We start from the raw sequence: 115,343 nt of genomic DNA on the forward strand, positions 1-115,343 counted from the left end.
GGCAAAACTATTTGTACACTCCGGATTGTTTTTTTAAGTCGCAGGCGATTTTTTGGAATATTTTTAGAACTGCGTCGATCTCTTTTTTTGTCGTGAATCGACCGAAAGAAAATCGGATGGAATTGAAGGCGGCTTCCCTCGACAAACCCAACGCGAGCAAAACATGGGAAGGGTCTGCGGACCCGGCCGTGCAAGCGGAACCGGCTGAAGCGTAAATTCCGGCATTGTCGAGTTTCATTAAAAGCACTTCGCCGGGGATGGCGTGCAGAGTGAGGTTTAGGTTCCCGGGGAGACGACGATCGAGGTTGCCGTTGATTTTGAGTTGCGGAAAGTGCACTCGAAGCCCGTCGAGGAAATGATTTCGTAAAATTTTCAATCTTTTATTTTCAGCGTCGCGATCTGTTTCAATAAGACGGAGGGCTTCGGCAAAACCGACGATAGCGGGGACATTGTGCGTGCCGGCGCGAAGGCCTTGCTCCTGGCCTCCACCGAGGATTTGCGGCGTAATTTTTATTCCTTTTTTAACCCATAATAATCCGATGCCTTTGGGCCCATAAATTTTGCTCCCATTGAGGGTGAGAAGATCTATTCCTAAAGTTTTTACATCTAATTTTAAGGCACCGGGAGTCTGGCAGGCGTCGGTGTGAAAAAAGGGGAATTCGGTTGTATTTTCCTTGCGATGATTTTTTAAAATTTGGGCAATTTCAGCAAGAGGTTGAAGGGTCCCGATTTCATTATTTGCGGCCATGATGGACACTAAAATCGTCTCTTTTGTGAGTGCTTTTTTAAGAGCTTCAAGACTGACAATTCCGTCGCGATCTACAGGAAGGTATGTTACGCGAAAGCCTTTTTTCTCAAGGACTTTCATGGGCTGTAAAACCGCGTCGTGTTCGATGGCCGTGGTGATGAGGTGTTTGCCGTGAGAAGCGTAGGCGTCTGCAATCCCAAAAATGGCGAGGTTGTCGCTCTCTGTGCCACTTCCTGTAAAAATGAGTTCGCCGGGTGAGGCATTCAGGAAATCCGCGATGGTTTTTCGGGCGCGATCTACAGCTTCGCGGGCGTTTGAACCGAGGGTGTGAAGACTCGAGGGATTTCCGTATTCCTCACGAAAATAGGGGAGCATGGCGTTGAGGACCCGCGGGTCCATGGGCGTGGAGGCGGCGGAGTCGAGATAGAGGGGAGAAGGTTTTGCGTTCATTTTTCGTTTAGAAAAAGGTAATGACATTTTCGTTATCATAGAGATGCCTTCATTCTAGCTCTTTTTTAAATTTTAAAAAATGAACCCTTGTATGTGTATCCCAAATGAGATACAATTAGGTCTTACAACCTATAATCAATAAAATATGGCTAGCAAATCTGCGATGATCCGCGCTCGGATTGAACCCAAGGCAAAAAATGATGCTGAATGCATTCTAAGACACCTGGGATTAAATCCAACGGATGCCATTTCCATCTTTTATCGCCAAATTGTGATCAAGAAGGGTATTCCCTTTTCCCTCGATCTAGAAGAGGAAGATATTTCTGGAAATTACATTCCTATCAAATCCAATAAACATCTTAAATCCATACTAAAACTGAAATAAATGTATGCTCTTTATATTCACAAAGATGCCGAAAAATCCTTACAGAAAGCGCAAAAAAGGATTCGACAAAAAGCGTTCAATTGTATTAGTTGTTTAAGGGATAAGGGGACCGTTGGAAGTCCTTTCCCTGTCGCACCCCTTCATGGTGATTTCAAGAAATTCAAATACTATGAAGCTAAAATCGACAAGGATTATCGTATTATTTTTCGAATAGAAAATAACGGTTTGTACATTCGTGCTGCAGGTACTCATAATGCCCTTGGAACGGGATAATAACGGCGCTAATATTCAGCCATACGATTTGCATTTTTTAATTTTTTCTTATGAAAGTTTCCATTACGGACTTGTCGGCGCAGGTGGGCAAAGAAGTTACCATTGAAGGTTGGATGTACAACAAACGCCAAAGTGGAAAATTGTTTTTTTTACAACTCCGCGACGGAAGCGGATTTGTGCAGGGCGTGTTGGCGGAAAATGATGCCGGGCCCGAAGTTTTTAAAAAAGCGGACCAATTGCAAATGGAATCTTCCTGCAAAGTCACGGGGATTGTGAGCAAGCATCCGAAATTCGACGATGTATTCGAGCTTCAAATTAAAGACATTGAAATCCTTCAAATTCCTCCCGAGGATTATCCGATTGCCAAGAAAGAACATGGCCCAGATTTTCTCCTCGACAACCGTCATTTATGGTTGAGGTCGAGCAAACAATGGGCGATTTTGCGTGTTCGGGACGCCATTATTTCTGCGGTTTTTGATTTTTTCCATCAGAATGGATTTGTTAAAATCGACACTCCGATTTTGACCCCCAATGCGTGCGAAGGCGCAACCACGTTGTTTGAAATCAATTATTTTGATGAGGAAACGGTTTATTTATCGCAATCCGGGCAATTGTATCTGGAAGCGGCGATCATGTCTGTGGGCCGCGGGTTTGATTTTGGCCCAGTTTTTCGTGCGGAAAAGAGCAAAACCAAGCGCCACCTCACTGAGTTTTGGATGATGGATGCCGAGGCTGCGTTTGTGGATCATGAGGAAAACCTCAGAACTCAAGAAAATATGGTGGTTTTTATTGTGGAACGTTGCCTTGAACGATGCCAAAAAGAATTAAAAATTCTCGAGCGAAATATTGAGCCATTGAAAAAAATTAAAGCGCCGTTCAAGCGCCTGACTTACACCGAGGCGCTGGATGTTTTGCATAAAAACGGATCGGATATTCAATTCGGACAAGACCTCGGAAACGATGACGAGGTTTTACTCACCAAAGACAGTGATGTGCCGGTTTTTATTCACAAATGGCCCAAATCCATCAAACCGTTTTACATGAAAGATGATCCGGAAAATCCGGATTTGGTTCTCAATGACGACCTCATTGGCACCGAAGGTTCCGGAGAGTTGATCGGCGGCTCACAAAGAGAGGACAGTTATGAAATTTTGAAAGCGAAAATTGAAGAAGCGGGACTTAAAGGACCGGAATATCAATGGTATCTCGATTTGCGAAAATTTGGAGGCGTGCCTCACAGTGGATTCGGGCTCGGCTTGGAACGCATGGTGCGCTTTATCACCGGAGCCGAACACATTCGTGAGACGATTCCGTTCCCGAGGATGCTGAATCGAGTACGGCCGTAAAAACATAACATTAAATTTCTCTGTTTTTCTTTGTTTCCGCCTTAGCTCTTTCACCGACTTTTTTGATTTGATCGATCAATTTATCCACGGAAAGATCAATGGCTTTTCGCAAGTCGCGGCTGTCTTCACTGGAATAAAGCGGCTTTCCTCCCACCTTGGGAAGGTCCATCACCATTTCCACTTTATAGGCCGCTTTTCGTGTGAAACGTTCTCCTGTGACATTGAGTTTTACCCCGTCTGCGTCGTATTTACTCAATAACTTTTCGAGCCGAACTGCCTTTTTTTGAAAATAAGATTCGACCAATTCTTTTTCCGGATCTGCTAAATTCTTATAAAAAAAGGTGGGTTGCATAGTGGAAATTTTTAAATTATAAATTTTAAATAATTCATTTTTAATCTATTCTCATAGTAGCTTGTTGAGCTTTTTTCATCAATCAAAATGAAATCGATTTTCTCCATTATCGAAGCATTGGCTCGCACGTGCGGGTTTCCTCTGGTTCGCGTGACGTCGGCGATGCTTAATCCGAAAGCTTTTTCACGTTATGACGAGTGGATTAAAGAGGGAAAAATGGGAGAAATGACGTACATGGCACGAGATCCGCTGCGACGACAATCCGTAAAAGAAATCTTGCCGGAGGCAAAAAGTGTGATTTGTTTGGCAGTGCCGTATGGCCACACGCACAATGAAGAATTACCTCAAAATGCAGGCAAGGTTGCACAATACGCCTATGGCCGCGACTACCACAAAGTCATTGAAAAAATGTTGAAAAATCTAACTCGAATGTTGGCGGAAAAATTTCCCGAAGCGGTTTTTAAATCTTATGTGGACACCGGTGCCGTGCTGGAGCGCGCGTATGCGGCTGAGGCCGGGATCGGTTTTATTGGGAAAAATACGATGCTTATCACGGATGAATTTGGGTCTTGGGTGTTTTTATCGGAAATTTTAACAACGCTTGAAATTCCTCGAGAAAAATCAGCGGTGGAGCGGCGTGAAAACTTAGATCAAGAAACATGTGGGTATTGTCGTTTATGCCATGATGTTTGCCCAACCGGCGCTCTTTCCGAGAAAGGCCTTGATGCGCGACGATGCATTTCATATCTCACCATTGAGTATCGCGGAAGCATTCCGATTGAGTTGCGACCCTTGATCGGGGATCGATTATTTGGGTGCGATGCGTGCCAAGAAATTTGCCCAAAAAATAATAAGAAAAATTCAGGGGGAAAATATGGTGTTTTGCTAGAGCAAAAACCGCTTCGCTCTTTTGCGTTGCTCGAAGAAATTTTAAGTTTACGGACCGAAGAAGAGTTCAATCAACGATTCCAGGGATCCGCGGTGCGGCGCGCCAAACGAGAGGGATTGGTACGAAATGCGTGTGTGGTGGCTGCGAATATCAAGGCAAAATCGCTGCTTCCTTTACTTGAAAAGGTGGCGAAAGAGGAGGTGAGTGAAATAGTGAGAGAGCATGCGGAGTGGGCGGTAAGACAACTTGTCGGCCCAAAATGAAATGGCTTAAATAAGCCATAAATTGAGGCAAAAAGTGTGCCCGGGCACACTTTTCATCTTTGTAGCGACTGCTTGTATAGACGAGGCTGGCTTTTTAGGTGATTTTTTGATATAATAATGAGATTAAAATCTTATTTTATGCCAAGCCCCGAAGGCCCATCAACGGAGACCGAGAAAAACCCAATAACGCTGGAGACTAAAGAAGTCGCCGAGGGAAACCTTACGGTTCGCCAACTCATTGAACGGGAAATTGCGACCCTGGACGATAAGCCCGGACTTTCGGCTCGAGAAAAATGGGTCGCACAACGGGTTTTTAGCATGGAAACCAAACACGGGATTCGATCTTTAGACACTCAAATCAAAACTCAACAAGAATTGACTGCTTTGCAGGCTGAAATTAAAAAAATAGTGGATCAATATCGTGATGATAAATTTATTTCTCGAAGAGAAGTCCGTGATTTGAGTCAAACCGTACAAAGCGTGGCGCGGCATGCGAATGAAGCCGCCGAAACTGCCCCTCAAACGTCTTTCCCTCGCACCGATATCGTGGATCTGAATGACACGCCGGCAGGCATTGAACGTCGGAATGGAATTCAAAAAACATTCAAAGAGGTCACCTCCCATCTTAATTCTGAAGAAAAATCTATTTTAGGCGAGATCCAAATTGAAACCGTGGATGATTTACGAAATTTATCGGTTGAACAATTGGTCAAATTGGAAGATTTGCATGAAGGAATTCTTTTGTATGCGTTTACGGATTTTGTTGGAGGCGATAAAAAAATTGATTTAACGGATTTTGAATCGTTTTATAAAAATCCAACTTCGGGACAAAAACTCCTCGTGGATTTTCGAAACAACACCGATGCCGAAAACCGGCTCGGGGCTGCTGATATTTTACCTCCTTCAATTCGCAAGATTACGGTTTATCCGGAAGGGGATGAATCGGTCCATCGAATGCGTACGTCAACAAGCCGCATTGGATTAAAAGGGAAAAATAAAGAAGGAAATGGCTTTATTGACGGCGGCGGATACATTCCCGTGTACAGTACGGATGTGATTATGATCGGAGGAGTCGATAAAAATTTTGAAAATCAATATCGCAAAAAAGGCCCGGATGGCGCCTTATTGTACGGAAAAGATGCCTTGGATTATGCCACCTATAATGCAAAGTTTGGGGCAAAGGAAGCCGCTGATATTTCAACCTTAAGAAAGGCAGGTAAATCTGTGAGTAAGCAATATACCCCGGAAGAAATTGAAGCCTTGGAATCGCAAATCAATGCCTCGGGGGTGCGAAAAAACATTGTTTCTGCGGCCCTCCGAGGGTTGGGGAAACCGGGGAAAGGCAGTTGTTGGGATTGGGCCAATTCCGTTTATCGAGAGGCCGGCGTGACGTATCGAGATGTTTATCATCATTCCAATTACCCCATCAAAATCATTGGAAAAGATAAAAACGGAAAACCCATATGCAAATACAATAATAACCCTGAAAATCCTCCAAAGCGCCTTCTCAATTCCATTGATGCCGGGGATTGGATTTATTTTCACAATAAAAACGGTTCCGATTATGTCGGAGACCACAGTGCGATTTTTCTCCGCTGGATTGATAAAGAAAATTTAATCGGGGAAGTGGTGAGCAACCCCGCCGGGGGAAATCCGGTCCGAAAACATTCTGTTGATTTCAAAAAAAAGCCGGTGACTTTTATCCAAAAACCGGTGCCGCTAAGAAAGGGGAAATCTTAATAAAAATTTTATGTCTAAGCTTGATCAAGCTCCTTTACCGGGAAAAATCGATGTCCCAGCGGCTCCGACGGAAAACGTCGATTTTCTTAATGTAAAAAAAGAACAAGAAAAAGAGAAAGTGTCTCTTGATGATCTTCACGAGCGCCGTAGTGTTGGGGCTAAGGCTGAAACTCGAAATGAATTTAAAAAATTGCGTAAAGAGGCGCCTGTCACTGTTAACGCTCTTTTAAAGAATGGCGAACTCAAGATGGAGGTTATTAATGAAAAAATTTCTACCCTTTCGGTGGATGTTCTTTATCGTTTGGAAGATAAGTGCCCGGGGAGTTTGTTGGAAATTTTTGCCACCCAAACCGGAGATACTTTTGTTTTTAATTTTAAGGGCAATATGGAGGCGAGTGGGACTTTGGGGTTGAATTTATTTTTCAAGAATCAACCCGAGGTTCGCGATCTTAAAGTAACCGCTTCCCCCGAGCGCGGAAATAAAGTTGAAAATGGAGTTCGCCAAGGATTTAAGGGAAATTTTATGGAGGGGCAAAACTATGTGGAGGTTTTGGATGGTTATACCGTGGAAGTGACTAAGCGCCTCGATAAAAACACGGAAGAATATAAAGGGTTAGAACAAGCCCATGCAAACGCCATGGGGGCTTACGAAAACCGTAATGATCCTCAATTTAAGTCTTTCATGAGAATGGTTAGAGGAAATCACTATGAAGACATTCCTACTGATCATATTGAAAAAGGGGAAACCCAAGCGGAAAAATTACTTTATCGTGTGATCGAAGCCTCGGCCAATGCAGGGGTAGATCCTCATTTGACCATGTCCTTATTGAAAGCTGAAAACGGAGACAATGGACGATTTTTCGGGGTGATGAAAGGGGAGGCTGAAGGGTTTGAAGCGCAGCTTGATTGGGCCATTAAATTGATCCAAGAATATGAATCACGCTATGTTGCGTTAGGCAAACAAGCCCGAGATGGAAATGGTCGTTATACGGTTGGGTTCTTGGCGTATTTTTCTGAAATTTATTCTCCGAAAGAAGGAAACCCACATCATTTTAAAAATTTATGTAAAAATTATTTTGCTTATCGAGGCGAAGCCATGCCTTCAAAAACTGAATTGGAACAAGCCAAAGAAGGTTATGACTCGGCTCGTTCCTTTTATTTGCCCTACAAGAGAGAAACTCCTCAAATGAATATCCCGCCCAAGAGGGTATGGGAGGCGTTAAAAGATAATTCTTTTAATAATGAAGTTTTACAGAAAATGGTCCCGGGCTGGAGAGGAAAAACTCTCAAGGGAGGTTCTCGTTTCGGCTATCGTAATCATCCTGTTTTGAAACGATGGAAATTGCACACCGGGCTTGATGTTGCAGCTCCGCGCGGAACGGATTGTCGCCCTTGGAAAGCAGGTGTCGTTGAATTCGCCGGCAACAAAAAAAACGGGTATGGAAATATGGTGATCATCAATCATGGCAATGGAGTAAAAACTTATTATGCTCATTTTAAAGAAATTCCTGCGGGGATTGTGCGCGGTGCTTCGGTCACACCGGATACCAAAGTGGGAATCATTGGGAGTACGGGGATGTCCACCGGCCCGCATCTTCACTTTGAAATTCGTATTGATGGCACGCCGATTGACCCGTTTTTGACAAAAAAAGATCTTTTCCCTCCCACCACAACGCCTTCTTCTACCACTGAAAGTATGCCGGGTTGATAAAAATTTAGGCCATCACTCCCAACGCTCTTTTGATTTTTTCAAGGTTTTCTTTTTGATGCTCGAGCTTGTGATACGCGTGACTGGCTACAAAACGCACTTTTTCGCCATTGGTTTTAATAAGGGTTAAATAGTGCGCTAATCCAAATTTTCTAAATTTTACGTCCTGAATTTCTGCGCGCTTGATCCTAAAAACTTCTCCTGTAAATTTTTTATAGCTCAACCGACTGGTTCGAATAAATATGAATTCATCACCCTTTAAAACCCAAATATAAGGTTTTTGAATAAAAAACCCAAATAAAATTACCAACCACATGGAAATATATTTTATGGAAAAAATATACGCGTCGGGATCTTTTCCTCCTGTATGTTTTTTGATTTCCTCAAGGACAGGGATATCGTGGTAAGCCATAAAAATAAAATTAAAAATAAATTTTATAGACAAAATACTTTAAATTTCCTAAGATTCAACTCTTAATGTCATAATTTAATAAAAATTTAATGATTTCTCGTTTAAAATTATGGGCGTTATACGCGAGCTTGATGTTGATCTTTTCGTCCTGCGGCCCGAATGAAACCGACTACAAAAGTGCTGTTCCGATCACGGATTCCACCACTTTTACATCCCATTCCGGGGAAACTGAAATCGTTGCCACGCCGGAAACTTCCAGCTCTGTCGTTGAGTCTTCGACCGACCTCCCCGCCGAGATCAATTTGAATGTTTTATTCTATTCTCAAGCGCCGACCAGTGATTGGGGCATGCCGTACCAGGAGGCGTGCGAGGAGGCGAGTCTTTTGTTGGCGTATTATTACGCGACGGATCAACATGATGTGACGCGCGATGAATTTCACCAAGATTTATTGGCCATGGTTGATTTTGAAACGAATTATTTTGGCCAATATCAGCACACCACGATTGCGCAAACCGCGGAAATGGCTACGGTTTATTTGAATTTTACGAATTATGAAATCGTTGATAATCCAACGGTGGACCAATTGAAAGAATTTTTGGCAGCCGGAGACGTGATTGTTGCACCTTTTGCAGGTCGTTATTTGGGAAATCCGTATTTCACGGGAAAGGGACCGATTTATCATAATCTGGTGATTCGCGGATACGACGAAACACACTTCATCACCAATGATGTGGGCACGCGGCATGGTGAAAATTTTATTTATGAATACGACGTGCTTTTAAATGCGCTTCATGATTGGCACGACAGCGCTTCGTATGAGGATGATGGGATTTTGAGGGGAGCGAAAAGGGTAATGGTGGTCAAACCGACCCCAATTACATCCCAGTAGCATCAAAGGCAATCGGGAAGGAAGAATTTTTATTCGCATGGGAGTCGGACACTCGGATCATGATTCTCGTGTCCTCTTCCTTAAAAATGCTCACAAAAATTTTCCTCTCCCTCTTGCCTCAATAACAAAGCAATGATGTGGAGGCGTTCCATTAAAATCCAGCGGGATCATTCCTGTCTCTTTTTTGATCGTGCATGGCTTGAGTTTTTTCGTATCCATCATGAATTCGCGATAATTGTTTGAAAACAAAATAAATCCATCTGGATTGAGGAGGTCGAGGGCGGCGTTGATAAGAGTCGGGTGGTCTTTTTGCACCGAGAAATTCTCCCCTTTATTTTTACTGAACGTCGGCGGATCGATGATGATGATGTCGAACAATAAATTTTTCTTTTTTGCGTACGTGAAAAATTCAAGAGTGTCCATTTTATAAACCCAATTTTTCTCAGGGGCGAGATGGTTGAGCGCGAGGTTTTTTTTAATCCATTCACAATAGGTTTTTGAAAGATCGACGCTGTAAGTTTTTGTTGCCCCGGCTTGAGCCGCATAAATCGTAAAAGAGCCGGTGTAGGCAAAGGTGTTAAGCACGACCTTATTTTGGCTTTTTGAAGCGATCCATTGGCGCGTTTCGCGATGATCCAAGAAAAGTCCGGTGTCCAAATAATCCGATAAATTGATTGAAAAAGAATGCCCATATTCTTGAACCGTGATTTCTTTTTGCGGAGAGGATTTTGGAAGAGCGATGTTTTTCTTTGTGCGATCTTTGTAAAAAAAATCTTGAATATTCAGAAGGGTTTTTAAATTTTCCTCCATTTCTTTCAATAATTCGAGTCGAATGGTGTCGAACACATGAATCACGGCATTGTCTTTATAAATATCAATGGCCACAGGAAAATTGCGGTCCGTGTGGTTGTAAAGACGATAGGCTTCGAGGCGGTTTTGCTTGAGGTAAGGCGCGAGGCGAATCAGGGAGGATTCTATGAGAAAATGAATAGAAGACATGATGGAAGTTGGAAATTAAATGTTGCAGTGATTTTCAAAATTATTCCGTTAATGCTTCCAATTTTGCCTTGAGACTTTTACTCTTGAGAAGTTGATAAAGAGAAATCGTCAGCAATCCAATTTGAATCACCAACCCCGCAGTAAACCCGATCGGAATTGCGTACAAGCCCATTTTATCCAACAACATTGCGCTCACGCCCATGGTCACCGCAATCGTGCTCACGTGAATCAAGGACGGGCGTTGGGTGTTTTTGAGGGCATAATGCGCACGGGCAAGCAGGTGCATTCCGCTCTCAAACGGGATGGAAATTGTGTAAACCATGAGCAAAGCGGCCGTGGCTTTAATCGCGGTTTCATCGAATTGTCCTCCTCCGAATAAAATTTTGATGGCCGGATAACTCACGAGCGCCAAGGCTCCGCCCGCCAATCCGGTGTAAACCGCGGTTTTGATGCCTCGACTTTTTATAATTTCTCCAAATTTACGATATTTTTTCTCTGCTGCAGCCGTCGAAAGTTCGGCAAAGGCTGCGAGGGAAATGGAAATTCCAATCAAACTCACGGGCACGCTCTGAAAATTGCGCGCAAAAGAATAAATGGTCGTACTCCCCGGATCAAGTTGAGTGGTGAGTCTAACAAACCACCACAACATGAGTTGCCACATCCCGAGCTGTGCGATTTTTGGGATCATGAGCCATGCGGTTTCTTTCATGGCCGGAGTAAAACCCAAGGTCCATTGAGGTCGATACCCGTAACGAATCATGGCCGGGACACGAATCAATAAATGTAAAAAGGCCCCTAAAATCGTGCCCATCACAATCCCCGTGGTTTGAAAATGAGGCGCAAAAAATAAAACACCGAGAATGATTCCCAGGTTATAAAGAGCGGGGGAAAGCCCATACCACAAAAACTCTTTGAGGCTGATGAGCACATTTCCAAACATATTACTCAACGTGAAAAACAAAGGAGACAACAACATGAGGCGCGTTACCTGGATGTATTCATGTTGTTGTTCCGGAGAAAAACCCGGAACCAACTGATTCGCAATAAAGGGAAGAATCAATGCGAAAATTCCACAAGTGATGACAAGGATGATCAGACATAAATTTAAAATTTGATTGGTGTACGTGATGGCTTTTTCTTTATTTTCTTTATCCAATTGCGTAAAAATCGGCACAAAAGCCGCGGACAAGGCCCCCACGGCAAAAACCGCCAAGAAAAAATCAGGAACCACAAAAGCGGCATTGTACACATCGAGGGTGGACCCGGCGCCAAACGTTTGAGCAAAAGTTCGGTCACGCAAAAGCCCCAATGCATAACTCAGCCCGGAGGTGAGCGTCAACGTAAATGCAGTATGATACAACAGATTTTTAAAACCGCCGGCCGCTTCTTTTCTTTGTTGAAATTTCCGGAAAAAGGAAAACATGAGAAACGAATTTTAAAGCGCCCAGCCCCATGGATTAATAAGAAGAATCGTCTTCGGTCTCGAGAACCAAACCCAAATCTTCTTCTTTAACGGCATTTTCATCCACTTCATCATCATCTTCTTCCATGGTTTCAAATTCATCTCCCTCTTCTTCATCGACACGCGTCATTTCTTCTCTTTTCTCTTTTTCTCCATCGCAAGTGCATTCGCATTCGGGAAGACCGCATCCTTCGCAAACCGGACAATCACTGCCACAAGAACATTCATCCATATCTTAAAAATTAACATTTAAAAAGGCACCCCCCATTTTCATCATTTCGTAAGGAAATGCAATAGAATTTTAACGGAAAGAGCTTATAATTTTTTTACCATGAAATTTTTAGCAGGAGCGGTTCAATTGGATGCCATACTTGGGAAAGTGACTGAAAATCTTTGCCGTGCCGAGCACTATATCCAGAAAGCTGCAAAAGCCGGAGTAAAACTTTTAGTTTTACCGGAGTTGTTTTCTACGGGCTATGATTTAAAAAATCAGACCGCACGTTTTGCCGAGACCGAAAAAGGACCAACTCCTCAGTTTCTCCTTCAGATGGCTAAAAAATATGGGTTACACCTTACCGGAAGCTACATTGAAAAAAGTCGCGGCAAACCTTTTAACACCGCTCTTTTGGTGGGTCCTAAAGGCTTTATTGGAAAACATCGAAAAGTAAATTTATGGGGAGAAGAACAGCGTTATTTTAAGGCTGGGAATTCTTTTAAGGTCTTTAAAACCGAACTGGGAGTTATGGGAATTTTAATTTGTTATGACGCTGACTTCCCGGAGTCGGCTCGCGCCCTAGCTCTTCAAGGGGCGGAAATTTTGCTTTTTCCGACCGCTGGAACGGTTTCTTTTTCTATGTTTTATGGAAATTTTATTGCATCACGTGCGTTTGAAAATGGATGTTTTTTAATCCAAGCGAATCGTGTGGGAAAAGAAGGGGATTTCGTTTATGCAGGATTTTCACGCGTCATTAATCCTCAAGGGATTGTTTTAGTGGATGCAAAAAAACAAGAACGGTTTATTGCCACTGAAATTGATTTATCGCTGATTCAACAACAACGTCAAAAAGCCCCTTATCTTAAAGAATTTAAGGGGGAAATTTATAAAAAATATTTTCGAAGAAGGAAATACGGAAAAAGGAGAGCGCACTTCGCTGCGCTTTGTGTGTGATGGCGGGGACGGCGGGACTCGAACCCGTGACCTCAGCAGTGACAGTGCTGCGCTCTAACCAGCTGAGCTACGCCCCCATAGTGATAAGTCTTAACCAAGGAGAGATTTTTTATCGCTTGTCAGGCAATCCTCTCGAGCGAATGCGGCGATAGCCCGCTTGCGGGGCTTGAGCCGTATGAACGAAGAGAGGAAAATCTTGCTTTGCAAGATTTAAAATCTCGACGATCTAAGCCTTTGAACGGCGGGCCCCGTAGTTTTCACCAAAGGTGAACGCTACGCCCCCATATTTTTCTTTAGCGAGCGAGATAATAACGTGGTTGTCTCCTTTTTTGCAACAAAAAAATGTTATGATAGGAGCAATGACCAAAAAATCTCCTCTTCGTATCGGCATTGATGCACGCATGTATTCCGCGGCGTTTACGGGAATCGGGCGATATGTTTTTGAGCTCACGCAACGTCTTTTTAAGCGTTCCGAAAACGAAGCCATTGAATGGACTCTTTTTATGAATGAGCCGGAATTTAATGCGTTTTCCCCACCGAATGATTGGGTGAAAAAAGTGCTCGTGAATGCCAAACATTATTCGTGGGCCGAGCAAGTTCGATTTTTGAAAATCCTCAATCGGGAAAAGCTTGATTTGATGCATTTTACGCATTTCAATGCCCCGCTTTTTTATCGCCGGCCGAGCGTGGTGACCATTCACGACCTCACTCTTTCTTTTTATCCGGGGAAAAAAATGCGGTCGCCCATTCATCGACTTGCGTATCATCTCGTGTTGAATTCCGTGGTGCGCCATGCGCGAGGTATTATTACGGTCTCCAAACACACGCGAAAAGACTTGGTACATTTAATTAAAGTTCCCGAGTCCAAAATTCAGGTGATTTATGAGGCGGCGGGGGAAGAATTCCGGGTTTTGAACGATAAAAAACTCATTGAAAACACATTAAAACACCTTAGGATTGATCGTGATTTTATTTTGTACACCGGAGTATGGCGCGATCATAAAAATCTGGTGCGTTTAATTCAGGCATTTGCAACATTATGTGAAAAGCCAACTTTTGACGGACTTCTTGTGATCACGGGACGCGAGGATCCTTTTTATCCGGAAGTGAAGGCCACTATTCAAAAATTAGGCCTTGAAAAGCGCGTGGTTTTAACCGGGTTGGTGAGTGAACGGGATCTTGTGGTCTTGTACAACGCGGCGCGTTTTTATGTGCTGCCTTCGTTGTATGAAGGATTTGGATTGTCTCCCCTCGAGGCTATGGCGTGCGGAACACCGGTGGCGGCTTCCAATACGTCCTGCATTCCCGAGGTATGCGGAGAGAAAAACGCCCTCTTTTTTGACCCTTATAAGATTGAAGATATGGCGCGAGTTTTGTCGTCCTTATGGGAAGATTCCAGCCTTCGTGGCACACTTCTCGAACAAGGATTTCAGCGTATCCGTGATTTTTCATGGGACAAAATGGCAGAAGAAACGTTTGAATTTTATAAAAAATCATTATGACATTCGAGGATTCAACTCGGGTCGGAAATTTCACTCCCTTGAGTAAAATTCTTCCGAATATTGTGGGCCGATTTCAACTCACTCGACAAGTGACAAGTGCGGTGATTTGCGAAGAATTTCGAAAAGTCGCAACCACGTTGTGGGGCGAGGACGTTTTAACGCATTTGAAGCCCAAATTTTTCCAAAAAGAATTGCTCATGATTTCCGTGGAAAGCTCGGTGTGGGCGCAAGAAGTTCAATTTAAAAAAACCGCAATTTTGGATCATTTTAATAAAGTTTTCCCAAAAAAGCCGGTGAAAAACATTAAGACGTGCGTTGATTGACGCAAAACATATTGTTTTTATCGACGCAAGATTCACTTGCACTTCGTTGCGCTGCACGCTAGACTGGGCCACGCATCTTTTATTCTTTTAATCCCGTACCTCTTGCTACGTATTCGCCTCACTCGCACCGGCAAAACCCGCCAAATCAGTTATCGTATTGCGGTTGCCGAACACACCGCTCCCATTCAGAGCAAATTTGTTGAAATTGTTGGCCATTACAATGTATCGCGAAATCCTCGCGAACTCGTGGTGGATCAAGATCGTGTTACTTATTGGATCGCTCATGGAGCTCAACCCACATCCACGGTTGCGTCTTTGTTTAAAAAAATGGGCATGAAAGACATGGATTCTTTTATTATCGCTCGTAAATCCACCAAGAAAAAGAAGAAAGAGGGAACTGCCGGAGCCGAACCTTCCGCCGCGAAAGTGACTGAAGCTCCCGCCGCCCCCGCTGAAGCCAAATAATTTATTCAGGACACATCTTTTGGTGTCCTTTCTTTATTTTTACTAACTCACTTTTTATATGGATACGGATTTCTCTCAAGGAACTGATCGTGATTTTATTGAACATCTTGTTAAACAAATTGTGGACGACCCCACTCAAGTCGAAGTCACTCGAAAAGTGGACGACCTTGGCGTTCTTATTACTTTAAAGGTTGGAAAATTCGATATGGGCAAGGTGATCGGGAAAAACGGCCAAACCGCGAAAGCTCTCCGCACGCTTCTCCGCGTGATCGGGTCTCGCAATAATCTTCGAGTCAACCTTAAAATCGTGGAACCGGACGGAAGCGAAGTCCGTGTGGGAGAAGACAACGGAACCGAGGGACGCGACATTCTCGAGGAGGATGTGGCGGATCAACACGCGGCCTTACCGGATGATTTGCAAGCTGCGGCGTAATCGGATATATTAAATTCACTATGGACGAAAGTGGTACCTCTATCATCGATGCGGCGGAAAACTTCGATATTCTCGAAATCATTAATCGAGGGATCGCTTATGCGATCATTATTGCAGGTTTTCTTTCCGTGGTTTTTATTTTCTTTGGAGGCATTTCCTTCATTCTCTCCGGAGGACAGGAGGATAAAATCAAACAAGCCGTGAGCACCATTCGTTACGCGATCGTTGGTCTTATCGTCACGATTTTGGCTGTGGTGATTGTAGGATTGGTTGGAAAAGCCATGGGTCTCAATATTATTCAATATTTGAATCCCAGTGACATTTTCGACACCATTCGCAACATCACCTCTACGGCCGGGGGCAACAACCCCGGGATCGAACAACTTGAGTAATTCGATCTTTTTTAAGTGATTTTTTATGGCCTCTCCCGACTCCAAGAAAAAATTTGTTGTGATCGACGGTCACGCATTGATTTATCGTGGGTATTTTGCAATCCCACCATTGCGCACCCAAAAAGGGGAGCTGGTGAATGCGGCCATGGGGTTTACGACCGTGCTCTTGAATATGGTTCAAAAATTTAAGCCCGATTATTTAGCGGTGACATTTGACTTAAAAGGCCCCACGTTTCGGCATGAAGCGTATGAAGGGTATAAAGCGACTCGAGCTGAAACGCCGGAGGAATTATTGTCCCAAATTCCGCGTATTCGCCAAATCGTGGGAGCATTCAATATCCCGGTCTTTGAAAAAGCCGGCTTTGAGGCGGATGATATGATCGCCACGTTGACGGAGAGATTGAAAGCGTATCCGGATATGGAAATGTGGATTGTGACCGGAGATATGGATCTTACGCAACTCGTGAATGATCAAGTCAAAATTTTGGCCCCGCTCACCGGCTTCAATGATGTTAAAACATACGATGCCGCGGCGGTGACTGAAAAATTCGGGGTGCGCCCGAATCAAATGGTGGACTACAAAGCATTGGTGGGGGATGTGAGTGACAATATTATGGGGGTGGATGGAATTGGAAAGAAAACCGCTGCTAAATTGCTTCAACAATATGATTCCCTGGATGGCATTTATTCGGCGATCGATTCCATCAAGGGGGCACTTCACGATAAATTGGAAAAGGGCAGAGAAGCCGCGTATCAATGTAAAACCTTGGTGTCATTGATTCATGATGCCCCGCTGGATTTTGTGTTGGAAGATTGTGTGACTCGCAGTGTGGATTCCCCCCAAATTCGACTGCTTTTTCAAGAGTTGGAATTCCGGCGATTATTGGAAAAATTTGATGGCATTCATGAAGGGTGGGAAAAGGAACAGCAACCGACGTTGTTTTAGAAAATTATAAATTTTGAATTTTAGATTTTAAATTAAAAATACGAATTATTTGTTAAGCGAGGAGGGAGGAGATTTTTGAGGAGATTTTGAAACAAGGGGGAAAGGGAAATTTTTGTGAACATTTTCAAGGAAAAGGACACGAGGATCATGTATCCGAGTGTCCGACTCCCATGTGAACAAAAATTCTTCCTTCCCGATTGTTTTTAATAATTAACAGATTTAAAACCACCCCATTGAATAAAAAATTTATTCACTTGCCTCAAGCATAACAATATGGTTCTTTTGTTTTAAAACATTTTTACAGACTAAAAAGTCGATTTTTTGGCTTTTTTTAGCCGTTATTTTAATTTTTTTATCGCACCAAAAATGGCTTCCTTCAGGCTAAATGATTGTATCATTTTTTTGTACAAATGGCTTATTTAAGCCCTTTTTAAGACAAAATTCCCTTGCGTTCATTTAAAACGCGGTTTATAGTCGCTTTACTTTTCCTTTGATTTGAAGTCTTCTAACCCTTTGCTTTATGGCTAAATCCCATGTCATTGCAGGCCTCGATATTGGTAGCTCAAAAATTCGTACCGTGGTTGGAACGTTGGGAGAAAAAAACACGCAACTCAATGTGATTGGCGTTGGCGTTTCCCCGTCCATGGGACTCCGTAAAGGCCGTGTGATTGACGTGGAGGAAGCGATCAATAGTATTTCTTCCGCGCTTGAAGATGCGGAACGTATGTCCGGAGAACCCATCAATCATGTGTTCTTGGGTATTGGAGGCAGTCATTTGGAATCCATGGATTCCAAGGGAGTTATTGCCATCCCCAATGGAAATGAAATCACTGAAGCGGATGTGGATCGCGTTTTGGAAGCGGCGCAAGCGGTTTCCATTCCGTCCAACCGACGCATTTTACGTATCATTCCAAAAGCGTTTATGGTCGACGAACAAAAAGGAATTAAATATCCCGTGGGCATGACCGGAATTCGCCTTGAAGTTGAAGCTCATCTCATCACCGGACTCACTCCGGCCATCACCAATATTGAAAAATGTGTACATCAAGCCGGTGTCGATATCGACGACATCATCCCCAACGGATTGGCGGCTTCGGAAGCCGTGCTTTCCAAGCGCCAGAAAGAATTGGGCGTGGTGGTGGTGGACATCGGATGCGGAGGCACTTCCGTCATTGTATTTGAAGAAGGAACTATTTTGCACAGCGCTTCCATCCCGGTGGGAGGAGAAAGTGTCACTAATGATGTGGCCATCGGACTTCGTACCTCTATCGATACCGCGGAAAAGATCAAGATTGAATACGGGACCTGTATCCCGGATGAAGTGAACGATCGCGAAACCATCGACCTTTCTTTGATCAGCAAAATCGATAATCAAACCATTTCCAAGAGGCATCTCGCAGAAATCATCCAGGCTCGTTATCACGAAATTTTCGTCCTTGTGAAAGACGAACTCGCCAAAATCAACCGAGATGGCATGCTCCCGGCCGGAGTCATTGTGACCGGTGCCGGAGTTAAGATGCCGGGGGTTGTGGATTTGGCCCGAGAAACACTCAATTTACCGGTTCAAATCGGGTTCCCTCAAAACTTCGAAAGTGTGGTGGATAAAATCGACGATCCCGCTTACGCCACGGCCATCGGTTTGGCGATCTGGGGATCTCGCTTTGAAGGCCATGGTTATTCCTTTGATTTCCGCAGTTTAAATGTTTCCAAAACTTTTCAGTCCATCAAGAGTTGGGCTCGCAGTCTTTTACCTTAATTTTTCTTGGAGCTTTTTGCTCTTTCAGACCTCCCCTTTTAATTCCTATCCTTTTACCATCCTAACCCATGGCACCCATTAAAAAGGACGACCCTACCGCAACCACGTTGCGCACTTTATTTTCTTCCGCGAGCACCAAGCGTCGCAATCTTGAAGTCACCCCGGACATTACGCCCGTGGCTCAAATCAAGGTTCTCGGACTTGGAGGAGGCGGATGCAATGCCTTAAACCGCATGATTAAAGCGGATGTCCGAGGCATTGAATTCATTGCGATCAATACCGATTCCCAGGCCCTCTATCATTCCGAATCCCCGAACAAGATCAATGTGGGAAAAGCCACAACTCGCGGATTGGGTGCCGGAGCAAACCCGGAAGTGGGAAAACGTTCCGCTGAAGAAAGTTCCGAGGAAATCAAGGCCGCCCTTCAAGGTGCGGACATGGTTTTCATTACCTGTGGATTGGGTGGAGGAACCGGAACCGGAGCCGCCCCCGTGGTCGCCGAAATCGCCAAAGAATTGGGTATTTTGACGGTTGCCGTGGTAACCAAACCGTTCGCGTTCGAAGGCGCTCGCCGACGCACACAAGCGGATGAAGGCCTCGAAAATCTCAAGAATAAAGTGGATACCATTATCACGATCCCGAACGATAAGATTCTTTCTTTGATTGATAAAAAGACTCCGCTCGTGGACGCCTTTATGGTGGTGGACGATGTTCTTCGCCAAGGGGTTCAAGGTATTGCGGATCTCATCACGGTTCATGGAATGATCAACGTCGACTTTGCGGACGTGAAAACCGTCATGGAAAACGCAGGTTCTGCGTTGATGGGTATTGGATACGGCACCGGAGAAAATCGTGCCGCGCAAGCTGCCAAGGCTGCGATCGAAAGCCCGTTGCTCGAACTTGATGTGGCCGGAGCCAAAGGAATTCTCTTCAACATCACCGGAGGAAACGACCTCTCTATGTTCGAAGTGGACGAAGCTGCCCGCATCATTACCGAAGCTGCGGATCCGGATGCCAACATCATCTTTGGAGCCGTGGTCAACGACTCTTACACGGGGGAAATCAAGATCACGGTGGTTGCCACCGGATTTGAAGACAGCCGTCGCGGAACCGCTTCTTCTTTCCGTGGAGGAATCGAAAATCGATTGGTCAAAAAAACCTTGGGTGCCACCTCGGAAGAAATGGTGGGCAAGGCCACTGAAAATGAACTCGATATTCCGGCATTCATTCGAAAGAGCATGTCAAAATAAGCGAAAAATGAATTTTGTAAGATTTAAAAGGGCTCGTCCAAAAGACGGGCCTTTTTAGTGAAATACTTGTCATGGTGAGGAGTCCCGCAACGCGGGGCGTCTCGAACCATACATTTGAGAGTCGGGAGGGGGCGAAGCTTTTTTCGGATATGCCCATCCCAGCGAAGCGGAGTGTCCTATCCCCGCATTTTGTATTATTAAAGGCAATCGGGAAGGAAGAATTTTTGTTCACCAGACACGAACGAAGTGAGTGTCCTTGAGAAAGATGCTCCATTTTCAGCCACATGTTGAATTTTCAATAATTCGCTGATATTCAATGATCTTCTCAAGCGCACTCCGCTGGCGCTCCATGCGTATCCTTGAAAATGTTCACAAAAATTTTCCTCTCCCTCTTGCCTCAAAATATCCTCAAAAATCCCCTCCCTCTCCCTCTCGCCAAAAAAGCTTTGGGAGTTAATGTTAATACATCTTTACCCCCGGCAACTTCTTCCATTCTTTAAAAATGGCATTGGCCTCTTTGGCCATTAATTTTGAGATGGTTTTAATTTTTCGCTTCCCCGGAGCTTTGCCGATTTCATCATAAATAAATTGGTCATCAAACCCGATTTTAGCTGCGTCTTTTCGGCTATTTCCGAAATATAAACGTTTGAGTTTTGCCCAATAAATCGCGGCCAAACACATAGGACAGGGCTCAGTGGTGGAGTAAATTTCGCATCCCGACAAATCAAATGTACGCAATTTTCGGCAGGCTTTGCGGATTGCGTTCACCTCGGCGTGGCAGGTGGGGTCGTTATCTGTGGTGACCGTGTTCCACCCTTGAGAAATCACTTTCCCTTTTTTAACAATCACGGCGCCGAATGGGCCTCCTTCGTATTTCATACAATGGGTTCGGGCGATCTTGAGGGCTTCGGCCATGAATTTTTTATCCACGATTTTTCTTTTAAAAGATGTCTGATTAATTTTTACATGCTAAAATCCGCTCATGCAACCCATCCAAATCCTTCGAGTCAGCGGCGCGCAAGCACAAGCGCAATACGAAACGTTCGTGAAAGCCAACCACGGGACGATCGAGCAATCGTACGAATGGGGACAATTTCAAGAAAAAATCCCGCTTCGAGGGCGATTTGTGGCCTTGATGGCTATGGAGGGCCCGGTGTGCGTGGCGTCGATGTTGCTGGTGCGCCAGCGCCTTCCTTTTGGTAAATGCTGGTTGTCTGTGGCACGCGGACCTTTATTTCATCCTGGTGCGGATATTGAACCGGTTTGGAGCCTTTTTTTACCTGAACTTAAACGAATCGCGAAAGCAATGGCTGCGGTTTTTATTCGTTTTGAACTCCCCGAATACGCCCTACCGGCCCAAAAGGAGAAAATGGAAGAACTCATGGGGTCGGGCAAAAATTCTTTTTGCCTCGCTCATGCGCATTATCAACCGGAATGGACATTAAAAATCAATCTTTCAGGTTCGATCAATGATATTTTGGGCCAAATGAAGCAAAAAGGGCGCTACAACATTAAGGTGGCACAAAAACATGGAGTTACGATTCGTGCTACGCATGACTCTCGGGATATAAAAGCCTTTTATGAAATTTTACAAAAAACATGTACTCGCGATGGATTTGGGATTCATTCCGAACATTATTATCAAACTTTGGTGACTTTTTTAGTAAAAAATGATCTGGGCACATTGTATGTTGCGGAAAAAGACGGACAAATCATGGCCGGAATGGTGGCGACTTTTTATGGCGAAACCGGAACATACTATTATGGCGCCTCCGACCATGCGCATCGACCCCTCATGGCCCCGTACTTACTTCAATGGGAAGCGCTACAAGAAGCCAAGCGACGCGGGTGTCTTTGGTATGACTTTTTGGGAGTTGCGCCGCCAGATTCCCCCCATCATCCTTGGGCCGGGGTCACGGATTTTAAGGAAAAATTCGGAGGTGTGCGCGTGGAATATCCAAAAGCGCGCGAATGGGTGCTGTCGCGAGGGTGGTATTGGGGGATGCGGGTGGTAAAATTTTTTAAATCGCTCGGTCGATAAACAACTTTCCATTCAAATGATCCACTTCGTGCTGAACAATGCGGGCATTGAAACCTTCAAGGTGTAGGACTTGTTTTTCGCCACGCACATTTTGAAACGTCACGGTCAAACTGGAATGACGCGGCACGGTTCCCCATTTCCCGGGAAGACTGAGACAACCTTCTTCCATGTCGATCATGTCGTCTGAGGTTTCGAGAATTTCGGGATTGGCTAAAACCAAAATGGTCTCACTTTGGGTTTCTACGTTGAGTCGAACAAGGGCGAGAGAGATGTTTTTGCCGATTTGAGGTGCGGCAAGACCCACGCCATTGGATTCAAACATGGTTTCTTCCATGTCTTGGGTCAGTTTTTTCAACGCTTTATCAAAGCGCTTAACGGGTTCCATTTCTCCGCGGAGGATGGGGTTTTTTTTACCTTTTTCGAGTGCGAGAAGCATAGAGGGAAATTAATATTTGGTATGCAGTATAAATTATTTTGCATGAGGAGGGAAATAAATGCGGGAATTGGACACTCACTTCGTTCGTGTCTGTTTTAACGCTTTTTCAATAAAAACATCCAACTCGTTGGGGTTGCCGTCGAGCACCAATTCGACCCTCGAAGTTTCATAATCCGTGCGATGGTCTTTGACCATTTGATACGGATGTAAAACATATGATCGAATTTGATTACCCCATGAATTTTGAACGTGTTCGCCACGAAGGTCTCCGAGTTCTTTTAATTGCAATTTTTCTTGAAGCGCAATCAATTTTGAAAGAAGGGCCTTCATGGCTTGTTCCTTGTTTTGCAATTGGCTCCTTTCATTCTGACACTGCACCACAAACCCGGTCGGAAGATGCGTGATGCGCACCGCGGAATCGGTTTTATTCACCGCCTGTCCGCCCGCCCCTCCGGACCGAAACACATCAATGCGCAATTCTTCTTCGTCGATTTCAACTTCACTTTCACTGATTTCCGGCACGATGTCCACCAAACAAAATGAAGTTTCCCGGGTGTGTTTTGTATTGAAAGGCGACAGGCGCACCAAACGATGCACGCCGGCTTCTTCTTTTAAAAATCCATACGTGTATTCCCCCTCGATTCGCAGTGTGGCGCTTTTGATCCCGGCTTCTTCACCCAATGAACGATCTTGTAAAACCACTTTCCACCCTTTGGCTTCGGCGTAGCGCGTGTACATGCGCAAAATCATCTCCGCCCAATCCGAGGCATCGGTTCCGCCCGCTCCCGCATGCACGGAAAGTAGCACCGGATAGGTGTCGTATTTTCCGCTTAAATACAGTTGAATTTCAAGTTTTTCATAGCGTTTTTCGAGCTCATCCACGTCCGCTTTTAACTCTTTGACCTCCCCATCATCCTTCACTTCGTTGACCACTTTTGTAAGCTCTCCCGCATACTTTAAATCTTCCTCAAATTGACGCCATTCTTTTACTTTTTGTCGTAAAAGTCCGTGCTCCTTGGAACATTCTTGGGCCTTGGCTTGATTGTTCCAAAAATCAGGGGCCTGCATTTTTGCTTCAATTTCCGTGGCTCGTGTTTCGAGTTCTTCGATTTTAAGGAAAGAAAGCGCGTCCTTGAGTTCTTTTTCGAGGGCCGTGATTTTTTCGATGACTTGATGCATTTTTAAAATTTAAAACATGACTTAATTAAAATAGATTAGATTTCTGATTTTTGCTAGAGTGCGTGCATGTCCACGGCGCGCCGAATTCTTTCGAATACATTTGTACAAATCGCAGGCAAGGGTGTTACCGCGATTCTCAGTATTTTGATCGTAAAAATCATTACGAATTTTTTAGGCTTGGAAACGTATGGATTTTATATTTCCGTATATGAATTTTTGGCGTTTTTCGGGATTGTGGCGGATTTTGGGCTCTTTACCATTGCAGTAAGAGAAATTACGCATGATTTGGATCGAAAAGATTTTATTTTCGGGAATATTCTTAGTTTACGTGCGCTATTGGCGAGCACCCTAATGATCCTTGCCGTTGTTGCGGTTTCTCTTATTCCAAAATATCAGGGCACTTATATCCCGTTTGGGGTGGCCATCGCATCGATTGCCGTATTTTTTTCCATTTTAAACGGAACCATTTCAAGCGTTTTGCAGGTGAATTTAAAGATGCAATACCCGGCGATTGGGTTGATTTTGGGGAAAATTGTAACCGTAGCGTACATGATTTATGTGGTTTTTTATGCGTACACGCAACCGTCAGCGGAAGCGTTTTTTCAATTGCTGTGGGCCGGGGTGTTCGGGAATGGAGTGATGCTTTTTTTTACATGGTTTTTTGCTCGACGTTATGCCAAAATTCGATTTTTATTCAATTGGGATTATTGGAAAAGCACACTCTGGAAGGCGCTCCCATACGGTGCGGCATTGGTGTTGAATATGGTTTATTTTCGGATCGACTCTATCCTTCTTTTCCTTCTTAGGGATGCAACCGAAGTGGGGATTTTTGGAACGCCCATGCGAATTTTAGATATTTTATTAACGATTCCGGTTTATTTTATGAGTTCGGTTTTGCCCACATTAACGCTTCAAGCCAAACACGCTCCGGAAAAAATAAATTCCACCATACAACATTCTTTTGATTTTTTGGTGGCCGTGGCCGCCCCCATTGTGGCCGGTGTTTTAGCGCTGTCTTATTCCTTGATTTTTGCGGTCAGCAGTCCGGAGTTTTTAAGTCGCCTAGATGAAGGATTTTATGGGGCGGATATTGCGTTGCAAATCTTGATTGTGGCCATGTTTTTTGCATTCATCGGAAGCGCTTTCACCTTTACGTTGATCGCCTTGGGGAAACAAGGAAAATTGCTTTACATCAGCTCTATTGTGGCGGCGTTGAATATTGCGGCCAATCTTTTATTGATCCCCCATTGGGGGTTTCGTGGCGCGGCCGTGGTGAGCGTTTTCAGTGAAATTTTAATTGTGATTTTGGCCATCGTGATGTTACGTCGACATTTGTCTTATCGTTTAAAATTTATGTCGGCACTAAAAATCATTGCGTCCGCAACCTTGATGGGTTTGTTGGTTTGGGTTTTGCGTGATCCTTTGTATGGCGTTGTCCAAAATTTTAGTTTGCTCATTTTAATCCCGTGTGGAGGAATTTTTTATGCCGGGATGCTGTGGGTTACCGGCGTAGTGGATCAGGAAAAATGGAGGCTGATTAAAGGACATTAATTTTAAAAATATTTTTATGAAAAAACTTATTTTAAATTATGAATGGTATGAAATTATCGCTTTTTCCCCATTATTTTTTTTGATTATTTTTTATTTTCTTTCAGATTTTGGATTAATAAATTCTGAGATTTTTTGGCTTGTTTTGTTTTTTATAACTCTTGTTTTACTCCCTTTATATTTAATGATTTGCAGTGTGTATTATTTGCGCTTCTTAAAAACTCAGCCTCGATGGTTTTCGATTCTCGTTTTAATTTTAAATGTTTTTTGGTTTATCTGTTTATATTTTATATTCTCACTCATTCAGGTTGTTGACGCAGGGTGATTGAAGAAAAATAAATTTATTTATTCGTTTGCCAATTTTTTAAATATTTCTCCTCTTTCTTTGTAATTGTTAAATTCCTCAAAACTGGCGCACGCAGGGGAAAGCAACACAATGTCTCCGGCTTTGGCGTAGGTTTTGGCTGCAATCATGGCTTCACGCAAGTTGAGGAGATGTAAAATTTTCAAATTTTTCCGGTGTTTTTTTGGAGTCACGGTGTTGGCCATACGTAAAGCCTCCATCATGCGAACCGCAGATTTTTCTCCTGTTAAAATGACTGTTTTTAATTTTTTGGTTTCCACGCAAACCTTGGCCCATTCACTGAAATCGCTGTATTTTTCCGAACCGCCGGCAATGAGATGAATGGGTTTCTCGAATGCACGAATCGCGGCAACGGAGGTCTCGGGTGTAGTGGAAAAAGAATCGTTGTAATAAACCACTTTCTTTTTTATGGCCACGAGTTCGAGACGATGGGGAAGGCCTTTAAATTCTTGGATAGTTTTTTTGAGGCTTACGGGCTCAACACCCAAGCCGTAGGCCACGACTACGGCCGGTAAAATATTTTCCAAATTGTGTTTTCCGATGAGCCCCACTTTTTTAATCGAAGAAATGGAAAGTGTCGTTTTAACGCCTTTGATACAAATTTTTCCGCTTTCAATGTCTGCGCCGAGCGCCACTTTTCGCCGTGTGCTCACGGTAAAAAGTTTTCCTTTTGAGGTTTTTCCGATTTCGAAAGATTTTTTGTAATCCGCATTCGCAACCACAATGTCATTTTCGGTTTGATGTTTTAAAAGATTGGCTTTTGCGGAATGATACTCCTCGATGCTCGCGTGATAATCCATGTGATCCGAGGTCACATTTAAAATCACGGCAATGTGCGGACTTTTGGTTAAATCTTGCGTTTGAAAACTGGAAAGCTCGAGAACCACAATGGAATTTTTCTTTAATTTTCCTAAAAATGTAATCGGAGGGACGCCGATATTTCCGCCCAAATAAGCGTCTTGTCCCGCGTCTTTTAACAGATGGTAAATCAGAGTTGAAGTGGTTCCTTTTCCTTTTGTGCCGGTCACGCCGATAATGGGACAGGGGCAGTGATCAAAAAAATATTGAGTCAGGGTTGTTAGGTGAGGCGTTTCTGCGACTCGCGCCGGAGGAATCCCCGGACTTTTAAAAACGAGATCAAAATTTTTCAAATTGGAAAAAGCGTTCTCGCCCATCTGAGATTTAAAATGTTTTGGCACATGAGTTTTTGGGTTTTGGTCGCAAATCGTGAGGCTTGCTTTTCGTCGTTTAAAGTAATTGGCAAGCGCTTTTCCCTCCATCCCAAAACCCAGGATGGCGATATTCATAGCCGTAGTTTAACGGATTTTTTTAAGTTTGGCGAAAATGTCGATAAAAACATATAATGAAAATAGCCGAATGAAATTTTAACCCCCTCCCTATGTTGTCTTTTGGCGCTGTGCGTTGGATGAAAAAATATTTGCGCTACACCGATTATGTCGGAGCCGCGCAACTGTACTTGAAAGATAATTTTTTTCTTGAAAAACCACTGGAGCCCGAACACATCAAGTCTCGCGTGTTGGGCCATTGGGGCACGGTTCCGGGGCTTAATTTGATTTATGCGGGGCTCAATTATTTGGTTGCGAAAAATAAATGCAGTGTGTTGTTGATCACCGGGCCGGGGCATGGAGCGCCCGCGATTTTAGCCAATGTTTTTGCGGAAAAAACGATTTCAGATGTTTATCCCGATTATCCTTTTAATGGAAAGGGCGCAGGAAAATTGATTCATGATTTCAGTTGGCCGTACACCAAATTTCCGAGTCATGTGACGCCTACAGTACCCGGCTCGATCCTTGAAGGTGGGGAGTTAGGATACAGTCTTTCGACCGCGTTTGGGGCTGTTTTTGACAACCCGGAATTGATTGTGGCTGCGATTGTCGGGGATGGAGAAGCGGAATCCGGGCCTTTGGCTGCGGCCTGGCACAGCAATAAATTTCTCAACCCGAAAACGTCCGGGGCCGTGTTGCCGATTGTGCACGTGAATGGTTATAAAATTTCAAACCCCACGTTGTATGGCACGATGAGTAATGATGAGTTGCGACATCTTTTTATCGGGTATGGATATGAACCTTTATTTATTGAGGGAGACCATCTTGAAGAAAAAGTTTTACAGGTGCTTGAAAAAGCGTACGGAAAAATTTGTGCGATTCAAAACAGGGTGCGTGTGAGCAAAAAGCCGATTGGCAAGCCGCGTTGGCCCATGATTATCATGCGATCCACAAAAGGATTTACCGGAGTGCATCGATTTGGCGGCCACGCAATTGAAGGGTCTTTTCGTTCACATGGCATTCCGGTCGATAATTTACTCAAAGATAAAAAAGCGTTCCATGCGGTTAAAAAATGGCTTGAGAGTTATCGCGTTCGCGAACTCCTTGACGAGGAAGGGAAACCGAAGCCGGAAGTGTTAAAGTTTGTGCCACAAGGAGGGTTGCGCATTGGAATGAATCCGCATGCGATTGGAGGAAAAATGATGAAAGAATTAAAACTTCCATCTCTTACAAAATATGAAACGAAATTTAAGGGACGGGGTACGGTTTCCTCGAGTGGAATGGAGCAGGCGGGGCGATTTTTCCGAGATTTAATCGTATTGAATCCAAAAAATTTCCGCATCCTGTGCCCGGATGAATTGGAGTCCAATAAACTCGATAAAATTTTTGAAAAAACCAAACGTGCGTATATCTGGCCGGTGAAGCCCGAGGCGGAAAATATTGCGCCGGACGGACGCGCCATGGAAATGCTTTCCGAGCACACACTCCAAGGATGGATGCAGGGGTATTTGCTGACCGGGCGTTATGGTGTTTTTGTCACGTATGAGGCGTTTGCCTTGATCATTGCAAGTATGGTGGACCAATACGCCAAGTTTTTAAAACAGGGTTTTAGGGTGAAATGGCGCAAACCGATTCCCAGTGCGATTTATATTTTGTCGAGCGTGGGGTGGAGACAAGAGCACAATGGTTATTCGCATCAAAATCCGAGTTTTGTAAGCAATGTCTTGGAAAAACACGGACAATTTTCTCAAATTTATTATCCCGCAGATGCCAATTTGTTATTGGTTGCGCTGGAAGAAACTCTTAAACGTAAAAATTCCATTTGCGTGATTGTGGCCGAAAAACGTCCGCTTCCTTCATGGCTCACACTTAAAGAAGCGCGAGAACAAGCCAAAAATGGGGTTGGCATTTGGGATTGGGTGGGAGGGAAAGAAGCGTCTAAAAATCCCGATGTGGTGTTAGCTTCGGCCGGAGATTGCATCACGGAAGAGGCGTTGTATGCCGTGGAATTGTGTCATCAACTTGCGCCTGAATTAAAAATTCGTTATGTGAACGTATCGGAATTGACCTCACTTTGTTTGGGCGACTTCAAAACCAATCGTCCGTGTGTAACCGAGTCATCGTTGGCTAAATATTTCACACACGATAAGCCCGTGGTTTTTAGTTATCATGGTTATACCAATGATATCGAGCAAATCTTATGGCCCTATGAAAATTCCGCACGATTCAGCATTCACGGCTATAAAGAGGAAGGCTCCACTACGACTCCGTTCGATATCAAGGTGCGCAATGGGGTGAGCCGCTATCAATTGGCGATTGACCTCATCCAACAGGTAGCGAAACGCAAGGCCACTTTTGCTAAAAAAGCACCTGCCTTGGTGCGTGAACTCAATGTTAAACTCGAGGCTCATCATCATTATGTAATCGAAAACGGGGATGATCCGCCCGAGGTGAAGGCTATGAAATGGGCGTAAAAATTTGGAGCGGGATACCAGGATCGAACTGGCGCCTTCAGCTTGGGAAGCTGACGTACTACCACTATACTAATCCCGCTTAGCGGAAGGAGGGCACCTACGGTTCCCCCTTCCGGGAACCCCCTCCAAGCTGATGTTCGGCTAGGAAAAGTTTCGCCTAGCTTCGCTTTCACGGCTTCAGGCCCTGCGCGAAGCGCACCCGAATCCGCGAAAGCTTGCCGCGCGCTCAACTTTTCCTGCCTCACCTTATTTTCAATAAAACACTGACCGCAAAGAGGTTAACATATTTATCTTCTTACCTTAAGTGAATTTTTCTGGTATAATAGATCATGAGCATAAAAGAAATTTTATTTCACTAAGAGTTTTTTAAACTGAAACGTTAATGACAGTACCGAACCCGGGAGACCGCGACGACGAACTTATCGAGAAATTAGAGCATATTGATCAATGGCTCAACTCGATTTCGCATGTTTCAGAAAAACCCCTTCCTTCTCCTCAAAAGGCTCCTTTGCAATCGCCGCGACCAACGCAACCACCTACTCAACGGCCCGGACAGCGCTCAACCCCTCAGAATCCCGGGCAACGTCCAACCCAACAAAAACCCGCTCAAGCGCATCCGCAACAACGGCCTTTTCCGCAAAGACCCAATCGCCATCCAGGGAATCGCCCTTTCCCGCAAAAATCAAACCCGGCTCAACGGTCCAATTCTGCGCAACCTAAGCCCGTGGCTCCCTTCAAACAAAAACAACCACCGGCTCAAACCGGTCCTTATTTACAAAAACAATCTAATCATTCAATGAATTTCAGAAAAAACAACAAAAAAAATCGACGTTTTTCAAATCGAAATAATGTCCCTCAGACTTACGGTAAACCGGTACAACCGGCCCCGAGTCAAAAACCTAAATCTTTTACTTTTTCAAAAGACGTTCTTCGCATCATCCCTTTGGGAGGATTTGAAGAAGTTGGGAAAAATATGATGGCCTTTGAATATGAACACGACATCGTGATCATAGACATGGGACTTCAATTCCCGACCGAAGACATGTTGGGAGTAGACTATGTCCTCCCTGACGCCACGTATCTTATTGAAAGAAAACACCTCATTCGAGGCGTTTTTCTCACCCACGGGCATCTCGATCATATCGGCGGGATCCCTTATATTTTGCCTAAACTCGGATTCCCTCCGGTGTATGGCACCCCGCTCACGTTGGGGCTTGTCAAAAAACAACTCACTGAATTTGGTTTTCTCAAACAAACCAAATTGATCGTATTTAAACCCGAAGATCATTTCCGCGCCGGAGCGTTTGATGTTTCTTTTTTCCCGGTCACCCATAGTATTCCGGACTCTGTGGGGATTGTCCTCGACACTCCGTGTGGTCGCGTGGTGCACACCGGCGATTTTAAATTCGATTTCACCCCCTCCGGTCAACCCCCCTCCAACCTCGAAACTCTTTCCAGGGTTGGAGATAAAGGGGTGTCGGTGTTGATTTCGGATAGTACCAACGCGCTTGAGCCCGGATTCACCACCACGGAAAAAGTGATCGCCGAAACCCTTGAAAAAATCATTGAAGAAACCACGGGGCGCCTGATTATTACCTCTTTTTCTTCTTTAATTGGTCGACTGCAAAACATTATTGATTCCGCGTTAAAATTGGATCGAAAAATTTTCCTCACCGGTCGCAGTATTGAAAACAACATCGCGATCGCCAAACAATTGGGTTATATCAAGCTTCCGGACGGCTTAATTCAAGATATCCGAAAATTAAATAAATATGATGATGCGCATACCTTAATTTTAACAACGGGCAGTCAAGGAGAAGATATGTCCGCCTTGGCCCGCATGTCCTCGAATCGCCATATGCAGGTTAAAATCAAGCCCGGGGACACCGTGGTTCTTTCTGCTTCTCCGATTCCCGGAAACGAAACCGCCATCATTAAAGTCATCAACGGTCTTTGTCGTTTGGGTGCCAAAATAATCACCAATAAAGACTTGGGGATTCATACCTCGGGCCATGGGAAACAAGAAGATCTTAAATTGATGATTCGGCTCATGAAACCGCGCTATCTCATTCCCGAACATGGAGATTTTTACATGAGAACCGCACATAAAGAATTGGGAAGGCAATCCTCTATTCCGGAATCCAATATTTTAATTTTGGACAACGGAGTGGTGACCGAGCTTCGTAAAACAGGAGAACTGGTAAAAACCAAAGAAAAGGTGCCGGCCGGTTATGTGATGGTGGAAGGCCCCGATCGTTCAGAGGTGGCGAGTCACATTTTAATGGATCGTCAATTGATGGCTGAAAATGGAGCGGTGGTGGTTTTGTTCCAAGTCCAAGCCAAGACATTCAGATTGAGAGGAAAGCCTTCAGTGGAAAGTCGTGGTTTTGTTTTTTTCGATCTAAAAAATAAAGTGACGGATGAAATTAAAAAGACCGGCGAACGTGCCTTTGCTCAATTTTTCAAAGCCAATCCTCGTAAGATTAACAAAGATGCACTGGTGGTGTATTTGGCTCAAACTATTGATCGCGCCTTAGTGAGAATGCTGGATAAAAAACCCTTGGTTTTGCCCATTTTGGTGGAAATTTAGTTTTTAAACAATAAATGAAAACGCCTTAAATAATGATTTAGGGCGTTTTTTTATATAAAAGTTTCTTATCTTGTTCTTTGTTTGTGCAAAAGTTTATTAAATTTGTTTTAAAAGTTTTGAACGAAATTTTTTAATTTATATTAATTGAGAGCCTGAACTTAGAGGCACCCTAAGTAAGTTTTGCACAATGTTTGCGTAGGTTTTGCACAAAAAATACCGCGTTTTCATGAATTAAAATTGGGTTCATTTCGTTTATGGCTCATACAGGCCATATTTTGACTTTAAAGTTTTCAAGGATTTTGATTTAAAAATAAGAATTAAGTCTGTGTTTTTAGGTTTATATTAAATATATAATGGTTTTTAAGGGTAAAGGGGTGTTGATAAAATGTGTTCAATACTGTGTGTTTTTATTCTGTTATTTGATGGGGTTTTAAATTTTTTAATTTGAATTTTATTTATTTTAAGATTTTTCATAAAAATCAAACCCTCTTCTATTTCTAGTTTTATTTAATTAAATTCTTATTTTATTGTTTTTTAGAGAACAAACTTTATAATGTACATGTTTTCTTTTTAATTTTATCTCTCAACAAAACGGACCCATGAAAGTTCTTTGCACCCAAAAAAATTTGGCTTTCGCCTTAAATCTTGTGAATCGGGCGGTTAATCCCAATACCACCTTACCGGTTTTGAATAATATTTTAATCAAGGCCGAAAGTAAAAAATTGTATTTTTCAACCACCAACATGGAGGTGGCAATGACGTATTTTATCGATGCCGAAGTTTTAAATGAGGGCGCAATCACCATTCCCTCCAAACTTATCACAAACTATGTTTCTCTTTTGAAAGACGAAGAAGTGGAACTTAAGATTGAGGAAGGGTTTAATCTTTCCATAAAAACCCCCTTTTCTTACACCAAAATTAAAGGAATTAATTCAAGTGAATTTCCCGTTATTCCCGAAATAGGAAAAGGAGAAACCTTTAGTTTAGAATCTAAGGTTTTTGAAGAATCTATCAATCAAACTGTTTTTGCCGCTTCTACTAATATTTCTCGTCCTGTTTTAACCGGTATTTTGTTCCGAGCGGAAAAGAAAAAATTATACATGGTGGCCACCGACAGCTATCGTTTGGCTGAAAAAATTGTTTTTTTAAAAAAAGAAATAGACAATAATTTTGATTATATTATTCCCTCCAGAACGCTGGCCGAGCTTGGAAAAATCCTCGGATTTTTCGGAGAAACAGAAGTGGAATGTCAGGTTACTAAGAACCAAATTCAATTTTCGGTGCAAAATTTAAAAATTCTTTCCCGCTTAATTGAAGGGAATTTTCCGGATTATCAACGTATTATTCCCACCACTTCAAAGACGAATATTAAAGCCAATGTTCAAGATTTGATTTTAGCGGTAAAAAAAGTGAGCCTCTTTGTACAAGAAACAAATAATAATATTAAGGTTAGTGTAACCAATAACGGGAAATTGATTGTTTCAACCGATGAAACCCAAATTGGGGAAGGAACCGCGGAAATAGATGTTGAAATTGAAGGCGAAAACAATAAAATCGCTCTCAATGCGCAATATTTATTGGAAATGTTGTCTCATACCAAAACCGAAAAAATTCATCTCCATATTGACAACAAACTGGCTCCCGTTAAAATAACCTCACCTCAAAAAGAGGTGGATTACATCCATATTATTATGCCGTTAAAACTGTAATTTTTTAATCTTTAGCTTTTAGAGGTTTGAAATTTTCGCACCCGAGAAACCAAGAGGTCCTCGATCTTTTTGGAGAACATCGTTATGTTACATTGTCCGGCGGAGGAAATTTTTCCTCCAAAAGTTTTGTTGTGTCGGATGTCTTGGATCAATACCCGGATTTAAATAAATTGGTTTGGGTCGTGAATGATTTTGGCGAACAAGAGGCGGTGGCGCGCGCGTTGCATGACTGGTCTGCGCTGGAGGTGGAAATTTTAGAAGACGAAGGGACTTACCCTTCTTTAATTCGTGTTATTTCTTCTCTTCAAGATCCGCATAGAAAAGTGGCGGTGATTTTAACTTCCGCTCGTTTATTAAAATTATTCCCCGATCATCATCAAATTGAACAAACCATTCAACGATTAAAAGTTGGAGACGAGATTTCTCCGGTGAATTTATTTGAATCCTTGATTGAGTCCGGTTACGAGGTTTCTGAAGATTCTTATTTGGAGCCCGGATTTTATCTTCGACACGGAGACGTTTTAGATGTTTTTCCTATCAATTCAAAACATCCTTATCGGGTGGAATTTGATTTTGAAACTATTTTGGCGATTTATGCTTACGATCAAACCACGCAAACAAAAATTCATGAAACTAAATCCGTGGCCATTTATCCGTTAAAAACATTGGAAGCCAAATCTTTGTTGTGGGATTTTTTGGGTGCGGGGACTCTTTTTGTGGAAGATGAATTGGATTTAAATGAGGGATCCTATGAGTCGGTGAGTGCCATGATTAAAAAGCGTCCCAATGATGTGGGGTATCTTTTGTTCACTTCTTTTTTAGAAGAAGATAATTATCATCATTATTTGCATTATTTATCGGTGCTTAAATATCAAAACAAACTCGATTTTATCGAGAATATGAAAGAGAAAATGTACGAAAAATGGCGCGTGTATTTGTTCACTAAAAATAAAGAGGAATTAAAAAGTTTATTTGCGGATCGCAATATTTCAATTTTAGACGATCCTTCCAAGGCGGAAGAAGGAGAAAAGGCTGTAGTGTTTTTTGAGTTGGGAAAAGATCAGCCGTTCCCGCATGCATTCCAAAATCCACACTTAAAATTTGCGTTATTGACGGATCGTGAGATTTTGGGGTTAAGGGATACCTCACATAAAGATCCGTCTCAGCATGCGGTGTATTTGGATTTTTTGACCGGGCTGAAAATGGGAGATTATGTGGTGCATTCGGACCACGGCATTGCGTTGTTTCGAGGGTTGGATAAAAGGACCATCGATGAGGTGACTCGTGAATATTTAAGGCTTGATTATGCGGAAAACGATCGATTGTTTGTGCCTATTGATCAAGCGGATAAGGTGAGTAAGTTTATCGGATCAGGGGATCAACCTCCGCGATTGACGCGATTGGGGTCTTCGGAATGGGTGACGATTACGAATAAAGTGAAAAAAGAAACTCAAAAAATTGCAAAAGAATTGTTGAAATTGTATGCCGAACGTTTGTCCGCAAAAGGACATCCGTTTAAGGCGGACAACGACACGCAACACTTGTTCGAAGAGGCTTTCCCTTATGAAGAAACTCCGGGCCAACTTAAGGCGATTCGAGATGTAAAACATGATATGGAGCTCCCAAAACCTATGGATCGATTGGTGTGCGGGGATGTGGGGTTCGGTAAAACCGAGGTGGCGATGCGCGCCGCGTTTAAGGCGGTTCAAAATAAAAAACAAGTGGCCGTGGTTTCTCCGATTACCATTTTGGCGGACCAGCATTATAAATCATTCGTAAAACGCATGGAGGGATTTCATGTTCGAGTGGAAATGATGAGTCGGTTTAGAACTCAATCCGAACAGCGAAAAATTTTAGAGCAACTTAAAAAAGGAGAACTCGATATTATTATTGGAACCCATCGTTTGATTCAGCCGGATGTGGCGTTTAAGGATTTAGGGTTGGTGGTCATTGATGAAGAACAGCGTTTTGGAGTCAAACAGAAGGAAAAGTTTAAGGAGTTGCGTCGTGAAGTGGATATTTTAACATTGACGGCAACCCCGATTCCTCGAACCCTAAATATCAGTTTGCACGGGTTGCGTGATATCACCACCATCACCACTCCTCCTCCCGGTCGGTTGCCCATCGTGACCGAGGTGCGTCGATTTTCTTTTGGGTTGGCGCGTGATGCGATTTTGAGAGAAATAAAACGTGGAGGTCAGATTTATTTTTTGCATAATCGAGTGGAAACCATCAATGAGATGGCGGATCGACTTCGTAAATTGGTGCCGGAGGCTAAGTTTGTGGTGGCGCATGGCAAATTGAGCAGTTCGGATCTTGAAGAGCGAATCATGGCATTTAAAGATAAGAAATTTGATGTCTTGGTCAGTTCAACAATTATTGAAAACGGGATTGACCTTGCAAATGCTAATACGCTGATCGTGAATAAGGCGGAAAAATTTGGGTTGGCGCAATTGTATCAACTGCGAGGACGCGTGGGACGCAGTAAAACACAGGCGTACGCGTACTTTTTGTATCATGCGCAGCGATTGCCCATTGATGCCAAGAAACGCTTGCGTGCCATCGTGGAAGCGTCGGAATTAGGGTCCGGATTTCAGATCGCCATGAAAGATCTCGAAATTCGAGGAGCCGGAGATATTCTTGGTGCCAATCAGCATGGAGCGATTCACGTGGTGGGGGTGAGTCATTTTATTCGAATGTTGAATCAGGCGGTAGAAGATTTGAAGGAGGGTAAATTGACGGCTGAAACAGGGGAATTACCTCAAGAAGTATCCATCGAAATTCCGTTGCCGGCTTTTATTCCGGATGATTACATTGTGAGCTCGAAAGATAAAATCAGTGTGTATCAGAGGTTGGCAGCGGCAGATACCTTTGATTATTTGGAAGAATTGCGTGGGGATTTGATTGAAGATTATGGACGTATGCCTAAAGAAGTGGCGAATTTGTTTTATGTTTTGGAGATTAAAATGTTGGCGAAACGGGCCGGGCTTAGTAATGTTCGTGCGGAAAATATTTATGGAAAAGGGGAGCGAGAAATTGTTTTGTCCATGTCCAATCGAGTGAGACCCGAGCATATTTTGAATCTGTTGGAATACAATTCGAAATGGTTGGTGAGTGGGAATAAACTTAAAATTTCAATGGAAGCATTGGGGGTGAGTTGGGTGGAGGAATTAAAGGAAGGTTTAAAGAAACTTGGGAAAAAAGCGAAGAATATTCCGGGAAGTGTGGCGGAGAAATAAGGAGCTTGATTGACTTTTTTGGAAATTAGCTTATAATTTTTGTATTGTTCTTTGGCAATTCGGGGATGCATTGGTTTTGACAGGAAAGATCTTGTTTTTTATGGCCGTCACGGGGTTGCGCCGTCCCCCGTCAGATCCGTCCGGCGCAAATAATAAATGCTAACGAAAATTCGTTAACGGCTGCTTATCGCAATTTGACCACTCGCGGACTTTTGTCTGCAGCGGTTCTTGCGTAAAGTGGTTTCGCGACTGCCTTTTTGCGGTCCCGTCTTGAGAGGTGAGGCTCCATAGCCTTTTAAAGACGTCACTCATGGAGATCGGTTGTTGCGACCTAAGGGTTTTGTTGCAACGCCTAAAACCATAAACCCGCTTACGGCTTCTTTTTGACTGTTCTTAATGGCCGTAAGAATTAGAACAGCCTACGTCGGTAGAGGTAAAAAGCGAGCTTTCTTGGACGCGGGTTCGACTCCCGCCATCTCCACCATTTGTATTTTTTAATGAATTATTTATGAATTGGCAACGACCAAAAGAAAAACCTTCCTCACAAACAGAAGTTTTACAAACATTAAAGCTCTATGAACGTGATATGGTTTTTGCACAAACGTCAGCAGGGGGTATTCAACGTTTTTCTGTGAATGAAGTTTTTTCACAAAGAGGGAAATTAGATGTTTTTCCGATCTTATTAAATGGAACAGTTGATAGAGAAACAACAGGGGGGGTCCCTATTTCAATTAAAGCTCGAGACGTGGTTGCTGTTTTAAGAAATAGAGTATGGAATATTACCGAGGCCGGCCAACAATTAGGTATTAATTTAGAGAGCTTAGATAAAATCCTTACACCTCCTGCTCCTTCCCTTGTGGATGTTGAGCAGGGAAAATTTCGCGCAAAAAGAAAGGTAAGAGAGGTTATTTTAAGAGAATTGGGTCGTTCCACCAGGTGATAAAGAGTGTATTTTTTTATGCCTAACTAATCCGAATCAGAAAAAATAATCATCCAACGATTTCAGTAAAATTTCACGAAATAGTGCGAGGTCCAATGCCCAGCGTTTTTTTCTTGATTCCGCAAAAATAATAATAATTTTCACCGGTTCCTTTTCCCGAAGGATTTTTAGATTCAAAGATTTCCAGATTCGGAAACATCAAGCGTAATCGACGAGAGGAGATGATGGATTCATACGCCAGGGGGATTTCATCGTGGGCGTGAATGGCACGGTAGTCTTCATAGTTTTCAAACCATTCTTCCGCGACCCCAACAAAGCCTCCAGGCCTTAATACGCGCTGAATTTCTTGAGCCGATGCTTTTTTGATTCCATCATGCAAATGGTGAAAAAGAAAACCTGCGGCGCAGATATCGATGGAGTCGCTTTTTATGGGTAATTCATGACAAGAAGTCACGATTCCCTTGGAGGTTCTCAGTTTTGTTAAAATTTCAGATTTGAATTCCGGGCCGATCATGGCGTCCGGAAATAAAAAATTACGAGATTGGGTTTGTTCAATTACACGTTCCGACACGTCCAGCAAAATCAATTTTGCTTTTTTTAACAACGCAGGGTTTGCTCGTCCCAACTCTTGAAGAATGAGCATTCCGGTAATTGCACCAATGGCGGGACCTATATCTAAAATTTGGATTTGATCCACACTTTCCAAGCGACTTTTTTGGTTTTGAATGTAAATTTTTATGCCTCGCGCAATTCCCAAATTTCCTTGAATGGCAAAATAATCCACCATCATTTTTTCTTGAATGTAATCACGCAGCCCCCCAAATCGAATAATGGATGACGTGATGTAATCTTCTATGCGAACTGTTTTTCCTTTGTAAAGATTCATTGACACAGTTTTTAAGTTGAATAAATTTTTATCAAAATTACCATTTTTTTATTTTTCTTCTCGTTTCATCTTATTTATACATACAAATTGATATTCTTGCATCTACCTGTGTTTTGCTTTTGAAAATTCATCTTGAAGTTAATATAGGTTTGATTTACCGTATTGTCAATATTTCCTTACGCTTAATATTGTAAATTATGTTAGACAAACTCATTAAATTCGGTTTTCCGGAAAAAGAAGCGCGTGTTTATTTGGCTCTTTTGGAGTTGGGCCCTTCTTCGGTCAGCGAAATTGCAAAAAGAGCTCGTATCCCCAGGACCAATGCTTATCATTTGCTAAACACTTTGACCACCAAGGGGCTTGTGAGTACCAATGAAAAATCCTCCAAAATGGTTTTTATGGCGGAGGACCCTCAACGATTGGTTCAGCTTTTGAAAAATCAAAGCGAAGAATTTCATCGAATGCAACAAGAGGCCAAAGATTTACTTCCCGAGTTTTATTCCATTTATCATAAAGACGACGGAAAATTGAAAGTACGATTTTTTGAAGGAGTGGAGGGGCTGATCAGTGCCTATGAAGATACGTTAACGGCTCGCGATGAAATTTTGGGGTATGCTTCCGTGGAATATCAACATAATTTTTTTCCCGGTTATTTTCCCGCGTATTACACGCGTCGCACCAAGCGTGGGATTTCGGTGAAATGTTTTTTGGCAGACAGTCCGGAGTCTCGCAGGATTCAAGAGTTGGATAAAGCCCATCTTCGAGAAACCATGCTTCTTCCTTCTCGTTTTAGTATTTCTCCGGAGATCAATATTTATGACAATAAAATGGCCATTATTTCTTTGAAGGAAAAATTTGGGGCCATTATTGAAAGCAAGGAAGTGGCGGATGCGTTTAAGAAAATGTTTGAACTCGCGTTTGAACGATCCAAGCAATACAATAAAGAAATTCATACGGAAATCGCACAAGCAAAATCAAGGCCCAAGAATAAAACGAGCGGCAAGAAAAAATAGTTTTTACGTTGTTGAGGGTTTGTTCGGGGATGAAAGCAGTCCGGCACTTGCGTAAAAGAAAATCAGCAAGGGAGTGAATAAAAGACTGTTCACGAAAATTGAATGGATTAAGAGTCCCAGAAGTCCGGCAAAAAATCCCAGGGCTAAGCCGTTTTTTCGATTGAAAAAACTTATGTAAAGCAGGGCGCCTAAAAACCAAATATAAGTCACTAACCCTATCAGTCCGGTGGTGGCCCAAATGGTTAATAAAGTTGAGTCCGAGCCGGTGGCCGAGTGTTTTTTTAATTCTTTTACAAATCCATAATCGCGTTGAACATAAGAATAGGTATTGTATCCCACTCCGAGCCAAGGATGATCTTGGATGATAATCCATGCGTTTTGCCAGGATTCGATGCGGAGTCGGGCTGTGGCGTCCGGCAGTTCCGCGGAAGAGGAATCCATCAGTGATTGAGCGCTATAAATCATGTTCGTGAAACGATCGGCGGCTCGTTCTGAAACCGAGGAAAGTAATAAAACGGCGATCAATCCACCGATTAATAATTTGGGAGACTTGACTATTCCCAGAATTCCCATGGCTGCGATACAAGCCAAATAAGCACTGCGGGAATAGGTTAAAAAAAGCGCTAAAAATAATACTCCGGCCAAAAGAAAATAAGGCCAGGATTTTTTTAAAGGTAAGTTCAATGAAAAACCCAAAATTAAACTTATAACAAAGGCAAAGAGTCCTCCTACAAAATTGGGATCAAACCACGAAGAAAGCAGGCGGTTGATGTGCGGATCCCATCCCAGATTTTGGAATTCGGTAAAATTTGGGAAGAATTTGAGCTGAAGAAAACCCACTATTGCGAGGAGTCCCGCGCTCGCCAAGAGAATATGAAATAAACGAAGGTGTGTTTTTGGGTCGTTTTTTGTTAGGTCGGAAACAATAAAAATCAAAGCGCCATATTCGATGAATCGAACAAGATAAAGTCCACTTAAAAAAGTTTCTTTGAGGGTGAGTGCTTGAGAGCCGTTGAGGAGGGAAAGGGCTGCAATTCCCACAAAAGCCAGAAAGGGGGTGCTTAATTTTAAAGGGGGCCATGCGCGTTCCAAGAAAACCTTATCAAAGAGCCATACACCGGTTAAAAGAGCCAATAAAAGGTCGTTGGGAAGGAGCCCGTTGGCGGTGGCAAGGGGGAGTCGGGTCAATTCTCCCAATGCGGCGAAAAGGAAAATAAAGATAAGACTGATGAAGTAAAAACGTTTCATAATTGATGTTATAGTATCATGGCATGGAACCTTTTTTAATCGCCACCGCCAATCTTGGGAAATTCAAGGAAATTGCAACCGCATTGGAGTCGTTGCCGTATCGGTTTTTATCGTTGAAGGATTTGGGGTTTGAGGGGCAACAAGTCGAAGAAACCGGGGCCACTCATGAGGAAAATGCGCGCTTGAAGGCGGAATTTTTTTATCAAAAAACAGGGTACTTGACGTTGGGGGAGGATTCGGGGTTGGAAGTGGAGGCGTTGCAAGGGGAATTGGGACTTCACACGCGACGCTTTGGAGCCGGAGAAAAAGCGAGTGACGAGGAGTGGCTGCGTGTTTTTTTGGAACGAATGAAGGAAATAGTGCCCGAAAAAAGAAAGGCGCGATTTGTGTGTACTATGGTTTTAAAAACATTTCCAAAGGGAGAAGAATTTGTATTTGAGGGGGAAGCGCGAGGGTTTATTGTCCTCGGCCCCGAGGCTCCGATTTTGCCCGGTTTGCCCTTGAGCTCGGTGTTTAAGCCCGAGGGGTTTGATCGAGTGTATGCGGCATTAACTCATGATGAAAAAAACCAAATCAGTCATCGAGGACTCGCAGCCGGGAAAGTGGCTAAATTTTTATTGGTATAATTTTAGTTTGAAGCGGGTTCTTCTGTTGTTCCGTAGATCCCGCTGGGTTCGATGATCACCAAAAAAGAAAGAGGATTTTCGGTGGTTCCTTCGCTCATACTGCAATCATAGGTGGCTACGTTTTCGTTTTTTATGAATTGACGGCGAGATTCCGCGCTTGCATTGAGTTCCCATCCGTTTACAACCATGGCATCTTCCAAGAAGGCAAATAATTCGCCGCGTGTCATTGAATCCAGGGTGAAAAAATGATTTTCAACCGGGCTGTTCGCCGAGGATTGAGTAAGGATAGCATTTTCCGGGACGGCAATATCTTCCCAGCCCGGAATTGGGCCTGCGTAAAAATCCTGGGTTTTTTTGCAGCCGGTTAAGAAATTTAAACAGAGAATTGTTCCTAAAAGAAAAGAGGTTAAAACAATTTTAGACGAATGAAGGGTTTTCATTTTTGCGCTTGTTAAAGAGATAAAATGGCTTTTATGTGCGAAGCATAACGAAGAAAGCAGAGAGACGCAAGAGATAGCTTTACGGTCTTTCCATTGGCGTTGCGGGGGGCGCGGGGTCTTCGGTGGAAGTGGGAGTCTCCGCCGTGGAAGTGGTCCCGTATTGAACTTCAATGGTACTGTTGCTTCGATAACCCAAGGCATCATACACATAAGCGGTAAGGGTGTAGGTTTTTCCGGGGGTTACGCTCGTTCCAAGGCGAATGGTTCCGGAATAAGGGGCCGTAACCGCGGTGTATTGAATTTGGTCGTTTAAATAAAATTCAACATAATCCATCCCATTGGGAGTGCTTACTTCCACCTCTATTGTGGTGCGACCGGAATCAATGGACCCATAATTGGCGGGACTGGTGATTGCAATCGTTGGGCTGTTGGCCAAAGTCTCTGCGGTGTGCAGGGTGTCTTGTTCGGTGGGGGGTTGCTTGAGGTCTGCATTTGCCTCCACCCAAGCGTCGATGCCGGCTTGCCAGTAGGTGTATTCCGGAATAATGGTTTGATGCACTTGAAATGCTTTTTCTTGCACAGACCATGCCGGAGAAAATTCGGTGGCAATGAGTCCGGTCATTTTATCGATTGGGTAAGAAATGAAACTGTTGTCGATTTGGGTTGGAACGTCGAATGTGGCAAAAATATCTTGAGAGAGCATGTCTTCCGGCGTGTTTTCCGCAGGGAGTAATCCGGTGGATTTGGTGATCGTGAGAGAAGTGATGCCTTGCGGTTTTGGGAATTCTTCCGAAGAAAATTCAGCAAGCGCTTGTGTCATAAAATCGTTCCAAATCGGAGCCGCGCAATTGTAGCCGTCGGCAAGGTAATTCATAATGGTTCCATCTGCGTTGCCCACCCAAACTCCGGTGACTAAATTAGTGGTGTAGCCCATGGTCCACGTGTTGGTGGGGTAGCCGTTGTCCGCGGTACTGGTTCCGGTTTTAGCGGCAACATGTTGTCCTGCGATGGAGAGTCTTGAACCCAGGTGAACACTTGAATCGGATAGAATATTATTAATAAGATAGGCGGCTTGCGGATCAAGGACCTCGGTTCCTGGAGTGTCTTTCCATTGTTCCAAAATATCCCCGTTGCGGTTTTCAATTTTTAAAATAGGCGTGATTTCCTTTTTAATTCCGCTGTTTGCGAATACCGAATAGGCTCCTGTGAAATCAAGCAAACGGACTTCTCCGGTGCCCAGCGCCAGAGGCCAGCCATACCCGATATTTTTATCCAGATTGATTCCGAATTTTTCAACAAAAGGGATGATCGCGTCTTCTTGTCCGGCTAAAAAATAAGTTTTAATGGCCGGGATATTGAGCGATTGCCCCAGGGCATAACGGATTGAAACCGGGCCGGAAAAAGTGCCACTGTAGTTTTTAGGGGCCTCGGTTCCGAATTGAGTTTTTACATCATAAAGGATTGTGGCGGGCGCGTATCCGTTTAAAAAAGCCAACGCATAAACAAAGGGTTTAAACGAAGATCCGGGCTGACGATATCGAGTGGCGATGTTGACTTCTCCATTAATGGTTGGATCTCGATAATCCGCGGACCCCACCATGGCCAAAATTTGTCCGGTTTGGGGTTGAATGGCCACCAAGCTGGCGTTGCTTGCATCAAAGCTTTCAAGGTTGTTTTCTTTGTATTTTTCGACCGAGGCTTCGGCGATATCTTGGAGATTGGGGTCAAGGGTGGTGTAGATACGGAGCCCTCCTTGTTCAAGGACTTCTTTTCCGTATTTTTCTTCCACAAGCTGTTTAACATAAAAAACAAAATGAGGGGCTTGAATGCTTTCAAGATAACTTTGGAATTCAAGAGTCCAGGATTCTTCCAGTGCGGTTTGTTTTTCTTCTTCTGTGATAATGCCTTTTTCAAGCATGGAGTTTAAAACCACATCGGTTCTGCCCGGCAAATAAATGGTTGTTCCGTCCACCAGCGTGATATTTGAGCCAATTAATCCGAGCATGAATTCGTCGTCTTCCAGGTCTTGAATGGAAGAAATATTTCGGGCCGCGAGTTGTTCGGCGGTGAAATTAAGGGTGAGGTAGGAATGACTGTTTTCGCCGTAAGGGGAATAGTACGTTGGGGCTTTTGGGATGGCGGCTAAGATCGCACTTTGGGTGAGAGTTAGATCTTTCGCAAGAACTCCAAAATAACGATTCGCAGCCAATTCTATCCCGTACGCGTTGTTGCCGTAAAAAATTTCGTTGAGATACATCTCTAAGATTTCATCTTTTGAATAATGGGATTCCACTCGAACCGCCAAAATGAGTTCTTGAATTTTTCGTGTGTAAGTTTGTTCTTGAGTCAGGAAGAAATTCTTAACAAATTGTTGTGTGATGGTGGAGCATCCGCGGCGGCCTCCAATTCCAAAAAGTTCGTGCAAAAAGGCCTTTCCCAAACAAGGAACGTCGAATCCGTAGTGATAATAAAATTGGTCATCTTCCGTGGAGAGGGTGGCACTGATAAGGTAAGGAGACATGTCTGCGAGTGCTACGATTTTTCGATTTTCATCGCCTTGAATGGCATACAACACGTTTTCGGAACGATCATAAATGATGGTGGATTCGGCTTGCAAAAAGCCTTCACCACTGGTGACCGGAGGGAGGTTGAAGCTGAAAACAATGATCAATAAAATTCCCAGGAAAAACCCAACAAGAACGCTACTCCCGGCAACAATTAGGGCCCAGCGCCACACGCGCATGCGGCGTGGCATCAGTGGATGGGGGCGAATTTTGAGCCAAAATTTTCCAAGATTGAGTTTGAGACGTCGAAAGCGAGACAACATAAAAAAATGTTAAAGTCAGGACGGGCGCATTATACGCTTTTTTTATCTTGTGTGATAGAATTGTTCCGATTCTTATTTCTCTTAATTTTTTATTTATGGCACTGACGTTGAAGCAAATTCATGACATGGCGATCGCAATCGGGCGAAAACAGGATCCGCGCCCCGCCAAAGAAATCGAAGCGGTTTTATCTCAACATAAAGAGCAATATGAAAAAATGAACAAGAAGAAAAAAGAATGTTTTGATAAAGAGCGATTGGTGAATCCGTATTTGGATACGCGTGTTTTGTATGGCACACCCACTACTTCCATTAAATCGATGATGGCGTGTATTGATGTGGGTCCGGCAGAGCTTTTATTGGCAAATACGTTGCGTGAAAAAGGGACTGCGATTGATATGGTGTTGAGTCATCATCCTGAAGGGCGCGCGTTGGCGGACTTGGCGCAAGTGATGCGAGTCCAAGATACGATTTCCGAGGAATTGGGAATTTCTCCCAATATTGCGGAAAAACTCATGAATAAACGGATGGGCGTGATTGATCGTGCGGTGCATCCCATCAATCATTATCAAGCCGTAGATACGGCTCGATTGCTTGGGATTCCATTTATGTGTTGTCATACGCCGGCGGACAATTGCGTGCATGATTTTTTGGTGAATTTTATCAATAAAAATCAGAAAAAATGGCGTACCATTGAGGATTTTATGAATGCGCTTTTGGAAATTCCCGAGTTTTTTGAAGGAGAAAAAATGGGGGCGGGGCCTAAGATTTTCTTGGGTTCAAAAGATTCCAAGTTGGGCAAAATCGCGGTGACGGGAATGACGGGCGGGACGTCGGGGAGTGAGGATATTTATGAACATTACAGTCATGCCGGGGTTGGGACATTGGTGCAAATGCATATTTCCGAGAAGCATCGTGAAAATGCGGAAAAACATCATCTTAATATTGTGATCACGGGTCATATCCCGAGCGACAGCTTGGGGTTGAATTTATTGTTGGATCCCATTGAAAAGAAGGGGGTGAAAATCATCCCGGCGAGTGGATTTATAAGGGTGAAACGATAAATTATTCTCCGCGAATTTCTCCGCCAATGGCGCGAATCGACTTGAAAATCGCTTCGTGGGATTGATGGAATTCGGTATCGGTGAGGGTGTGGTCGTTGTGGCGGAGTTCGATGGTGAAGGCCAGGGATTTTTTGTCAGTGGGAATGTTTTTTCCCTCGTAAATGTCAAAAAGCGTGATGGATTGCACGAGACCCGCGGGGTCGGCTTTTCGAATGGCGTGTTCGACGTCGGCGATTTCTTTTTTACGATCAATGAGCAAGGAAATGTCGAAGGGGCTGGTAGGGAATTTGGGCAATTCTTTGAAACGCGTGAGTTCTCGACCTTTGGCTGCGAGTTTAGTGAAATTGATTTCAAATAAACCCACGGGTTGATCGAGGTCAAAGGCTTTGGCCACGGCAGGGTGTAGGACGAATCCATAACCAAGGATTTCGCCTTCTACAGAGATTTCGATGCATTTTTGAGGATGTGCGTAAAGGGGCGGATGAGCGCATTTTTGAAGAAGCGGGGAGGGGGTGCGGAATTTTTTTAAAAAAGCGGAAAGTGCGCCTTTCATGTCGTAGAAAATTTCTTTGGAATGTTCGTTCGTAAGTGTTCCGGCGATCCATTTTTCTTCAAGAGGCATGAATTCTCCGATTTCTTTGTACGTGTGTCCGATTTCAAATAATTTTAGGTTTTTTCGTTCGTGATTGTTTTTGGCCAATGTTTTTAATAGACCCGGAATGAGGCTTACGCGCATATGGGTTTGCTCTTGGGAAAGTGCGTTTTTGACGCGAATATGGCGCATGTTTTCGAGGCGGCATTTTTTGAAATCGTCTTCGCTGTAAAAAGAGTACCCAATGACCTCAGTGAAGCCTAAAAAGGCGGCGAAAATAGTGCGAACTTCATGTTTAAAAAATCGTTCTTGGTTTTCGATTGGGAGCTTAATGGGAAGTTCGGGAAGAAGGGCCGGGATTTTATCGTACCCGTGAATGCGAGCCACTTCTTCGACTAAATCTTCTGCAATCCCCACATCGCCGGTGGCGCGATGGGAGGGGACAATGACGTTGAGTTTTTTTCCTTGAACCGTGACTTTGAATCCGAGGGTCGTGAGGATGCGTTTAATTTCCGGGGTTGAAATTTCGGTGCCGATTTTGTTGCAAATTATTTGTGGGTCAATGGTGATTTTGATTTGGGGGAGAGTTTTGTATGTGCGAATCGTTTCGAGAGAGGTTATGAGTTTTGCGGAGGGGGAACATTCTTGAATCAAAGCCATGGCGCGTTGAAGTGCGAGTTCGGTGAGCGAGGGGTCGAGGCCTTTTTCAAAACGTTGAGACGCTTCACTGCGCAACCCGTGAGCAGAGGAGCTTTTTCGAACTATAATGGGGTTCCAATTGGCGGCCTCGAGAATGATTTCAGTGGTGGATTCATTGATTTCGGAGCCTGCGCCGCCCATGATTCCGGCCACGCCCAATACACTTGAACTGTCGGCCACCACAGGATCTTTTTCAAATAATGTTCTCGTTTCGTGGTCAATGGTTTCGATCGTTTCTCCTTTTTTGGCATAGCGAATAATGAGGGCGTCATTTTTTACTTTTTTTCGATCATAGGCATGCATGGGTTGGCCCAATTCCACCATCACAAAATTGGTGATGTCCACGATGTTGTTGATGGGTTTGAGCCCCACACTGCGTAGGCGATTTTTGAGCCAATCCGGAGAATCTTTGATTTCAACATTCGTTAAAATACAACCGGAGAAAGCGGGGCAGATTTCTTTGTCTTGAATGGTAACATTGAGTTTAGTCGTCGGTTTTCCGGGTTTGTATTTAAGAAGTGGCGTGAGGGGTTTGAGCGGTTTTTTGAGGATCACAGAGAATTCACGGGCAAAGCCGTAATGGCCCCAGAGGTCGGGACGATGAGTGAGGGATTTGTTGTCCACAGTGAGAATGACGTCGTTTTTTTGGAGCGCAACGGCAAGGGGGGTTCCAGGTTTTACTTTTAAATACGATAAATCTTTGATGCGCACTTCGGTTGCACCGGGGAGATTGTCGGTGTCGAGGCCAATTTCTTCGCCGGCGCAAATCATTCCAAAACTTTTTTCTCCACGAATTTTAACTTCTCCAAGTTCAACGAGGTCGCCTTCGCCGTGCCAACGAACCTTAGAGCCCGGAGGCGCAACAGGAACCAACATATCAGGTTTTAAATTTTGACCGCCACATACAATGGAGATGGGTTTTTCTTGAGCAATGTCCACTTCGGCAATGACCAGTTTATCTGCGTTGGGGTGTTTTTTTACGCTTAGAATTTTCCCAATCACCATTTTATCAAAAGCTTTTTCCATATCTTCTACCTCTTCGACCTCTGCGGTGTGAAGAGTGATGAGTCTTCCGACATCGTCAGTGCTTTGAGTGTTTGGAATGTCTATAAATTGAGCTACCTCTTCTGGGGTGTTTAAGGATGAGGTCTTCATAAAGTCCTCAGAACGTATGGTCTTGATGTCCACGAATTCACGCAACCAATTGATAGAAATTTTCATAGGAACTAAAAGTTAATCAAAATTGTTCCAAAAATCGTACATCGCCGTTCGTGAGATGGCGAATATCGGTGATACCGTATCTCATCATGACCAACCGGGTGAGGCCGAAACCGAAGGCCCAGCCTTGATATTGCGCAGGATCGATGCCGCCGGATTTGAGGACAAAAGGGTGAACCATGCCGCAGCCCATGAATTCCACCCAGCCGGTTTTTTTGCATACGCGGCAACCCGTGCCTCCACAGAGGACACAAGACATGTCCAGTTCGATTCCGGGTTCGACGAAAGGGAAATAGCCGGGGCGGAAACGGATTTTCATTTCGCGCTTAAATAAGCGGCTTAAAAAGTCGATCATCACACCTTTGAGGTGGGCGATGGAGATGTTTTTATCGATGAGTAAGCCTTCGACTTGGTCGAAGGTGTGTTCGTGGGAGGCGTCGGTGGCTTCGTTTCGGAATACGCGACCCGGCACAATGATTCGTAACGGAGCGCCATATTTTTTCATGGCACGGATTTGGTTGGGCGAGGTGTGGCAGCGAAGGACCAGTTGGCCTTCTTTTGGATCCGGATTTTTATCAATAAAAAACGTGTCTTGCATGTCGCGCGCCGGATGGTGAGCCGGGATGTTGAGGCCTTCAAAATTGTAATATTCGCTTTCGATTTCCGGGCCGTCGATGATGGTGAATCCCATTTGTTGAAAAATTCGTTCGACTTCTTCCTGGGTTTTGGCGATGGGGTGGATGTGGCCGTCTTGAGGCTGGGTTGTGCCCGGAGCTGTTCGGTCGATCCATTCTCCGGTGAGGGATTGATCGATCGCGGATTGTTGAAGTGAATTTTGTTTGGTGGCGAAATCGGTGTCGAGCTCTTTCTTGAGATCGTTGCAGGCTTTTCCGAGGGTTCGTTTTTCGTCTACCGACAGATGAGCGAGGCCGTGAAGGAGTTCGGTGACCGCGCCTTTTTTTCCGAGGTAATTTTTATACCAAGGCTCGAGCTGATCAAGGGATTGAATCGCTTTGAGCTCAATGCCCGCGGTTTCGCGAAGATGGGTGAGTTGGTTTTGCATACGAGGTGTAGTTTAACTCGATTTAAGGTTTTTTTTAAGGGAATTTTTGAGATATGAAAAAGACCCCTTTTTACGGGGGCCTTTTTTGAATTCATGTGAATGCATCCTTCGACAAGCTCAGGATGACATTTGACTATCGAATCGCATCTTTCAAGGTCTTTCCGGCTTTGAAAGCAGGGAGTTTCATGGAAGGGATCTTGATTTTTTGCGTGGTGTTTCGAGGATTGACACCTGTTCGGGCAGCACGTTTGCTGACACGGAAGGTTCCAAAACCGGTGATGGTGACACTTTGCCCTTTTTTGAGGGATCCGGTGATGGTTTCGAGCATGGCTTCGAGAGCCATTGTCGCAGCTTTCTTTGTAATGCCAGCTTCTTGGGAGGCCGCATTGATGAGGTCTTGTTTCGTCATGGGACGATTGGGTTAGGAATAAAACTGGATGTGATTATAGGCGGAGAAAGGCCTTTTACAAGGCTTTTTTGCCAAATTTGATCTAAAAAGACTTGATTTAAGGCTTGTTTGTGGGGAAAGAAAGATCACATTTCTTTTAGATAACATTTTTCGCAATACACGATTTCGGGGCGGGAAGGGGCGTAGGTACTTTCGATTTCAATGCCGCATTTGTGGCAGGTGCGTTTGAACAATTCAAAAAGGTTGCGATTTTGGAAGCGGCGTTTGTGTCGGCACGTGGGGCATTCGCGCGGGATGGGCATATTTTCTTTTCGGTAGAACCGAAGTTCTTGCGGAACGAGTCGGTAATTTTTTTTGCAGGATTCGCACGCGAGGATTTCTTTTACAATGTCGTCTCTCACGTCTTTTATATTATCGGGGAGTGTTGGTAGTGTGCCTGGTTTGAATTCTTTTTGATCTTCTTCTCGCCAACGATAGCCGAGTTTTTTTGCACCGGTTTTTTCAAGTGGAAAAAAGTCCTGGGCTGCGGTTTCATTGTAGGCAAAAGGCGAAAGTGCGGTCGGGAAAAAGTGGCCCCATTCTTTTGTTTTTTCCATGTATTTAATGATTTGCGGCAATAATTTTTCGTACTCTTTTTTTGAATATTGTTGATTGAGGATGCAGTATTTTTTGTGATGCAATCCAATGCATCCAAAGCAATTTTCACATGAGACACAGGAGTCGCAATAGCGTAAATCGTGAGAAAACCAGGTGTAGGAACAAAAAGCAATATTTTGGCTTCCTCGACTGACTACTGAATTGTAAATCATTTCACATCCGGGCCAGCCTGCGGAATAAATGCCGTAAACGTTTTTGGAATCGGCGATGGAAACGGAATGAGCGGCTTCTTCGCCATTAAATCCATCAAAGCAATTTTTGAGATTTTTGGAATGATACAAATGATCGCCGGTGCAATTTTCACAATTTAAATTATGGACATAACGATGCGGGGTTTTGAGTTTGAGGGTTGCGTAATGGGTGTGCGCTTTTTGCCAGGAGCTCCACGAGCCGTCAAAGACTTTTTTCTTGAGAGTTTCGAATTCTTCTTTGGTGCACGATTTATTTCCAATGCAATAACTTTTATTCGCGAGATTGGTGCAAAACAAGCAATGATCGCATCCGCGGAGTTGATAGGAAAAATAACAACTGTTGCAGTCTTTGGCTTCTTCTAAAACGATGCATCCGTAGGAATTGTTGACCTCGTTGCACCAGGCGCAAAGCGTGCTTTCGTTGGTGTAAAGCGAGTCGAAAACATCTTTGTCTTTTACGGCCCAGTAAGAATAATAAAGGTCTTCGCAGTTCGCCACGAGAGAATTGAGGTAGCAATTTTTGGATTGGCGAATGTGCCCGTTGTATTCGCAGTTTTCGGAGTTGAAAACCGATGTGCCTTCGCGAGGGACCACGCGTTGTAAGGCGGCGAATTGATCGAAGAATGGCTTTGAAAAATCAAAGTCACGACTGTATTGCGTGGCATCCCATGAGTCTCCCCACCAAATTTCGTTGGAATAAATGGTGAAAGGACTGTCGGCGGAGTAAGCACTTAAAATGTTTTTGCCGGTGGAGTCACATTTTCGCGGATACAATTTCCATTCGTTGCGAAACGCCATGAGTTGTCGCATGCGTTCTTTAAAGCAGAGGTTCGGGAGCGGGAGATCCATTCGTTTGAAAAAATCCAATTCCGAGTCTGTAATTTCGAAGGGCTTCAAACAACTAATACAGATTTTTTGCATAATAGAGCTTGAAAAAATGCGGGGAGCGCATTCCGCTGTCGCTCCATGCGTTAAATATAAAGAGGAAAGGAGGGAAACTCAAGGTTGTTATACTGAAAAGGCAAGCGGGAAAGGGAAATTTTTATGAGCATTTTCAAGGAAGAGGACACGAGGATCATGTATCCGAGTGTCCGATTCCCATGCGAATAAAAATTCTTCCTGACCGCTTGCCTTAAAATATTTTTGTTTTTATTGCGCTATCGGTTGTTCTTCCACTAGCCCGTCAAAAAGAATGGGGGATGGTTCGGGTTGCGTGATCAAATCTTTGGCCAGGGGAACAATGACGTTTTCGGGCCAATATACGTTTTCCGTGTCATTGAGAATCGGGAAGGAATAGGCCGGGACGTAAAGGTCGGTGGAATTTCCGCCATTGGTGTTGTATTGCGACACGATGGCGTAAATCAATGTTGGGGTTCCGAGTTGAAATTCTTGGGTTTTGGTTGGGTCTTCCCATGTGTAATTGTTCCCTCCTCCGGTTTTTGCAGCAGCCAAGACTTCGTCCAAGATCGCGGCTTGGTACGTGGAGCTTTCAAATTGATTGGAAGTGAAAATATTGGAAAGATTGGTGACTTTTTCTCGATTTACATCCACGGTCACCATCATGCCTGCGTCGTTCCCCCAGACATAACTCACTAGTTTTCCATTGATTTCATATGGGTAAACCACGGTGAGCATGTAGCCTATGTCTCCATAATTTTTTAGATTTTCCAGGTCGAGAATATAAGGATCTCCAAAATTTTCAGTTGAAATATCGTGGTCTTGTAAAAATTGATTGGCCGTGGCTATGGTTTTTTCTATGGGAATATTATCGGCGGTTATAGAGGTTGTGGGCCAATCGTTACACCAACCCCACGGGCACTCCGCGGTCGGGGCGTTGTATTCATATAAGGAGATTTGGCCGTACATGTAATCATAGGAGATGGCATAACTTTCGGATCCTATGGGGTTTAAATTTACATAGGTTGGTTGGAACCCTCCGAAAGAATTCATGTTCATAACATCGCTGGATATGTTTTGTTTGGGGGCATCGGGGATGATGCGGTGAAGCACTTCGATGGCGGAATCGCTTAGTGTTAATGGATCGCCCACGTAGGTGAATTCATAATTGATGCGTTCTTCGGGGAGCCATATTTCAGACTCTTGGGCTAATAATACGTCTTGTGTTTCGGTTATGTTTGTTAATTTTCCTCCCGCGCCCAGTCCTTCCATTTCGCCTCGACTTCCGGGAACGGCAGCATCTGTGGAAGTTAGGGCTCCAAATTTTTCTTCTCCAACAGGAACCACTTTAAATGTGTTTGGATTGGGTTGCGTTAAAATTCCGGCAACTACTAATGTAATGGCGGCGACTCCGGAAAAGGCATACGAGAAATTTTTCCAAAAACCGAATGGGGAGGCGGCAGGAGCTTCCTCTGCGTTTTCTTCGAGACGTGATTGGATCATGGCTTTCAATTGTTCATAGAAAGCCGGGTCCATTGTGGCATCGGGTTTGGCCAACAACAACTCGGAGAGCACTTGCTTTAATGTTGACTCATGGGCTTTGAGGCCGGGGTCGAGGAGGTACAATTCTTGTAAAAGTTTTTCCATGTTTTTCATAAAAATGGGGGTTAAAAATGGGTGAAAATGAAAAAGGCGAGCAACGCAGTCATGACAATGAGTTGCTTTTGTAAATCAATTAAAGCGCGCTTGAAAGCCATTTTGAGAGAGGCTTCTGTTTTTCCCAAAACGATCGAAATTTCTTTGTAGGGTAATTCGTCCCACACGCGCATGAGCACGACTTCACGCTGAGCTTGAGTCAGTGCGGAAAGTGCTTTTTTGACGCGCTCAGCTACTTCTTCTTTTTTTAATTCATCGATGAAATTTTTTTCATCCGCCAAGTCAAAAACATTTTCAATATTGTCTTGGGGTTTAAGTTCGCGATAATGATCGCAAATTGTATTGCGTGCGATTTTGTAAATCCAGGATTTGAAAGAGCCTTTGTCCAAGTCGAAGGATTCCCATTTTTCTAATGCTTTTAAAAACGTTTGGCTGGTGAGATCTTCGGCCGTGGCCCTGTCTTGCGTTCGATAATAAATGAACGCGTAGATTTTTTGAGCAAACTCTTCGTAGCGTTTTGTGAAGGTTTGGGAATCGGACATAAGGATGAATTAATGGATCCACATAAGAATACGGAAAAAGTGGGAAAAAGTAACGCGGGCAAGAAAATTATAACAAGCGGGAGGAAAGAATTTTTATTTACACGGGGGCGCGAAGCTTTTTTCGGATATGCCCATCAAGTCGTTCGCGCTAACATGTACGCGCTTCACGACAAATTGGAGATCATGATCTCCAATTTGGATGGGAAATATCCTCAAAAATCCCCGCGCCCCCGTGCTCTTTAAATACCCCCTTACTTATTAAAGATTCTACAACGAAAGGTTGCGTAATTTCGTTAACTATTATAGTAATAGAACTCGACTGGGTTTGTTCACAATTCGGATTTTTTATTCAAAATTAAACATTTATGGCCAAAAATTTTGTCATTGTAGAGTCTCCTGCTAAGGCAAAAACCATTGAGCGTTTTTTAGGGAAAGACTATGAAGTTATGGCTTCTATGGGTCATGTGCGTGATTTGCCGAAATCGAAATTGGGCATTGATACCGAAGGTGATTTTGAACCTACTTATATTGTGCCGCAGGATAAACGAAAGACCATTACCTCGCTCAAAAGTCACATTCATTCCGACACCACGGTATGGATCGCAACCGATCAAGACCGCGAAGGAGAAGCCATTGGTTGGCATTTGGTGCAGGCGCTTAAATTGGGTGCCGGCAAGCAAAAAGTGCATCGTATTGTTTTTCATGAAATTACAAAATCCGCGATTTTGGAGGCTGTGGCTGCTCCGCGCGAACTCGATGAAAATTTAATCAATGCGCAACAAGCGCGTCGTGTGTTGGATCGTTTGGTGGGGTATGAATTATCTCCGTTGTTGTGGAAAAAAGTGCGTTACGGGTTGTCTGCCGGTCGTGTGCAAAGCGTGGCCGTACGTTTGGTGGTGGATCGTGAACGCGAACGTCGCGCGTTTAAGGCTGAGGAATATTGGGAAATTTCGGCCGAGTTTTCTCCTGAAAAAGATAAAAAAGTAAAATTCACCGCTAAATTAAATAAAAAAGATGGAAAAACATTTGATCTTTCCAATGAAAAAGATTCCAAGCAGGTCTTAAAAGACCTTGAAGGAGCCAAATATCAAGTGCTTTCCGTGGAAGAAAAAGAAGTGCGAAAAAATCCTTCGCCTCCGTTTACGACCTCTACGTTGCAACAAGAGGCGGCGCGAAAATTGCACATGTCGGTGAAGAAAACCATGGTCGTGGCTCAGCAACTTTATGAAGGAGTGGATGTGGGAAATGGGCCGCATGGTTTGATCACCTACATGCGTACCGATTCCGTGAATTTGTCGCAACAAGCGTTGGGCGCGATTAAGAATTTTATTACCAAAGAATTTGGCAAGGAATATGCGCTGGCTGAGCCGCGTTTTTATAAGAGCAAAAAAGGCGCGCAAGAGGCGCATGAAGCCATTCGCCCCGTGGATGTTACTCTGACGCCGGAACAAGTGAAGCCTCATTTAGATCGAGACCAATATCGTTTGTATGAATTGATTTGGAAGCGCACGATCGCGTGCCAAATGGAGGCTGCGGTTTTTGATCGCATGACCATTGATATTCAGGATCAAACGAATCATTACGAATTCCGTGCCACCGGACAACGCGTTCGTTTTTCCGGATTTATTCGTGTGTATGTGGAAGGTCGCGATGAGCCGTCCGTGGAAGACAATAATGATGAAGCGATTCTTCCCGCACTCAAGCAAGGCGATGGGATTTTGTTGTATGAATTGATTCCCACTCAACATTTTACCGAACCGCCGCCGCGTTATACGGAAGCCAGTTTGGTGAAAAAATTGGAAGCTGAAGGGATTGGTCGTCCGAGTACCTATGCGCCAACCATCACCACGATTTTGAGTCGTGAGTATGTGAAAAAAGAGGCCACAGCCTTGGTCCCAACCGATGTGGGTGAGGTGGTGACCGATGTTTTGGTGAAAAATTTTCCTGAAATTGTGGACATTGGGTTCACGGCAAAAATGGAGGAAGGCCTCGATCGTATTGCGGAAGAAGGGGAAAATTGGAGGGAGTTTTTGAAGGCGTTTTATAAGCCCTTTCATTTGAATATTCAAGAAAAAACCGAGAGTTTAAAAAAGGAAGATGTGGTCACGGAGAAAACCGAGGAAGTGTGCGAGAAATGCGGCAAACCCATGGTGGTGAAGCTGGGCCGTTTTGGGAAATTTTTATCGTGCAGTAATTATCCCAAGTGTAAAAATGCAAAACCCATGGCCGAGGATAAGGAAAAAACCAAAGCATTCGAGGAACTTCAGAAAAAATTGGGAGGGAAGGAATGTCCCAAATGCGGCAGTCCGATGGAAGTGAAACGTGGGAAATATGGGGAATTTTTAGGGTGCACCGGATATCCCAAGTGTCACCACATGCAATCCATTGTTAAATTTGCCGGAGTTCATTGTCCGGAATGTAAAGACGGACAACTCGCGGAACGACGCACGCGTAAGGGAGGCAAGCTTTTTTACGGGTGCAACAAGTTTCCCAAATGCAAATTTGCAACATGGGACAAGCCGGTTGAGCAAAAATGTGAAAAATGCGGAGGCTTGATGGTGCAAAAAGGAGAAAACATCACGTGTGTGTCATGCAAAGCTTAGAGTTTAAGATGGGCACTGTATGGTTCGAGGTAGAAAGAATGCGGGGATAGGACACTCCGCTTCGCTGCGTGTCTGCTCACCATGACAGCGTAACCGAGCTAAAAGCATTGCACTTTTAACCTTAAAAGGGTATACTTAGAGGAAGGTTTTACAAAACTTAAACAAAAATATATGGCTAAAAAGCTTTTTCTTCTGGCGTCCGGCATTCTTTTGAGTGTTGTTTTTACGTGGAGTTTTCCGTCTTCTCAAGGAGTGCTTCCCGTTCGTGCCGATTCTCCTTGTAATTTGCTTTCCGGGGTTTCCGGGTATGCATCCTATCCGGATTCAGGGGTTATGGATTTTGATTATGCGGATTATGTTGAAGGGGAAACTCGAGATGTTGATGGAGCATTGATTCCGGATGATTATAAAACGTGCGTAAATTATACCGATCAAACCGTGAGCGGTTATGCTTGGAATAATAATTGGGGATGGTTGCAAATGGATTGGACGGTTACGCCCGGAGGATCGGGCCAGCCCGAACTTGATGCGGAAAGCGGTTTTTGGAAAGGATATGCCTGGAGCGATCACATTGGTTGGGTTTGGTTTGATTGGTCTTGTGATGGTGTTCCGGGTGCCTGTGATGATTCTTTGCATGTCCATGTTGATGAAACCGAGAATTTAACCGGTTATGCTTGGAACGATAGCGTTGGATGGATTGATTTTGGGCATGGTAGCGTGACCGTTGTGCCTGACGATATTACGGTTGCTCTTTTTGTTGAATTGACCCCGAATCCTTTGAAAGCTACCAAATATGGGGAGAATGGAGTAAAGGCGCCTCTCGCCTCAGGGAAAGACGGAGACGAATATGTGGTGAAAGTGTCTTTGGCGGATCCTGATGGTAATGATTTGGATGATACAAATTATGGAGTAGAGATTGAGGTTACGGCCACGGAGGATTCCATGATGTGTTTTGAGCAATTGAAAAATGATTGCGTAGATGATCCCACAGAAGCTGTTGTTTTTTCCGATGTTGCCGTTTACAACTCCGAAACTCATGCATGGGAACTTCGAATTCGTTCTTTTGTGCCCACCTCTAACATGAACGGGTATGATCAAAATGGAGACGGAGTGATTGATTATTATTTTGACGTGGATCCAGCGGACCCCACAGGGCTAACGCCTTCGGATTCGGTGAATCAATTTGTTTTGGAATCCATCTTTTTGACGGTGACGCCAAAACCGGGAAATGCGGAAGTGATTATTCCCGAGAATGGTACGCTTTTTAATTTAACCGATAGCTTGGACGGAGCTCCGTATGCTCTTAAATTTGCTCCGGCCATTGAGGTGACCAACTTGGAGCGGGTTCAAACAGATGGGTCTTATATCCCTTATCTTTTAAGTGCGCCAACGATTGAGCAAAATTTTCAAGGGTTGGTGGTGCAATGGAGAGATTTTCTTTCGGCACAGTTGCCTGAATTTAAAGTGATTGCGCAGTTGAGCGTGGAGGCCATAGATATTGAAGGAGTTTTTATGAATTCTTTTTTATTTGATCGAGACGATGACGGGAAATATGAAGATCCCGCGGTCGTAATGGGTTCGACTTCCAATGACAGCAAGCAAGTTGTTAATGAGTATTCTATCGTGGACCATACCAATAATTGTGGAAATTTGGATGGGTTTGAATCTCATGCTTTTCGTGAAGTTCCCGTGAAATGCGTGGTCGGAAATTGGTTTTTCTTATTGGGGGAAGGCGCTCCGGATGATATGACAGAGAAAGGATATGCCATTGAACATGGGATGATCACTCCTCCTCCCGTCGGTGAGGATGGCGGTGCTTTGGAAACGACTCCGACTTCTCCTTCGTATACCACTTCCATTCAATATACCATTTTTAAAAATGGAAGTCCTGTTGTTGTGAACTATCGATCGAATTATTTACCGCAACCTTCTTCTCTTACGGATTATCAAGAAAATTTGGGAATTTCCGGGTCTGTGACGAGTATGACCGGAGAAGTGACCGGAGCTTCCGCGGATACCGATGTGGTTGTGATCGGAGACATTGCCACGATTACGGTTCGCAATGAACTTTTTAGGCGGTTTTCCGAATACACCAAAGGCGTCACTCCTCCCTGGAGTGGTGGCGGCAAAGCAATTGTTAAAGGAAATTTTGAAGATGATTCAGGGAAAGGCGTGGAACTTTTGGATGGAAAAATGCTTTATTATAAAGACGTGGATGAAGTGAAGATTCAAGCCGATGGATCGACTGAAAAAACCATTGTGGTCTATGGCGGGAATATTTTTATTGAAACGGATTTGACGGATGTAGGGCTCGTGGCATTTAAAGATAATGAAGGTTATGGCGGAAATATTTATATTCAAAATAATGTGATCAATCTTGAAAATATTCATATTTTTGCCGAAGGAAGTGTGTTTTCGTCTGCGGGAGGTTATGGATTTGAGGATGACCAATATACAAATTGGGGAACCTTGGATACGCGAAAAGATCTTTTGAAAAATCAATTGTATTTTAAAGGATCATTGGTTTCTCATAATACGATTTTTGGGTATCAGCCCGGAGGTACATCGATTCTTCCCAATGGAGTTGAAACAGTCGAAGATTCGGTTGCGCTTGAATATGATTTGAATCAATTGCGTGAATTCACTCAATGTTGGAAACAACTTGATCTTTCGGGTGCTCCCATAGATGACGATGAGGATGGAAGCGCATGGGATACCTATCCCACGATTCCCGATCCGGATGATGTTGAAAATTGTCCCGGAGCGCTTCGTTCGGAAAATATTCCCATGGATTCCGATTATGCGAATGTGCCGGTGTATTTTGAATACACTCCACCTCCCTCGAGTTTATCGCTTTTGGGCGAGTCGCAAGCCGGGAGTTTGAATGTTTTTGATTAAACTTGTCCCAGGCTGAGAAACAAAATAAGCGTTGCTATTAAGATTACAACACTGCTTATGATGTACACCCAAGTGAAACGCTTGAGGCTGGGATTGATTGAATAAAAACGTCGCACTTGCATGATGGCAAGCGCGCTCATCACGGTATGGGTCGTGAGAGCGATAATCAAAATGATGAGAAGAGTGAGATTCATGTGATTAAGATTTTATTTTTTAAACCATGTTTGGTCGGCTTCCGGGTATTTGGAAAAGGCGTCGGCCACGATTTTCATGACTTCTTTAAGGCGTTTTTCCGTGAGCGCCTCAAAGCGCATGGTGATGTTGGGGGTGGTGTTGGAACAACGAATAATTCCCCAAGTGTTTTCATCAAAAATAATGCGCACGCCATCGATGGTGATGCAGTCGTAGTGTTTTATGAATTCGTCGCGTAACGCATCCACAACTTGAAATTTGCGATTGTCCGGGCAAGGAACTTTTATTTCCGGGGTGGTGAAGGTGGGCGGAATTTTTTTGAAATAATCGGAAAGGGTTTTGTCGGTCGGGCCTTTTGAAAGGATAGATAAGGTTCGTAAGGCTGCGACAAACGCATCGTCGAATCCATAATAATCTTCCCCAAAAAAGAGGTGGCCACTGACTTCTCCGGCAAGGAGTGCACCGGTTTCGTGCATTTTTTGTTCAATGAAAGAGTGGCCGGTTTTGGTCATAATGGGTTCGCCGTTGTATTCTCGAATGAGGTTGGGGACAACTTGAGAGGCTTTAACATCAAAAACAATTTTGGATCCCGGGTGACGGGAGAGTAGATCTTGGGCCAAAAGAAGTAAATGCAAGTCCGCGGCGTAATGGTGCCCTTTTTCATCCACAATTCCGACTCGGTCTCCATCGCCATCGAAACCCAGACCAATGTCGTATTTTCCGGTTTTCATTTTTTCAATAAGAACTTCTAGGTTTTCTACGTCTTCCGGGTTGGCCGGATGATTGGGAAAATTTCCGTCGAGATCGCAAAACAATTCGGTTACCTCGCAGCCAAAAGCGCGAAGCAAGGCGGGTGCGTATTTCCCGGTGATGCCGTTTCCCGCGTCCACAATGACTTTGAGCGGTCGATCAATGGTGACCATTTTTTTCATATCTTCGATATATAAATCAAAAATATCGTCGCGGCTTTCAAGTTTTCCAGTTCCTCGTTTAAACGAGTTTTCTTCGATGATTTGAATGAGAAGTTGGAGTTCGTCTCCACACACGGCATGGGCATTTTTTCGGACCAATTTGATGCCGTTGTATTCTTTGGGATTGTGACTTGCGGTGATGGCAATGCCTCCATCCAAGTCGAGCTTGCACACTGCGTAATAAAGCATGGGAGAAGTGACGAGACCAATGTCTGTGATGTTACAGCCCGTGCTCAGCAGTCCTTTAATAAAAGCTTCTTTGAGTTCCGGAGTGCTTAGGCGATTGTCTCCTCCCACGGCCAGATTTTTTCCATAGTGAGTGAGGTAATAGGTACCGGTGGCTTTGCCGATGATTTCCGCGGTTTCGGGGGTGAGGTCTACGGGTTTATCAGAGGCGGGTTTGTGTGCGATGCCTCGGATGTCGTAGGCGCGAAAGATGAGAGGATTTACAAACATGAGAAAAATTAAATTATATTATGCACGGTTTAATATAGCGCATCTCTATGAAGAAACTCTAAACATTTTTTACGTTTTTTTGTAAAAATTTTGCTACCGCAGGAGGAAGAAACGATTGCCATTTTTTATTTTTTTCGAGCGCGTTTCGGACTTGAGTGGCGGTGATGCCTTTGAGTATTTTTACGGGTATAATTTTGTATTTTTTATGTTTTTTAAAAAGTTTTTTTACGAGGGGAGAGCCGGTGTAAATGCAGTCAAAGGGAGGGACAAGATTCTCGACGTGCTTTACCCAATGGCCGGGATTGTTGATGTCGCGAATGGGGATGAGAGTGTATTTTTTACGGGGGATTTTTTCAGCGTCGAGGGTGGAGGAGATCATGCTCCAGCGTTCACTTGCAGTGAAGGGATTTTGCGAAGTTCGGCTTTCTTCCGCGCTTCCAATGCCGATGATTAAAAAATCATGGTTTTGAAGAATGGTTTTAACCACGCTCAAATGTCCGAGATGAAAGGGTTGGAATCGGCCGATGAAAAGGGCGGTGGACATATAAAAATTTATAAATTTAGGCAAGGAGGCATTTCTCGTTTGTGTGCGTTGGCCTTGATGCGTTTGATGATTTGTTCAATGAGCGCGCGGGGGTATCCGGCTTCAATCAATTCTTCGGGTTTGTTTTTGCGTTGAAGTTTTTTGAGAATTTCATCGAGGACGCGGTAGGTGGCCCCGAGTTCCCCTTCGTCGGTTTGACCGGTTTCAAGTTCGGCGGTGGGCTTTTTTTCAATGATGGCTTGGGGGATACCGAGATATTCGGCGAGAGCGTAGACTTGGGTTTTATAAAGATTTCCGATGACCTCAATGTCTGCGGCAAGATCTCCGTATTTGGTTCCATATCCCAGCAAGATTTCACTTTTATTCGAAGTGCCGAGCACAAGCGCATTGTGCGTGTTGGCGAAATTGTAGAGAAAAATTGCACGAATACGTGCTTTGGTGTTCATTTTTGCGAGGCGAGTGGGTTTCCATGGTGCAATATTGAAATCTATAAATGTTGAGTTGATGGGTTGATAATAATATTTAACTTCAAGGGTTTCGGCGAGGCGTTTGGCGTGAATGATGTTTTCTTCGGAGCTGAGGCCCAATTCAGGCAAGATAAGGCCTGTTACATTGGCGGAACCCAGCGCGTCCACCGCCAGTTTTAGGGTGACGGCGGAGTCGATCCCTCCACTCAGCCCAACCACGGCTTTGTGAAATCCGGCCTTTTTAAAATAACTGCGCAGGCCTTTGATGAGATTTTTATAGGTTTTTTCCATGTTATCTAGTTTTAAATTGATGCCTGGTACTGCGGTCGAGTTCGCGTTTTTTGATACTTTCGCGTTTGTCGAATTTTTTCTTTCCTCGGCAGAGTCCGATCACGATTTTGATGCGATGATCCTTAACAATGGCCTTGAGTGGGATCACTGTCATCCCGGCTTCCTCCGACTGGTTGATTATTTTAAGGATTTGTTTTTTTTGAAGCAAGAGTTTTAATCTGCGTTGGCCACTTTCTTCGGGTTGATTTTTGGGTTGGTATGGCGAAATCAGGACATTTTCCATCCAGGCTTCTTCGTTTCGAAAAGAAATAAATCCGCCTTTGAGTTGCATTTTTCCGGCACGAATCGATTTGGCTTCGTACCCTTTTAAAACAATGCCGGCGTCGTAGGTGTCCACGACCTCGTAGTCAAAGTAGGCTTTTTTATTTTTTGTGAGTTCTATATCCATATAACACTTTTAACAAAGCCGCTTTATGATAGCATGAATTTATGTCACGTAAGAAACTTCACCATTTTGCGGAGATGAAAAGTTTCCCGCATGTGTATGAGCAAAATTACTCATCGGGGCAACAGCGGATGACGGTGGATTTTCCCGATCATTTCAATAATGGACATCCGATCGTGTTGGAAGTGGGGTGCGGGCGAGGGGATTATACGATGGCTTTGGCGCGTGCTTTTCCCGAGAAAAATTTCGTTGGCATGGATATGAAAGGAGCGCGATTGTGGCATGGGGCCAAGCAATCGTTTGATGAAAAATTATCCAATGTCGCTTTTTTGCGAGGGCGAGTGGAGGATCTGGCTCATTATTTTAAGCCCAACGAAGTTGATGAAATTTGGGTGACGTTTCCAGACCCTCGTCCACGTAAATCCGAGTGGTGTAAACGGTTGATTTCTTCGCGCTTTTTAGCGCTTTATCAATCGATTTTAAAACCGCAAGGCGTGGTGCATTTAAAAACCGATCATCTTGGGTTTTTTGAGTACGCACTTGAAATTTTGAAGGCCGAAAATTGGAACATACAACAAGAAATTCACGATCTTTACGCGACTCATTTATCTCGGGGCGATGAAGGTTTGCTTAAAGGAATTCAAACTTTTTATGAAAAAAAATATTTGGCTGAAGGGCGTCCCATTTATTATTTAAACGCAAAAAAAGCCGAGCAATGAGCCCGGCTTTTTTAGTGTTTTGTCGTTGGGTCTTGTATTTAACCTAAACCGTTGGGGTGGGTTTCTTTTTCCCTTTCATCATCATCACGCCTCCGGCGATAACCACTAACAGAAGAATGCCTCCTCCGATATAAAGCCAGGGCGTTCCTTTGACCGTGGATTCCACGTAAGCGGTTTCCATTCCGGCCATGTCAAACAGATTGATGCTGACGGATGTTGCGTCTTCGGAAATCGTTCCCACGTCGGATTTAGTGATCGTGCCCGGCATAGTGAGGGTGTAGGTCAATGTGATTCCGGACATATCGGCGTATTGTTTTTGTTCCTGGAGTGCGGCGTCTGAAAAATCTTGGTCTTGGGACATCCCCACCGCACTGAGCTGAATGAAAAGGTTTTTAAGATCATAGCGATAAACGGTTCCGGCTGGCGTTTTGTTTGTGGTGAGAGAGGGGTCTTCGAGCAAGGAAATATCTCCAGCCATCGTGAAAACATATTCTTCCGCAACGCAAGTTGGATTGGTCCAGGTGGTCTCCGCCAAGAAAGTGTCGCACGCTTCATCAAAGCCGGTTAATAAATCAGCGTTGGAGTCGGTGGTGACGGCGGTATCGTCCGTGACTGTGATTTCATCGGTGGTTAGGGGCTCTGAGGGGGTCGTTTCGTCCGTGACCGTGGTGTCGTCAGTCACTGTGGTTTCCTCCGTTGTTGTGGAATCTTCGGAAAAGCTATCTTCCATGCTTGTCATATAGGAAACCAATTCAGAGGCATCATAAATGACCTCAATATGAGACGTTTTATCGGTATTGATGGTTTGTTGGACGTCCATTTTGATACAGCCACTCAAAAGAAGCAGCGTGATGGCGCCGACCCACAGGGGGAGAGACGATTTTTTCATATAAAAAAGTTAAGGAATGTTTGTAAAATACAAGAAAATTTTTTGAAAAGAAACCTTAAATTAAATAAAGTTCAAAAATTTAATATCATAATCGAAGTGAGGGCCCAGGGCATAAGCCCGTGGGTTACCACTAAAGAATTGGGAGAGTTTCGATTAACGTGATCGTCCTATGCTGAGTTATGGCATGGCAAGTCTCTCGTTCCAATTTAATGGTTTCCGTATAAGTTCTATATCCGAATTTTTCGATGGTGATGTCATAATATCCTTCTTCGCCTTCATACATCACATAATCCCCATCCGATTCTTCGGTCAACACAAGCTCATCTTCCGTTTGAACCGTGGCGTTGCTCACTCGATTTCCTTCTTGGTCCATGACTGTGATTTCAATACCTTTGACCACTTCCATGGTGCATATCGGAGTTTCCATCAACAATTCTTCTCCCACAATGGTTGTCGAATAGCGATCCAGGATAACGGCCAGTTGTGCGCGGTTGACATTATCCTCGGGCATAAATGATCCGTCCGGATAGCCGGTCATGATCCCGTTGAATTGCATCCTTGCTACGGAATCCGAAAACCAGTCCGCAAAATCGGCTTCATCCGTAAAACCGGAAGAAGCAAAAGCCGTAAGGCTAAAGCAGGTGATAGCTCCTGCCAAAAAATAAATTATTTTTTTCATAAATAAAAAAGATTAAAGAATAAAATAATTTTGGAATATAAAGGCCCGGTTTTTAATAGCTTTCCACAAAGGTTAAGGCGAATCCTTTTTTGTCGCATCTGCCGGTTCGGCCAATGCGATGGATGTAGTCGTCGTAGGTTTGAGGGATTGTGTAGTTGATGACGTGCGTTACGTTGTTGATGTCCAGGCCTCGTGCCGCCACATCGGTGGCCACCAGGATTTGTACGTGATTTTCTTTGAATTTCCAAAGCGCTCGTTCCCGTTCTCGTTGGCGTTTGTCCCCATGAATGGAGTCGGCCTTGAATCCGTCTCGAGTCAAATCTTCAGTCAATCGTTCCACGTCTCGTTTGGTTTCTGAGAAAATGAGGACTTTTTTGAGATCATCGGTGCCGAGTAAGTCTTTTAATTTGTCGAATTTGGCGTATTTATTTACACGTATAACGTCTTGGTCGATGTTTCCGGCCGCTTCTCCGTTGGAGACTTTAATCGTTATCGGATCGACGAGAAATTGTTGAGCTAAGGCTTTGATTTTTGGAGGCATAGTGGCCGAGAAAAACAAAGATTGTCTTTGCTTGGGCATTTCTGCGAGCATGCGTTTGATTTCTTCCACAAAACCCATGTCCAACATGCGGTCGATTTCGTCGAGAATGATATTTTGGAATACGGAAAAATGAATCAGGCCTCGTTTTTTAAGATCATTGAGTCGACCGGGGGTTCCGATGACAAAATGAGGACGACGTCTTAATTGTTTTATTTGAAGATGAATCGGAGAGCCTCCCACGCAAATGGCGGAATAAAGATTGAGAGAACCTGTGAATTTTTGAAATTCATCATCGATTTGAATGGCGAGCTCTCGGGTGGGAGCGATGATTAATACTTTTTGATCTCTGTCTCGGAAACATTTATGGATCATGGGGAGTAAAAAGGCGGCTGTTTTTCCGGTCCCGGTGTTGGCGAGTCCGATGAGATCCCGGCCCTGCATGGTGTGTTCAATGGATTGGTCTTGAATCGGTGTTGGAGTGAGATATTCTCGAGTTTCCAAGTTTTTTTGTAATTGAGGGCAAAATCCAAAATCGGCGAATGTATGTTCAATGATGGGCGGGGTTGCTATTTTGAAGGGGGATGATTTTTTTATAAATCGAGAAACATCAATGTGTTCGCCTCGCATTTTTTTCCCTGCGGATTTGTTCCTTGGACGAAAAAAGGAGCCTCGACTGTTTGAGGATTTATTATTGAAACGACGATGATTGTTGAATGGGGGCATTTTAAAATAAACTTAAGGGGTGAAAAGGGGGCGCCCCAAAAGTCTTTTAGTTTTCGTGACGCAGCGTGTCGGCAAAGTTTCTTAGAAGCATGACCGAGAGCGCAATATAACTACTTTTTTAATGGAAGTCAAGTGGGTTGGGTGGTTTTTATTTTGCCGTGTCTCGGGCTTCATTTTTAGCCTCTTCTTTTACGGTCGGAGCGGTTTTTTCTTCTTGATTGTGATAATGATATTCGCCTTGTTCCAACCCCCATTTTGCACAATTTGTTTTGCAAGTATGTCCCCCCTTACTGTCGGTTCTTCCCGGATGAGCGGAAACGGTTGGGATGAACATTAAAAGCGTGAAAAATATAAATATTTTTTTCATTTTCAATTGATGGTTAAGCCGATCACAATACTAAAACCAATAATTACGGCTGCGATCGTTATCGCCACTCCAATGTTGCCTTTTTTAACTTCCTCCCATTCATCAATGGGGGTAAGGATGGAATATAATTTAAGGCCAAGCCCAAGGGCGAGAGCCATAGAGATCGCTCCTGATAATGATGACGTGCAAAAGGAAGGACAACCAGTAGTACAACAAGGGACACTCGAAAAGCTAGAAGCTGGGCTTGCGAATCCAGGCGTAACTAAACTTGAAGATTTAGGAGAGGATGGAATGGCTTTAATAAAAGACATGATAGAAGTACTACGTGCTCGGCAAGCTATCAATGCGCAAGCTGATGAAAATTCAGATGGGATTCCTACACCTAAGGAAGTGCCTGTAGAAGCACCGAACCCCGCAGAAAACTCAGAACAACTTGATGAACGCTTAACCGCCTGTCTTGAGCAACTTCGTAAAGACTTTGATCGAGGGATTGTTAAGATCGACGACGAAGCAACTCTAGAAGATTACACAAAGGCACTCAAAGCTGATAAAACGGCTGGGCAAAAGTGGGAGACCCTTGAGGCAAGACTACGTGCTAATGGAGCTGACCTTCTTAAAAAAGCAGCAGCTATGCCAGAAGGGGCTTGTTTCATTGGTGTGCATGCAGACGGGACTCTAGCAATCAGACAGCGAAGCCGAGAAATCGTGAACGTTGTGATTACGAAGGAAGGACAATCTGTCCTTTTACCTCACGCAGAAGTCGAGCAATATGTTTCAGCACAAGAAGGTAGACAGTATGCGAAAGCTGTTGAAATCGTTCGGGGTGTAGAAGCAAATGGTTACTGTGTACCAGCAGATTCACCCAATTATGAGAAAAAAGGACTTGTTGCCGCTTCGGATGTGGTGATGGGTGGCAATTATGTTGAAAGTCCTGTTACAAGAAACCCTCAAGATAGAGAATGGCGCAGTTCTATGCTTAAATGTCCAGATAATACACCTGATAGCGCGTTTGTGCGTGTCGTGGATTTCGATCCTAATGCTCAGGAGGCGAGCGTCACTAGTGACTATGCTCGCAATCGGGTTGATCGTCGTGGCGCGGTGCTCTGGCTAAGGGGCTAAATTTGATCTTTGAGCTTTATTTTTCCTTAAACTTTACCTTTCAAAAGACCGCCGTCAGGCGGTCTTTTCTTTTGCCCTAAAACAGGTACAATCGTAGGTGGACGGTGAATAGCCACTTGCTTCGGAGCAAGCTACCGTGACGTGCTCTTTCAAAAACAGGCTTTGCATGAAAAAAGAAGTCTCGAAAGAGTATTAAAAAAGTAGTAGCCCCTTAGGTTTGAGTGAAGCTTAGCCCTTCCTTGGGCTGAAAAATAGAGATGTGGTTGCGACTGCATCTTCAAAATGGATGGGCTTCATCAACAAGAGTGCAACGCGAATGTGCGTGTCGTGAATTTCAATCCTAATAATCAGAAGACGAACGTCAATAATGACAATGCTAACAATCGGAATGATAATCGTGGCGCGGTGCTCTGGATAAGGGTCTACTGGCTTTGTGAGGACTTGAGCCATCCTCCAAGCATTCTACCGATTTCTTGGGTTTGTGCTTGCAGTTGGAATACACAAGTTTCATTCACCAGCTTTTTTTCAAGCAGAAGGCGTATTTTTAGGGTTAGCACCTCCAAAGTGCCGCTCGCTTTCAAAAGCATGGCAGCCTTCATAGGTTTAGGAGCATTTTTAGTCATTATAAGCTGCTCAAGCAACGTGAGAATGCTCTCTTCAATGCTTGTGCCAAGGCTCAAGCGCCACCGTTTCATCAGGTGGTCGTTCACGTCTGTAAACTGCTTGTATAGCTCATAACTTTTATTGATGATGGGAAGTGAACTCATAGATTTGGGGTTAGGAAGTATATGGAATGCTTGGTTTGAATTTCGCAAAGGGAAGCGCATGAGCGAAGAGATGCACGAATTTCAGTATTATCTGGAGGTACGCTTGTTTGAACTTTATCAAGACCTGAACAACGGAATCTATAAACATGGTCCGTACAGGTCTTTTGTGGTCTGCGACAATAAACGGCGCGAGATTTCGGTATCCTCGGTGAGAGATCGAGTGGTTCATCGCCTCCTTTATAACTACCTTATCCCTATTTGGGACAAGACCTTCATTTACGATGCTTGGTCTTGTAGGAGGGGCAAAGGGCTGCTTGCTGCCATTCAGCGAACCCAACAGTTTCTCAAAGCCTATCCTCGTGCTTATGTTTGGCGAGCCGACGTGCAGAAGTTTTTCGACAATGTAGACCAGAAAGTATTGTTTGAACTCCTCAAGAGGCGTGTAAAAGACCGCAAAGCCATGCTCCTCATCCGTGAAATTCTCAAAAGTTACCAATCTTCCTGTGTAGGCGTGGGTATGCCAATCGGCAACCTCACCAGCCAAATTTTCTCCAACATTTACCTCAACGAACTGGACCGCTTTGTAAAGCATACGCTTCAACCCAAGGCATACCTTCGTTACGGCGATGATTTTCTTTTGTTTGAAATGGATTTGGGAAAATTAGAGGATATGAAGAAAGCCACTACAACCTTTTTAGCCGCCGAATTGAAGCTCACTCTTCACTCGAGAAACAACGTTTTGGTGAAAGCAAGTCAGGGTCTTAAATTTCTTGGTGTAGAGTTGTGGTCTTCGGGCAGAAGGCTCTCCAAAAGGAATAAAGTTCGCATTGTAGATCGTTTGAACCTGAAAAACGTCCCCAGTTACCACGGAGTGATTGCCAAACATGGCGGTCCAAAGCTGCAAAAGTGGCTTGATTGGCAGGTGCATGAACTGTTGGGTTAAGCAAAAATTTCGTTCATCTCATTTTCAAGGTTGGCTTCTTCCACGAATTTGAAGAAAGTCTTTTTTGGTTCAATGGGAAACGCCTCGTGGCTGGACCAGCTCTTCTGTACTACCCTTTGATAAAGTTCCGTCAGCTCACGCTTATACTCCGTGTCGGTGTTTCCTAAAAGATGCCCTCCCTTAGTTTCAATCAAGAAGATTTTGTCGAAACTGTTCTGGCTATTTTCTTGCAGGGTTAGGATGAAATCGGGGTAGAAACGGTTCTTTCGCCACGCCACCAAAAAGAAGTCCTTTTTGGCTTTGTTTCTGTACCACCAGTAGGTGTCTTTGCCGTCCTCCATACGCCAAACCGCCTTGTCTTCAAGTTCATTCAAGCCGTCGTCAATCACGGGTTCAAAAAGGCTTTTCTTCACGGTCATGCTACGTCTAGCCTCTTTTTCAAAGTAATACTCGGGGGTGAGAACCTTCTTGAAGTTAAATTTTGGTATGAAGCGAATTTCGTCACTTTTCATGCGGTCCATAAACACCTTGCGAGCCAGTCGGTCTACTTCTCCTACGCTCTGCCCAGCTCCTCCTAAAATCTTCCGTAGTTCATCCAGCAAAAATACCTGATTATTTTCTATATCTTCAAGCGAGAACTTGTTTCGGAGCAAGGTCAAAGCCCTGTCTACCAGTTCATGCGCCTTCCAAGGGTTCGGGACGTACTCAAGAATGTTCTGCACCCAGAAGCTCTTCCGCAAGGTGGACCGCATAGAGACTCGCTTCCTCATTTCAACGATTTCAAGAAACTCTTCGGTATCTTCCGCAATTTCACGGCTGAATCCGATTGCTACCGTTTTCTCAAGTCCTTTGCCTTCCTTGTTGAGGTGGATGCTCTCAAGGGGCGAAAGGTCCACATCTTCAAAATCGAGATGAGGAGTGATGTCCAAAGTGGGGTCAACAATACGATTGCCATCGTCAGAAGTGGGGTCTTGCACCACAAACGCAGGCAAACAAAACTCGACGAGAGTGGGTTCATACTGCTTCCGTACTACTTGTTCTTTTCGTTCTCCTAAATCGGGGTCGGTCTTCTTGCTCGTGCTTGCAATACGAGCCGTCAGGTCTCCCATGCCGTCGTATTCAAAACCGCCTCGTATGGCTTTCACCAAGTCCTTGGAAGAATCTCTCAAACAAAAAACATAACTTTCATCCAGCTCTTTCATCTTGGTTTTTCGGGCGTATGGCTGGCGTAAAACGCGCCCCACAAGCTGTGTGAGCGCACGTTTGGAGCTGGACCCGCCAAGCACCACAAGGGAGTATGCAAAGGGGCAGTCCCAGCCTTCTTGTAAAGCCTGTTTAGTGATGATGAAACGCACTGGAGATTTGGAAGAGAGCAGGTCTTCGTTTTCCAACTCATTGAGGGAGCTGCTCTTCACTCGAATTTCGTCAGGCTGAATTTGCCCAGTAGAAATCAGGTGATCTCTCACATCTTCGGCGTGAATTTTGCCCTCCTTCCGTTGGTCTTTCCCTGTTGCTTCCACCTGAATCAAACTGATGGGGCGGATGTAAATTCCTGTTTCTTTTTGGTAGGTGGAAGCCTTTTTTTGTAGCATGTCGAGGTGCTCGGCTGCATAGTTTAGAAGGTTCTTCCATTCCACCGTGTCCTTTTCAATTAGATTGAGATCCAGTTTAATCATGTCTTCCTGCTCAAGCTCACGCCCCGCCACGGAAAACAGTACATTGGCTTCTTCGGTTGGTGTGGCGGTCAACTCGCATACAAGTGACGGATTACATTCCTTGATGGCTTCACCCGCAATCTCCGTTTTTGCCTTGTGTCCTTCATCCAAAATGATGAGTGGTTCAAGAATTTTGACCACGTTCCCAAAGGAAGTTTTCACTTTGCCACCGAGCAGGCTGTTAAAGTTATTTTCAAGGTCTAAGTTGGGGAAGGCTTCGTAGAGTTCTCTCTGCCTTTCTTGATTCGTTTCAAGAGGAAAGAACTCCTCAAACTTGCCATTGTCTTGAAAGAACTTGAGCTCACCCTTTTTCATCGAGTCCCTCGAAAAAGATTGCAGCATCATCACAAGGACCACCAAGTTTTCTTTCACGTCATTCGGCGAAAAACGATCTGTTTTCGTCACGATCTTTACCCGATGTCCAGAAATGGAATCCAGTCGCTCTCGGTAAGGGTGAGAGCGGTCCTTCAAGGCATTCAAAGTTTGGCTGTAAATCTGCTCGCTTGGCACAACCCAAAGCACAAAGCCCGTTTTTTGTTTTCTAAGCTGCTCCAAATACAGTTCTATGGCATAGGTTGCCATGAGCGTCTTCCCGCCCCCTGTGGGGATTTTAAGGCAGAAATTAGGACAATGTTTGTCATGCCCCGTCTTTTTGTTTTGGTAGGAACTGTTTTCTGTGCCTTGAGGGAACAAATTCAGCCATGCTTTTTCCGCCCAGTTGTAGTCGACACCCAGCTCTTTGACTACATCCTCGGGGAGGCTTTGCATTTTTTCCTGATGGAATGAGAGCTGTTTGAAATACAGCTCCATCCTAGTCTTGGCGTTGATCTGGTATTCCTTGAGAAGAAGCATTTTTATTCAGCCATTCGATAAATTTCAAAAGGGAGTTGAGCAAAACGGATGCCGTATTCTTTGAGGTGGTACTCTTCCATGAAACAGGCGGGAGCAAAAATGAGCTTCTGTTTGTTCGGGAAGCGTTTTTGAGATTTTATGGCAAAGTCCAAATTAAGAGCCAGCTCCTTAAGCTTTTTTTTGTCGGGAGCGTAGAGCATGTATACCTCAAAGGTGCTAGATGAACCGATGTAGTACTCATCCTGCTTCATTTTGGACTCCTTCCAATTTTCTCCTGTGGCGGTGAATAAAGCATAGCGTGCCAGCTCTTCATAGCTGGGTAAGTCTGTGCCTTCAAGAATCTTGTCCACCTCAAGTTCTTTGCCGAGTTTGTAGTATGAAAACGAACCGCCAAGACCTTTTTGAAGAGCTTCATCTTTTGCATCTGGCACGCCCTTGATGACTCTACGAATCCGCTCCCCCGTAATTTTATCCGCATAGTCTTCACACTCCACCAAAATGAATTTACGATTCCCGCCGTCTTCCTTATTCAAAGCAAGGACCGCGTGAGCGGTAGTTCCTGAACCTGCAAATGAATCGAGAATTATAGTGTCCTCCTTATTGTCATTGTTTGGATTTTCAATAATTGAGAGCAGAAAGGCTATCAATTCAACTGGTTTGGAAAAATTAAAGTTTAGCCCCAAATCAGTTAAAACCTTTGTTCCTTTGGCATTGATTTTATTGAGAACTATATCGGATGGTCTGCGCCCCTTCTCTTTCATTGCGTTAAGAAAGAGTTTTGTGTAAACATTCCACTTCGTTGGCTTGTCATTTTTATCAATCAATTTGCTGGGCTTTTCCTCAATAATGATTGAGTTCTCAGCAAAAAGCCTCTCGAAACTTTCTTTATTACACCTGAAAGACTTTCGTTCTGGAGTTGTGATTTTTGAACCATCGGGACAGGTTATTTCATACCGACAATTTTTGTAGTAATCGAGTGTCGGTTCATATAGTGCCACTTTTTTGTATTTGCCACGTCCATCGTCGTCATCGTATTTGAAAGAATTGATGTACTCTTCATCAAGAGGCATGAAAAACTCGGGAACCGACTCAATGTTTTTGGCATAACAAAGGACATAATCTACTGCTGGAGCAAAATGTGTGCCTCGATTCGCCCCTTTCTTCATTTCTCGTGGGACTATGGCAATAAAATTCTCTTCACCAAAAATTTCGTCCATCATCATGCGCAGATGGTGGATTTCATTACTGTCTATGCTAACGAAAATCACTCCGTCAGGTTTCAGAAATTCCCTAAGGAGGGTGAGTCGTGGGTACATCATGCAACACCATTTGTCATGCCGCGTTAGGTCGTCCTTAGCCACAACTTTACCCAGCCACTCTTGGATCATTGGTGAAGCTACATTGTCGTTGTACACCCAATTTTCTTTTCCCGTGTTGTAAGGCGGGTCGATGTAGATGCACTTCACTTTGCCAGCATGAGTGGGAAGGAGTGCTTTGAGAACCTTCAAGTTATCACCTTGAACGAGTAAGTTGTCGCTTAGGCTAGGCTTTTTGATTGTGCCTTTGTCCTCCATGGGGGTTAGCTTATGGAATTTCACCGAATGGTGATAATTTTGAAGGAATGCTTTCCCTTTAAAGTGAAAACTTGGCATAGGCGATTATTTACAAGGCTACTTTTGGGAGGAACTGTACACCATCAATCGTTGGTTCTCAATAGAAGGTGTTGCGAGGAAAATAATTTTGTGGAAAAAGACATCGCACATCAGTTTGGAGAATATATGCGAAATCTCCGCATCAATCGAAACCTCACTCAAGAAGAGTTGGCTGGACGGTCGGAGATCAGCTTGAAATATATTCAAAGAATCGAAGGCAAAAAGCCTCCGAATTTGAGCCTCGGAAAACTTCAAGGACTTGCAAAAGGCTTTGGGGTGCCTCTTTGGGAATTGTTAAAATTTAAGTAACCTTAGTGGCTTTTAAGCAGTTTCAAGAGGTCTTCCCGCATGAATCGTCTATCTCTCCGTACCCCAAATCTAAAACACGTAATCACGCCCTGTCTCTCCCATTTTCTTAGTGTATTCGGATGGCAATTCAAGAGTTCAGAGGCTTGTTTTAAAGTAAGAATTTCTGGCAAGTTTTCAGATTGCATGGATTGATTTTTATCTATCCATAAGTTAACATAAGTATACAATTTCTTCAAATTTTTATGTCCACGTCCAGTTTTGACCCCATCAGTTTTCTCATGAAAATTAGCCCACCCATGCTGATTGAATATGCTAAGCGTCATGACATCACCTTGGAGCTGAAAAATGACTGGGAAAATTGGGAACAGTATGCGATCCATGCCCTAAGTTTGATCGAGAAGGAGGATGATAAGAAACAAGGTGTTTTTTTGATGGACATTGATGACATTGACTCAATGAGTACAATAGAAGCTTGTGCATACTTGTGTAACAGGTTAAGAGAAAAGGGAACTCCTTTGAGCCAAGAGACTGTCGATGAGTTCAAATTTATGAATCAGGAAGCCATGTACTTCTATCTCTACCACAAAGACTTATTTTATGAGACATTTGACTCGTATAGTCTGGATATGAAACAAGGTTGGAGGGGGAGAAAAACGGTTCCCGTCCCACTGAATCAGTTCGTTGGAAACATTGAGGATTTCAAAAAAGCCTTGAAAGAACTTTACAGCCAAGAATATAAGGGGAAAAAAATCAAAATTCGATATAACGATAAAGGGGATCGAGTAATTTTTACCGCCCATGTTCAGGATGTATTTACAACTGATATAGAATTTGAAGAAAAAAATGAAAACCTCAATAATAAAAAACCGCGCAAACCAGTTTTTCCATTAAATTTCCTTTACAGACCCATGGAAGGGGTTTTGGAAGTAAAGGCGCAGGGGGGAAAATCGAGAGTGAAAGAGTTACAAAATATTTTCATCGAGCACTTTTTGAAAAAAGACCCCAAGGACTTTGCAAAAACACCTCGTTTTGATTTTGATAAGGTCCAAAATTTGAGCACACTTACGTTTCCCCTCACAGCGCAAGATAAAGTAGAGGGCGTGACGTTGAACGGCTTGAAGTTTACTCACAAGGAGGATTATACACGTCTTTCAATAGATATTATTCCAGAAGACGGGAGAACTGGAGTAGAGCCGATGCTTGAAGCTTTACGAAAAAGGGATGTTGACTTGAATGAGTTCGAAATCACACAATTCAAAATTAAGGTTATTTTTAAGAGGGCTGAAGAAGGCAGACAGAGAAGGGTTACTACCACTATTACTCACCCCGACGGATGTAACTTGAAGCAACGAGAAGTTGATGTGGTTGTCTATCAGTTGCTCAAAAAATGGGGGCTTATTTTCTACTGATGCAAAAATCCTTTTCTCTGTTTTTACGCCAACTACATCTATGTCGGAAATTCTTCAAAGAATCAGATATACTTAAGTCACTCATTCAAGATGATTTTGAGGAGTTGAAGAATTTGGGCTTACTAAAACGTGGCGGAGATTTAACTCACGTTATTTGTAGAAGCTGTGATGATCCACATCCCATACCCGTAAAATGCGATGGCGAAAAGCCTTATGCCTTTTGTGTTAGTGATTCTACCCGTAATTATTTAGAGTCACATGAGATTAGAACATGGATTTTTGATGCACAAACCTTTCTTCAACAAATGGCTTTCAAACTTGGGATGACGGATCAAGTGGAGGTTTTAGGGGTAGAGGGAATGTGGCAAGTGGGAACATTCACTCGGGATGACACACATCACATGTGTTATTTTTTCTGCGGGAAGGATTTCGGAAAGGTTGTTGAGTTCATCGAAAAACAACCAGCGAATTTCCGACGTTACGTAATTGTGACCTGCAAACAAGAGTCAGCCAAAGAAGTTGAGCAAGAGTTGCTGCTTATTGAAGCCAAACATTTGGCGGATTTGAAATCAGGAGCTATGCAGTTCAATAAAAAGGTATTTGAAAACCAACTCACAAGCGGATTCCGAAATGTTTATTTTGATGAGAAAAATGGTGATCTTTTTGTGAATGGGAGATATATTACAAATGTCACCCTTTCAACTCCAGAGTTTCATTTCACTCAAGCTCTTTGGGGTAATTTCAATTTGCCACAGTCGCATCATAGTTTGGTAAGTCATATGTACAAAAAAACGAGGCAAGAGTATGCTGATAGTGAAAGTAAGATTTGCCACAAGATGAAAAGGAACATCAAGAAGGAGGCAGAAAAACCCGAAATAATCGATCAAATCCTGAAATCTACGAAGAACGAACGAGGAGAAAATAGTTACATCATGCGAAATCCAACCTAGGCTCAAGACTTTTTTGAGACTTTTAATATAATTTCAAGACCGACTTCGGGTTCATGTTTAAGTAAGCTTTCACTGTAAGCTTACTTTTTCGTCGTGCCCAAAAGTACACGACGAACTCAATACGTATTGGGAACCCTCAAATTCCTAACCAATCAAACTATGTCAGCACCAAATTACAGTCTGCCATTCGTAACGTATGATCGAGCACTTGCGAGCGCATTGATCGTCAAAGGATTCAGGCTTCAAAGTTGTACCCATGCCAACGCCAAAAAGGTTTACTTCACATTTCATGGGTCAAAGCAGTTGCGAGAGGCGGTCGAACTTTACTGGGAAGACAAGCTTTTCCTTAACGCAAGGTCACTTCTGAACGTGTACCAAGAGTGCTTGCCACAATCACCCAACCAAGTGTGAGATGAAAATCGAACCACAAGATTTGGAGAGGTTTAGGCAGCTATGGAAAGACAGCTTCCACGCTGAAATCAGCCAAGAAGAAGCTCAAGGCAAAGCCATCCTTCTTCTGGAAATGATGAAGCTCGTTTACCGTCCCCTGCCTAAGCCCTCCATAAGGCAATTATCAATACTAGATTTTAATCCGAACAAGCCATGAAATACAATCTGTCAAAAATTCGAGCGAAAACGGCGTATAGCACGAAGGAGGTAAGCATTTTACTGGAGGTTAACAGGAAAACCGTCCTCCGATGGATTCAGGAAGGACTGCCATTACTGGACTTTCATCAAAAGCTACGCCTTATTATGGGGTACGACCTCAAAGCCTTCATACAATCGCAGCGCGATGCGGTACAGGTAAAGCTTCAACTCAATGAGTTTTATTGCTTCTCGTGTAGGAAAGCCGTCATCGCACGACGGGGCAGTGAAAAGGTTGAAAAAACTGGTAAAAAAATCGGCAAAGCGGATAGGGAGCAAAAAATGCTTTGTGGAATATGTAAAGAGTGTGGAGGCAATATAGCCCGTTTCCTCTAGGGGGAACTCAAAGGGATTAAGTGATTCCTTTCAGTCTCGTCTAAATGTCCTAATTCAGCACTTTAGCCAATAAAAACTTTTCACCATGAAAAAATCGTTCCAAAACGAGGTCATGAAGAAACAATTCTTCATCTACCTAAAAGAAGTCAAAGGCTTCTCCAAAGATTCCATAGATGCTCATGAACGAGCAGTGCTCCTTTGGCAGGAGTCCCTTGAGAACAAGGATTTCTCGGGATTCGGAAAGCAGCAAGTCACAAGTTTTAAGGATTGGCTCGCCAGTCGAACCAACCGTGATGGAGAGCCCCTCTCACTCGTGTACCGCTACCATGTGCTGCGCCGCCTTCGACTTTTCTTTGAGTGGCTTTCTATGCAGCCGCATTACAAGTCCAAAGTCAATTCTACTGTTGTGGAGTATCTGTGTCTCTCGAAGAAGGAAACCCGTATGGCAATTCAACCCAACAAGCGAACCATTCCTCCTATTGAAGATGTTATCAAAGTGATTGAGGCGATAGATGTTCAAACGGAGGTGGACCAGCGAGACCGAGCCTTGATTTGTTTCACTCTTCTTACGGGTGCACGCATTTCTGCTGTTTATAGTCTACCCATGAAAGCCTTCGACGAAAAGACTCTAACAGTAGATCAAGACCCACGCTTTGGGGTGAAGACCAAGTTTTCAAAACGCATTGTAACAACCTTCTTCCCCATCGAGTACGAACAGGCGGTTCAATACTTTTTGAGCTGGTACACATATTTGAAGGGCAAAAAAGGCTTCAAGCCCGATGACCCCATTTTTCCTCAAGCAGTGGTAGAGAATGGGGAGGAAAACATTTCCTACTACAACACAGGGGAGGTTGGACCCATCTTTTGGAATAGTTCCAACTCGGTTCGCAAAATTTTCCAGAAACGATTCCTCGACGCTGAAATTCCCTATTATCATCCGCACACTTTCAGGCACTTGGTGGTCAAAGAGTTCGCCAAGACTCGACTCACCGAAGAAGAGAAGAAAGCCATCAGCCAAAACCTCGGGCATGAGAACACGGGGACTACGTTCGGCTCCTACGGCTACGGGCATATTGAAGAGGAACGCCAGATCGATATCGTGAAGAATATCAAGGTGGGCGAGAGAGAGGTGGAAGGGAAGTTTTCACTTACCCAGTCGGACATCAAAGCCCTCGCAAAGGCACTCAAGGCGGAAGAGTAGTTTCTCTACACTTTCTCGAACGAAAGTCGTATAATACAAGCAATCGTCCAATTCGTGCACAAAGTTGTGTTTGTTTTGCCCCCAATCATGGGTGGTTCTGCCAAGACTAACAGCTTTGTGCCGTTGGATTGGACGATTCAGGACCACCCTATTTGGGTGTTTACCCCCAAGCAAACATGCAAGAAGAAAATCCAAACTACCGATACTTCCTCTATGCTCGGAAGTCGCAGGAGTCAGAAGAAAGGCAAGCCCTTTCCATTGATTCCCAGAAGGAAAAGGCATCAAGCCTCTTCCCTCACCTCAAGATTGTTGAGCTACTGGAGGAGAGCAAAAGTGCTTTCAAACCCTACGAGCGCACGGTTTTCTACCAGATGATCGAGCGCATCAAAGCGGGTGAAGCGGACGGCATCATTGCATGGCATCCCGACAGACTTTCCCGTAATGAAATCGACGCTGCCACCATCACCTACATGGTCCGTACGGGTGGCATCAAAGACTTGAAATTTGGCTCGTACAGCTACGACAACTCACCCGAGGGAATCATGATGCTTCAGATGGCACTCTCTCAATCCCAGTATTTCTCGGCAAAATTGAGCAAAGACGTGAAGCGAGGGCTAAGAGATAAGCTACAGATGGGTATTCGTCCGAACCGAGCCGCACAAGGCTGGCTGAACGACTACATCAGCCCCAAGGGCATGAAGACGATTAGCGTAGATAAAAAGCGTTTCCCTGTACTCCGTAAGTGCTGGGATTTGATGCTAACAGGAAGCTATACGCCTCCTCAAATTTTAGAAAAGCTCAACGACGAATGGGGCTACCGAACACCGCAAACCAAAAAGATGGGCGGTAAGCCTCAAAGCAGAAGTGGCATTTATAAAATGTTCTCCAACCGATTTTACTCTGGCTTAATAAAACATCAGGATGGCAGTTGGGAGAAAGGCACTCACACCCCGATGGTCACGCTGGAAGAGTACGACAGAGTACAACGGCTACTCGGCAAGAAAGGCAATCCACGAGCCAAAGAGTACGACTTCTGCTTCAAGCCCCTGCTTGTGTGCGGAGAGTGTGAGGGAACAGTTACGGCTGAACTCAAGAAGAAAGCCATTAAAAGCACTGGCGATATCAAGGAGTACACTTTCTACCATTGCACTCACAGCAAGAAGGATGTGAACTGCAAGCAACGGTCCATTGAAGAGGAAGAACTCAAAAAAGCTATGAAAGCGGAAATGGCGAGTTATACAATTCTCCCGCAGTTTAAGGATTGGGCGATTGAAATGTTGAACAAGTACAACGACAGCGAAATCCAGCAGCGCAGCAAGATTCACGAGATGCAATCCAGCGCCGTGCTCAAAACCCAGAATGAAATCGACGCTCTTACCCAGATGCGCTTCCGCAACTTAATCGATGACGAGGAATACTTACGACAAAAAACACAACTCCAAGCCAAACTCGCCAAGTTCAAGGAAGAGTTGGGAGATACAGAACATCGAGCCGAGAACTGGCTGGAACTTACGGAAAAGACTTTTGAGTTTATCAGCTATGCTGCCGAGAACTTCCAGCTTGAAGACTTTGAAGGGCGTAGAACCATACTGAATGGTTTCGGTTCAATCTTCACAATCCGCGACAGGAAGCTAAAAATGCAGCCTCACGAGTGGCTTGTACCTATTGGAGACCACTACAAAGAGCTTGAAAAGGAATACCTTTGCTTAGAACCAGCAGAAAGGGCATGCCAAAGCGGCGAAAGTGCTGCTTTGGATTCCATTCGTCTACGCTGGCGGAGAGGGAGGGATTCGAACCCTCGATCCCGCTAGGCGGGATACCGCTTTTCGAGAGCGGCGCCTTCAGCCACTCGGCCACCTCTCCATAATCGGAAGGGGACACCGATGGTTTCCCCTTCCGTGATCCCTTTCCAGGCTGATGTTCGGCTTCAAAAAGTCTCGCTTAACTTCGTCGCAAGCCGATTCAGGGCCCACGAGACCCGAATCGTTTGCGCCTCTGTGCGCTCGACTTTTCTCGCCTCACCTTTTAATTCTTTAAAAGAACCTTAATCAACGTCACGGATTCTATCGGATTTCATCAGAAACGCACAACCGGAATGTTTGACACGCTGTGTTAAACTATGTAAAGAATATATTATTCAAGATATAAGGATGGCTATGAGATACCTCTCCTGGAAATGTGTGTTTTGGATTTCGGTTGTTGCTTTTACGGCGGGCGGGATTTTGGTGGTTTTTGATTATTATGACAATGGGTCGCAAGATTCAACGTATTCTTCGAACCAAACCGTTGGAGGAGGGAATTTTGCTTTTCAGTCCGTGCCTTACGATTTTTCCGATTATTCGACGGTGTCTTCAACCGTTGATGGATGGATGACTTTTTCCGATTATTATTGGGGATTCACGTTGGATTATCCCGAAGATTGGGTTATTGAGCCTTCCATGTCCGGGACTTTTTTTACAAGTCCTTATGAAAATTCCAAAGACGTTTTATTGGAAAATGCCAGTATTGCCATTGAAGATCTTTCCTCATATCCTGACATCACTTTGCAGGAGTACGCTGTGGGTTCTTTAAATTATTTAAACGGGGATTCGGCGTATTCGTTTGTTGAGCAAGGGGAAAGTTTTTTTGGCGAATATGCGGGGTGGTTTTTATTGGGAACGTATAATGTGAATGAGAAAGAAGCCGGAGTACGCAGTCTTTTTATTCTGCGGGAAAATAGAGCTTATATTTTTACTTACATGTATGAACTTCCGGAAAAGGAATCTTACCAATTATTGATGGAATCCATGGTTGAGAGTTTTATTTTAATCCCCGGGAGGGCGCAAGAAGAAAAGGTTCAAGATAAGTTCACTCCGGGAGATTATGGTTTTACCAGTTTGTTCCACTTGAAACATTTTTAAAACCTTCTAGACTGAAGCCACTTAGTTTTTAATTTTTTTTTATGTCCGATAAAATTTTGCCGTCCAACCTTACTTCCGGAGGAGATGCTAAACGCAATATTTTAATGGGGGTGGCGGTGGTTGTTATTGTGGGCGGAGTGCTTGTTTCTTTTTTTATGAAACAAAACACAAAAGATAAAGATTTGATTTTAAATGAGGGCGCGGTGGATCAGGGCGTTTCTTCTACAACCTCTTATGAAGGGGAGGATTCGGTTACTCCCGGGTATCAGATTTTTGTGGGCGATGATTTGGGTTTCCAAATGGATTATCCGTCCGATTGGACCGTGGATACGAGTTCGTCTTATGTGAATGTTTCTTTTATGAGCCCGATTTCCGAGGAAGATGTTTTTGCGGAAAATGTAAATTTTACCACTGAAGATTTGACTTCTTACCCGGGTACAACTTTAGAGGATTATGCTGCCGCCGCATTGGGACAAATCGCTACGGCTATGCCGGAATACGTTTTGGTCGAGCAGGGGAATCGAACATTGGGAGAGTATGAGGCCGGTTATTTCTTGGGGGATTATCCTCTCGCCGGATACGATGTGGAAGTGTTGTCCGTGTTTGCCATTGTGGATGAAATGGCTTACATCATTACTTATACCGGTGAAGTTGGAACACACGATCAATACACAGGGGTTGTTGATACCATGTTGGCTTCATTTAAACTTTTATAAGTTTAAATGGGTAAGGTTTTATGAGGATTTTAAAAGCGCTGGATGAAATTTTTCCCCGGCGCTTTTTTGTCTCGTGCTTAAAATCTTAAGTTTTGAAAATAAATGAAATCATAGTGCCCACAAAATGAGTTAAAATCATAACAAGAATCACGATTGCCACGTGGCCTTGAATGACTTTAAACGGTTTGATTTTTTGTTCTTTTGCCATGAGAAGACTGATGAGAATAATGAGCAAAAGTCCCCACAATACGCTGATGATGAGGGCCGGTGCGGTATCGAAAAGAATGAAAGGGACGATGAAAGAACTTGTGAAAAAAAGTTTCCCAAACAGAGTTGCGAAGGTGGCTTCCCAGACTTCTTTGCATGTTTTTTGGCCCGAGGCTTCTTCTGAAATGTGAATACCCATAGCATCGGACATGGAGTCTGCGATGGCGATGGTGAGCAATCCTGCCACGATGATGGATTTGGATTCGGTGCTGGATTCTAATCCAATGATGAGACCGAGAGTGGTGATGACTCCGGAAGTGAGACCAAAACTGAGGCCTTTTTTGAGGGAATCTTTCATGGCTTTTGCGTTAGGTTTTTAGTGAAGAGGGAGTGGGAAGCGGTTCGGCGTGGACCACCACGCGTTCAATGTTTGGCATTTGTGTTCGTGCAAGATATTCGAGGCGACCGGTGCCGTCGTGTGCTTTTTTGAGAGATGTTTTTGCCGGGAAATCCGCGTGTAACGAAATGAATATTTTCCTTTCCACTTCTCGGATTTTGATGTCATGAATGTCTAGGATTTCGGGGATAGTTTTGGCGATCGTTAGAAGTTGTTTTGTGATTTTTTCTTCTTCTTTTGCGTTTATTTTTTTACCGCCTACGGCATGGGGTTTAAAAGGTTCAATATGCGTGTTGATTTCAATTTCTCCGCCTAATTCTTCCTGGATGGATTGTTCCAAAATTGAAGCGGTTTGATGGGCTTCTTCAAGATTAAAGCCGGCTTCGACTTCGAGGTCGAAATGAATGTATTTTTTATTGCCCAAAGTATGGATTGCGATGTCGTGAACTTCCAAGCCTTGATCCAGGGCCATGAGGTGAATTTGTTCGACAATAGTTTCGGTTTTGAGCGAAATGGGCACGGCGTGAATGGTGATGTCCGCTTCTTTTATTGATTTTTGAATTTCGTCTTCTACGTTTTTACAAATGATTTTAATTTTTCCCATTGGAAGTTTTCGGCTGACTTGAATTCTCATGTCCACAAAAACAAAAGAGCCGGCAGGGCGTACGCGAATTTTTTCAATCCCCACCACACCCACCACCTTTTCTGTGATTTCTTTGATGCGTTCGGTGAGGCCTTCGGGCGCAGTATCGATCAAGATATCAATGGTTCTTTTTCCAAGGCGCCAACCGGCATAAGCTGTGAATAGGGCCACAACGATGGAGGCGATAGAATCCGCGATTCCAAAGTTAAATTTTGTAAAAATAAGACCGATTAAGACTGCGGTGGAGCTCCAAATATCGGAACTGAAATGGAGCGCGTCGGCTTCAAGGGCTTGGCTATTGGTTTCATTCGCGACTTTTTTGAGGGCCCGAGAGCGGGAAATATCCACTCCAATGGAGAGAACGACAACCGCAAAGGCATACCAGGTTACCGTGACTTCAACATTTTCAAAAAAGAGACGTTGAATGGCTTCGTAAAAAATCCAAACGCAGGTGATGAAAAGCAGGCCGGTTTCGATGAGCGCGGAAACGCTTTCGACTTTGGTGTGGCCGTAAGGATGGTCTTTGTCTGCGGGTTTGTCTCCCACGCGAACGGCAAAAAAAGTGAGTAATGCAGCCCCAAGATCAAGGGCCGAGTGTGCGGCCTCGGAAAGAATACCCAAACTTCCGGTGAGCAATCCGACCGCGCCTTTAAATAACGTAAGAAAGAGGCTCGCGAAAACCGAACTCAAGGCCACCGAATTTTTGGCATCGGATTTTTTGTTCACGGGAAATAATATAGCAGATTTAATAAAATGCCGAAGAATACGGGGAGGGGAAAGCTCACTTCGCTACGCTTCGTGAGTGTTAAATGGGTTGAAATCGGTTTTGGTATCGTAATAGTCTTCGTTTTCCGCCTTTTTGAGCCTTTTTGCGCAAACGTAGGTGAGGGGCGTGAAGAGGATTTCCACGCCGGTTTTAAAAATATAATTTGAAAGAATGACGGTCCACAAAAAATCCATTGGGAAAATGCCATAAAAGGCGATGAATACAAAGAGCATGGTGTCGATGCCTTCGCCAACGAGAGTGGAGCCGATGGTGCGCATCCATAACCACTTTCCTTTGGTTAAAACCTTCATTTTTGCCAGAATGAAGGAGTTGGAAAATCCTCCGCAGAAAAAAGCGACCAGACTTCCTAAAACGATGCGTGGAGTTTGGCCCAGAATCAACATGTAGGACTCTTGGTTGTTCCATGTTGCGTCTGGCGGGAGGGCCCCGATGATATAAAAAATTCCAGCCATGAGTGCGGCGCAGAAAAACCCGAGCCAGATCACTTTTCGTGAGGCCTTGTATCCATAGACTTCGGTGAGAATGTCCCCAAAAATATAACTCAATGGGAAAAGAAGTGTGCCTCCGTCGAACGCGAACCATTTTAAGTCCACCATTTTTGTGGATGCGATGTTGGAGATGATCAATACGGCGACAAATAATGCGGTGATGGTGTCGAGGTGGCGGTAAGGTTTCTTGAAAAGGGACATTTTTGGAAATTAGAAAATTCAAACACTAAAATACTCTTTTTTGTGCCTGTAAGGAATAAAAAGGATGCCGTAATTATTTAAAATTATATTTCTTTTTATAAAGGCAATCGGGAAGGAAGAATTTTTGTTCGTATGGGAGTCGGACACTCGCAGACCCGTAGCAATGCGGAGGGTCTCTTTTTTCTCTTTAAATTCAAGAATACGAAATGCGACACTCCATTTCATTGCGTGTCTGGCTCACAAAAATTTCCCTTTCCCTCTTGCCTAAAAATTCTCCGAAAAGTTTTCGAAATGGATTTTAAAATTGTACATACCCATACCGCATAAACCGTTTAATGTGGTGCCGGCTTCTTGTGTCGGGATTTCGAATTCCTTAATTCCGGAAAGAGGGAGCGATTGTTGAATATTGAGGCTTGGGATTTGCACGTACGAGGAGCAATCCAGGGTTCCTTTGGTTTCCATTTTTAAAACCGTTGGAATCCCGGCCTGCGCGTACGTTTCTCGAGGGGAATATCCGCCGCGGACTTGGATTTCGATGATTTGAGTGCCGTCCATGACACTGACATTGGAGCTGGGGCCGGTTTGAGGGGAAAGGTTGGGAGATGAGGAAATTAAATATCCTCCGGCGATTAAAAAGAAAAAACCGGCGATGAAAACAAGCGTGATTTTTTTATTCATAAAACTAAAAGTTAAAAAGTGGGGGAATCATACCTTTTGCAACGAATCCGTTGAGAATATTGAAAAGCGCTAAAACGATGACAATCAATCCTGCGGTTTTAAAGAAAATGCCGGCCCTTTTTCCGTTTTTAAGTGGTGCGGCGCCAAAGCTGAGTAAAGCTAAAACCGGGAAAGTTCCCAAAGCAAACAGCAACATGGTAAGTCCTCCTTGCCAAAAGCTTTCCAAAGAAAGCGCTTGAATTTGCATGGCTTGCGTGAATCCGCAGGGGAGGAAAAATGTCACGGCACCGAGTAAAAACGGCGTCCATTGATGCGTGTTTTTTTGAACGCTCAAAACGAGTTTTCCGAATCCTTTTGGAAGTGAAGGTTGGAGTTTTTTAGTGAAATGAAACACGTCGAGCAAGTTGATTCCTAAGATTAACATTACGATTCCTACAATCAAATTGAGAATAAAATAACCCGTGGGTCCGAGTTGAAAAACAGCGCCCAGTTGTCCCACGATTCCTCCGAGGATGAAAAATCCGATCAATCGTCCGATGTGAAATCTCGCTTGCGGTTTCCACGGGTCTCCTTGTTTGGCGTAATTTGTAGAAAGAGATAAAATAAGTCCTCCCACCACGGCGAGGCAGGTTGAAACCGAGGCGATGAGGCCAATGAATAAGGCGGTTAATCCGGTCATTTTTTCCGTTGAAATTAAGTTGATCCAGCCGATTTTTTGTAACAGAAGAAAGCCTATGAAAAAGGCGATGGCAACGGGGATGGCGTAAAAAAACTCATTGAGTTTTGAGGGTTTGATTTGTTTTTCGAGCGCTAAACGATACCCGTGTTTTTGGATGTGAGGATTGAGCGTTTCTATAATTTCAATGGGGTTTTCAATAGGGGAATCCCATTCGATTTCCACTCGTCCCTCGGATAATTTTGCTTTTACTTGTGTCACGCCATCCACTTCAGTCAGTGTCTCTTCGATGAGCAGGGTGCAGGCAATGCAATGCATGCCGTGGGCGTAAAAGATATGTTTTTTTTTCATAGAATTTTTATAAAGATTTGACCCTGAGTCGTAAGGAATTGGTGATCACGGACACACTTGAAAATCCCATGGCCAATCCCGCAAAAACGGGGTTCAGTAGGATCCCGAAAAAGGGATAAAATAACCCGGCAGCCAAGGGGATTCCGATGAGGTTATAAATAAAGGCCCAAAATAAATTTTCTTTGATGGTCCGTAAAGTCATTTTGGACAATTTGAGGGCTTGAGCGATTTTTGAAATGTCTCCGTGAAGAAGCGTGATGTCTGCGGATTCAATGGCTACGTCTGTTCCGGTTCCCATGGCGATTCCCACGTCGGCTTGAGCTAAAGCCGGAGCGTCATTGATGCCGTCTCCGGCCATGGCCACAATTTTCCCTTGAGTTTGAAGTTCGATGATTTTATCGCGTTTGTCTTGCGGCAATACCTCGGCAAACACATGGTCGATGCCCAATTCTTTGGCAATGGCTTGCGCGGTGAGTTTGTGGTCTCCGGTGAGCATGATGACTTCGAGGCCCAAGCTATGTAGTTTTTCCACGGCTTTTTTGGCTTCGGGTTTTATTGGGTCTCCGACCGATAGTGCGGCAAGGACTTCATTCTTGGAAGCGAGCAAAATAGGTGTTTTCCCTTGTTCCATCCAATCTCCCAATTCGTTTGCGTTAAAGGAGGGAATAAAGCTTTTAATAAAATTTAAACTTCCGGCAAAATATTCAATTCCATCGATGGTGCCTTTAACCCCTTTGCCTTCGATGGCTTCAAAATTTTCAACGATTTTGTAAGGGATTCCTTTTTCGGTCAGCGCTTCAATGATGGCAAAGGCCAACGGATGCTCGGACCTTTTTTCAAGCGATTCAAGAATGGAAAAAATATCATTTGAGGGAAGGGTTGAGAAATTTTTGAAATCGATTAGTTTTGGTTTTCCAAGGGTGAGGGTTCCGGTTTTGTCGGTGACCACGACATTTACTTTTTTTAGTTTTTCAAATAATGAAGCATTTTTAATGAGAATTCCTTGGGTTGCGCCTTTGCCCACGCCTACGATGATCGCGGTTGGAGTGGCGAGGCCGAGTGCGCAGGGGCAGGCGATCACGAGCACGCCTACAAAGCACGTCAATCCATACGAAAGCGCTTCATTGAAAGGCATGTAGCGTGAGCCGATGAGGAGCCAGAGTCCTAATGTTAGAAAAGCGATGCCCAGTACAATCGGCACAAACACGGCTGAAATTTGATCTGCCAATTTTTGAATGGGGGCTTTGCTATTTTGGGCGTCTTCCACCATTTTAATGATGTGTGCGAGGAGGGTTTCTTCGCCTACACCGGTGGCTTTAAATGTGAAGGCGCCTTGTTTGTTGAGGGTTCCGGCCAATACTTTATCTCCGATGATTTTTTGAACCGGAAGCGGTTCTCCGCTCATCATGGATTCGTCGATCGAGGATTTTCCTTCGAGAATTTCGCCATCCACCGGGATTTTTGCACCGGGTTTGATGACGAGAATGTCGCCGTATTTTACATTTTCAATAGGGACTTCAATCTCTTTTCCGTTTTGTAAAATCAGGGCGGTTTTGGCTTGCAGGGCGAGGAGTTTTTGAATCGCATCCCCGGTTTTGAGTTTGGCTCGCATTTCCAAATATTTTCCCAACGTGATGAGCCCGATGACCACAATGGTGATGTCGTAATAGGTGCCTTGATTCCATTCAAATAAAGAAATGGAAAGGCTGTAGAGGTAGGCGGTGAGGGTTCCGAGTCCGACCAGAGTGTCCATATTGGCTTTGCCGTATCTTAAAAATCGCAACACGCCTTTGAGGTAGGGGCTGCCAATGACGAACAAGACGTACGTGGCGAGGAGTGGAAATATTTTTTCAAGAATGAGGTCTGCGGATTCTGGGACTGCGGGAAATGAAGGATACGCGGCTAAAAGTCCCTCCCAGACCATCATGGCAATACTGAATATAACCAAAGGCATGACAATCCACACTTTGGTTCTTAGGGCTAAAAGTTCCTGAGTTTCGGTTTCTTTTTCGTGATGTGCGTGAGAATTTTTAGGATCTTCGATTTTTAATGTGTACCCTAAAGGTTTTATTTTATTGGAAAGCGCTTCAGGCGATGTTTTTTTAGAGTCGAATTCGATTTTGAGCGATTCGGTGCCGTAATTGGCTTGCACCTTTTCAACCCCTTCGACCTTGGAAAGCGTTTTCTCAATAATGGCGGCGCAGGAAGCGCAGTGCATGCCCCGGATTTTGTAAGTGTTGGGCATGGGTAAGTTGTTAGGGGATTTAATTGGAGAGATTGTAAATTTTGAGTAATTCCTCGATGGCTTTGGTTTTATTTTCTCGTAAGTTTTTAGCGGTGCAGGTGTCGAGATGGCCGGCTAAAAGTTCCCGTTTGGTGCTTTTTAAAAGACCAATAACACTGTCAGCTTGCTGAATGATTTCAGGGCAATAAGTGCCGGATTCAATCATGAAAATGACTTTTGCCAGGGTGCCATGGGCTTGTTTGGCGAGTTTGAGAGCCTTTGTTTTTTTAGGAGAAAGCGTGGGCATAGAGGAGAAATTAAAGATTTTAAATTCAATTAACCTACCACCTAGGTTATAGGTTTTAGGCTGACAAGTCAAGGGCGATTTATTTACGCGAGAGCTTTTTTGATTTCTTTTAAATCCGTAATGATGCCATCGGCCAATGAAAAATCCTGGTGTTCGTTGTGTTCGGCTTTGCGTGCAATCAGGAACATGCCCGCGGCTTTGGCGGCGCGAAATCCGTTGAGCGAGTCTTCGATTACCGCGCATTGTTCGGGCGGGACTCCCAGCCGGTCTGCGGCTTTGAGAAAAATTTCCGGATTTGGTTTTCCTTTTTGAATGTCGTCTCCGGTGAGAATGGCTTTGAAGATTTTTTTGGCGTTCAGACGATTCACGATCGTGTGTGCGAGGGCGTGGCTGGAACTGGTGGCGAGCGCCATGAGGTAGTGATGGCTTAATTTTTCAAGTACTTCAGGGGCATGATCCACCAGTGGGAAAATGTTTTGAGCATAATTTTCAAGTCGCTTGGCGTGGTCGCGGAGGATTTTTGCAGTGGGAAGATCCTTTTTAAAATAAGCGGCCACCCCTTTAAAATAATCGGCAAACGTGCAGCCCATCAAGGGTTTGGAAATCTCCGGAGTCACATGGATTCCATATTCTTTTAAAGTTTCATTTTCCGCTCGTATATGATAGGCCTCGGAATCGATGAGTACGCCGTCCATGTCCCATAGAATCGCACGAATTTTTTTAGGGTTTTTCATAGGCTTTTTAGGGTTGAAAGAATGTAGTACATAAAAGGGTCTTTTTGGCTCGCCGGTTCATCGTAATCGTGTTCATTTTTGTTAAAAGTTCCTATGGCGTGAATCCATTTTTCATTGAGTTGGAATTCATAAACCACAATCGCGGCCCCTAATTCTTGTTGGGTGTAGCCCATGGCTTGGAAAGAAGGGAAATTCAATGCTTCGACGTCTTTAATCCATGAGGCTTCTCCAAGCGAGTCATCTTCCTTGTATAAATAATCCCCTTCTTCCAGAAGGTCAATCCATGGAGTCATCATGTCGCCATATCCTGTGCAAGCGGCTTGATCGGTTTTTTCGAAACTGAGCGAAAGAGACTCGTTTTTAAAAATATGTATATTTTTTGATCGATATTCGGGAGGAGTCCAAAATTCAAAACTCAAGTCCGGAAAAACATAATGATCCCCTTGTTCCGTGGATTCGGTTGGGTCAATGCGTGTCTTGCCGTTACTTAAAGTGTCATCGTAAGGCCAGCCCGGGCATATCTTGAGATAGGGCCGGTCGTTGTAATACGTGAATGCAACAGCGGCATCTTTTGTTTGAACCCAATCATTCCAAACATCGATTTCCGCGAAGCATGTGTCATTGTATTTTAAACCCGGATAAACTTCGAGAATTTTAAAAGAAAGGTTGGTTACATAAGGTTGATTGATGTCGAAAAATTGCATGGCGTATTCATTTTTGACTTCAAGGGTTTGTGTGGTGGTGGGGTCGTCGTTTATTGTCATTTCAATGGTTTTGGCGCGGTTGTTTTCAAAAAAGAGGGTTTCGTCTGTGGCATAGCCGGGAATGATTCCAACGGTTTGGGGGGAATGGGGATAGTTGGTGGAAAATTCCATTGAAATCCACGGAGAGGCGTCGCTCGGATCGCTGCACCAAGCTGTGGCGTAGTTAGTGTCGACCGCAGAGCCTTGATGATAAGAATAATTTTCGTCGTCTTTTTTGGAAGAGGAGGCGTCGAGGCTGTCAAGGATTGAATCTTGGGTTTGTTCGTTGAAATAAGTATGGCTGAGAGGATAGTCAACCGGTTCGGGTAAGACGATTCCGCTTAGAACTTCCGAGAAAATGGTTTTATGAAACGGGGAAAAGAGAGTTTTTTCCGATAGAGAAAGCGTGAATTTTTCCGTGGGGAATTTGTTGTTGCGAATAAAAATCCAAGCGCCTCCCGCGAGAAGTGCAATGATTAAAAGGATTGAAAGATTTTTTTTCATTTTTTACTTATAAAAATATCTTGATACGAAAGGCCTTTTTTTCGATTGGACCAGCGTCCATGATGAATTTTTAGATTTTTTTCCATCCCTGTTTTTTTGAGCTGTTCGATGATCCATGATTCTCGATATCCGATTTCGGCTTCCGGGACGTTTTTGTGGGAATAAAAACTGATGTTTTTGATGTATTCATATTTGAAATTGCAATGGGAGCGTTGTTGGGAAATGTTTTTTTGAGCCTCGTTATCGATGGAGAACCAGGTGACAAAACAGGTACCGCCCGGCTTTAAAACACGATGAATTTCTTTAAGGTATTGGCTTATTTGTTCGGGGAGCATGTGTGTGAAAACGGAAGTGGCGAATATAAAATCAAAATATTCGGCTTGGTAGGGAAATTTAAATTCGTGTGCCTGGATTTTTCCTTTTTTATTGTAATATTTATTGAAAATATCCACGGTTTGAAAATGAAAATTCGAGCATTCTTTGGTGATGTTTTTTTGACACCATTTTATTCCTCGATGATCGATGTCGAATCCGTAATATTTTCCTTTTGTTAAAACTGGTTTTAAGGGGATGGCCATGCGCCCGATGCCGGAGCCGATGTCCAGGACCGTATCGGTGGGTTTTAATCCGCCGAGTCTAATAAAATAATCCGTGAATTCATCGCCGATTTTTTTAAAATCGAGACTGCCCACGAAGTCGTATCGTTTGGGGGGATAGCCTTTTAAATTGGTTTTGAAAATTGTGCCAAAAATGTCTTGGGCAAGATAAAAAAGGTATTTCAGGCTTTTTTTGACGGGAACGGGGAGGAGATATTTAAAAAATTTTTTGAGGTGATTTTTTTTCATAAAAATTTAAGAAAAGATCATGAGCACGATATCACGATGAAGAGAGAGGGCACAAATAAAGTTCCTGCGCGTGCGCAGGAAGCGTAGAGAAATGCAGGGGATGGGAATAACTGAATCTCAATATTTTCCTGAAAATTCAATGATTCACTGAAAATCAATCGCTACTCAACTTCCTTCGCGCCACGTTGTGGCGCTACGGAAGTGGCGGAGAGGGCGAGATTCGAACTCGCGACCCACCTTACAGCGGGTACTCGCTTTCCAAGCGAGCGCACTCGGCCTCTATGCGACCTCTCCACGCTTAGACTTTTTTGCTTTTGGCTTTTAAGCAGCGGCTGCAGATTCGAGTTCGATTAAAGCTTTTAGTGGCCGCATCCCAGATTCGTTTCCAGAATAAATTGGGATTGAAACGGCGCAACGTTTTGCGTTGAGAGTAGCTGACGAGGTTCCCCGTTTGGGGCTTTTTCCCGCAATGTGCACACATTCTTGACATACAAAATCAGGTTATATAGCGCGGGTGAGAATACTATGGACTTTTCGTTTTGGCAAGGGAAATTGTGCGTGTTAGAGTGAGGCCGTTATGATGACTGAATTATTTTTTATTGTTGCGCTGGTGATTTCAGTGACGATTCACGAATTTTCGCATGCGTGGACCGCCAATTATTTAGGGGATCCCACGGCGAAATATTACGGTCGTATCACCTTAAATCCGCTTAAACATTTGGATTTTTGGGGAACCGTGATGTTGTTTTTGATCGGATTTGGATGGGGAAAACCCGTGCCCGTGAACCCGAATAATTTTAGTAATCCCAAACGGGATTCGGCCTTGGTGTCGTTGGCCGGCCCGATGTCTAATTTTTTACTCGCCGTGGCGGTGGCCATGCCGTATAAATATCTTTTGGCGCATGGCGCATCTCTGGAGGTGACGAATTTTTTAAGAGCGGTGTTTGATTTGTGTTTGATCTTGGGGCTTTTTAATTTGTTACCGTTGCCTCCCTTGGATGGGTCTAAGATTGTTGGAATTTTTGTGCCAGATGGCTATTATCATCGTTACCAATTGTTTTTAGCGGATGGGATGAAGTGGTTTATCGGATTTATTTTGGTGGATTCATTTGTGTTGTCCTCCATGTTGGGGTTTTCCGTGCTCGATAAGGTGATGTATACGCTTTACGATCTGGTGAGTTCTTTTATTTTGATTGGAACTTGACAGGAATTGGTTTTTTGTTTATTTTATCCACTTGTTTTTTTAAGAAGGTTTTTTTATGGAATTGATTCCTTCTCTCGATAATTATGTGGTGACGGGATCTCTTACCTCCTTGAAAACAGGAGCAAATGGGGATACTTTAGATCGATTAAGCTATCCGGAGGGGTCACCCTTGGCAGTACTTGATGCTGAAATTGATAAGTGGATTCCTTCCGAGGGGACAAATACCAGTCCGGCTCATGAAGTGGTAGCCCAAGTCGGAAAATTTTTAGATGAACCCAAATCTCTCCGGGATTTTGGTCGTTATTTACAAGACTTAAAAAACAAAGCGAGTCGTTTTTTTAACGATAAAGAAGGGGCTGCCGTATTTCAGGAATCGGATTCTAAGATTGCGGATTTGGCTGATATCGAAAATTTAACCCGTGATAGAAATTCTCTAATAGAGTTGCAGAGTCAAGTGACGAGGCAATGTTTAAATTTGAGGTTGGCGGGACAGAGTTTTGTAGATAGATGTAAAATTCAGCTACCCAACCCAGCAATTAATGCGATGAGAAGTAGAAGTCAACGGCAGCAAGTACCTAATCCCCTGACGATCGCAGAATCTCTTTCAGGGAGAATAAAAATCGTAACACCTGATTCTTCCGTCGTTGCCCCCTCTCCCTTGTTACTCCCTCAGTATAATTTTGACATGCCTTTTCTTTTTTCCGTATTTCTTGAAGGATTGGCTTACGTGGAATCGATTTGTTTATTGCAGAAAATGTTTGAACAACGGCAGAAAGAAGAGGAGGCTAAGAAGCCATCAAAACCATCAAGGTCGTCAAAAGAGAAAAAATCCCCCAAAATTATGCCTGAAGGGGGATGGATAGATACAGAGGCGTTGCGGGCGGCCCGCTTAGCGGCTGTTGAAAAAACACGGCAATCACGAAAAGATCAGGGGCCAGCATTATTGCAGAAGGTAAGCATTGAAGTTCGAAGGCGATTTGGATTTGAAGGGCAGGGTGAAGGGGTTGTTGTTGTCTATGACCCTTCCGGAGGACAAGGACAAAAATCAAAGGATAACATTTTAAAGGTTTCTTCTTTGGATCGTGTTCCGCCAGATGCTTTGCTTGTGGTTGTTCCTAATAGGATGGATCCGGTGATGAGATCCAGGAGTGCAATTAAAAGAACTTTGGTAGCTAGCGGAGTTCATTGTCGAGTTGTTTTTCCAGGGGAAGATGGTGATATCGAACAACCCTTGGAGTATTTTGTAAGTCGAATTTCCGAAAACCCCAAGTGATTTTTTTGACGAATTTTTATTTTGGAGTACAATAGATTTTGCTCTTCCGTGTTCGTCTAAGGCCTATAAAATACTCTCTCACCTTTTTCGTTTTAAGGGATCTCAATATTTCTTTCGGTTGTGACCGAGAGATGCGGGAACCCACCTGACTTCTTCAGGGGTAAGTATTCGGGTCTTTACGGCATGGAGGGGAAGGTGCGCAAGCTCCTTCTACTATGCGTTTAAGGAAGATCCTGCCGTAAGGCGGGATTTTTCTTACAACCCATTTTAAATCCATGTGGATGAATTTGGACGGTTGGGGAGAATTTTTGTTCGCATGGGAGTTGGACGCTCGGATACATGATCCTCGCGTCCTCTTCCTTAAAAATGCTCACAAAAATTTCCCCTTTCCGTCCAAATACCTATTTAATTTGATTTAGAATGTTTTTAAGGAAAATTAGAGATTATATTGAGGGCGCCTAGCGTTTGACAAGTTTCGGGTTATGAGTTAATGTTTTAGCACGCGAAAACACTTTTAATTTTATTTTATGAGTCATTTAAGGCGAGCATTTAGTCATCGAATTTCACGAATTGAGGTGTCTGCGATTAAGAAAATGGCGTTGCGCGCCACAGAGTACAAAAATGTGATTTCGTTTGGATGGGGGGTGCCGGTGACTCAAACGCATCCCGAAATACGGAAAGCGGTGGTGGAAGCGTTAAAAACGGATCCGTTGATTGATCGTTATTCTCCGGTTCCCGGTTTGCCGGAATTGAGGCAAAAAATCGCGGATTTTTGGCCTAAAAAATATGGGTTTTCCATCTCCATGCAGCAGGTTTTGATCACTGTGGGCGCGATGGAAGGCATTATGGCTTTGATTCAGGTTTTGGCGGATCCCGGGGATGAAATTGCGGTCATGGATCCCGGGTTTGCTTCTCATATTGAAGAAATGGAGGTTACGGGTGTGATGCCGCGTTATGTGTCTCTGGATGAATCCATTGGATGGGGGTTGCATGAAGAAACGCTTCGTAAAGCGATTACGCCCAAGACCAAGGCTTTGATTTTGATCAACCCCAATAATCCGACCGGGCATATTTATACGCAAAAAGATCTCGAACTCATTGCGCAAGTGGTGAAAGAAAATAATTTATGGTTGGTGTTGGATGAACCGTATGAAGCCATGGTTTTTGATGGCGCGAAGTTATTTCATCCTTTGAATATTGAGTTGATTCGAGAAAACACGATCGTGATTCAGTCGTTTTCCAAAAAATATTCGATGACCGGGTGGCGCGTGGGGTATGTGGTAGCCCAGGAAGAAGTGATTCGACAATTGATGAAAGTGCATGACAATACCGTGGTTTCCGCTCCGCGCATTTCTCAGATTGCGGCGTTGCGGGCGCTGGATCTTCCGGACAGTGAATTGGCCGGAGAATTGAGTGATTTGCACAAGAGGCGAGACCAGATGTGTTCCTGGTTTGATCGAATGCCGGATTTGTTTTCGTACGTGAAGCCCCGGGGCGCGTATTATATTTTCCCGAAAATTGTGGCCAATATTGATGACCAGACGTTGGCGGATCGCTTATTAGATGAAAAACAGGTCGTAACCACGCCGGGGCATGCGTTTGGCCCCACAGGAAAAGGGCATCTTCGGTTTTGCTTTAGCGGGTCGGAAAAAGATATCGAAGAAGGGATGAAGCGAATCGAGGAGTGGTGGGGGGAAAATAAGAATTTATTTTCGCATCAAATTGCAGTATAGATTCCAGAAATCGTACATCAGACATCCGGCTATCAATAGAACCGCCAACACAATGACCGGGAATTTTAGGGGAGGCATGGCAATGGCGGTCAGAACTACGGCAAAGGCAACAGAGGTGCAAATGATTAAAAGGAAAATAAAAGTAGAAAGATCGGCTAAGATGCGATGCTCCGTGGAGTCAATATGGGTGTCTGAATAGCGAAACGCAAAATAAGCGAACATGGCGCCCAAAGGGAAAATGCTTAAAAAGAAAAAAGCATCCAATCCTTTTTCTCCAATGGCTTGGGCATAAGGGATCATCCAAAGTGTTAAGACCATTGAAGAGACCAAAACCGTGATATTTTTGAGTATATTTTGTTTTTTGAGGAGGTTTTTGAATTTTGTGTCGTGGATCATGAGTTAAAAATTAAGAATCAAGAATGAGTTTGGAGGATTTTGAGTTTTTAGAGAAAGAATAAATAAGGGCGTAAACGATCAACGCGATGAGTGGAGAGAGGATGGTTCCCATTCCATCCCAATTGGCGGATAAAAAGGAGTTGGGGATATAGAGAATGCTGTTTTCCACCCCAAAAGAAGTGGGAGTGAAAATCCAGAATAAAAAACGGATTAAAAATCCTGTGGAAATGGAATAAAGAGCTGCCGTAATGTTTGGCTTTTTGAGATAAAAAGCAAAGACAAAAGGAGCAAGTAGACTGGAAAACATAATATCAAAAGCTACGGTCAATAACACTCCGGGAGAGGGAAGTAAAATAGCGAAAATCATGGCAATACAGGCAATGGGAGCTAAGGAAAGGCGAGATAAATATAAAAACGTTTTTTCGGATTCTTCGTTTTCTTGATCTTCGAGGTCGTCTTGGATGCGCAAAAGATTTTGAGTGAGAATATTTCCCATACTCAACATGGCGCCATCAATGGTGGAAAGGGCGGCTGCGATGATTCCGGCAAGTAAAAATCCCGCGATAACGGGAGGTAAGAGGGTTGTAGTAAAGGTGAGAAGGACCGGCATTCCTTCCGAGGGAACTACATTTAAAAAATGAAGTATTGGTGCCAAGAATGCAAAGGGAAGCCCGATCAAAAGGGTTAAAAATCCACCCCAATAACATCCTTTTTGGGCGGCTCGGGAGGATTGAGCGGCAAAAATGCGGGAGTTGAAATCAATGGCCAACAGGTTTCCAAAGCCTAGGGCGACGATTGTTGCCCAGTTGATTAACCCTCCGTTGGCAAGCGTAGACAATTGGCTTAAGTCAGTACTTTCCGTAAAGACACTAGATCCAAAAAAGGTTGTGAAATCAAATTTCCAAAGGATAAAAATGAAAGTTCCCACTATGCCGACGGTCAGCAAGGAAAGTTGCCATAGGTCGGAATAAAGATCGGAAATAATGCCTCCGCGAAGACAATAAAGCAAAATCGCCAAACAGGTTAAAATCACCAGGGTTTCGTAGTGGAATGGGATGAAATTCATGAGCAAAATGGCGATGGCAGCGATGTTGCCTGCTAACAAAACTCCAAAACATAAAAGCATGAATAAAGAGGCAATGATTTCAATTTTACGGTTGTATTTTATTTTGAAAAAATCAGCCAAAGTCATGAGTTTCATCTGATTTAATTTGGGGGCAAAAAATTTGCCCAACAAAAAAAGGGAAAGTGCCAATCCGAGGGGCATGGCCGCGGCGGCCCAAAACCCAAAATCAAACCCAAGTCCCGTACTGCCGAGCGTTGCATTTCCATCAATGGCTTGAGCCATCAACGCAAATCCCACGATTCCCCAGGACCATTTTCTCCCTGCCACATAAAAATTTTCTCGTTTATTTTTGATCTCTTTCCCGGCACGAAGTCCAATGAAGATTGCGATGAAAATAGACGAGACGATGAAAATGGTAATGAGCGGCATAAAAGAAGATTTTTATTGTCTGTTTTTATTATTAGGTTGGCTGGAGGGAAAAGTCAAAAAGGAACAACAGCGCTTTCTCTTGTCTCGTTTTTTTGCGTATGCTACATTTCGCACGTTTGGCGCAAGATTAAGCCGCCTTAGCTCAGGGGTAGAGCACGCCCATGGTAAGGATGTACTCCTCCGCTCGGGAAGGCACGAATGGCTAACTAAAAAGGATACCCCAAAGTTTGATTGGTGTCCAGAGCCCTGCTCGGCATGTATGATGCCTCCGGGCTCCTACAATTCGATCGTAAGCCGCCTTAGCTCAGGGGTAGAGCACGCCCATGGTAAGGGCGGGGTCCGGGGTCCGATTCCCCGAGGCGGCTCCATTTTTAAATGACAGGGAGGGTGCTTCCGGCTTATTTTTAATCCCAAAGCCATGGAAAGCCCTACACTCGAGTCTCTTTTGGCTCAGTATGTTCAGTATTGTTTGGTTATTCGTAACTACGCCCAAGAAACTCTTAAAAACTACCGAAACAATTGCGGGTGGTTTTTGCGCGAATCCGGGGCTGTTTACCCCTTAGATCTCAATAAGCATATTTTTGAGCAGTGGTTTTACAAGGGCAGGCTTGAACGGAAGTGGAGTGCAGCAACCTTCCGGCACTATCACAAATATCTCAATACTTTTATGAAGTGGCTGATAAAGGAGGGGCATTTGGATGTGAATCCACTTGTCGATATAGAGAAGCCCCGCATGGAGCAACGTCTTCCGAAGACTCTCACAAAGGACGAAGCTCAAAAAATTCTTGATGCCGCTTACCATATTCCTTATGCCTACCATTTCGAGCGATACCGTAACCGTGCCTTGATTGGAGTGATGTTGCTCGCCGGTCTTCGGCGCGGGGAGGCACTGAATTTAAAACTCAACGATATTTCGTTGTCTGAGCGTACTTTGTTCGTAAATCAAGGGAAGGGAAGCAAGGACCGCATGGTTCCTATCAACGGCAAGCTGGTGACCATTTTAGATGAATATTTGAAGGATCGTAGGCGGCTCAAAAAGAAGAGTCCACATTTATTCACGGCAGTGCAGAAAGATCAGCCGTTGGAGCGTCGGGCAATCGTAAACTTGATTTCCAGATTAAAAGAGGTCACCAAGCTTAAATTTTCTGCTCATACGCTTCGTCATGCCTTTGCTCGTCTGATGCTTGAAGGAGGGTGCGATATCTACACCCTCTCCAAGCTCATGGGTCATACGAAGATCACGACGACCACTATTTATCTCGCATGCTCCAACCAGCAGATGAGTAAGGCTGTGGAGATGCATATGTTGAATTAAAGTTGTTTAAGGATTTGGCTTGCCGCAATGGTGTTGGCGCATGTTGATTCGATATATCTTTTGGTTGTATCTGTATCAACGTGACCTAAATAATCAGCAATTTTATCTATGGATGTGTTCGCAAGGTAGAGGCGAGTTGCCACGTAACGCCTAAATCCGTAACAATTTACCCGGTATCCTAGTTCATTGCTTATTTTTTTCATAAAATAGACAATACCTTTTTTGCCCCATGGTTTTTTCTTTGAACTGGAAATTAGCAGATACGGTTCATCGGGGCGAAGTTTATTTTTGTACTCCATGTAGTTGAGAACGGAATCTCGAACCCAGGAATCCAGCTGATAATACCGAGCACGGTTGTTTTGTTTCGCCCCTTGAACCCGAAGTCTATAAAGTCCATTGCTGTCTTTTTTAATTTCAGACATTTTTATATTTGCGATCTCGCTTGGACGTGCTCCTGTGAACGCAAGAAGTGATACAAAGCAAAGGTTTCTAAGCCGTTGTAATCGTGTTTGTCGTCTCTTTAGTACGAGATCAAAGATTTCCTTGATTTGAGTCTCGTTTAAAACTAGTTGTTCATTTATTTGCTCACTGCATCTTTCAACTTTTCTAACGTTGTTTTCTGTGATGAAATTATTTTTATGCATCCAAATAAAATACGTATTTAGATTCTTTAAATAAGAGTTGAAAGTGACCCTACTAAACCCCCTTTCTTGCATCAATTTAAAAAGTTCATCGGCTACAAATCGCGCATCGTTCGTCCCTTCGATGCTAGCAATATTTGTGCTCCTCAGGAGATAAGTAATAGTCTCTCTAATATTGCTGACCGTGCTTAAACTTCTGCCGAGACGGATGTACCTGTTGACGAAGTCTTCCCAGTGGGACAATAGGGGAGTCTCACCCTCCTTGATCCGAGAAGTAATTTTACCCCATTCCTCCTCAGAAAAAGGAAAGTGAAATAAGTTTGATGGAACTGTAACATTGTCCATAATATAGTTTTTAATTAATAGTGAATGCTTAAGCGCTCGAGCATTTTTAGGTTACGGTAAAAAACCTCACTACATCAGGACAGCGAATGCTTACTATTCGATGTTTGTTTAAAAGTGATTGATGATTTTTTCTAGGCGTTTTACGGCGGTACGGATTGTTTCTTTGTAGATTCCGTTCCGTGTATCTTCTTTAAGAACTTCTTGGTGTACACCCTCCCAGGGTAGAGGTTGTTTTCGAAGTTTGTACCATTTAAAAACTTCGTCGAAATCGGTTTTACCTCGCCATCTTTTTTGACCTTTAAATAATACTCCTATGTAGATTTCTTTTTTTTTGGCTCCGTGAGTTTTTGGCTTTCCGGTTTGTAAGACCCTTATGTTTTCCCAAAGGGAAATAAATTCATTTCTACTTTGCAACTTCTTTAACACCAGAATAATTGCAGGTCCTTTTACTTTAATGTTTTTTGTTTCTCCTTCGCTGATTCCATGAGTTTCTGTGTTATTTAAGGTCCCTCCTAAAACGAAATAATTAAAATCTTTTCTGTAATTTTTCGGGATTTCATATTCATCCGCCAAAGTTTCTAGAAATACATGTGGGGAGAAGGTGGTTTTGCTTGTGTTAAAAATCGTATATTTTATTTCAGAGATTTTTTTGTTAAAAGTTTTCGATTTTGATAGCCAATAGAGATATTGGAGGAAGTTTTTTGAAAACATAAGTGGTTTTTAGCTTATTTTCATGGGTATCTTTTACCCCAAAAACTATACACCACCCCTTTTTGTCCCGAAACGGTACAGAACTTTTTTTAAAGAGTTTCATTTTGTGGCTTTTTAAAGCGAATAATCTTATCCTTGAAGTTTTCTACCGTTTCCGGACGAAATTTTGCGTGGCGTAGCATTTTTCCCTGAAATTCGAGCCGGCTTTTCTGTCTGATTATTTTGCTCGTTCATAAACGAAGCATCGCAAAATTAGCCTCAATACTTAAAAAATCGCGTGAGGCTTAGATCAAGTCGTCTAACTTCACTTTGTATAGATTCGCAAGTTCCCGAACTTCAAGAATGTCGAGCCTTCTTTGTCGGTTCTCAACCTTTGAAACATAGGACTGAGGTTTTTTCATTTTTCTGGCTACTTCGACCTGAGTTAAACCTGCATTTATTCGTGCTTTCTTTAGGCGCTCGATCACTTCTCCGTAAGCTTTTGTGTGGAGGCTGGTCATGAAAGAATGCTAAATCCTATTTTCGGATATCCCAAAATGGGATATATTGATTGCGTTTTGATTCGTTTTAATCTGTAAAATTTTTTAACCCACTCTATATATGCCAGACCAACCAAACAAAAAATGTCCCAAATGCGCTGAACTCATCCAGGGAGACGCCAAAAAGTGCAAGCATTGTCAGGCTGATCTTAGGAGCTGGTTTATGCGCCACAAAATTTTGACCGGCATTTTAGGGCTGGTTGTATTTGTGGTAGCCGTTTCTGCTCTTGGCTCTCCTGATAAAGGCACGAGCTCCTCTACTGTGACTGTTCAGCCCGAAGAGGTGATTAGCATAACTTCCTCACAGCTTGTCTCGGAGTATCAGCAAAACGAAATCGCTGCGGACTCAAAATACAAAGATAAAACCCTTGAAGTGACAGGAAGGGTTGGCTCTATTGCAGAATCGTTTGGCAAACAATACGTAACCTTAAAATCTGACGATATAATTATCACGGTTCAGTGTTTTCTGAAATCTTCAGAGGGAGAAAAGGCTGCGACGTTATCCCCGGGGCAGTCCGTGACTCTGCAAGGGAGAAATGATGGAATGTCGTTTAACGTCACCTTGAGCGACTGCACGATTAAGTGAGAATGGAAAATTGGATAAAAAAATTGTATTTTTTGTCCCGAAACTATACCTCAATTATACGGCACATGCTTGGATTTTGTTTGTGTGAAGCCGGTTTTTGTCAGTCGATTTTTCGATAGTTTCGAGACACTCTATTTGAATTTTAACTGGTAATCAGCTTCAAAGGATAAAGTTTTTAATACGATGTTTTTATTTCTTCTTGCGGGGAAGCAGGGTATCCAGCATTTCGAAAACCAGCTTTAAATTTTCTTTGTAGTACATAGTTTTTCCGTATTCGTACACAGTGCGGTCAGCTTTTCTTTCGTTGCATGTTTTTTTGATAAATTCATGGTTGGCAATCCAATATTTTTTGAGTTGATTTTTTTCTAAAGTTTTTTCTAGCTTTTGAATTCCAAATTTAATTTCATCTAATTTTCCCTCTTGCCTTTGTTCATTTTCGGTTTTTACCGAAGAGAACATCATAATAAAATCAAGAAAATAAAAAACATTGGTTAAATTAATTTTCGTGTCAAAACAGGTATTAAATAGATATTCATTAAAATCCTTTTTAATTTTTTGGCGGTCAGTCTTTCCTTTCAGGTTGTAATATCCACACCCTATACCCGTGTGTATTTCAATATTTGATATTTGATAAATAATGAAAGCTATAAAGGAGTTCCGGATAACCTGTTCGTCGATTGGATTTAGCGGTTTTTCATATTTTACGATAGTTTCAATTTTAGCATTTTTTACCTCTTCAAATAGATTTTTTTTGGAGAATTTTTCTTTGAAAATTGAATAACATTTTTGAGATAATTCTCGCATTTCTTTTTTAAGAAGATCGATGATATTACCGTTCATTTCTGTTTTTTCGGATGGGTTTTGATGATCGATTAAGGCTTTATAAATATTGTCAAAACCGCCCTCGCGATCAATACAGCAATATAGCCTAAAGTTAAGTAGTTTATAAAACCCTACTATCCCATTGTCTTTACTTATTCTTTCTACTATTCCTTGGTCCCGAAAAATTTGGTCAGCTATTTCTTTAGTATCTTTTTCCCCTTTCTTATTAAGAATAAATATCAAATCTAAGATTAAGTTTCTACTTAGTCCGTCATCCCAGCCGCTTTCTCCGTAGGGGGTAAATTCCTTGAGGTGGCTTAGGATAAATTCGATGAGTTCATTTGTCTTTTCATAAGGAATGCGGTCTATGTTTTTTGCAATATGTCGAAAGAGCAAGCTGATATGTTTCTCAAAGTTTTTTTGAGACTCAATTTTTTTAAGCCTATCAGAAATTTTTTCGATAGTAGTTTCTCCTTTAATCAATTCATCGACCAGGTTTTCATAAAAGGAAAATTGGGTACCTACATCTAGCAGTCCACCTTGGATCACTTTTAGGTATTCTTCTAGGTTTCTACCCTCTCCTAATGAAGCTCCGTTAAAACATGCCCAAGTTGAAAATTGTTTTCGTGTGATATCTATTTTTTCTACCCTTTTTTCGTCGAATACTTTTTGAAGTAGAAATTTTTCGTTAGGATCAGGAAGATTTTCAAGATAGGTGGTATATTCTTTAGTGTTTTTGTATTTTTCCTTTTCGCTATCTTTACCTAAGAAGTTGTATCTAAGTGCAAATATGCCATTTCCCCCATCAGTTTCACTATCATAAATAGCCCTAAAAGTTTTTGGATAATTCGTATATATAAAAATAAGGTTTAGTAAATCTAGAAAGTTTATATCTATCGCATTAAATTTTTGGTTTTCCCTGATCTGTAACTTCATTAAGTTCAATACCCTTTTTACTTTCCGAAGATCGCCCACAAAATTTTTATAGTAGTAGAATTCATTAGGTGAAAAAATGACATCAATAGCTTCGAGAATTTTCCCTTCAGACGTTGGAAATATTTTTAGTGCTTCTTCTAAGAAGTAATCACGTACTTTATTTCTTTTTATTATGAGGGTTTTTTTAATGTTTATTATTTTTTCTGAGTATTCAATAAATTTTCGATGCTCTGATTTACTGCTTACCGCTGTTAATACCTCGGTATCGTAACAAAGGATATAGTTCACATTTGGCAGGTCGAAGCTTTTTTTGACAATATCGAATATTATTTTTATTTCCTTGAAGTACAATCTGTCTAAGTCATCTATTATGACGATTATTTTTTTTGGGCAGAATTTCAAATCTTTTTTTAGTTCATCAAGTCTGTCTTCCCAAGAATCTATCCTGGATTTATTGAAAGAAATCCCCCAGAGCCTGACTCCAAAATCACTAATTGTTCTTGCGTAGCGTTTTAACCCGCCTGTAACTTCAGGCAAATAATGGTCCCGTTGTATCCCGCTTAATACCTCAGAGATGAAACAGTTAAACATTTCTTTTGAGTTTTTAAAGCGGAGTGCTTCAAAATTAAGCACAATAACGCTATCTTTGTTTTTTTCTGCCCAATATTTTTTGCAATATTTCAGGAAAGTTGTTTTTCCTAGTCCCCAAGGTGCATCAATCGCGAATACGAAATTTTTTGTTGAGAGATTATCGACTACTGTCAGGGCAAAATTTTCTGCTTCTGCTTTTGTATCAAGTAAATCGAGCTCTTCTTCGGGATTATCGCTATAGAAGTTTGATTCTATCTTTTTTTTCTTTTTAAATGTTTCCGCCCAACTTAAAATTGTAGCCGGCAGTAGGATTAAATTCAAAAACAGTAAGTGTCCAATTAGGAGATCGCTTTGCTCAATTATTTTTTTGTTTAAACAGGCTGATACCAGTAATCCGAAAAAAATGGAAAAGATTACGTCGAATCTGTTAGTTTCAAGAATTTTTCGCGAAAATCCAAGAAATTTCCAGCCTATTAGACATGAAATTAATATTGCACAAAGAAAAATAGTGATCTTAAAATCTGATGTAAGGGATTGGTGGGCTACTTTAATTTTTTCATAGGTGGTACTCTGGGCAAATTCAAAAATAAACCCTGTTAGGAGCCAAGTTCCTAGAAACCATTTTATGTTTGTTGCCATTTTTTTCATTTTCGTATTTTTAGTTCTTTATACTCGCTTATTTTAAGCTAAAAATGCTTAATTTTCTATTGAAGATTTTAAAAGTGATGATTCGAGTGGTGGGCGTATAGCATCAATTTATTTGAAGGAGTAAACTTTTGATGTTAAATTTTAATTTATGTTATGGCTTTCGTTTTCGTAGATACTAGTTCCTTTTTGAGTTATTTGCTTGACCCTCTATTTAATCAAAATATTGATCTGTTTGTCAGAAACCTAGGAAGAAAGAATGTTAACAAAGATAACCTTTTAAGGGTTTTTTTTGCTCCATTGGTGGAACGATTTGAAAAACTAAGAATAAGTGTTTATAAAAGAGCTTTGAATTTATTGCTACCAGAAGTAATTGTGTCTGAAATTTATAGAAAGGTTGGGGATAAGTTGTTAGATTTCAGTCGGGAAGTCGGGAAGATATTGGATTCAGGAACTCAAGTTAAGAAGGGGGAATATTTTCAAACAAAGAAGGCAATTTTAGCGCTTATTGAAAAGCAGGGTGATAATTGCAAGAAATATCTTGAAGAAATTTTTATACATCCGACGGTTTTTGCTCTAGATTGGACGGAGCAAGCTGATAAAAATGCTAGAAAAAGAGTTGCAAATAAGGTCCCCCCGTTTAGTACAAATCCAAAAAAACAAAGGGCTGATCGTATCAACGATTGCATCGCTTTTGAGTCAATTTTGGAATGCTTGCATGATATCTTTGTGGAGCGAAAAGAAGGAGAGAAAAAAGACTGTAAAGTATTTGTAGTGACACAGGATTCAGATTATGGCTGTAATGGGGAATTGTATCCAGAAATTCAAAGAGATTTGAGGCAATACGCAGTAGATTTGGAATATCGAACCGGATTTAATGAATTGCTTGATTTTTTAACTAAAACAGATGCTAACCCTTGTGAAGATCATAACTTTTGTAGAACTTGTAGGATTCATGAAAAACCATATTTAGCTGTTTTTTCACCAGATAAATTCCAATGTTCTGCCTGCGGTAAAATATTTATGGAACATAAAGATAATCTTTTGTATGGGACTGGTTTAGTTTGTCCCTTTTGTGGTTACCTAACTCTATATAGCAAATTGAAGATTGTGTAATGATAGTTTTTTATTTTTTTGTATTATGCTAATGTTTCCTTGGATGTACTCCTCTAGTGTACTTTGAAAATTGGCTCTACAAAGCTACCAGATGGCTAAGCTAAGCCGAAAGGGTGGTACATTCTATAGACTAACTTCATGGTAAGGGCGGGGTCCGGGGTCCGATTCCCCGAGGCGGCTCCAGATTATCGATAAGGGACAACCTAACGGTTTTCCCCTATCGGGGACCCTTTTCCCTTTATCGTTGTTCGTGAATTTTTCTCTCGCTAAACTCCGTCGTAAGCCACTTCGGGGCCCACGAGACCCGAAAGTGTTCACGACTTCGTGCGCTCAAGAAAAATTCACTCACCTTATTTTATAATTTTTTACTTGTATTTAGAGCGTTAATCCATTAAATTACCGGTACTCCGGTCTCTCAAGGATATTTAACTTTATATTTTATGGCAGGCAAAAAAAGAACATACATCGATTGGCGTTGTCGCGATTGTAACAAAACGCACAGCACAAAAGATATTAATAAACGAAACGAAAATACAGCCAAAGAGTTTTCTAAATTTTGTGATCAATGTCGCGCACACAAGACGTTTTATCGCAAAGATACGAGCAAGGGAAGTTTGGGGAATAAGAAGTAAATTAATTTGTTTCCAGCAAACATAAAAATGGGGTATTTTAATGTGTGAATTTTAATTTTTTAATTTCTTCCTCCCATGTCTAAAAAAATCTCCTTGGTTTTTGGCGTTCTTTTCTTGGGTTTGTTTCTTATGACAAGTGGGTGCGGAGGATCTTTTGAAACGATTCAGGCTTCTCCGAGCGGCATTCTTTTGGAACAAGTTTTTCCTAAAGATATTGAAGTTTTTATGAGTTTTAGCACTTTGGATGAAGATCAGCGTGATTTTTTCCATTCCATCATGACTCGATTCAGTGCGGACTCGAGTTCGTTTCAAAATAAAATCATTGAAGGCCTTGATTCCAATTTGCAATCCGTGGATCTTTCTTATATCGAAGATCTTCAACCGATTTTGGGGGAAAATGGGTTCCGGTTTGGGTTGGGACTTAAGGCCGGAGGAGGAACGGATATGTTGATGGATGCTGCGTTGACGCTGGATGACGCGGAAAGAGCTCGATTGCTTTTGGGGGACCTGGAAGCAGCGGGTCGTTTTGTGCGAACCACTCGAGATGGATTTGATATTTATTCTCGAGTATTGCAATCGCCTTCTTTGGACGAAGAAAAAGAGGCAAATTCTTTGATAACAAGAGATATACCGGAAACCACGTTTTATTTTACGGTGAACGAGGATCTTTTATTGATTTCAAGTTCTGAAGATGAGCTTATGAATATGGTTAATTTAATGCGCAGTGAAAACGTGGAATCATTATGGACCGACGTAACGTATCAGCGATTTATTTCCGATTTGCCGGCGCGGCATTTGGTGGTGAGTTATGTGAATAAAAATTTATTCACTCAAGGGGTGGGGCAAATTTCCAGTTTTATGTTGACCGGGGATTCAGCAATGCAAGATTATATCATCGCGCAAGGGATGGTTTTTACGGCACAAGAGAATGCGTTACGGATTTATGCGATTTCTTTTGGGGATGAAGAAAAATTAAAGACTGATGATGTCACGTTGGTTGATTTGGCTGCGGATAAATCCCGTAAGCATTATTTGGATCAAACCATGTTGGGCGGGTCTTTATTCGGTTATTTTGAATCGTATGATTTGGCGTCCAGTTTTAAGAAATTAATTGGATTGATGACCCTTTCGAGTTCCGGAGAGGATGTGACGGAAGAAACCATTCCCGAAATTCCTGTTTTTGCTCAAGCGGAACAATTGTTGGGAATTTCAATGGAAGATTTGTTGGGGATGATGGGAGAAGGCTATTCGATCGCCGTGCATCGTAATAAAGGGTTTTTACCCGGTATTACCGTGTTGATCGATGCGTCTGACGGTGAAGTTTCCGCAAACACTTTGGTGAAAAGTTTGAATGATTATTTGTCCGTTATTTTGGGGGTTTTACAGCTTCAAAAAGGTGAATTGGCCGGGGCGATTTCCAGCCATGATCAAACGATTTTTGGAGGAGAATTTCATGTGGTGCAAGCGGATGTGGATATGTTGATGGCGCTTTACAATGCCGGAGGAGGAGCTTTTATCCTTCCCGAAGAAATTCAAGGTCTTAAACTTACGTTTTTGTTTGGGCTGACGGAAGAAGGGCGCTTGTTGATTTCAACGTATGAAGGGTGGTTGACTGAAGATCAGACGGTTTTGGCCAAAGATTCGATTTATGAAAAAACTACCGAGGATTTCCCGAAATCATCCAAAGGAATCACTTATATCAATTTTGATGAAGTGTTGAGCTATGCGAAAGAGTTTAAAATCTTTAGGGATTCGCTTAGATCCAATGCCGAGTCATTGATGCAACAATATCCGGAGCTTTTAACCACCGGAACTGAAGAGACGATAACTGAAACGTCAACAGAGCCGGTTCAACTTATCCCGGAAGGAGAAACAGAGGCCATAGACATTGATCTTTCAGTTGAGCCCGTGGTGGTAGAGGAAGAAGTTGTTGTGGAACCGGCAACGGGGATGAGCAGTGAGGAATGGGTGGATTTCCTGGATCCGCTGAAGAGTTTCGCGTGTTCGGGGATAACCAATGATACCACGATCGAATTCAATGGGGTCTTGTTGTTTGATGAGCCTTTGCAAGAATAAAATCAGCGCTTGCGATTTTTGAAGTAGAAAACCAGTCCCCAAATGAAATCGACGAAAAAGATAAGGCGCACAGCTCCATTCCCGATTAATTCTCCGCGTTCAAAACAATAGTTACCGCAGGATGGCATAACAAAAATAACATCCAGAAGGATAATAATCCCTAAAATAATCCCATCCACAATCGCCATTTTTTTAAGAAGTTTTTTGGTTTCGGGTTTCATATAAATATATTTTAACTTTCTTGATATGACTTCAAAAGGGAAAATTTTAATCGGGATTTTTTGTGGAGTGATGGCAATGGTGGGTGTGAGTTATTTTGTCTTGAATGTGAAATGGGATTTAACGCAGGTTGAAGATTCTCAACAAATGGAGCCTTGGAATATTCCTTTTATGTTGCAATCGGTTTGGGTTGAAGCGCAACAAGCGGGAGAGTCTTTTATTACTTTTATTGAAAGTGAGGGGATTGGGAAAATTGCGGTGCAAATTCAGTGGCCCGAGACGCCTCGTTATTCCGATCAAGCGCCGGTCGTGGTGTATGCCCCGACCTTTTTAACTTCCGGAGCGAATGATTTTGATTCCCTTCACGGACTTACGGATTTGGGATTTATTCAAATTGGGTTTTTGTATCCCGGACAAAAAGGACTCAATGGGATTAAAAGTGAGGGGGAAGAAGATTATGGCGGGCCGGATTCGGTCCGGGCGTTTCGAGATGTTTTGAAATTTGCTTCCGGGGAGTTGACCGATATGAATGGACGTCAATTGGATGAACTTTCGAGTATTGTTCCGGATTATGACAATGTGGGGATTTTCGCGTTTTCTCATCCCGGGATTTCGAGCACTGCGGTGTTGGGCACGTATGGAGAGGCGCTCCAGTCTGTTTCTTATTTTGTGGGTCGCGAAAATCCCACCGAGGATTCAATTACAACAAAAGAGCTTGGATATTTTGAATCGGATAAAACCAAGCCTAAAAAAGACGATTGGCCAGTGTATAATCCTTTTTATCATTATCCCGAAGATTATTCGCCCACGGGATTGAATGTGGATTATTCCGCGGTGCGATGGGATGTTTCTCTAAACAGGCCTTATTTTGACGTGAACGGAAACGCTCAAGATGATCAGGGTGATTTTCTTTTGGATGAGAAAACCCCTCATTTATTTGGCAAGCGCTGTTATTCCGCCAATCTTACCCAAGCCCTTGTGGACAATGATATTTTTACTGCAAAATCTTGGCCCGCGGATCTTGCTACTCCGGAAGAAGCTTACCGATGGTGGGCCGAGCGCGAGTCGATTTCTTATTATCCCTTATTAAAAGAATCGATGCCGGATCTTAAGGTGATGTTGGTTTTCGGGGCAAAAGATCATGTCCAACCCACCACAGATAATCCTCATACTCATCAGGCCTACGATGGATTTCATGAGACCGCGGGGTTGTGGATACGACTCAATCCGGACGACGCTTATGTGGCGTTATTGAGTAAAGCGATGGCTGAAAATTATGTCGAACATGATGCCAATACCGAACCCGAGGATTGGATTTTGATTAAAACGTGGGCTTTGCCCCATTCCGTGGTTCAATCTACGACGCTTCTTGTGGATTCCATTGAAGCCGGAAATTTTTCTTCGTTGGCCGCGCTTGCGGAAATGGCGGATCGCACGCACATGAAAAATTGGGAAAACGATTTGAGCGCCCCTTTGGTTTCTTCCGAGATTTTATGGGATTAAAATCCGTTGATCGGAATGATATAAATCGTGTCGGGGAGTGGTTCGTTTGAGTCTAAAAATAAATAAGTTTGAAGTAGGGCATAAAAAACTTCAGCCGCGGAAAGAGTGATTTTTCCGACGGTGAGCGTGGACGGGATCCCGTTTTTTTCAAGCAGTTCAAACGTGTCCGCTGTTTTTAATAAATCGTCTGTTTTAATTTCAATGGAATGATCGATGGAAAAAGTTTGGCCCGGAGCAATGAGATGAACGAGCTCGATTTGTTCGGGTAAATTTTTATTTTGATTGTAAAAACGAATTGCATTCACCAATGCTCCGAAAACATCGCTCAATTTATAGAGAGAGGTTCCATCCGTGGCACGCGCCGGAGGATTCAGTGTCCAGTTTTGAAGAAGATTCAACGCAACGAGTCGGAGTTCTTCTTTTGAAAAGAGACCTTCTTCTTTCCATGTAAGATTTTCGTTTTGAGAAGATGAAATCTCCGGACCTGAGAGGGTCAGTAAACTCGCTAAATTATTTTCCGAGGGAAGCATAAATGTGTCTTTGTCTTTGCACCCGGACATGATAATGAGAAGTCCGATGATTAACATCAATAAACCCGAGGTTCTTTTTTTTGGCATAAAAATGACATTAGGCGCCGGGCCCCTTTAAGACTTTTTGATACTCGAGTTTATAAATGTGAAGGAAGGTGAGACAGAGGGATAACAAGTAAGGTGCAATGATCAACCCGGGTAATCCCATGGTGAAAATGCCTCCCAAAATGGTGATGAAGCTGAGCAAGGGATGAATGCGTGCTTTTTCTCCAATCACAAGAGGTTTGATTAAGTTGTCGACCGTGCCTACAATAAAGGTTCCCCACAGTGCCAAGAAAAGGGCGGCAATCCAGTGTCCCGTTGCCAAGAGAATAATCACGGCTGGGACCCAAATGATCGTGGATCCGATATAGGGGACAATGGCGAAAAAAGCCATGACTGTGCCCCAAAATGCCGCGTCTCCGATGCCGGCCAAGGCAAATCCGATGCCTCCCAGAAATCCTTGAAACATGGCGGCCCCAAAAATTCCATACAAAATACCTTTGCTCATGTTTCTCAGTTTGTCGAATAAGATTTTTCGATATTCTTGAGCCATGGGAAGAATGTCTTTGATTTCTTGGACCAAGCGGTCGCCATCTCGTAAGAAAAAGAAAATGGAAAGAATTAAAACAAAGAAATGAACCGCCAAAACCGAAAGTTCTTTGGCGATATTCGTGCTTTGATTCATTAAAAATTGACTCACGTTTTGGATGAGAGTGGTAATGAATCCCACCACATCCGTTGTTTTAATGGGAAGGGTGTTGGTGATGTTTTGCAAATATTTGTAAATTTCACTGAATTTGGCGTTGGTTTCAATGATTTTTGGAATGAGATGAAAATCCGTAGAGAGGAGGGTTTCGACTTTTAGCTCGATGTAAAGATACATATCAATGGCTTGGCCGGTGATGTAGGAAATAAACCAGCTGACCGGAACCAGCACGACGGCGAGGATTACAAAAAGACTGATGAGTGTAGCAATGGTTCGTCGGCCTTTGACTTTTTTAAGGACGACTGAATGGATCGGATAAAAACCGGTGGCAATGACCGCTCCGATCACAATAGAGGGGATGAACGGGCTGATGATCCAAATCAAGGTGATCATCAAAGCCAAAAGACCTCCGAGAAGGAAGTATTTGGGAAGATTGCTGGTGTTTTTTGAGTGGAGAGGGGGCATGTTTAAAGTTTAGAGCGGAATTATAAAAGGGGGAAGAGGAAATTGGAAATTATTCATTTTTGTCCGGTGGCAAATTGTAATAGCTCACCAGGAATTCTCCGAGCGGTTTAAAGGTCGGACCTGCGGTGGCGGTGCACCATTCGCTGGTTTTTGGGCGATCCATTTTTATGAGGACGACGAATTGAGGATCTTCGATGGGGGCGAATCCCACAAAAGTCACGATTGTTGTTCCGGCTCCTTTAAGCGCTACGCCCCATTTGTATGTTTGGGCGGTGCCGGTTTTCCCGGCTACATAATTGTTGGGAAGTTTTCCGAGGGGCACGGCGTTTTCGATGACCGCGGTCATCATGGAGGTGATTTGGGCCGCGGTTTCTTCGCTGATCACGCGTCGTACGGTCTTTGGACCAAATTCTTGCTTTGTGCCATCCGGTGATTCGATGTAATCCACGATGTAGGGTTGCATGAGAATTCCGTGATTGGCGATGGCCGAAAGGGCGCTGATGAGTTGAATCCCGGTTACGGTTAACCCTTGGCCAAAGGATTTTGTCACCATTTCCGAGTCGGCCCAGTCTTCGTAATATTCAAGTTGGCCGGGGTGCTCATTGTCGAACTCGATGTTGGTTTTTTCCGCAAAACCAAAGGTTTTGATGTAGTCGTAAAATAAAGCTGCTCCGAGTTTGAATGCTATAAAAACCATTCCCGTATTGTCTGAATGGATGAGGACTTCCGTCATCGTGGAAATGCCGAAATATTCGTCATTGAAAGTTTTAATAAAATATTCATCGACTTGTACCGGACCCGAGCTGTTGAAGGTGGTGTAAGGCGTGACTTCTCCGGCATCGATGGCTGCGGCCATGGCAATGGGCTTAAACACCGAGCCCGGCTCATACGGTAAAGTCACGGCTTTTAATTGGTAGACCTCGGGGCCGAAATCATTTTTATATTTGTAATATTGGTTGATGTCCGGGTCATAAAAAAGTTCAATGCGTTCGTCCGGATCTTTTCTCAGATAAAGATAGATACGTTCATTGTCTCCTTCGCCAACGCGGTAAAGGTTATCGATTTGGTCTTGAGTGAGGTCGATTTTTTCGAGATCGTAAACTTCCCCATAGTTGTTCGGGTCAAAAGTGGGGTAATGCGCCATGGCTAAAATTTTCCCGGTGGAGGGTTCCATCACAATCAAGAATCCGCTGTCCGCTCGATACGTTTCAACGCCGGTTTGAATGACTTCTTCGGCTTTGGCTTGGATGGCGCGATCAATAGTGAGGACGATATCGGATCCGTTCACGGCGTCTCGAATTTCACTGTCTCCCACAGTGATGGGGTTTCCGCTGGCATCGAGTTGAGAAGAGAAATAACCGTCTTTTCCGCGTAACTCTTCGTCAAACGCTTCCTCAATCCCGTATTGACCTTCCCCTAATCCGTTTACGTAACCTAATACTTGTCCTCCCATGGTGCCTTCCGGGTAGTAACGATAATATTCTTCTCTGAGTTTTATCCCGGCAAAAACTTTGGGTTCGGCTTCCATGATCGCTTCGATTTTTTGAGATGTTTCGTACGGGAGTTTTCGTTTTAAAATCACGTAACGGTTTTGGCCTTCCAGGATGGTTTCCATTTGGGCGGGGTCTGTGTCTAATATTTCGGCGAGTTTTTTGGCCGTGGCTTTTTTGTCGGAAATGAGGGAAGGGTAGGCATAAAGATCTCCATTTTTCGTCACTTCAATCCCTGAAATAGTGAGACCGGAAATGGCGGACGCATCTTCGGGGTCCAATGCTTCGGTGATTAAAATCACGGAGCGCGTTTTTTGACCGAGGATGTTGATGAGTTCTTGTTGAAACAATGAAAAAAGTTCTTCATCGGAGTGGAGGCGGAGATCGTTGTAAGAAAGAGCGAGCTCTTCGACAGGTGAATCAATGGTCGTTGTGTCCGGGGTTGATTCGGTGGTTGGTTCCGTAGGAGGGATTTCAATCGAGGTCTCGGTTGGGGTTTCGGTATTAAAAAGTTCCGGGTGTTCGTTTTGTAACGTTTCAAAACGTTCTTGGTCTCGTTGTTGTTCGGATTTCAAGTTGAATAAAAGTGGAGCCAGTTTTTCTCCCACGTAACTCGAATTTTCGAGAAGAACCGGATCGGCGTAAATGAATTTAAATGTCGTATTCGTGGCTAGCGCGTACGGTTCTCCGGAGTTTCGATCTTGAATTAAAATGTTTCCACGGCGGGCCGGGATTTCGGTGTAGCCTTGGTTTTTTTCGAATGCGATTTTCGAATAATAATCCGAGCGTAAGACTTGCAGATAAAATAATTGCGCAAAAATGATAAAAGCGAACATCAACCCAAACCCCATAACAAAAGTCATGCGATTGAGGGGGAGTTCGCGAAAGGTTAAACGGGATGATTTAAAAAGCTTTTGGAGGGACATGTTCTTTTCATACCATTTAGAAAAGCGAAAGGGAAGAATTTTTATTCGAATGGGAGCAAAACGCCTCGGATCATGATTCTCGGCGTTTTTTCCTTTAAAATTCTCATAAAAATTTCCCCTTCCACTTTTCTTTTTTAAATTATTCTAAAACGATTTCATTCAACTCCTCCATGGTGTTGAGGTCGTTTGCCCGGATGCCGTAATTGCTTACAGTGTAGAGATAGTTGTCCATGTAGGCGCCGCGTAAAATGTTTTTGGTTCTTGACCAATAGTCATCGCTCGTGAATTCGTTGTCTTCATAATGGGTGATGATTCCCTTAAGGGTGAATCCGGTCTCCA

Annotated in this window: 96 protein-coding genes, 5 tRNA genes, 2 other RNA genes and 2 pseudogenes (1 of these 105 cut by a window edge); 49 read left to right on the plus strand and 56 right to left on the minus strand. The window is 43.4% G+C overall.

Translation table 25 applies throughout. The features are described 5' to 3' along the window. Positions 1-7: 7 nt before the first annotated feature. Entirely contained in the window at positions 8-1,198 is a 1,191-nt protein-coding gene (locus tag WC882_03775; protein MFA5842761.1) for a cysteine desulfurase family protein, read from the minus strand. A gap of 145 nt (positions 1,199-1,343) precedes the next feature. Here WC882_03775 and WC882_03780 point away from each other — a divergent pair, with 145 nt between their 5' ends. The 3 genes from WC882_03780 to asnS are packed head-to-tail and all read left to right on the plus strand — an operon-like array spanning position 1,344 to position 3,202. After that, positions 1,344-1,583 (plus strand): type II toxin-antitoxin system RelB/DinJ family antitoxin, encoded by a 240-nt coding sequence (locus WC882_03780; GenBank protein ID MFA5842762.1) that lies wholly within the window; start codon positions 1,344-1,346, stop codon positions 1,581-1,583. After that, positions 1,584-1,856, plus strand: coding sequence for a hypothetical protein (locus WC882_03785; protein MFA5842763.1), 273 nt, complete (start codon positions 1,584-1,586; stop codon positions 1,854-1,856). A 50-nt stretch (positions 1,857-1,906) separates the two neighbouring features. Then, positions 1,907-3,202: an asparagine--tRNA ligase gene (gene asnS / locus WC882_03790; GenBank protein MFA5842764.1), complete on the plus strand. Its 1,296-nt coding sequence runs from the start codon at positions 1,907-1,909 to the stop codon at positions 3,200-3,202. 10 nt (positions 3,203-3,212) lie between these two features. Here the strand turns inward: asnS and WC882_03795 are convergent, their stop codons facing one another. Next, on the minus strand, positions 3,213-3,554 hold the full coding sequence (locus WC882_03795) for an HPF/RaiA family ribosome-associated protein (GenBank protein MFA5842765.1): 342 nt from the start codon (positions 3,552-3,554) through the stop codon (positions 3,213-3,215). A gap of 87 nt (positions 3,555-3,641) precedes the next feature. On the opposite strand from WC882_03795, the gene queG reads away from it, so the two are divergent. The 3 genes from queG to WC882_03810 all read left to right on the plus strand — a co-directional run bounded on the left by queG (position 3,642) and on the right by WC882_03810 (position 8,157). Then, positions 3,642-4,727 carry a tRNA epoxyqueuosine(34) reductase QueG gene (queG, locus tag WC882_03800; protein ID MFA5842766.1) on the plus strand — a complete coding sequence of 362 codons (1,086 nt, stop codon included), beginning with the start codon at positions 3,642-3,644 and terminating at the stop codon, positions 4,725-4,727. A 117-nt stretch (positions 4,728-4,844) separates the two neighbouring features. Continuing rightward, entirely contained in the window at positions 4,845-6,446 is a 1,602-nt protein-coding gene (locus tag WC882_03805; protein MFA5842767.1) for a hypothetical protein, read from the plus strand. A 10-nt stretch (positions 6,447-6,456) separates the two neighbouring features. Then, positions 6,457-8,157, plus strand: coding sequence for a M23 family metallopeptidase (locus WC882_03810; GenBank protein ID MFA5842768.1), 1,701 nt, complete (start codon positions 6,457-6,459; stop codon positions 8,155-8,157). A gap of 4 nt (positions 8,158-8,161) precedes the next feature. On the opposite strand, the gene WC882_03815 is transcribed toward WC882_03810, so the two are convergent. Next, positions 8,162-8,566: a hypothetical protein gene (locus WC882_03815; protein ID MFA5842769.1), complete on the minus strand. Its 405-nt coding sequence runs from the start codon at positions 8,564-8,566 to the stop codon at positions 8,162-8,164. 89 nt (positions 8,567-8,655) lie between these two features. Between WC882_03815 and WC882_03820 the strand changes: the two genes are divergently transcribed. Beyond that, positions 8,656-9,456: a C39 family peptidase gene (locus tag WC882_03820; GenBank protein MFA5842770.1), complete on the plus strand. Its 801-nt coding sequence runs from the start codon at positions 8,656-8,658 to the stop codon at positions 9,454-9,456. On the opposite strand, the gene WC882_03825 is transcribed toward WC882_03820, so the two are convergent. The 4 genes from WC882_03825 to WC882_03840 form a co-directional block, all read right to left on the minus strand. Then, on the minus strand, positions 9,346-10,455 hold the full coding sequence (locus tag WC882_03825) for a class I SAM-dependent methyltransferase (GenBank protein ID MFA5842771.1): 1,110 nt from the start codon (positions 10,453-10,455) through the stop codon (positions 9,346-9,348). The two genes, WC882_03820 and WC882_03825, sit on opposite strands and share 111 nt — an antisense overlap. A gap of 40 nt (positions 10,456-10,495) precedes the next feature. After that, positions 10,496-11,878 carry a murein biosynthesis integral membrane protein MurJ gene (gene murJ, locus WC882_03830; protein MFA5842772.1) on the minus strand — a complete coding sequence of 461 codons (1,383 nt, stop codon included), beginning with the start codon at positions 11,876-11,878 and terminating at the stop codon, positions 10,496-10,498. Positions 11,879-11,912: 34 nt separating this feature from the next. Beyond that, positions 11,913-12,149, minus strand: a complete 237-nt coding sequence (locus tag WC882_03835; GenBank protein ID MFA5842773.1) for a hypothetical protein — start codon at positions 12,147-12,149, stop codon at positions 11,913-11,915. Positions 12,150-13,085: 936 nt separating this feature from the next. Next, a tRNA-Asp gene (locus tag WC882_03840) sits at positions 13,086-13,162 on the minus strand. A 282-nt stretch (positions 13,163-13,444) separates the two neighbouring features. Between WC882_03840 and WC882_03845 the strand changes: the two genes are divergently transcribed. The 7 genes from WC882_03845 (at position 13,445) to ftsZ (ending at position 20,152) form a co-directional block, all read left to right on the plus strand. Then, positions 13,445-14,746, plus strand: a complete 1,302-nt coding sequence (locus WC882_03845; protein ID MFA5842774.1) for a glycosyltransferase family 1 protein — start codon at positions 13,445-13,447, stop codon at positions 14,744-14,746. Next, the gene (gene rpsP / locus WC882_03850) at positions 14,689-15,375 is read left to right on the plus strand and encodes a 30S ribosomal protein S16 (protein MFA5842775.1); all 687 of its coding nucleotides are present in this window, start codon (positions 14,689-14,691) and stop codon (positions 15,373-15,375) included. Before WC882_03845 ends, rpsP begins: the two co-directional genes overlap by 58 nt. Before the next feature lie 58 nt (positions 15,376-15,433). Continuing rightward, a complete protein-coding gene (locus WC882_03855) occupies positions 15,434-15,808 on the plus strand; it encodes a KH domain-containing protein (GenBank protein MFA5842776.1) in 375 nt (124 codons plus the stop codon). 20 nt (positions 15,809-15,828) lie between these two features. Further along, positions 15,829-16,200: a hypothetical protein gene (locus WC882_03860; protein MFA5842777.1), complete on the plus strand. Its 372-nt coding sequence runs from the start codon at positions 15,829-15,831 to the stop codon at positions 16,198-16,200. Between the two features lie 25 nt (positions 16,201-16,225). Then, positions 16,226-17,146, plus strand: coding sequence for a 5'-3' exonuclease H3TH domain-containing protein (locus tag WC882_03865; GenBank protein ID MFA5842778.1), 921 nt, complete (start codon positions 16,226-16,228; stop codon positions 17,144-17,146). 520 nt (positions 17,147-17,666) lie between these two features. Next, a complete protein-coding gene (gene ftsA, locus WC882_03870; protein ID MFA5842779.1) occupies positions 17,667-18,902 on the plus strand; it encodes a cell division protein FtsA in 1,236 nt (411 codons plus the stop codon). 68 nt (positions 18,903-18,970) lie between these two features. Then, a complete protein-coding gene (ftsZ, locus tag WC882_03875; protein MFA5842780.1) occupies positions 18,971-20,152 on the plus strand; it encodes a cell division protein FtsZ in 1,182 nt (393 codons plus the stop codon). 459 nt (positions 20,153-20,611) lie between these two features. Here ftsZ and WC882_03880 read toward each other — a convergent pair whose 3' ends face one another. Beyond that, positions 20,612-21,082 (minus strand): nucleoside deaminase, encoded by a 471-nt coding sequence (locus WC882_03880; GenBank protein MFA5842781.1) that lies wholly within the window; start codon positions 21,080-21,082, stop codon positions 20,612-20,614. A gap of 52 nt (positions 21,083-21,134) precedes the next feature. Between WC882_03880 and WC882_03885 the strand changes: the two genes are divergently transcribed. After that, complete coding sequence (locus WC882_03885; protein ID MFA5842782.1) at positions 21,135-22,193, plus strand: peptidoglycan bridge formation glycyltransferase FemA/FemB family protein; 1,059 nt, start codon at positions 21,135-21,137, stop codon at positions 22,191-22,193. On the opposite strand, the gene def is transcribed toward WC882_03885, so the two are convergent. Both def and prfB read right to left on the minus strand, forming a co-directional pair. Next, positions 22,174-22,629, minus strand: coding sequence for a peptide deformylase (gene def, locus WC882_03890; protein MFA5842783.1), 456 nt, complete (start codon positions 22,627-22,629; stop codon positions 22,174-22,176). The genes WC882_03885 and def overlap by 20 nt on opposite strands. A 33-nt stretch (positions 22,630-22,662) precedes the next feature. Next, positions 22,663-23,808, minus strand: a complete 1,146-nt coding sequence (prfB, locus tag WC882_03895) for a peptide chain release factor 2 (protein ID MFA5842784.1) — start codon at positions 23,806-23,808, stop codon at positions 22,663-22,665. A gap of 66 nt (positions 23,809-23,874) precedes the next feature. Here prfB and WC882_03900 point away from each other — a divergent pair, with 66 nt between their 5' ends. Then, positions 23,875-25,359: a flippase gene (locus WC882_03900; protein MFA5842785.1), complete on the plus strand. Its 1,485-nt coding sequence runs from the start codon at positions 23,875-23,877 to the stop codon at positions 25,357-25,359. Positions 25,360-25,701: 342 nt separating this feature from the next. Here the strand turns inward: WC882_03900 and murD are convergent, their stop codons facing one another. Next, entirely contained in the window at positions 25,702-27,027 is a 1,326-nt protein-coding gene (murD, locus tag WC882_03905; GenBank protein MFA5842786.1) for a UDP-N-acetylmuramoyl-L-alanine--D-glutamate ligase, read from the minus strand. Between the two features lie 92 nt (positions 27,028-27,119). Here murD and WC882_03910 point away from each other — a divergent pair, with 92 nt between their 5' ends. Next, a complete protein-coding gene (locus WC882_03910) occupies positions 27,120-29,480 on the plus strand; it encodes a phosphoketolase family protein (protein ID MFA5842787.1) in 2,361 nt (786 codons plus the stop codon). A gap of 5 nt (positions 29,481-29,485) precedes the next feature. Here the strand turns inward: WC882_03910 and WC882_03915 are convergent. Continuing rightward, positions 29,486-29,559, minus strand: a tRNA-Gly gene (locus tag WC882_03915). 303 nt (positions 29,560-29,862) lie between these two features. Between WC882_03915 and WC882_03920 the strand changes: the two genes are divergently transcribed. The 5 genes from WC882_03920 (at position 29,863) to WC882_03940 (ending at position 37,961) form a co-directional block, all read left to right on the plus strand. Then, positions 29,863-32,070, plus strand: a complete 2,208-nt coding sequence (locus WC882_03920; protein ID MFA5842788.1) for an RNase J family beta-CASP ribonuclease — start codon at positions 29,863-29,865, stop codon at positions 32,068-32,070. 599 nt (positions 32,071-32,669) lie between these two features. After that, a complete protein-coding gene (gene dnaN / locus WC882_03925) occupies positions 32,670-33,779 on the plus strand; it encodes a DNA polymerase III subunit beta (GenBank protein ID MFA5842789.1) in 1,110 nt (369 codons plus the stop codon). Between the two features lie 26 nt (positions 33,780-33,805). After that, complete coding sequence (gene mfd / locus WC882_03930) at positions 33,806-37,018, plus strand: transcription-repair coupling factor (GenBank protein ID MFA5842790.1); 3,213 nt, start codon at positions 33,806-33,808, stop codon at positions 37,016-37,018. A gap of 61 nt (positions 37,019-37,079) precedes the next feature. After that, positions 37,080-37,502: a transfer-messenger RNA gene (ssrA, locus tag WC882_03935) on the plus strand. A gap of 24 nt (positions 37,503-37,526) precedes the next feature. Next, positions 37,527-37,961: a hypothetical protein gene (locus WC882_03940; GenBank protein ID MFA5842791.1), complete on the plus strand. Its 435-nt coding sequence runs from the start codon at positions 37,527-37,529 to the stop codon at positions 37,959-37,961. Between the two features lie 19 nt (positions 37,962-37,980). Here the strand turns inward: WC882_03940 and WC882_03945 are convergent, their stop codons facing one another. Further along, on the minus strand, positions 37,981-38,844 hold the full coding sequence (locus tag WC882_03945) for a methyltransferase domain-containing protein (GenBank protein MFA5842792.1): 864 nt from the start codon (positions 38,842-38,844) through the stop codon (positions 37,981-37,983). Positions 38,845-39,041: 197 nt separating this feature from the next. Here WC882_03945 and WC882_03950 point away from each other — a divergent pair, with 197 nt between their 5' ends. After that, entirely contained in the window at positions 39,042-39,857 is an 816-nt protein-coding gene (locus WC882_03950) for a helix-turn-helix domain-containing protein (protein ID MFA5842793.1), read from the plus strand. A 3-nt stretch (positions 39,858-39,860) separates the two neighbouring features. On the opposite strand, the gene WC882_03955 is transcribed toward WC882_03950, so the two are convergent. Beyond that, the gene (locus WC882_03955; GenBank protein ID MFA5842794.1) at positions 39,861-41,105 is read right to left on the minus strand and encodes an O-antigen ligase family protein; all 1,245 of its coding nucleotides are present in this window, start codon (positions 41,103-41,105) and stop codon (positions 39,861-39,863) included. Positions 41,106-41,128: 23 nt separating this feature from the next. Between WC882_03955 and WC882_03960 the strand changes: the two genes are divergently transcribed. After that, entirely contained in the window at positions 41,129-41,731 is a 603-nt protein-coding gene (locus WC882_03960; protein MFA5842795.1) for a non-canonical purine NTP pyrophosphatase, read from the plus strand. A gap of 2 nt (positions 41,732-41,733) precedes the next feature. Here WC882_03960 and WC882_03965 read toward each other — a convergent pair whose 3' ends face one another. Together WC882_03965 and WC882_03970 are read right to left on the minus strand one after the other, a co-directional pair. Further along, complete coding sequence (locus WC882_03965; GenBank protein MFA5842796.1) at positions 41,734-42,171, minus strand: hypothetical protein; 438 nt, start codon at positions 42,169-42,171, stop codon at positions 41,734-41,736. A gap of 79 nt (positions 42,172-42,250) precedes the next feature. After that, entirely contained in the window at positions 42,251-44,998 is a 2,748-nt protein-coding gene (locus tag WC882_03970; GenBank protein ID MFA5842797.1) for a transglycosylase domain-containing protein, read from the minus strand. 95 nt (positions 44,999-45,093) lie between these two features. Between WC882_03970 and WC882_03975 the strand changes: the two genes are divergently transcribed. After that, entirely contained in the window at positions 45,094-46,059 is a 966-nt protein-coding gene (locus tag WC882_03975; GenBank protein ID MFA5842798.1) for an NGG1p interacting factor NIF3, read from the plus strand. A 1-nt stretch (position 46,060) separates the two neighbouring features. Here the strand turns inward: WC882_03975 and pheT are convergent, their stop codons facing one another. From pheT to WC882_03990, 3 genes and pseudogenes are all read right to left on the minus strand, one after another. Continuing rightward, positions 46,061-48,571 carry a phenylalanine--tRNA ligase subunit beta gene (gene pheT / locus WC882_03980; protein MFA5842799.1) on the minus strand — a complete coding sequence of 837 codons (2,511 nt, stop codon included), beginning with the start codon at positions 48,569-48,571 and terminating at the stop codon, positions 46,061-46,063. 31 nt (positions 48,572-48,602) lie between these two features. Beyond that, positions 48,603-49,631: pseudogene (gene pheS / locus WC882_03985) on the minus strand (phenylalanine--tRNA ligase subunit alpha). Between the two features lie 133 nt (positions 49,632-49,764). Continuing rightward, a complete protein-coding gene (locus WC882_03990) occupies positions 49,765-50,040 on the minus strand; it encodes an HU family DNA-binding protein (protein ID MFA5842800.1) in 276 nt (91 codons plus the stop codon). Between the two features lie 737 nt (positions 50,041-50,777). Between WC882_03990 and WC882_03995 the strand changes: the two genes are divergently transcribed. Both WC882_03995 and WC882_04000 read left to right on the plus strand, forming a co-directional pair. Beyond that, a complete protein-coding gene (locus WC882_03995) occupies positions 50,778-51,008 on the plus strand; it encodes a hypothetical protein (protein ID MFA5842801.1) in 231 nt (76 codons plus the stop codon). 3 nt (positions 51,009-51,011) lie between these two features. Then, the gene (locus tag WC882_04000; GenBank protein MFA5842802.1) at positions 51,012-51,251 is read left to right on the plus strand and encodes a hypothetical protein; all 240 of its coding nucleotides are present in this window, start codon (positions 51,012-51,014) and stop codon (positions 51,249-51,251) included. A 786-nt stretch (positions 51,252-52,037) separates the two neighbouring features. Here WC882_04000 and WC882_04005 read toward each other — a convergent pair. After that, positions 52,038-53,441: a hypothetical protein gene (locus tag WC882_04005; GenBank protein ID MFA5842803.1), complete on the minus strand. Its 1,404-nt coding sequence runs from the start codon at positions 53,439-53,441 to the stop codon at positions 52,038-52,040. A gap of 11 nt (positions 53,442-53,452) precedes the next feature. Further along, on the minus strand, positions 53,453-53,983 hold the full coding sequence (locus WC882_04010; GenBank protein MFA5842804.1) for an RNA polymerase sigma factor: 531 nt from the start codon (positions 53,981-53,983) through the stop codon (positions 53,453-53,455). A 365-nt stretch (positions 53,984-54,348) separates the two neighbouring features. Between WC882_04010 and topA the strand changes: the two genes are divergently transcribed. Together topA and WC882_04020 are read left to right on the plus strand one after the other, a co-directional pair. Next, positions 54,349-56,586 (plus strand): type I DNA topoisomerase, encoded by a 2,238-nt coding sequence (topA, locus tag WC882_04015; GenBank protein ID MFA5842805.1) that lies wholly within the window; start codon positions 54,349-54,351, stop codon positions 56,584-56,586. A 171-nt stretch (positions 56,587-56,757) separates the two neighbouring features. Beyond that, a complete protein-coding gene (locus WC882_04020; protein ID MFA5842806.1) occupies positions 56,758-59,484 on the plus strand; it encodes a hypothetical protein in 2,727 nt (908 codons plus the stop codon). Here the strand turns inward: WC882_04020 and WC882_04025 are convergent. From WC882_04025 to smpB, 5 genes are read right to left on the minus strand one after another with little or no spacing between them, the layout of a single operon-like run. Then, complete coding sequence (locus WC882_04025; GenBank protein MFA5842807.1) at positions 59,481-59,678, minus strand: hypothetical protein; 198 nt, start codon at positions 59,676-59,678, stop codon at positions 59,481-59,483. The two genes, WC882_04020 and WC882_04025, sit on opposite strands and share 4 nt — an antisense overlap. A gap of 12 nt (positions 59,679-59,690) precedes the next feature. Beyond that, positions 59,691-61,103 carry a phosphomannomutase/phosphoglucomutase gene (locus WC882_04030; GenBank protein ID MFA5842808.1) on the minus strand — a complete coding sequence of 471 codons (1,413 nt, stop codon included), beginning with the start codon at positions 61,101-61,103 and terminating at the stop codon, positions 59,691-59,693. A 58-nt stretch (positions 61,104-61,161) separates the two neighbouring features. Beyond that, positions 61,162-61,647, minus strand: coding sequence for a nicotinamide-nucleotide adenylyltransferase (locus WC882_04035; protein ID MFA5842809.1), 486 nt, complete (start codon positions 61,645-61,647; stop codon positions 61,162-61,164). Positions 61,648-61,655: 8 nt separating this feature from the next. Continuing rightward, the gene (locus tag WC882_04040; protein ID MFA5842810.1) at positions 61,656-62,405 is read right to left on the minus strand and encodes an NAD+ synthase; all 750 of its coding nucleotides are present in this window, start codon (positions 62,403-62,405) and stop codon (positions 61,656-61,658) included. 1 nt (position 62,406) lies between these two features. After that, positions 62,407-62,853 (minus strand): SsrA-binding protein SmpB, encoded by a 447-nt coding sequence (smpB, locus tag WC882_04045; protein MFA5842811.1) that lies wholly within the window; start codon positions 62,851-62,853, stop codon positions 62,407-62,409. 41 nt (positions 62,854-62,894) lie between these two features. Here smpB and trmB point away from each other — a divergent pair, with 41 nt between their 5' ends. Then, positions 62,895-63,584 (plus strand): tRNA (guanosine(46)-N7)-methyltransferase TrmB, encoded by a 690-nt coding sequence (gene trmB / locus WC882_04050; protein ID MFA5842812.1) that lies wholly within the window; start codon positions 62,895-62,897, stop codon positions 63,582-63,584. 28 nt (positions 63,585-63,612) lie between these two features. On the opposite strand, the gene WC882_04055 is transcribed toward trmB, so the two are convergent. The 4 genes and pseudogenes from WC882_04055 to WC882_04070 form a co-directional block, all read right to left on the minus strand. Next, a complete protein-coding gene (locus WC882_04055) occupies positions 63,613-64,458 on the minus strand; it encodes a hypothetical protein (protein MFA5842813.1) in 846 nt (281 codons plus the stop codon). 130 nt (positions 64,459-64,588) lie between these two features. Then, entirely contained in the window at positions 64,589-65,137 is a 549-nt protein-coding gene (locus WC882_04060; protein MFA5842814.1) for an S-layer homology domain-containing protein, read from the minus strand. 52 nt (positions 65,138-65,189) lie between these two features. Beyond that, entirely contained in the window at positions 65,190-66,401 is a 1,212-nt protein-coding gene (locus WC882_04065) for a DEAD/DEAH box helicase (protein MFA5842815.1), read from the minus strand. Between the two features lie 217 nt (positions 66,402-66,618). Next, positions 66,619-66,768 (minus strand): annotated as a pseudogene (locus WC882_04070) (YHYH domain-containing protein). Between the two features lie 9 nt (positions 66,769-66,777). On the opposite strand from WC882_04070, the gene WC882_04075 reads away from it, so the two are divergent. Then, positions 66,778-67,887 carry a hypothetical protein gene (locus WC882_04075; protein MFA5842816.1) on the plus strand — a complete coding sequence of 370 codons (1,110 nt, stop codon included), beginning with the start codon at positions 66,778-66,780 and terminating at the stop codon, positions 67,885-67,887. Between the two features lie 422 nt (positions 67,888-68,309). Here the strand turns inward: WC882_04075 and WC882_04080 are convergent, their stop codons facing one another. After that, complete coding sequence (locus tag WC882_04080) at positions 68,310-68,654, minus strand: four helix bundle protein (GenBank protein ID MFA5842817.1); 345 nt, start codon at positions 68,652-68,654, stop codon at positions 68,310-68,312. Between WC882_04080 and WC882_04085 the strand changes: the two genes are divergently transcribed. Further along, a complete protein-coding gene (locus WC882_04085; protein MFA5842818.1) occupies positions 68,638-69,597 on the plus strand; it encodes a reverse transcriptase/maturase family protein in 960 nt (319 codons plus the stop codon). The two genes, WC882_04080 and WC882_04085, sit on opposite strands and share 17 nt — an antisense overlap. Here WC882_04085 and WC882_04090 read toward each other — a convergent pair. Both WC882_04090 and WC882_04095 read right to left on the minus strand, forming a co-directional pair. After that, positions 69,594-72,164 carry a DEAD/DEAH box helicase family protein gene (locus tag WC882_04090; GenBank protein ID MFA5842819.1) on the minus strand — a complete coding sequence of 857 codons (2,571 nt, stop codon included), beginning with the start codon at positions 72,162-72,164 and terminating at the stop codon, positions 69,594-69,596. The two genes, WC882_04085 and WC882_04090, sit on opposite strands and share 4 nt — an antisense overlap. Positions 72,165-72,166: 2 nt before the next feature. Beyond that, positions 72,167-73,816, minus strand: a complete 1,650-nt coding sequence (locus WC882_04095; GenBank protein MFA5842820.1) for a site-specific DNA-methyltransferase — start codon at positions 73,814-73,816, stop codon at positions 72,167-72,169. Positions 73,817-73,840: 24 nt separating this feature from the next. On the opposite strand from WC882_04095, the gene WC882_04100 reads away from it, so the two are divergent. From WC882_04100 to WC882_04125, 6 genes are all read left to right on the plus strand, one after another. Next, positions 73,841-74,125 (plus strand): helix-turn-helix transcriptional regulator, encoded by a 285-nt coding sequence (locus WC882_04100; GenBank protein ID MFA5842821.1) that lies wholly within the window; start codon positions 73,841-73,843, stop codon positions 74,123-74,125. Between the two features lie 242 nt (positions 74,126-74,367). Then, the gene (locus WC882_04105) at positions 74,368-75,660 is read left to right on the plus strand and encodes a hypothetical protein (protein MFA5842822.1); all 1,293 of its coding nucleotides are present in this window, start codon (positions 74,368-74,370) and stop codon (positions 75,658-75,660) included. Positions 75,661-75,839: 179 nt separating this feature from the next. Continuing rightward, positions 75,840-76,484: a hypothetical protein gene (locus tag WC882_04110; GenBank protein ID MFA5842823.1), complete on the plus strand. Its 645-nt coding sequence runs from the start codon at positions 75,840-75,842 to the stop codon at positions 76,482-76,484. 603 nt (positions 76,485-77,087) lie between these two features. Continuing rightward, complete coding sequence (locus WC882_04115) at positions 77,088-77,465, plus strand: hypothetical protein (GenBank protein ID MFA5842824.1); 378 nt, start codon at positions 77,088-77,090, stop codon at positions 77,463-77,465. An 85-nt stretch (positions 77,466-77,550) separates the two neighbouring features. Continuing rightward, positions 77,551-78,666 carry a site-specific integrase gene (locus WC882_04120; protein ID MFA5842825.1) on the plus strand — a complete coding sequence of 372 codons (1,116 nt, stop codon included), beginning with the start codon at positions 77,551-77,553 and terminating at the stop codon, positions 78,664-78,666. A 176-nt stretch (positions 78,667-78,842) separates the two neighbouring features. Further along, a complete protein-coding gene (locus WC882_04125; GenBank protein MFA5842826.1) occupies positions 78,843-80,477 on the plus strand; it encodes a recombinase family protein in 1,635 nt (544 codons plus the stop codon). On the opposite strand, the gene WC882_04130 is transcribed toward WC882_04125, so the two are convergent. Then, positions 80,439-80,529, minus strand: a tRNA-Ser gene (locus WC882_04130). The two genes, WC882_04125 and WC882_04130, sit on opposite strands and share 39 nt — an antisense overlap. 293 nt (positions 80,530-80,822) lie before the next feature. Between WC882_04130 and WC882_04135 the strand changes: the two genes are divergently transcribed. Together WC882_04135 and WC882_04140 are read left to right on the plus strand one after the other, a co-directional pair. Then, the gene (locus tag WC882_04135) at positions 80,823-81,566 is read left to right on the plus strand and encodes a hypothetical protein (GenBank protein ID MFA5842827.1); all 744 of its coding nucleotides are present in this window, start codon (positions 80,823-80,825) and stop codon (positions 81,564-81,566) included. 41 nt (positions 81,567-81,607) lie between these two features. Beyond that, the gene (locus tag WC882_04140) at positions 81,608-82,282 is read left to right on the plus strand and encodes a hypothetical protein (GenBank protein MFA5842828.1); all 675 of its coding nucleotides are present in this window, start codon (positions 81,608-81,610) and stop codon (positions 82,280-82,282) included. An 85-nt stretch (positions 82,283-82,367) separates the two neighbouring features. On the opposite strand, the gene WC882_04145 is transcribed toward WC882_04140, so the two are convergent. The 12 genes from WC882_04145 to rpmB all read right to left on the minus strand — a co-directional run bounded on the left by WC882_04145 (position 82,368) and on the right by rpmB (position 92,557). Continuing rightward, entirely contained in the window at positions 82,368-82,847 is a 480-nt protein-coding gene (locus tag WC882_04145) for a hypothetical protein (GenBank protein MFA5842829.1), read from the minus strand. 10 nt (positions 82,848-82,857) lie between these two features. Next, complete coding sequence (locus tag WC882_04150; GenBank protein MFA5842830.1) at positions 82,858-84,255, minus strand: cation-efflux pump; 1,398 nt, start codon at positions 84,253-84,255, stop codon at positions 82,858-82,860. Between the two features lie 63 nt (positions 84,256-84,318). Then, complete coding sequence (locus WC882_04155) at positions 84,319-85,005, minus strand: queuosine precursor transporter (GenBank protein ID MFA5842831.1); 687 nt, start codon at positions 85,003-85,005, stop codon at positions 84,319-84,321. A 264-nt stretch (positions 85,006-85,269) separates the two neighbouring features. After that, positions 85,270-85,683, minus strand: a complete 414-nt coding sequence (locus WC882_04160) for a cupredoxin domain-containing protein (GenBank protein ID MFA5842832.1) — start codon at positions 85,681-85,683, stop codon at positions 85,270-85,272. A gap of 4 nt (positions 85,684-85,687) precedes the next feature. Continuing rightward, entirely contained in the window at positions 85,688-86,710 is a 1,023-nt protein-coding gene (locus tag WC882_04165) for a sulfite exporter TauE/SafE family protein (GenBank protein ID MFA5842833.1), read from the minus strand. 7 nt (positions 86,711-86,717) lie between these two features. Next, complete coding sequence (locus WC882_04170) at positions 86,718-88,955, minus strand: heavy metal translocating P-type ATPase (GenBank protein ID MFA5842834.1); 2,238 nt, start codon at positions 88,953-88,955, stop codon at positions 86,718-86,720. A 19-nt stretch (positions 88,956-88,974) separates the two neighbouring features. Beyond that, the gene (locus WC882_04175; protein MFA5842835.1) at positions 88,975-89,241 is read right to left on the minus strand and encodes a metal-sensitive transcriptional regulator; all 267 of its coding nucleotides are present in this window, start codon (positions 89,239-89,241) and stop codon (positions 88,975-88,977) included. Between the two features lie 83 nt (positions 89,242-89,324). After that, positions 89,325-89,975, minus strand: coding sequence for an HAD family phosphatase (locus WC882_04180; protein MFA5842836.1), 651 nt, complete (start codon positions 89,973-89,975; stop codon positions 89,325-89,327). Further along, positions 89,876-91,222, minus strand: coding sequence for a hypothetical protein (locus tag WC882_04185; protein MFA5842837.1), 1,347 nt, complete (start codon positions 91,220-91,222; stop codon positions 89,876-89,878). The genes WC882_04180 and WC882_04185 overlap by 100 nt, the downstream gene beginning before the upstream one ends. Further along, positions 91,195-92,067, minus strand: coding sequence for a class I SAM-dependent methyltransferase (locus WC882_04190; protein ID MFA5842838.1), 873 nt, complete (start codon positions 92,065-92,067; stop codon positions 91,195-91,197). Before WC882_04190 ends, WC882_04185 begins: the two co-directional genes overlap by 28 nt. 202 nt (positions 92,068-92,269) lie before the next feature. Next, a tRNA-Ser gene (locus WC882_04195) sits at positions 92,270-92,361 on the minus strand. 4 nt (positions 92,362-92,365) lie between these two features. Continuing rightward, positions 92,366-92,557, minus strand: a complete 192-nt coding sequence (gene rpmB, locus WC882_04200; protein ID MFA5842839.1) for a 50S ribosomal protein L28 — start codon at positions 92,555-92,557, stop codon at positions 92,366-92,368. Between the two features lie 87 nt (positions 92,558-92,644). Here rpmB and WC882_04205 point away from each other — a divergent pair, with 87 nt between their 5' ends. From WC882_04205 to WC882_04215, 3 genes are all read left to right on the plus strand, one after another. Further along, complete coding sequence (locus WC882_04205) at positions 92,645-93,352, plus strand: site-2 protease family protein (GenBank protein MFA5842840.1); 708 nt, start codon at positions 92,645-92,647, stop codon at positions 93,350-93,352. Positions 93,353-94,581: 1,229 nt separating this feature from the next. Continuing rightward, positions 94,582-94,741: non-coding RNA, 6S RNA (ssrS, locus tag WC882_04210), on the plus strand. 330 nt (positions 94,742-95,071) lie between these two features. Then, entirely contained in the window at positions 95,072-96,277 is a 1,206-nt protein-coding gene (locus WC882_04215; protein ID MFA5842841.1) for a pyridoxal phosphate-dependent aminotransferase, read from the plus strand. Here WC882_04215 and WC882_04220 read toward each other — a convergent pair. Both WC882_04220 and WC882_04225 read right to left on the minus strand, forming a co-directional pair. Beyond that, positions 96,251-96,673 carry a hypothetical protein gene (locus WC882_04220; protein MFA5842842.1) on the minus strand — a complete coding sequence of 141 codons (423 nt, stop codon included), beginning with the start codon at positions 96,671-96,673 and terminating at the stop codon, positions 96,251-96,253. The genes WC882_04215 and WC882_04220 overlap by 27 nt on opposite strands. Before the next feature lie 10 nt (positions 96,674-96,683). Continuing rightward, a complete protein-coding gene (locus WC882_04225) occupies positions 96,684-98,168 on the minus strand; it encodes a sodium:solute symporter (protein ID MFA5842843.1) in 1,485 nt (494 codons plus the stop codon). Between the two features lie 293 nt (positions 98,169-98,461). Here WC882_04225 and WC882_04230 point away from each other — a divergent pair. Together WC882_04230 and WC882_04235 are read left to right on the plus strand one after the other, a co-directional pair. Further along, a tRNA-Thr gene (locus tag WC882_04230) sits at positions 98,462-98,536 on the plus strand. A 50-nt stretch (positions 98,537-98,586) separates the two neighbouring features. Then, positions 98,587-99,483, plus strand: coding sequence for a tyrosine-type recombinase/integrase (locus WC882_04235; GenBank protein ID MFA5842844.1), 897 nt, complete (start codon positions 98,587-98,589; stop codon positions 99,481-99,483). Here WC882_04235 and WC882_04240 read toward each other — a convergent pair. From WC882_04240 to WC882_04250, 3 genes are all read right to left on the minus strand, one after another. Then, on the minus strand, positions 99,480-100,469 hold the full coding sequence (locus WC882_04240; GenBank protein MFA5842845.1) for a site-specific integrase: 990 nt from the start codon (positions 100,467-100,469) through the stop codon (positions 99,480-99,482). The genes WC882_04235 and WC882_04240 overlap by 4 nt on opposite strands. A 108-nt stretch (positions 100,470-100,577) precedes the next feature. Further along, the gene (locus WC882_04245) at positions 100,578-101,180 is read right to left on the minus strand and encodes a hypothetical protein (GenBank protein ID MFA5842846.1); all 603 of its coding nucleotides are present in this window, start codon (positions 101,178-101,180) and stop codon (positions 100,578-100,580) included. A gap of 284 nt (positions 101,181-101,464) precedes the next feature. Further along, positions 101,465-101,680 (minus strand): helix-turn-helix transcriptional regulator, encoded by a 216-nt coding sequence (locus WC882_04250; GenBank protein ID MFA5842847.1) that lies wholly within the window; start codon positions 101,678-101,680, stop codon positions 101,465-101,467. A gap of 100 nt (positions 101,681-101,780) precedes the next feature. Between WC882_04250 and WC882_04255 the strand changes: the two genes are divergently transcribed. Then, positions 101,781-102,323 (plus strand): hypothetical protein, encoded by a 543-nt coding sequence (locus tag WC882_04255; protein MFA5842848.1) that lies wholly within the window; start codon positions 101,781-101,783, stop codon positions 102,321-102,323. Positions 102,324-102,494: 171 nt separating this feature from the next. On the opposite strand, the gene WC882_04260 is transcribed toward WC882_04255, so the two are convergent. Continuing rightward, positions 102,495-105,302, minus strand: coding sequence for a P-loop NTPase fold protein (locus tag WC882_04260; GenBank protein MFA5842849.1), 2,808 nt, complete (start codon positions 105,300-105,302; stop codon positions 102,495-102,497). A 153-nt stretch (positions 105,303-105,455) separates the two neighbouring features. On the opposite strand from WC882_04260, the gene WC882_04265 reads away from it, so the two are divergent. From WC882_04265 to WC882_04275, 3 genes are all read left to right on the plus strand, one after another. Further along, complete coding sequence (locus WC882_04265) at positions 105,456-106,415, plus strand: PIN domain-containing protein (protein MFA5842850.1); 960 nt, start codon at positions 105,456-105,458, stop codon at positions 106,413-106,415. Positions 106,416-107,122: 707 nt separating this feature from the next. After that, positions 107,123-109,123 carry a hypothetical protein gene (locus tag WC882_04270; protein ID MFA5842851.1) on the plus strand — a complete coding sequence of 667 codons (2,001 nt, stop codon included), beginning with the start codon at positions 107,123-107,125 and terminating at the stop codon, positions 109,121-109,123. A gap of 246 nt (positions 109,124-109,369) precedes the next feature. Next, positions 109,370-110,845: a hypothetical protein gene (locus WC882_04275; protein ID MFA5842852.1), complete on the plus strand. Its 1,476-nt coding sequence runs from the start codon at positions 109,370-109,372 to the stop codon at positions 110,843-110,845. Here the strand turns inward: WC882_04275 and WC882_04280 are convergent. The 4 genes from WC882_04280 to WC882_04295 all read right to left on the minus strand — a co-directional run. Further along, positions 110,842-111,462 carry a hypothetical protein gene (locus WC882_04280; GenBank protein ID MFA5842853.1) on the minus strand — a complete coding sequence of 207 codons (621 nt, stop codon included), beginning with the start codon at positions 111,460-111,462 and terminating at the stop codon, positions 110,842-110,844. The two genes, WC882_04275 and WC882_04280, sit on opposite strands and share 4 nt — an antisense overlap. 10 nt (positions 111,463-111,472) lie before the next feature. Next, a complete protein-coding gene (locus WC882_04285) occupies positions 111,473-112,588 on the minus strand; it encodes an AI-2E family transporter (GenBank protein ID MFA5842854.1) in 1,116 nt (371 codons plus the stop codon). A gap of 49 nt (positions 112,589-112,637) precedes the next feature. After that, a complete protein-coding gene (locus WC882_04290; GenBank protein ID MFA5842855.1) occupies positions 112,638-115,004 on the minus strand; it encodes a penicillin-binding protein 2 in 2,367 nt (788 codons plus the stop codon). A gap of 139 nt (positions 115,005-115,143) precedes the next feature. Next, positions 115,144-115,343: the 3' portion of a beta-propeller domain-containing protein gene (locus WC882_04295; protein ID MFA5842856.1), read on the minus strand. Its footprint extends 2,296 nt past the window's final position; 200 of the gene's 2,496 nt are visible here — the last part of the coding sequence; its start codon lies beyond the right edge, outside the window; it ends in the stop codon at positions 115,144-115,146.

It is taken from the genome of Candidatus Gracilibacteria bacterium (assembly GCA_041658685.1).
GTDB lineage: Bacteria > Patescibacteriota > Gracilibacteria > UBA1369 > UBA12473 > JBAZZS01.